The organism is Rhodococcus sp. T2V (genome assembly GCF_029269925.1).
In the GTDB taxonomy this organism is placed as follows: domain Bacteria; phylum Actinomycetota; class Actinomycetes; order Mycobacteriales; family Mycobacteriaceae; genus Rhodococcus_F; species Rhodococcus_F koreensis.
Genome location: NZ_JARJBD010000015.1, coordinates 56,448 through 148,476, shown reverse-complemented (window position 1 = coordinate 148,476; position 92,029 = coordinate 56,448). Strand labels below are relative to the sequence as shown.

Annotated in this window: 83 protein-coding genes and 1 pseudogene (1 of these 84 running past the window's edge); 59 read left to right on the top strand and 25 right to left on the bottom strand. The window is 65.4% G+C overall.

Annotated elements, in window-relative coordinates; genetic code table 11:
• Positions 1 to 917 (top strand): annotated as a pseudogene (locus P3H15_RS15670) (pyruvate dehydrogenase); the annotation flags it as partial.
• Positions 918 to 934: 17 nt separating this feature from the next.
• Positions 935 to 2,107, top strand: a complete 1,173-nt coding sequence (locus P3H15_RS15665; RefSeq protein ID WP_276138092.1) for an FAD-binding oxidoreductase — start codon at positions 935 to 937, stop codon at positions 2,105 to 2,107.
• Between the two features lie 58 nt (positions 2,108 to 2,165).
• Here P3H15_RS15665 and P3H15_RS15660 read toward each other — a convergent pair whose 3' ends face one another.
• Positions 2,166 to 3,416 (bottom strand): LuxR C-terminal-related transcriptional regulator, encoded by a 1,251-nt coding sequence (locus P3H15_RS15660; protein WP_276138094.1) that lies wholly within the window; start codon positions 3,414 to 3,416, stop codon positions 2,166 to 2,168.
• A 191-nt stretch (positions 3,417 to 3,607) separates the two neighbouring features.
• Here P3H15_RS15660 and hxlB point away from each other — a divergent pair, with 191 nt between their 5' ends.
• Positions 3,608 to 4,189 carry a 6-phospho-3-hexuloisomerase gene (gene hxlB, locus P3H15_RS15655; protein WP_276138091.1) on the top strand — a complete coding sequence of 194 codons (582 nt, stop codon included), beginning with the start codon at positions 3,608 to 3,610 and terminating at the stop codon, positions 4,187 to 4,189.
• A 46-nt stretch (positions 4,190 to 4,235) separates the two neighbouring features.
• A complete protein-coding gene (gene hxlA / locus P3H15_RS15650; RefSeq protein ID WP_276138090.1) occupies positions 4,236 to 4,865 on the top strand; it encodes a 3-hexulose-6-phosphate synthase in 630 nt (209 codons plus the stop codon).
• Between the two features lie 139 nt (positions 4,866 to 5,004).
• On the opposite strand, the gene zwf is transcribed toward hxlA, so the two are convergent.
• Positions 5,005 to 6,549, bottom strand: a complete 1,545-nt coding sequence (gene zwf, locus P3H15_RS15645) for a glucose-6-phosphate dehydrogenase (RefSeq protein ID WP_276138089.1) — start codon at positions 6,547 to 6,549, stop codon at positions 5,005 to 5,007.
• Between the two features lie 197 nt (positions 6,550 to 6,746).
• Between zwf and gnd the strand changes: the two genes are divergently transcribed.
• The 3 genes from gnd to P3H15_RS15630 all read left to right on the top strand — a co-directional run bounded on the left by gnd (position 6,747) and on the right by P3H15_RS15630 (position 10,513).
• Positions 6,747 to 7,652 (top strand): phosphogluconate dehydrogenase (NAD(+)-dependent, decarboxylating), encoded by a 906-nt coding sequence (gnd, locus tag P3H15_RS15640; RefSeq protein ID WP_276138088.1) that lies wholly within the window; start codon positions 6,747 to 6,749, stop codon positions 7,650 to 7,652.
• Between the two features lie 3 nt (positions 7,653 to 7,655).
• The gene (pgi, locus tag P3H15_RS15635) at positions 7,656 to 9,317 is read left to right on the top strand and encodes a glucose-6-phosphate isomerase (RefSeq protein ID WP_276138087.1); all 1,662 of its coding nucleotides are present in this window, start codon (positions 7,656 to 7,658) and stop codon (positions 9,315 to 9,317) included.
• Between the two features lie 587 nt (positions 9,318 to 9,904).
• Positions 9,905 to 10,513, top strand: a complete 609-nt coding sequence (locus P3H15_RS15630) for a TetR/AcrR family transcriptional regulator (RefSeq protein ID WP_276138086.1) — start codon at positions 9,905 to 9,907, stop codon at positions 10,511 to 10,513.
• Between the two features lie 355 nt (positions 10,514 to 10,868).
• Here P3H15_RS15630 and P3H15_RS15625 read toward each other — a convergent pair whose 3' ends face one another.
• Positions 10,869 to 11,375 carry a nuclear transport factor 2 family protein gene (locus P3H15_RS15625; RefSeq protein ID WP_276138085.1) on the bottom strand — a complete coding sequence of 169 codons (507 nt, stop codon included), beginning with the start codon at positions 11,373 to 11,375 and terminating at the stop codon, positions 10,869 to 10,871.
• 171 nt (positions 11,376 to 11,546) lie between these two features.
• On the opposite strand from P3H15_RS15625, the gene P3H15_RS15620 reads away from it, so the two are divergent.
• Genes P3H15_RS15620 through P3H15_RS15605 form a run of 4 tightly spaced genes read left to right on the top strand, consistent with a single transcriptional unit; the run spans position 11,547 to position 15,127 of the window.
• Positions 11,547 to 11,879, top strand: coding sequence for an EthD family reductase (locus tag P3H15_RS15620; RefSeq protein ID WP_276138084.1), 333 nt, complete (start codon positions 11,547 to 11,549; stop codon positions 11,877 to 11,879).
• Positions 11,876 to 12,724 (top strand): mycofactocin-coupled SDR family oxidoreductase, encoded by an 849-nt coding sequence (locus P3H15_RS15615; protein WP_276138083.1) that lies wholly within the window; start codon positions 11,876 to 11,878, stop codon positions 12,722 to 12,724. The genes P3H15_RS15620 and P3H15_RS15615 overlap by 4 nt, the downstream gene beginning before the upstream one ends.
• Positions 12,725 to 12,753: 29 nt before the next feature.
• Complete coding sequence (locus tag P3H15_RS15610; RefSeq protein ID WP_276138082.1) at positions 12,754 to 14,283, top strand: class I adenylate-forming enzyme family protein; 1,530 nt, start codon at positions 12,754 to 12,756, stop codon at positions 14,281 to 14,283.
• A 13-nt stretch (positions 14,284 to 14,296) separates the two neighbouring features.
• Complete coding sequence (locus P3H15_RS15605) at positions 14,297 to 15,127, top strand: mycofactocin-coupled SDR family oxidoreductase (protein ID WP_276138081.1); 831 nt, start codon at positions 14,297 to 14,299, stop codon at positions 15,125 to 15,127.
• 69 nt (positions 15,128 to 15,196) lie between these two features.
• Here P3H15_RS15605 and P3H15_RS15600 read toward each other — a convergent pair whose 3' ends face one another.
• From P3H15_RS15600 to P3H15_RS15570, 7 genes are all read right to left on the bottom strand, one after another.
• Complete coding sequence (locus P3H15_RS15600; protein ID WP_276138080.1) at positions 15,197 to 16,504, bottom strand: MFS transporter; 1,308 nt, start codon at positions 16,502 to 16,504, stop codon at positions 15,197 to 15,199.
• A 164-nt stretch (positions 16,505 to 16,668) separates the two neighbouring features.
• Complete coding sequence (locus P3H15_RS15595) at positions 16,669 to 17,751, bottom strand: NADH:flavin oxidoreductase/NADH oxidase (protein ID WP_276138079.1); 1,083 nt, start codon at positions 17,749 to 17,751, stop codon at positions 16,669 to 16,671.
• A gap of 45 nt (positions 17,752 to 17,796) precedes the next feature.
• Positions 17,797 to 18,222, bottom strand: a complete 426-nt coding sequence (locus P3H15_RS15590) for a cupin domain-containing protein (RefSeq protein WP_276138078.1) — start codon at positions 18,220 to 18,222, stop codon at positions 17,797 to 17,799.
• A 435-nt stretch (positions 18,223 to 18,657) separates the two neighbouring features.
• Positions 18,658 to 19,416: an SDR family NAD(P)-dependent oxidoreductase gene (locus P3H15_RS15585; protein WP_276138077.1), complete on the bottom strand. Its 759-nt coding sequence runs from the start codon at positions 19,414 to 19,416 to the stop codon at positions 18,658 to 18,660.
• Positions 19,413 to 20,978, bottom strand: coding sequence for an acyl-CoA carboxylase subunit beta (locus P3H15_RS15580; RefSeq protein ID WP_276138076.1), 1,566 nt, complete (start codon positions 20,976 to 20,978; stop codon positions 19,413 to 19,415). Before P3H15_RS15580 ends, P3H15_RS15585 begins: the two co-directional genes overlap by 4 nt.
• A gap of 55 nt (positions 20,979 to 21,033) precedes the next feature.
• A complete protein-coding gene (locus P3H15_RS15575) occupies positions 21,034 to 21,783 on the bottom strand; it encodes an SDR family NAD(P)-dependent oxidoreductase (protein WP_276138075.1) in 750 nt (249 codons plus the stop codon).
• Between the two features lies 1 nt (position 21,784).
• Complete coding sequence (locus P3H15_RS15570) at positions 21,785 to 23,581, bottom strand: acetyl-CoA carboxylase biotin carboxylase subunit (protein ID WP_276138074.1); 1,797 nt, start codon at positions 23,579 to 23,581, stop codon at positions 21,785 to 21,787.
• A 189-nt stretch (positions 23,582 to 23,770) separates the two neighbouring features.
• Between P3H15_RS15570 and P3H15_RS15565 the strand changes: the two genes are divergently transcribed.
• Entirely contained in the window at positions 23,771 to 24,634 is an 864-nt protein-coding gene (locus P3H15_RS15565) for an acyl-CoA thioesterase II (protein ID WP_276138073.1), read from the top strand.
• Positions 24,635 to 24,693: 59 nt separating this feature from the next.
• Here P3H15_RS15565 and P3H15_RS15560 read toward each other — a convergent pair whose 3' ends face one another.
• A complete protein-coding gene (locus P3H15_RS15560; RefSeq protein ID WP_276138072.1) occupies positions 24,694 to 26,280 on the bottom strand; it encodes a cation acetate symporter in 1,587 nt (528 codons plus the stop codon).
• On the bottom strand, positions 26,273 to 26,620 hold the full coding sequence (locus P3H15_RS15555) for a DUF485 domain-containing protein (RefSeq protein WP_276138071.1): 348 nt from the start codon (positions 26,618 to 26,620) through the stop codon (positions 26,273 to 26,275). Before P3H15_RS15555 ends, P3H15_RS15560 begins: the two co-directional genes overlap by 8 nt.
• 346 nt (positions 26,621 to 26,966) lie before the next feature.
• On the opposite strand from P3H15_RS15555, the gene P3H15_RS15550 reads away from it, so the two are divergent.
• Together P3H15_RS15550 and P3H15_RS15545 are read left to right on the top strand one after the other, a co-directional pair.
• Positions 26,967 to 28,139 carry an acyl-CoA dehydrogenase family protein gene (locus tag P3H15_RS15550; RefSeq protein WP_276138070.1) on the top strand — a complete coding sequence of 391 codons (1,173 nt, stop codon included), beginning with the start codon at positions 26,967 to 26,969 and terminating at the stop codon, positions 28,137 to 28,139.
• A 41-nt stretch (positions 28,140 to 28,180) separates the two neighbouring features.
• Positions 28,181 to 28,582 carry a cupin domain-containing protein gene (locus P3H15_RS15545; RefSeq protein WP_276138069.1) on the top strand — a complete coding sequence of 134 codons (402 nt, stop codon included), beginning with the start codon at positions 28,181 to 28,183 and terminating at the stop codon, positions 28,580 to 28,582.
• A gap of 180 nt (positions 28,583 to 28,762) precedes the next feature.
• Here P3H15_RS15545 and P3H15_RS15540 read toward each other — a convergent pair whose 3' ends face one another.
• From P3H15_RS15540 to P3H15_RS15530, 3 genes are read right to left on the bottom strand one after another with little or no spacing between them, the layout of a single operon-like run.
• The gene (locus tag P3H15_RS15540; protein ID WP_276138068.1) at positions 28,763 to 29,599 is read right to left on the bottom strand and encodes a fumarylacetoacetate hydrolase family protein; all 837 of its coding nucleotides are present in this window, start codon (positions 29,597 to 29,599) and stop codon (positions 28,763 to 28,765) included.
• On the bottom strand, positions 29,596 to 30,063 hold the full coding sequence (locus tag P3H15_RS15535) for a MaoC family dehydratase (protein ID WP_276138067.1): 468 nt from the start codon (positions 30,061 to 30,063) through the stop codon (positions 29,596 to 29,598). The genes P3H15_RS15540 and P3H15_RS15535 overlap by 4 nt, the downstream gene beginning before the upstream one ends.
• A gap of 32 nt (positions 30,064 to 30,095) precedes the next feature.
• Positions 30,096 to 30,986 carry a CoA ester lyase gene (locus tag P3H15_RS15530; protein ID WP_276138066.1) on the bottom strand — a complete coding sequence of 297 codons (891 nt, stop codon included), beginning with the start codon at positions 30,984 to 30,986 and terminating at the stop codon, positions 30,096 to 30,098.
• 200 nt (positions 30,987 to 31,186) lie between these two features.
• On the opposite strand from P3H15_RS15530, the gene P3H15_RS15525 reads away from it, so the two are divergent.
• The 6 genes from P3H15_RS15525 to P3H15_RS15500 all read left to right on the top strand — a co-directional run bounded on the left by P3H15_RS15525 (position 31,187) and on the right by P3H15_RS15500 (position 36,447).
• Positions 31,187 to 31,684 (top strand): MaoC/PaaZ C-terminal domain-containing protein, encoded by a 498-nt coding sequence (locus tag P3H15_RS15525; protein ID WP_276138065.1) that lies wholly within the window; start codon positions 31,187 to 31,189, stop codon positions 31,682 to 31,684.
• Positions 31,685 to 31,887: 203 nt separating this feature from the next.
• A complete protein-coding gene (locus P3H15_RS15520) occupies positions 31,888 to 33,024 on the top strand; it encodes an alkene reductase (RefSeq protein ID WP_276138064.1) in 1,137 nt (378 codons plus the stop codon).
• Positions 33,025 to 33,102: 78 nt separating this feature from the next.
• Positions 33,103 to 34,182 carry an alkene reductase gene (locus P3H15_RS15515; protein ID WP_276138063.1) on the top strand — a complete coding sequence of 360 codons (1,080 nt, stop codon included), beginning with the start codon at positions 33,103 to 33,105 and terminating at the stop codon, positions 34,180 to 34,182.
• A 213-nt stretch (positions 34,183 to 34,395) separates the two neighbouring features.
• Positions 34,396 to 35,118, top strand: coding sequence for an EthD domain-containing protein (locus tag P3H15_RS15510; protein WP_276138062.1), 723 nt, complete (start codon positions 34,396 to 34,398; stop codon positions 35,116 to 35,118).
• The gene (locus P3H15_RS15505; RefSeq protein WP_276138061.1) at positions 35,115 to 35,972 is read left to right on the top strand and encodes a mycofactocin-coupled SDR family oxidoreductase; all 858 of its coding nucleotides are present in this window, start codon (positions 35,115 to 35,117) and stop codon (positions 35,970 to 35,972) included. The genes P3H15_RS15510 and P3H15_RS15505 overlap by 4 nt, the downstream gene beginning before the upstream one ends.
• Before the next feature lie 37 nt (positions 35,973 to 36,009).
• On the top strand, positions 36,010 to 36,447 hold the full coding sequence (locus P3H15_RS15500) for a nuclear transport factor 2 family protein (protein WP_276138060.1): 438 nt from the start codon (positions 36,010 to 36,012) through the stop codon (positions 36,445 to 36,447).
• Positions 36,448 to 36,583: 136 nt separating this feature from the next.
• Here the strand turns inward: P3H15_RS15500 and P3H15_RS15495 are convergent, their stop codons facing one another.
• The gene (locus P3H15_RS15495; protein WP_276138059.1) at positions 36,584 to 37,579 is read right to left on the bottom strand and encodes an AraC family transcriptional regulator; all 996 of its coding nucleotides are present in this window, start codon (positions 37,577 to 37,579) and stop codon (positions 36,584 to 36,586) included.
• Positions 37,580 to 37,984: 405 nt separating this feature from the next.
• Between P3H15_RS15495 and P3H15_RS15490 the strand changes: the two genes are divergently transcribed.
• The 12 genes from P3H15_RS15490 (at position 37,985) to P3H15_RS15435 (ending at position 49,816) form a co-directional block, all read left to right on the top strand.
• Positions 37,985 to 39,472: a cytosine permease gene (locus tag P3H15_RS15490; RefSeq protein ID WP_276138058.1), complete on the top strand. Its 1,488-nt coding sequence runs from the start codon at positions 37,985 to 37,987 to the stop codon at positions 39,470 to 39,472.
• Entirely contained in the window at positions 39,472 to 40,191 is a 720-nt protein-coding gene (locus tag P3H15_RS15485) for a hypothetical protein (protein WP_276138057.1), read from the top strand. Before P3H15_RS15490 ends, P3H15_RS15485 begins: the two co-directional genes overlap by 1 nt.
• Positions 40,192 to 40,265: 74 nt before the next feature.
• On the top strand, positions 40,266 to 41,087 hold the full coding sequence (locus P3H15_RS15480; RefSeq protein ID WP_276138056.1) for a mycofactocin-coupled SDR family oxidoreductase: 822 nt from the start codon (positions 40,266 to 40,268) through the stop codon (positions 41,085 to 41,087).
• A 168-nt stretch (positions 41,088 to 41,255) separates the two neighbouring features.
• A complete protein-coding gene (locus P3H15_RS15475; protein WP_276138055.1) occupies positions 41,256 to 42,818 on the top strand; it encodes a 4-hydroxyphenylacetate 3-hydroxylase N-terminal domain-containing protein in 1,563 nt (520 codons plus the stop codon).
• Positions 42,819 to 42,859: 41 nt separating this feature from the next.
• Complete coding sequence (locus P3H15_RS15470; protein WP_276138054.1) at positions 42,860 to 43,795, top strand: VOC family protein; 936 nt, start codon at positions 42,860 to 42,862, stop codon at positions 43,793 to 43,795.
• Positions 43,792 to 44,535, top strand: a complete 744-nt coding sequence (locus tag P3H15_RS15465; RefSeq protein ID WP_276138053.1) for a ribonuclease activity regulator RraA — start codon at positions 43,792 to 43,794, stop codon at positions 44,533 to 44,535. The genes P3H15_RS15470 and P3H15_RS15465 overlap by 4 nt, the downstream gene beginning before the upstream one ends.
• A 3-nt stretch (positions 44,536 to 44,538) precedes the next feature.
• Positions 44,539 to 44,961 carry a cupin domain-containing protein gene (locus tag P3H15_RS15460; RefSeq protein ID WP_276138052.1) on the top strand — a complete coding sequence of 141 codons (423 nt, stop codon included), beginning with the start codon at positions 44,539 to 44,541 and terminating at the stop codon, positions 44,959 to 44,961.
• A 48-nt stretch (positions 44,962 to 45,009) separates the two neighbouring features.
• Positions 45,010 to 46,560, top strand: a complete 1,551-nt coding sequence (locus P3H15_RS15455; RefSeq protein WP_276138051.1) for an aldehyde dehydrogenase family protein — start codon at positions 45,010 to 45,012, stop codon at positions 46,558 to 46,560.
• Between the two features lie 10 nt (positions 46,561 to 46,570).
• Positions 46,571 to 46,972, top strand: a complete 402-nt coding sequence (locus tag P3H15_RS15450; protein WP_276138050.1) for a RidA family protein — start codon at positions 46,571 to 46,573, stop codon at positions 46,970 to 46,972.
• Between the two features lie 181 nt (positions 46,973 to 47,153).
• Complete coding sequence (locus tag P3H15_RS15445) at positions 47,154 to 47,723, top strand: flavin reductase family protein (protein ID WP_276138049.1); 570 nt, start codon at positions 47,154 to 47,156, stop codon at positions 47,721 to 47,723.
• A gap of 19 nt (positions 47,724 to 47,742) precedes the next feature.
• The gene (locus tag P3H15_RS15440; protein WP_276138048.1) at positions 47,743 to 48,939 is read left to right on the top strand and encodes an acyl-CoA dehydrogenase family protein; all 1,197 of its coding nucleotides are present in this window, start codon (positions 47,743 to 47,745) and stop codon (positions 48,937 to 48,939) included.
• Positions 48,940 to 48,976: 37 nt separating this feature from the next.
• On the top strand, positions 48,977 to 49,816 hold the full coding sequence (locus tag P3H15_RS15435; RefSeq protein WP_276138047.1) for a fumarylacetoacetate hydrolase family protein: 840 nt from the start codon (positions 48,977 to 48,979) through the stop codon (positions 49,814 to 49,816).
• 6 nt (positions 49,817 to 49,822) lie between these two features.
• Here P3H15_RS15435 and P3H15_RS15430 read toward each other — a convergent pair whose 3' ends face one another.
• Positions 49,823 to 50,230 carry a hypothetical protein gene (locus P3H15_RS15430; protein ID WP_276138046.1) on the bottom strand — a complete coding sequence of 136 codons (408 nt, stop codon included), beginning with the start codon at positions 50,228 to 50,230 and terminating at the stop codon, positions 49,823 to 49,825.
• 50 nt (positions 50,231 to 50,280) lie between these two features.
• Entirely contained in the window at positions 50,281 to 51,711 is a 1,431-nt protein-coding gene (locus tag P3H15_RS15425) for an aldehyde dehydrogenase family protein (RefSeq protein ID WP_276138045.1), read from the bottom strand.
• Between the two features lie 248 nt (positions 51,712 to 51,959).
• Here P3H15_RS15425 and P3H15_RS15420 point away from each other — a divergent pair, with 248 nt between their 5' ends.
• Positions 51,960 to 52,181, top strand: a complete 222-nt coding sequence (locus tag P3H15_RS15420) for a hypothetical protein (RefSeq protein WP_276138044.1) — start codon at positions 51,960 to 51,962, stop codon at positions 52,179 to 52,181.
• A 280-nt stretch (positions 52,182 to 52,461) separates the two neighbouring features.
• Positions 52,462 to 55,734, top strand: a complete 3,273-nt coding sequence (locus tag P3H15_RS15415; RefSeq protein ID WP_276138043.1) for a protein kinase — start codon at positions 52,462 to 52,464, stop codon at positions 55,732 to 55,734.
• 370 nt (positions 55,735 to 56,104) lie between these two features.
• Here the strand turns inward: P3H15_RS15415 and P3H15_RS15410 are convergent, their stop codons facing one another.
• From P3H15_RS15410 to P3H15_RS15400, 3 genes are all read right to left on the bottom strand, one after another.
• Positions 56,105 to 56,806 (bottom strand): MspA family porin, encoded by a 702-nt coding sequence (locus P3H15_RS15410; protein ID WP_276138042.1) that lies wholly within the window; start codon positions 56,804 to 56,806, stop codon positions 56,105 to 56,107.
• A gap of 64 nt (positions 56,807 to 56,870) precedes the next feature.
• On the bottom strand, positions 56,871 to 57,491 hold the full coding sequence (locus P3H15_RS15405) for an MspA family porin (RefSeq protein ID WP_276138041.1): 621 nt from the start codon (positions 57,489 to 57,491) through the stop codon (positions 56,871 to 56,873).
• Positions 57,492 to 57,640: 149 nt separating this feature from the next.
• A complete protein-coding gene (locus P3H15_RS15400; RefSeq protein WP_276138040.1) occupies positions 57,641 to 58,957 on the bottom strand; it encodes an NAD(P)/FAD-dependent oxidoreductase in 1,317 nt (438 codons plus the stop codon).
• Between the two features lie 316 nt (positions 58,958 to 59,273).
• Between P3H15_RS15400 and P3H15_RS15395 the strand changes: the two genes are divergently transcribed.
• From P3H15_RS15395 to P3H15_RS15320, 16 genes are all read left to right on the top strand, one after another.
• Positions 59,274 to 60,116: an IclR family transcriptional regulator gene (locus P3H15_RS15395; protein ID WP_276138039.1), complete on the top strand. Its 843-nt coding sequence runs from the start codon at positions 59,274 to 59,276 to the stop codon at positions 60,114 to 60,116.
• Positions 60,117 to 60,258: 142 nt separating this feature from the next.
• On the top strand, positions 60,259 to 61,218 hold the full coding sequence (locus P3H15_RS15390; RefSeq protein ID WP_276138038.1) for a PDR/VanB family oxidoreductase: 960 nt from the start codon (positions 60,259 to 60,261) through the stop codon (positions 61,216 to 61,218).
• A gap of 110 nt (positions 61,219 to 61,328) precedes the next feature.
• Positions 61,329 to 62,480, top strand: a complete 1,152-nt coding sequence (locus tag P3H15_RS15385; RefSeq protein WP_037242737.1) for an acyl-CoA dehydrogenase family protein — start codon at positions 61,329 to 61,331, stop codon at positions 62,478 to 62,480.
• Positions 62,477 to 63,727 carry a CaiB/BaiF CoA-transferase family protein gene (locus P3H15_RS15380; protein ID WP_276138037.1) on the top strand — a complete coding sequence of 417 codons (1,251 nt, stop codon included), beginning with the start codon at positions 62,477 to 62,479 and terminating at the stop codon, positions 63,725 to 63,727. The genes P3H15_RS15385 and P3H15_RS15380 overlap by 4 nt, the downstream gene beginning before the upstream one ends.
• 14 nt (positions 63,728 to 63,741) lie before the next feature.
• Positions 63,742 to 64,584, top strand: a complete 843-nt coding sequence (locus P3H15_RS15375; RefSeq protein ID WP_276138036.1) for an acyl-CoA dehydrogenase family protein — start codon at positions 63,742 to 63,744, stop codon at positions 64,582 to 64,584.
• The gene (locus P3H15_RS15370; protein ID WP_276138035.1) at positions 64,581 to 65,396 is read left to right on the top strand and encodes an SDR family oxidoreductase; all 816 of its coding nucleotides are present in this window, start codon (positions 64,581 to 64,583) and stop codon (positions 65,394 to 65,396) included. Before P3H15_RS15375 ends, P3H15_RS15370 begins: the two co-directional genes overlap by 4 nt.
• A gap of 3 nt (positions 65,397 to 65,399) precedes the next feature.
• A complete protein-coding gene (locus P3H15_RS15365) occupies positions 65,400 to 66,560 on the top strand; it encodes an aromatic ring-hydroxylating dioxygenase subunit alpha (RefSeq protein WP_276138034.1) in 1,161 nt (386 codons plus the stop codon).
• Entirely contained in the window at positions 66,557 to 68,032 is a 1,476-nt protein-coding gene (locus P3H15_RS15360) for an aldehyde dehydrogenase family protein (protein ID WP_276138033.1), read from the top strand. Before P3H15_RS15365 ends, P3H15_RS15360 begins: the two co-directional genes overlap by 4 nt.
• 165 nt (positions 68,033 to 68,197) lie before the next feature.
• Positions 68,198 to 69,865 (top strand): ABC transporter substrate-binding protein, encoded by a 1,668-nt coding sequence (locus tag P3H15_RS15355; RefSeq protein WP_276138032.1) that lies wholly within the window; start codon positions 68,198 to 68,200, stop codon positions 69,863 to 69,865.
• Between the two features lies 1 nt (position 69,866).
• Positions 69,867 to 70,772: an ABC transporter permease gene (locus P3H15_RS15350; RefSeq protein ID WP_276138031.1), complete on the top strand. Its 906-nt coding sequence runs from the start codon at positions 69,867 to 69,869 to the stop codon at positions 70,770 to 70,772.
• Positions 70,757 to 71,677 carry an ABC transporter permease gene (locus P3H15_RS15345; RefSeq protein ID WP_276138030.1) on the top strand — a complete coding sequence of 307 codons (921 nt, stop codon included), beginning with the start codon at positions 70,757 to 70,759 and terminating at the stop codon, positions 71,675 to 71,677. The genes P3H15_RS15350 and P3H15_RS15345 overlap by 16 nt, the downstream gene beginning before the upstream one ends.
• Complete coding sequence (locus tag P3H15_RS15340) at positions 71,674 to 72,750, top strand: ABC transporter ATP-binding protein (protein WP_276138029.1); 1,077 nt, start codon at positions 71,674 to 71,676, stop codon at positions 72,748 to 72,750. The genes P3H15_RS15345 and P3H15_RS15340 overlap by 4 nt, the downstream gene beginning before the upstream one ends.
• The gene (locus P3H15_RS15335; RefSeq protein WP_276138028.1) at positions 72,747 to 73,553 is read left to right on the top strand and encodes an ABC transporter ATP-binding protein; all 807 of its coding nucleotides are present in this window, start codon (positions 72,747 to 72,749) and stop codon (positions 73,551 to 73,553) included. The genes P3H15_RS15340 and P3H15_RS15335 overlap by 4 nt, the downstream gene beginning before the upstream one ends.
• Positions 73,554 to 73,560: 7 nt before the next feature.
• Positions 73,561 to 75,492 (top strand): CocE/NonD family hydrolase, encoded by a 1,932-nt coding sequence (locus P3H15_RS15330; protein WP_276138027.1) that lies wholly within the window; start codon positions 73,561 to 73,563, stop codon positions 75,490 to 75,492.
• Between the two features lie 58 nt (positions 75,493 to 75,550).
• A complete protein-coding gene (locus P3H15_RS15325; RefSeq protein ID WP_276138026.1) occupies positions 75,551 to 77,080 on the top strand; it encodes an aldehyde dehydrogenase family protein in 1,530 nt (509 codons plus the stop codon).
• A 37-nt stretch (positions 77,081 to 77,117) separates the two neighbouring features.
• Positions 77,118 to 78,305 carry an FAD-binding oxidoreductase gene (locus P3H15_RS15320; RefSeq protein ID WP_276138025.1) on the top strand — a complete coding sequence of 396 codons (1,188 nt, stop codon included), beginning with the start codon at positions 77,118 to 77,120 and terminating at the stop codon, positions 78,303 to 78,305.
• Positions 78,306 to 78,371: 66 nt separating this feature from the next.
• Here P3H15_RS15320 and solA read toward each other — a convergent pair whose 3' ends face one another.
• From solA to P3H15_RS15305, 3 genes are all read right to left on the bottom strand, one after another.
• A complete protein-coding gene (gene solA, locus P3H15_RS15315) occupies positions 78,372 to 79,508 on the bottom strand; it encodes an N-methyl-L-tryptophan oxidase (protein ID WP_276138024.1) in 1,137 nt (378 codons plus the stop codon).
• A 108-nt stretch (positions 79,509 to 79,616) separates the two neighbouring features.
• Positions 79,617 to 81,011, bottom strand: a complete 1,395-nt coding sequence (locus P3H15_RS15310) for a VOC family protein (protein ID WP_276138023.1) — start codon at positions 81,009 to 81,011, stop codon at positions 79,617 to 79,619.
• 35 nt (positions 81,012 to 81,046) lie between these two features.
• The gene (locus P3H15_RS15305; RefSeq protein ID WP_276138022.1) at positions 81,047 to 82,198 is read right to left on the bottom strand and encodes a Glu/Leu/Phe/Val dehydrogenase; all 1,152 of its coding nucleotides are present in this window, start codon (positions 82,196 to 82,198) and stop codon (positions 81,047 to 81,049) included.
• A gap of 100 nt (positions 82,199 to 82,298) precedes the next feature.
• Between P3H15_RS15305 and P3H15_RS15300 the strand changes: the two genes are divergently transcribed.
• The 5 genes from P3H15_RS15300 to P3H15_RS15280 all read left to right on the top strand — a co-directional run bounded on the left by P3H15_RS15300 (position 82,299) and on the right by P3H15_RS15280 (position 88,153).
• On the top strand, positions 82,299 to 83,222 hold the full coding sequence (locus P3H15_RS15300) for a LysR family transcriptional regulator (protein ID WP_276138021.1): 924 nt from the start codon (positions 82,299 to 82,301) through the stop codon (positions 83,220 to 83,222).
• A gap of 322 nt (positions 83,223 to 83,544) precedes the next feature.
• Positions 83,545 to 85,767, top strand: coding sequence for a thiamine pyrophosphate-dependent enzyme (locus tag P3H15_RS15295; RefSeq protein WP_276138020.1), 2,223 nt, complete (start codon positions 83,545 to 83,547; stop codon positions 85,765 to 85,767).
• 126 nt (positions 85,768 to 85,893) lie between these two features.
• Positions 85,894 to 86,427 (top strand): gluconokinase, encoded by a 534-nt coding sequence (locus P3H15_RS15290; protein WP_276138019.1) that lies wholly within the window; start codon positions 85,894 to 85,896, stop codon positions 86,425 to 86,427.
• Entirely contained in the window at positions 86,424 to 87,197 is a 774-nt protein-coding gene (locus tag P3H15_RS15285; protein ID WP_276138018.1) for an SDR family oxidoreductase, read from the top strand. Before P3H15_RS15290 ends, P3H15_RS15285 begins: the two co-directional genes overlap by 4 nt.
• A gap of 29 nt (positions 87,198 to 87,226) precedes the next feature.
• A complete protein-coding gene (locus P3H15_RS15280) occupies positions 87,227 to 88,153 on the top strand; it encodes a D-isomer specific 2-hydroxyacid dehydrogenase family protein (RefSeq protein ID WP_276138017.1) in 927 nt (308 codons plus the stop codon).
• On the opposite strand, the gene nac is transcribed toward P3H15_RS15280, so the two are convergent.
• Positions 88,147 to 89,064, bottom strand: coding sequence for a nitrogen assimilation transcriptional regulator NAC (gene nac, locus P3H15_RS15275; protein ID WP_276138016.1), 918 nt, complete (start codon positions 89,062 to 89,064; stop codon positions 88,147 to 88,149). The genes P3H15_RS15280 and nac overlap by 7 nt on opposite strands.
• A 282-nt stretch (positions 89,065 to 89,346) precedes the next feature.
• Between nac and P3H15_RS15270 the strand changes: the two genes are divergently transcribed.
• The 4 genes in view from P3H15_RS15270 to P3H15_RS15255 are tightly spaced (each overlapping or abutting the next) and all read left to right on the top strand, a layout consistent with a single transcriptional unit that may run on beyond the window.
• The gene (locus P3H15_RS15270) at positions 89,347 to 90,153 is read left to right on the top strand and encodes a LamB/YcsF family protein (RefSeq protein WP_276138015.1); all 807 of its coding nucleotides are present in this window, start codon (positions 89,347 to 89,349) and stop codon (positions 90,151 to 90,153) included.
• A complete protein-coding gene (locus P3H15_RS15265) occupies positions 90,141 to 90,863 on the top strand; it encodes an allophanate hydrolase subunit 1 (RefSeq protein ID WP_276138014.1) in 723 nt (240 codons plus the stop codon). Before P3H15_RS15270 ends, P3H15_RS15265 begins: the two co-directional genes overlap by 13 nt.
• On the top strand, positions 90,856 to 91,899 hold the full coding sequence (locus P3H15_RS15260; protein WP_276138013.1) for a biotin-dependent carboxyltransferase family protein: 1,044 nt from the start codon (positions 90,856 to 90,858) through the stop codon (positions 91,897 to 91,899). The genes P3H15_RS15265 and P3H15_RS15260 overlap by 8 nt, the downstream gene beginning before the upstream one ends.
• Positions 91,896 to 92,029: the beginning of an MFS transporter gene (locus tag P3H15_RS15255; RefSeq protein WP_276138012.1), read on the top strand. 1,216 nt of this gene lie beyond the right edge of the window; 134 of the gene's 1,350 nt are visible here — the first part of the coding sequence; it begins with the start codon at positions 91,896 to 91,898; its stop codon lies beyond the right edge, outside the window. Before P3H15_RS15260 ends, P3H15_RS15255 begins: the two co-directional genes overlap by 4 nt.

The window sequence follows — 92,029 nt, the reverse complement described above, 5'->3', positions numbered from 1 at the left end:
CCGAAACGATCATGCACTGGCGGGAAAAGCCCACCGGGCAGCACATGGAACTGGGGATCGCCGAAACCAACCTGGTCGGCCTGATGGGGGAGCTCGGCGCGACGTGGAGTCGGTGGGGGCAGCCGCTGTTCCCGATCGGGGTGATGTACGACCCGTTCGTCGAACGCGCCCTCGAGCCGTGGTCGTACGGCATCTACGCGGGCGGGCAGTCGATCCTGGTCGGCACCCCCTCCGGCGTGACCCTCGCCGCCGAGGGTGGGGCGCATCAGTCGATCAAGACCCCCTCGATCGGACTGGAGCAGCCCGGGTGTGTGAGTTTCGAGCCGGCGTTCGCGATCGACACCGAATGGACGTTGCTCGACAGTATTTCCCGGTTGGGACGGCCGGACGGGTCGTCGTCGTATCTGCGGCTCTCGACCCGACCGGTGGATCAGACCCTCGCCGCGGTGCCCACGGATCCGGCGGCCCGCGAGCGTCGGCGCCGTCAGGTCGTCGCGGGGGCGTACACGTTGCGGCGCACCGAGCGGCCGGTGGTGACGTTGGTGGGGATGGGTGCGGTGATCACCGAAACCCTCGCCGCGGCGGACCGGTTGGCGGAGCAGGGGATTGCCGCGGATGTGGTGTGTGTGACCAGTCCTGGATTGTTGTTCGAGGCGGTGCAGGCGCGGCGTGGTCTGGCCGAGGGTTCGTCGTGGGTTCTGGATCAGGTGTTCCCGGCGGGCCGGGCGGCGCCGATGGTGACGGTCCTGGACGGGCACCCGCACACCCTGGCGTTCCTGACCGGCATCAACCAGGTGGCCGGTACCGCGCTCGGTGTCAGCAGGTTCGGGCAGGTCGGATCCCTCGACGACGTGTACCGCTACCACGGCATCGACACCGACAGCATCGTCCGCGCCGCCCTCGACCTCACCGACTGAAAGCTGCCGTGTTCGTCATGGATTCACGGTGCGCGTGGGACGACGATCCGGTCGTGGCGACATGGGCGGGGTTGCCGCGGTTGGAATCACGCCGGACCGCGGATGCGTGCGTCGTCGGACTCGGCGGTTCCGGTCTCGCCGCCGTCGAGGAACTGACAGCCCGGGGGCTCACCGTCGTCGGCCTCGATTCCGGCCGCGTTGCCTCGGGCGCGGCCGGACGGAACGGCGGATTCCTGCTGGGTGGTCCGGCGGCGTTCCTGCATTCGTCGGTCGCCGCGTGGGGTGCGGCGTCGGTGGACCTGTACCGGGCGACGCTCGCCGAACTCGGCCACCTCGCCGACGTGCTGAGTACGGACGTGATCACGCGAACCGGGTCGATTCGGCTGGCCGGGCTTCCCGGCGATCCCGTCGACGACGCCGAAGCCGCCGAGCGGGCAGCAGAACTGGAGGATTGTCACGCGCTCGCACAGGCACTGCGGGACAATGCCATCGCCGTCGAACCCTACGACGGGGAGCTGGGGCAGGGGATATTCCTGCCCGACGACGCGGCGACGAATCCGTCGCGCCGAGCATTGGGTCTCGCGACGATACTGCGGAATTCGGCTAGCTTGTACGAGAATTCGCCGGTCACTTCACTCGGGCCCGGAGTCGTGCACACCGGGCACGGCACGGTCAGCGCACCGGTGATTCTGGTGGCCGTGGACGGGAAACTCGAGCAGGTACTTCCGGAGCTGGCCGGCCGAGTCCGCACCGCGCGACTGCAGATGCTGGGCACCGCACCCGGACTGCCGCCGCGGCTGCCGTGCCCGGTGTACGGGAGGTGGGGGTACGACTACGCCCAGCAATCCGCTGACGGTCGATTGCTGGTCGGCGGTGGCCGCGACCTGTTCGCCGACGCCGAGTGGACGTCCGACACGGAGCCGACCCGACCGGTGCAGTCCCACATCGAGCGGGTGGCCGAACGGATGGCCGGGCGGTCGGTGTCGGTGACGCGGAGATGGGCGGCGTCCGTCGGCTTCACTCCCGACGGTCGCCCCCTGTGCTGCGAGGTGCGGCCCGGCGTCTTCGCGGTCGGAGGGTACAACGGGACCGGCAACCTGGTGGGGCCCGTCGCCGCCCGGGCCGCGGTCGCGCTGGCGCTGGACGGAATCGCGCCGCCGAGCTATCTGGTTGCGTCGGTGGCTGACTGAACGCCGATGCGGAGGAATGGCTCGACACCCTCACCGCGATCCACACCGACGCGTCGCGCTAGCGGCGTGAGACGGCGACCATTGTTGCTCCGGGTGAAATGCCGGCGCGAATTCCGATCGCACCGGCCTCACCGCGGTTGGTGACGTCGAGTTTCTGCAGCACGCTGGCGACGTGGAACTTGACCGTGCTCTCGCTGATGCCCAGCTCGGAGGCGATGGCCTTGTTGCGTTTGCCGACCGTCAGATGCGCGAGGACCTCGAGTTCCCGGGGATTGAGGGTGGACAACAGGTGCTCGTCCGGGCGGGCGGCCGGGGGATCCAGCGGAATCACGAGCGACACCCGGCTACCCCACCCGGCGATGCTCTCGATGTCGACGCGCCCGCGCAGCGTGTGCAGCCGCCCGGCGAGTTGCCGGGTGAGGGCGCTGCCGTCGATCGCTCCGGAGCCCTGATCTCGGACCTCGAGCAGCACGTTGTCGCCGTCGCAGTCCCACGCGACCCGCAGCCGGGCCAGCTCCGGTTGCGCCCCGAACGTCAGGACGATGGTGCGGACCATCGCCCTGGCCGCATGCGCGATCTCGCCGGGAAGCGGTCGCCCGTCCGCCGGGGGTTCGACGTAGTCGATCTCGACCTCGCAATGCCGCAGCAGCGGACGTAGTTCTCCCTGGAGCCGGGCGAACGCGGTGGTGACCGCCTCCTCGGAGAGGGCGCGGTCGGCGTCGCCCGCCGATCGCAGCGCGATCAACGCCGCCGACGCCGTCTCGCTGGCGGTGATGCGGGAGCGTCGATCGTCGAGGTCGTTCGATCGCAGTGTCCCCAGGATCGAGGACAGGGTGGCGTCGTGAATCTCGGTGAGTTCGGCGATGGTGCGGGCCCGTTCACTGGACGCGGCGCGGGACTCGGCGAGGTAGTCGGGGCTGGCCTGGGCGACCTGCTGACGGATCGAGGTGGCGACGATCCCGAACAGCGCCACGAACAGGTCCGGATCGGGCGGTTCGGGTTGCACTCGCTTGGGCACGACGACCAGCAGGGTGTCGGTGACATCGCGCACCACCCAGAGCGGGCGCCGGGCCCCTCCGAGGATGTGGACCCCGTCGAAAACCGTGCCGAGGTCGGCCGACTTCTTCAGGGCGTCGAGTTCGTCGATGGTGACGCGGTCGACGATCTCCCGGTTCCCGGCGACCTTCCGTGGTCGTCCGGTGCATTCACACGTGAAGATCACCAGCGCGTCATGCGACCACAGTGAGGTCAGATACCGGGAGAAGCGCGCCGCGATGTCCGGCAGCGGGCCCGCGATCACGGCGCGCATGTCCGCCCACGACTGCGCTTGCTTCCGATCGGTGTCCTCGACGCTTACCACGGCATCCACCGTAGGACCGATCGGTGTGCGGCGGCACTGGCCATCCGGCCAGCGTCCACTCGTCGAGCGACCGGGTGCCGTCCGGGTGCGGGCTCGGCAATCTTGTCTCCACGACCGGACCCGCTACACCGAGGAGGATCATGACCGTCACCGTCGAAGACACTCGAACACGGTTCGACGATGGGCGTCGCATCGTGCTGGACGAGAACGAGCGGCTGCTCAATTCCGTTGCCGCCGAACAGTGGGACCGTGCCGGAGCGTTGATCACCTCCGCCCGCGCGGTGTTCGTGATCGGCAACGGACGCAGCGGCCTGGCCGTGCAGATGGCCGCGATGCGCCTGATGCACCTCGGCCTGCGCGTCCACGTGGCCGGTGAGGTCACCGCCCCTGCCCTCGGATCGGGCGACGTCCTGATCGCGGTGTCGGGATCCGGGACCACCGCCTCGGTGATCGGCGCCGCCGACACCGCCCGGAAGGTCGGCGCCTCCGTCGTCGCGGTCACCACCGCCGCCGAGTCGCCGCTCGCGCAGCGGGCCGACGAGATCCTCGTGCTCCCGGCGGCCGACAAGCAGGACCACAGCGCCGCCATCACCGCGCAGTACGCGGGCAGTCTGTTCGAGCAGTCCGTCCTCCTCGCCTTCGACGCGCTGTTCCAGGCGCTGTGGTCGCACGCGGACCAGACCGCGCAGCGGCTGTGGGAACGCCACGCCAACATCGGCTGAACCAGCACCACCCCCGAACCCCCCAAGAAAGAAACAGGAGAACTACATGACGAAGCTGCAGGTAGCAGTCGACCTTCTCACCACCGCCGACGCGCTGGCGCTGACCAACAAGGTCGCCCCGTACGTCGACATCATCGAACTCGGCACCCCGCTGATCAAGAGCGCCGGCCTCGGCGTGATCAGCGCCGTGAAGGCGGCGCACCCCGACAAGGAGGTCTTCGCGGACCTCAAGACCGCCGACGCCGGTTTCCTCGAGGCCGACCTCGCGTTCGAAGCCGGTGCCGACCTGGTCACCGTCCTCGGTGCCGCTGGTGACGCCACCATCAAGGGTGCCGTCGAGGCCGGTCAGAAGCACGGGAAGAAGGTTGTCGCCGACCTGATCGGTGTCGAGAACCGTGTCGAGCGGGCCCGGGAGATCGCCAAGCTCGGTGTCGCGTTCGTCGAGATCCACGCCGGACTCGACGAGCAGGCCCAGCCCGGGTACTCGATCCAGACCCTGCTCGACGACGGCAAGATCGCCGGCGTGCCGTTCTCGATCGCCGGCGGCGTGAAGGTCGACACCATCGCCGCCGTCCGTGATTCCGGTGCGGACGTCGCCGTCGCCGGTGGCGCCATCTACAGCGCCGCCGACCCGGCTGCCGCGGCGAAGGCCCTCAAGGACGCACTCGCCAAGTAGCTGTCCTACCGAGAAATACCCTGAGCAGGATCGCTGCTCAGGGTATTTCTCGTGTCCGGGAACTACGGGAGACAGGTGAGCGGCAAAGCGTGCCGGGGCACACTTTGGCACTCACGTGGGGTGACCACTGCGCTGAAAACTAGAGCGTGCGCCACACCCGGCCGGAGCGGCTCAGGATGTCGTCGGCGGAAGCGGGGCCCGAGGTGCCTGGCGGGTAGGTGTCCGGCCGGCCGGCCGTGGCCCAGTGCTGCAGGAGGGGGTCGATGATCCGCCAGGAGTGCTCGACTTCCGCGCGGCGGGGGAACAGTGTCCCGTCCCCGCGGAGGACGTCACCGATCAGCCGCTCGTACGCATCCGGCGCCGGATCGAACACCGACCGGAAGTCCATGCCCAAACTCACCGGCTGGATCTGCATGCCACCGCCCGGGCGCTTGGCGCCTATGTGCAATTCGATCCCGTCGTCGGGTTGGACGCGGAAGACGAGGACGTTCGAGACCCCGGCGGTACGGGCCGCGGGCGACCCGTGAGCGGGTGGCGTGAACGTGACCGCGATCTCGGTGGTCCTGCGCGCCAGCCGTTTTCCGGTGCGAATGTAGAACGGTACTCCCGCCCAGCGGCGAGTGGTGATCCCGACGGTCAGGGCGGCGAAGGTCTCCGTCGACGAGTCGGCAGGGAACCCGTCCTCCTCCGTCAGGCCGGGGAGCCGAACGTCGTCGTCGATGCCGGGCCCGTACTGGCCGCGGGCCGACGTCTGATCCAGAGGTCCGAGTAGTTCGGTGGCGGAAAGGATCTTGACCTTCTCGGTGGCGATGCTGTCGGCGTCGAAGCCGACGGGTTCCTCCATGGCGATCAGCGCCAGCAACTGGAGCAGGTGGTTCTGGATGACGTCGCGGGCGGCGCCGACGCCGTCGTAATAGCCGGCCCGTCCGGTCACCCCGACACTCTCGGCCATCGTGATCTGCACGTGGTCGATGTGCCGGTTGTTCCACAGCGGTTCGAACATCCCGTTCGCGAACCGCAGCGCGAGGATGTTCTGTACCGTTTCCTTGCCCAGATAGTGGTCGATCCGGTAGATCGACGACGGTGGAAAATATTGGGCCAGTATGACCTCGAGCGCCCGGGAACTCGGCAGGTCGTGACCGAACGGCTTCTCGACCACCACCCGTCGCCACCCGCGTGCGGGCCGATTCAACCCGACGACCGCGAGCCGGCCGCACACGGTGGCGAAAGCGGACGGCGGGACCGACAGGTAGAAGACGTAATTGTCCGGCTTGCCGCGGCGCTGATCGAGGACGGCCAACAGCGAGGCCAGCTGCGTGAACCCGCCCGGATCGTCGAACGACCCCTCGACCAGGTGGATGCGCTGCGTCAGGGCCTGCCAGACCGCGGGGTCGAATGGCCGCCGGGCGTGAGTGATCACCGACTCCCGCAACACCGGCTCGCTGTTCGCGGCGTCGCGGGCGAATCCGACGAGATCGAACCCCGCGGGTAGCTGACCACAATGAGCGAGATCGTAGATGGCGGGAACCAGTTTCTTGCGGGCCAGATCACCGGTGATGCCGAAGATCACCAGCGAAGACAAGTCGGCCACCGGGCCGATGTCGCCGATCACCAGTTCCCCGCCGACGCGGCCACCGACCTCGCTTGTGAGCGGGACGCTCTGCTGCACTTCAGACACGGTCACTTCTGCTGCACTCCGTACATTCGCTCCTCGACAGGCGCATTCGGACAATGCGTCGGCTATCAGTGTCGGAGCGGCGAGCGGCGAAAGCACTTGGCCGGGCGACCAGTAGCGGCTCCCCATCCGGTCAGGTGAACCGGGCGTCGCGCGGCACTACACATAGAGCAGGTACTCGACGGATCGACGGCGAAAGTGAAACGGTGACGATGAAACTCGGTGTGGTAGGGCTCGGTCGGATGGGATCGAACATGCGCGAACGTCTGCGTGAGAAGGGGCACGACGTCCTCGGCTACGATCCGAATCCCGATGTCAGCGACGTCCGCAGCCTCGGGGCGCTCGTCGAGGCCCTCCCCGCACCCCGGGCCGTGTGGGTGATGGTGCCCGCCGGCGTGCCCACCCGTCAGGTGATCGAGCAACTCTCCCGGCTCCTCGCCCCGGGCGACGTGGTCGTCGACGGTGGCAACTCCCGGTTCACCGACGACAAGGTGAACGCGGCGCTGCTCGCCGAACACGACGTCCGTTACGTCGACTGCGGAGTCTCCGGCGGCGTCTGGGGACGGCGGAACGGGTACGCGCTCATGGCCGGTGGCCACGAGGACGACATCGCCCGGCTGCTACCGATTTTCGACGCCCTCCGTCCCGCAGGGGACCGTGCGGACTCGTTCGTCCATGCCGGCGGCATCGGAGCCGGGCACTACGCGAAGATGGTGCACAACGGTATCGAATACGGGCTCATGCAGGCCTACGCCGAAGGCTACGAACTTCTCGCGGCCGAGGAATCCATCGCCGATGTGCCGGCGGTGCTGCGGGCCTGGTCGCAGGGCACCGTGGTGCGCTCCTGGCTGCTGGACCTCCTCGTCCGAGCCCTGTCCGAAGACCCGGGGCTGGGCTCGATCTCCGGATACACCGACGACTCGGGTGAAGGCCGGTGGACGGTCGAGGAAGCGATCGCCCACGCCGTCCCCGCGCCCGTGATCTCTGCGGCACTGTTCGCGCGGTTCGCGTCCCGTCAGGACGACTCCCCGGCGATGAAGGCGGTCTCCGCGCTGCGCCGGCAGTTCGGTGGGCACGCCGTCCGCAGCGCCGAGCCCGTCGAGGTCGCGTAACCCGTGACCGCGACGTCCGTATCACCGAGCATCACAGCATTTCTCGAATGGCAGCGCCTGCAGGACCACTACAGTGACATCGCCCCGGTGCATCTGAGGGAACTGTTCGGCGCCGACCCCCGGCGCGGCAGGGATCTGACGGTCACCGCCGGTGACCTGTTCATCGACTACAGCATGAGCCGCATCGACCGCGACACGCTGCCGCTGCTCGTCGCGCTGGCCCGTGCCGCCGGCCTCGAGGACCACCGCGACTGCATGCTCCGCGGAGACCCGGTCAACACCACGGAGAACCGGCCCGCCCTGCACACCGCGTTGCGGCTGCCCGCATCTGCGGAACTGTCTGTAGATGGGCGCGAGGTCGTCGCCGACGTGCATCGGGTGCTCGACCGGATGGCCACCTTCACCGACCGGGTGCGCAGCGGCCGGTGGCGAGGGGCCACCGGCCGGCGCATCACCACTGTCGTCAACATAGGGATCGGCGGATCCGACCTCGGCCCGCGGATGGTGTGCCGGGCGCTGCGCCCCTACTCCCACCCCGATCTGTCGGTGCGGTTCGTCTCCAACGTCGATCCGGCTGACCTGCTGGCCGCCCTCCACGGCCTCGACCCGGCGGCCACCCTGTTCGTCGTCGCGTCGAAGACCTTCACGACGATCGAGACCCTCACCAACGCCACCGCGGCCCGGTCCTGGGTCACCGGCGCGCTCGGGGAGGACGCGGTCGACCGGCATTTCGTCGCCGTGTCCACCAACGCGGCGAAGGTGGCCGAGTTCGGCATCGACCCGGCCAACATGTTTGAATTCTGGGACTGGGTCGGTGGCCGCTACTCGATCGGCTCGGCGATCGGCCTGCCGGTGATGCTCGCGATCGGACGAGGCGCGTTCGGCGACTTCCTCGCCGGCATGCACACCGTGGACCGGCATTTCGCGACGGCGCCGCTCGAGTCGAACGCACCGGTCCTGCTCGCTCTGCTGGGTTTCTGGTATGCGAACTTTTTCGACGCCGAGACCCGGGCGGTCCTGCCCTACGCCAACGACCTCGCTGCCCTGCCCGCGTATCTGCAGCAACTCGCGATGGAATCGAACGGCAAGTCCGTGCAGCTGAACGGGACGCCGACCGACGTCTCCACCGGGGCGATCTGGTGGGGTGAGCCCGGCACCAATGGGCAGCACGCCTTCTACCAGCTCCTGCATCAGGGCACCCGCCTGGTCCCGGTCGACGTCCTCGGATTCGCCGAACCGGCCGCCGATCTGCCGCTCAGCGACGGCGGCGGCAGCATGCACGACGTTCTGGTCAGCAATCTGCTCGCCCAGCGCAGAGTGCTCGCATTCGGCCGTACCCCTGCGGATCTCGCCGCCGACGGGGTCCGCGAAGACCTGATTCCCCACAAGGTGATGGCGGGGAACCGTCCGTCGACCACGATTCTCGCCCCTGAGCTGAGCCCCGGCGTGCTCGGCCAGCTGATCGCGCTCTACGAGCACCAGGTCTTCACCGAAGGTGTGCTGTCGAACATCAATTCGTTCGACCAGTGGGGCGTCGAACTCGGCAAGGATCAAGCCCTGCAACTACACCGGGCAGTCGGTGGGGACGGGGTTGCCGAGGGAGTGGACAGTTCCACCGAAGCGATCGTGCAGTGGTACCGGGCAATCCGCGACGGATCCGGGTGAATGTGAGCACGGTGACGCTTGCCGAAGTGGGCGCCCAGCCGTCCCTCCCCGACCTCGGTATCGGGGTTGGGCGTCATCCGGTTGGCATGTTCTTCGAGGATCAGCGGGCCGCGAGTCCGCGTTGTATCGCAGAGATCCGGGCGGAACGAGATTTCTTCAGCTCTTGACTGGATAGAACCTGTCAGAGGTGATCGCGGTTACTTCGTGCGAGAAGGTGTCGTACCCGAAGAGCGAGTAGTGGACGGGCCGCGATCCTGTGCGGGGCGGTGCAGATTGCCCGACCCGGGTTCCCCTGACGTGGGGGTTCATTTAAACTTCACCGTTGTGCGCGAGCACGCTGATGTCTGCAGCGTGGTGAACTCGTCGGCGAGGCAGATGTCGGGTTGGGAGATATCTACGGCTTCATGCGTGATGAGGTCCTTGAATCCGAATCTGTGTGGCTACCTTCTCGGCGGAGTGGGATTATGGGACGTCTGGTCAGACTCTGGTGCGTGCAGGGGTATACCCGGCTTCCGAACTAACGTACGATTGTTCTTCGAATGCGTGCGGGCCGCGGGTTCGCTCAGGCGAGGATATCGGAGGTCGAAGTGTCGGAACCTGCTCGGGTGACCCGGGGCGGCGCGCGGACAGGCGTCGCGATCCGCGAGGCCGCGGCCGAGTTGTTCTACGCCCACGGATATGAGGCAACCTCTCTGCGCACAGTCGCGGCCGAGGTCGGCATCCAAGTGGGAAGTTTGTACAACCACATTCGGGGCAAGGAAGAGCTCCTGACGGACATCATGGTTGCGGTGATGGACGAGCTCCTCCAAGCCGTCAACGACGCCGTCGCCAAAGTCGACACGGGTGCTGTCGACAGGTTCAAGGCCGCCGTCGACTGCCACATACGATTCCACGCGGAGCACGCGCGAGATGTTTTCATCGGAAATTCCGAACTGCGAGCATTGAAGGGCGACGACCTGGACGCGGTACTTATTAAACGTGCCGAGTATGAGCGCCTACTGCAGGGGCTGGTGAAGGATGTCGGCAAGGAAACCGGAGCAGATATCCTCGACGCGAAGCTGCAGACCTACTCGGTCCTCGCACAGGGTGCGCACGTCTCGTCGTGGTACAAGCCGGGAGGTCCGAAGTCTCTCGACAAGGTGGTGAAGACTTACATCACCATGGCACTACGTCAGCTCGGCGTGGACGAGGATTGAACAAGATCCTGGGCGGCCTGCGCGTTTACGCTCGGGTGACAGCCGAAGCCGTTTGACGGCGTGCGCGAATCGTTCGCCAAGCCGCTTCGCCGCGCGTCAGCCATCTGATGTAGTTGCTGCCTGAACTGCGAGCGCCGCGATCTCGTCCATCTGGATTGCCTCCGTGGCGTCGGTGGCCTCTACGGCCCGAGTGGGGGTGACGCTGCTTGGCGCGAGACGTGAACTCACGACGTCGGCGTCGTTTGGGATTCAGAGTCGGTTGGTCCGGGCTCGAGGAACGGCCGACTGGGTCCGCTCCGAATACCGCCTCGGCAATCTTGCCGAGGTCGGTTCCGCGTTCGCGTAAACCTGCTGATCAGAAGGGCGCATCGAACCCAGCGAACAGGTGGTCGATCAGCCAACCCCCGCTGGACTGCTTGAGGGCAGAGATTCGGTAGAACCCCGTAGTGGTGAGACTGACCGACGTACCGTTTGCGCTTGTCAACAGCAGGTAGGTAAGAACTGTCGCGGTCTGGCCGTCGTAGCTGACGACCAGCGGATTCAGGCCATTGTGTCTGCGTTGATCGGTTTGGCTCTTCATGTGATCTTCCAGCCAGTCGACAATGCTGCTCCGGCCAACCACTGGGTCGATCACGACTTTGTCGGCGATCTTCCCTTCCCAAGTTGCGGACGGGGTGAAGACGGAGTTGAGGGATTCAAGATCGCGCTCGTCGTAGGACCAGGCGTACCGGCTGATCAGCTCGGTGATCTCCAGCCGGTCGGCCACCTGCTCCAGGGTTCGCGCAGACGTCGCTTTCGTGAGCTCGATCGCCCCGCTCCTGCGTCCCCATGCCGGCAATGCTTGTTCCGTCGGAACACTCACGACAACCTCCAAAAGCGATCGTTTGTTCGTTTATGTCTGCGCTTTGATCTTTGTGTCTCGAGTCACATGTGTCAAGTCCGATTGCCGCGCAGCGGGGCAAGGTGTGTGCCCTTGACCACGTTCGGAGACGGCTGTAACTTAACGAACAAACGCTCGTATGTAGGAGGACGGATGACAGTCAAAGTGGTCGCACTCATCAAATCGAAGGACGCTATTTCCCGAGACGAGTTTCTGAACTTCTGGCAGGTCGAACACCCAGCCTTCGTATGGGAGATGCCCGGGGTTGTCCAGTACGTGCAGTCGCCCGCCATCGAGCATCGCAAAGGGTGGCCGTACTCCGGAATGGCGGAGCTCTACTTCGACACGGTCGCCGACGTCGCCACCGCTTTCAGGAGCCCGGCGGCAGATGCCCTACGTGAACACGAGCACCATTTCATTGAAGACATCCAGTGGTTCTTGGCATCGGAAACCCCGGTGCCGCAGCCTGTCCCGGTCGAGAAATGACGGCTCGAAGATTCGACGACAAGGTCGTCGTCATCAGTGGAGTCGCCCGCGGGCAGGGGCGTGCCCATGCCCTGCGGTTCGCGCAGGACGGGGCCGCGATTATCGGCATCGATGCGTGTTCGGACATCGAGACCACAAAGTATGACGGCGCAACGCTCGATGATCTCGAGGAAACCGTTCGGCTGGTGAAGGAGGTCGGTGGGAACATTCACACGGCCGTTGCTGACGTCCGCGACAGTGATGCGGTCACAGCAGTAGTGGATGCCGGAGTCGCCGAGTTCGGTCGAATCGACTTCGTCATCCCCAACGCCGGAATCACCTCGTTCGACGGACCCTTGTGGGAGATCTCCGACGAGTACTGGCAGGTAATGATGGATGTCAACCTCACCGGATGCTGGCGAGTACTCAAGGCCACGCTTCCCACCGTCATCAACGGCGGCAATGGTGGCGCAGTGATTCTGACCAGCTCGGTAGCCGGACTAATGGGCATGCCCACGCTCGGCCACTACTCGGTTGCCAAACACGGTCTCGTCGGGCTGATGAGGACCCTGGCAAACGAACTCGCACCATATGGCATACGTGCCAATACCGTGCACCCCACGAACGTCTCGACCACGATGATCCACAATCCTGCTACCTACCGCCAGTTTCGCCCCGACCTGGAATCCCCGACCGACGCGGACGTCGCCCCCGCATTCGCGTCCTACAACCTCCTCGACACACCCTGGATCGCACCGAATGACATATCCAATGCCGTGACCTGGTTATGCAGCGACGAAGCCCGTTGGATCACCGGAATTACGCTTCCCGTCGACACAGGCACCACGGCCAAGTGGCCAGGTTAGCCCTCACCCCGAATACAGGAGATCGACTCATGACTCACGACGCCACGCTCGTCGACTTCATTCGCCTCAACGAGCGGCGCGTACCCGATCGAGACGCCGTCGTCGACGACAACGACCGCTTGACCCATCGCCAACTGTCGAATCGAGCGTGGGCACTGGCCAGGGGCCTACGCGCCGCCGGCATCCAACCCGGCGACCACGTCGGTATTCTCGCCGGCAACAGCATCTTCACCGCCGAAGCCTTCCTTGGCACGATTGCCGCCGGCGCCGTCGCCGTCATGTACAACTGGCGGTGGGCGACGGCAGAATTGGCCCACGGCATCAGCTCCACCGATGCCCAGATCATCCTCGTCGAGGACGAGTTCGCCGCGGCTTTGGATGCCGCCTCGGCGACCGGGCAGGCTGGTGACTTTCGGGCATATAAGCAAGGGCCCGAGTATGATTCACTCCTCATCGACGGGGAGCCCGTCGACCCGGTAATCGGCTTGGAAGATCCGATGTGCATCCTCTTCACCGGAGGTACCACCGGGTTCTCGAAGGGCGTCGTACTTCCGCACCGTTCGGCGATCTTCAACGCCGCGAACGAGATCATCGACACCGGGATGGCACGCGAACCGGAGAACGTCGCACTCAACCTGACCCCGCTCTTCCATTCCGCCGCACTCCTGTGCCTCTTCATCCCGCACTACATCAGCGGCGGCACCAACGTCATCCTTCGCCGCTTCGACGAACGACAAGTTGCCGAGTTCGTCGAGAAGGAACGCATCACGACAAGCTTCATGATCCCGAACATGATCCGGCGGCTCATCCGCACCGGTGCGCTCGACCACCCCGGATTCCAGAACTTCTTCCGGCAAATGCACACCGGCGGAGGACTTCTCCGCTGGCCCGACAAAGAGGCGGTCACGACTGCGCTTCCCGACGTCCGACTGTTCTTCCGGTACGGCCTGACGGAGGCAGGCGCGATGGTTGCACGCGCACTCCCCGAGGCCGTCATGGATCCGGCACTCGACGGCACAGTAGGTAGGGAGTACACATTCGCCGAGGTCAAGATCGTGGACTTCGACGGTGCCGAGGTCGGTCCGGGAGAGCTGGGGGAAATCTGCGTCCGCGGTCCCGCCGTGATGCTCGGCTACTACAACAAGCCCCAGGAGACCGCCGACACACTCGTCGATGGCTGGCTCCACACCGGCGATCTCGCGGTCCGCGACCAGGACGGCAACATCTTCTTCCGCGATCGTGCCAAGGACATGATCAAGAGTGGAGGTGAGAACGTCTACGCAGCGGAAATCGAACAACAACTGTACTCGCATCCCGCCGTCATGGAATGCGGCGTACTCGGGGTTCCCAGCACCGAGTGGGACGAGGAAGTTCGCGCCGTCGTCGCGCTACGGCCGGGGCGGACGGCATCGGAGCAGGAACTCAAGGACTATCTGCGCCAGCATCTTGCCGGATACAAAGTGCCCAAGTTGATCATCTTCCTGTCGCCGGACGAGATGCCAGTCAACCCGAGCGGAAAGATCGTGAAGAGCAATCTCCGTCAGATCGTCAAATGGTAAGGGAATCAAAGGCATGAATCGTGTAGAGGGTAAAGTGGCACTGATAACCGGCGCCGCGCGCGGGCAGGGGCGCAGTCACGCCGTCCGGCTGGCGCAAGAGGGCGCCGACATCATCGCGATCGACGCGTGCGCCCAGATGGAGACCGTGCCCTACGCGGCAGGAACCATCGAAGATCTCGAAGAGACGGCCGAACTGGTCAGGCGGGAAGGCCGCAAGGTCCACACCGCCGTCGCGGATGTCCGGGACATGACGGCGATGGCGGAGGCCGTCGACGCCGGCGTGCAGGCACTCGGGCAGCTCGACATCCTGGTAGCAAATGCCGGGATCTTCAGCGTCGCATCGGAAGGTGAACTTGACGAGCGTACGTGGCGAGAGATGATCGACGTCAACCTCACCGGGGTGTGGATCACGACGAAAGCCGGCATCCCCCATATCGTTTCCGGACACAGTGGTGGCTCGATCACGCTGATCAGCTCGATCGCCGGCTTGAAAGGTATGTCGAACTTCGCACACTATGTCGCTGCCAAGCACGGTGTAGTCGGACTGATGCGAACGCTCTCCAACGAATTGGCCGAGCACAACATTCGGGTGAACAGCATCCACCCCACCAATGTCGACACCCCGATGATTCAGAACACCACGACTCGCCGACTCTTTGTAGACAAGCCCGAACCCACTCGTGAGGAGTTCGCCGAATCGGCGAAATGGATGAACACCCTGACTGTCCCGTGGGTCGATCCAGTAGACATCAGTAACGCGGTACTGTTCCTCTCGTCGGACGAGGCCCGATACATCACAGGCGTGACGCTGCCGGTCGACGCCGGCTATTCCTCGAAGTCCTGACCATTGGCATCGGCACCGAAAGGATTGCCCCCGACCGAATTGGTCGGGGGCAGGTCTTCGGATCACATCTCAGTGCGTGCAAGTTGCGGGGTCAAGATCTCTCGTCGCCGGTGTCGATGCTCGCGAACGACGTGCACGCCAACAGGAGACGGTCCAGATCAGCCCCGCACACGAGAGCGACGTCGATGCAAAGAGTGCGGCGCCGACGATTCCGAACCAATCGAACGAGATGGACCCGATCGCCGCTCCCGCTGATCCACCCACGAACGCGCCGAACATGTACACGGTGTTTGCACGGCCTGCAGATGATCCTGCGCCAGACAGTGCCCGCGACTGATTGGCGACTTGAGACACCTGGTTCCCCACCGTCAACAGGAACATGGCGAGTACGACTACCACGGGAACAGCGGATGTGATGACGATCGTCGTGGCACTGGCCAGCGTCAGGGCAATCGATACGGCCAACGTCCGGCGAGGGCCGAAACGCGCGAGAACCCGTCCGGTGAGTGTCGTCACGCACCCCGCGACCAACCCGACGACACCGATCAAGCCGGCCGATTCCGCCGTCCACTTCACCGGGGACCCGGTGAGGTACAGCGCGAGGACGGTCCACAGGCCGTCGAACGCGGCAAATGAAAATGCTTGTATCAAGGACGATTCGGTGATCGCTCTGTCCGACTGTGCGACACGTGGAAGGCTCCGCAGCAACGCCAGATAGGAGGAGCCGGCTGGAGCGCGAACGTCGCTGGACACAACGATGCGGAGTAGCACGATCGAGCCGAACAAAATCATGGCGGTCGTGACGAACACCGAACGCCATCCGAGGTGGGCACCGATCACCCCTGCCAGAACGCGCCCCCCGAAGATGCCGAAGAGCAGGGAGCCCGCCAGTACTCCAGTCGTTCGGGCCTGTTGCCCATCCGGAGCCGTGCGAACCGCAAGCGGCATTATCAACTGTGCGACATTCGCCATCAATCCCGCGATGAAGACGGCGAGGCACAGCGCCGCGATGCCAGGAGCAGCCGCGGCACCCAGTAGGGTGACACCACCGAGGCAAAGTTGTACTTCGATCTGACGGCGGGGCCTGACCACGTCGGCCAGCGGCACGAGGAACAAGATCCCACATGCTGTGCCCAGCTGTGCTGCAGTCGCGACCCATCCGACGGCACCCGCACCGCTGGCGAAGTCGTCGGCTATTTGAACGAGGAGCGGTTGCGGCAGGTAGCCGATGCTCACGGCGATCGACGAGACGACCGCGAGGACGAGTATTGTCGTGCGCCAGCTTCGTGAACGCCCGAGTGGACTCGTAGGTGTTGCCGTGCCCCTATCGACTTCGGCTACGCCGCCCTGGTTGTACCGGTACCGCGCCTGCTTCATCACAACTCCGTCTTCGTGCCCGCGAACTCGAGGGAAGATCGATGCCCCGGGCCTTTGCGGCACCGGGTTCTGCGCGGAAGTTCGGCACCTGGCCCGTACCTATAGCACGGGTTCGACCCGAGGGGTGACGGACCACGTCACCTCCGAGCCGAACCTGGCTTCGGTCAGGGAATGCTTCCGCGGTATCGCGCGCTCTTGTACGGTGCCGGCCAGTGCGCCTCCGCGCTGAGTTCCTTGGCGGCCCGGAGCGGCCACATCGGTTCGCGCAGCAACACTCGGCCCAGCATCACGACATCCGCTCCGCCGTCGACCAGTGTCTGCTCGGCCTGCCCGGGCTCGGTGATGAGGCCCACGGCGGAGACGGGGATCCTCTGGGCGTCGCGGACAGCGCGAGCGAAGGGCACTTGATAGCCGGGCGCCACGGTGATCTTCTGGGCGCTGGTGAGTCCACCACTGGACACATCGATAAGGTCTACGCCGGTTCCTTGCAGTCTGAGCGAGAGTTTGACGGTGTCGTCGAGAGTCCAACCACCGTCGGCCCAATCTGTGGCGGAGACACGGACGAAGAGCGGGAGTCGGTCGGGCCACTCCTGTCGGACGGCGTCGATCACGTCGAGGAGGATGCGGATCCGCCCCTCGAATGTTCCGCCGTACCCGTCGGAGCGGGTGTTGGTGAGCGGGGAGAGGAACTGGTGAATGAGGTACCCGTGGGCAGCGTGAATCTCGACTACCTGAAAGCCCGCATCTCGTGCTCTGGTTGCGGCGGTGCGAAATTCATTCACAACGCGCTGAATGTCCGCGATGGACATGGCGTGCGGCGGCGTGAGGTTCTCGTGAGTGATTGCGGATGGAGCGATGGGCTGCCACCCGCCGTCCTCGACGGCCAGGGGGTCGCGGCTCAGCCACGGAATCTCGGTGGATGCCTTTCGTCCGGCGTGGGCGAGCTGGATACCCGGTACCGATCCGTTGTCGGTGATGAATCGGTTGATGCGCGCGAAGGCGTCGCGTTGATCGTCATTCCAGAGTCCGGTGTCAGCGAGCGTGATCCGACCTTCGGGGGACACCGACGTCGCCTCGGCCATGACCAGGCCGCTGCCGCCTTTGGCGAACGCGCCGAGATGCACCAGATGCCAGTCACCCGGAACGCCGTCAGTGGCGGAGTACTGACACATCGGAGCAACCCAAGCACGGTTCTTGAACGTAGTGTCCCGAAGTGTTATCGGTGAGAAGAGCAGGGAGTCAGCCACGAAATCGATCCTTCGACGGTGGGGGATTCGGAGTGAGGGGAGTCCTCATGGGCGGCGGTAGCCGACGAGCGTCGAATCGTCGACGTCGGGGAGATTGACGACGATATTCTCCGGGGTGCGTGTCGTGAGCCAGACCAGTTCGTCCGTGATGCTCATGTTGGCCTCGACATGCGGCATGTAAGGCGGGACGAATACGAAGTCGCCTTCGGTCATGTCGACGTAGTCCGCGAAGTTCTCGCCGAAGTAGATGCGCGCCTTCCCTGTGAGGACGTAACCGCCGGTCTCCGCCTCTCCGTGGTGGTGCGGCAGCGATCGGTATCCAGGTTCGTTCGATACCTTCCCGAACCAAATCTTGGTCGCGGGCGTGTGATGAACACTGACACCGGATACACGGACCGCACCGCCGGACTGGCCGGTCTCGCGATCTTCCTCTCCCTTGCGGGTCACCACGGGCTTGTCGTGCTCGGCCATACCCATACCTCCAAAAAAGCGAACGTTTGTAAGTTTAAGAGTACAAATACCTGTGAATTGTTGCAAGAGCCTTGGGTACCACCACCCCTCCGTGATGGACGAGGTGAGGGAATGCGGGCCAGCCACCGTGGGGTCGGTTCTCCTGCGTTGTCCGCCGAGAGGTTCAGGTTCCGGCAGGAGCGTCGCGACGGCTTCAGCGTCATCAGAGGAGAACTCGAGCGCGGTGAGGTGGGTATTGCTGCAGGGGTGCGTGCTTCGACAGAGATCGCTCGGGGCACGGGTATCGAATGTAGCGTCGGCATCGTTGCCATCGACGGTCTCGGTATGGCGGGGGCCGCCGAGGCCGTGAAAAGCGCGTCGGTTCGACTCGGCGCAGTTGTCGTTCCTGCCCGTCGCTGATGCGCACTGCTCCCTCACCGACGCTAGGTCGCAGGATCAGAGTGACATTCCGCCGTCCACTGGAAGTACTGCCCCGGTGGTCCAGCTGTCCTCCAGGGCGAAGCGGGCTATCCACCGGGCGGTCTCGTCCGGTTCGCCGACGCGGCGCAGCGGTATGGTCGCCGCCCGCTCGCGCAGCATCTCGGTTTCCTGCTCGGCGCTCATTCCGGCGGCACGGAACAGCGGGGTCGTCGTCGGGCCCGGGGCAACGCTGTTGACCCGCACCCCTTTCGGTCCCAGCTCGAGGGCCCAGCAGCGCGTCAGGTGGGCCACTGCCGCTTTCGACGCCGCATAGTGCGAGTTGCTGACCGAGGGCTTGAGGGCGACCGTACTGGCGACGTTGACAATGGAACCCTTGCTGGCCACCAGTGCGGGCAGCAGCGCTTGGGTGACGATCGTGGTGCCGAGTACGTTGAGATCGAACAGCTTACGGACGGCATCGACTGAGACGTCGGCCAGCGGTCCGACCAAGAACGCGCCGGCGCAGTTGACTACGAAGTCGATACCGCCCCAATGAAGTTTCGCCTCGTGTGCCGAGTCGGCGACGGAGTCGGGATCGGTGACGTCAGTGCGGCGAGTGGCGATCGCGTCACCGGTCGGCAGGTCGGCGAGTGCTTCGGGGCTGCGGTCCCAGGCGTCGACGTGGGCGCCGTGTTCGACCAGCAGCTCCAGGCAGGCTCGCCCGATGCCGCTCGCGGCGCCGGTGACGACGCCGCGGAGCTGGTAGCGGCGGGGCGAGAGCACCGGGGCGCTCATACCGGGGTGACGCCGTTGCGGCGGGCCGGGGCCGTGCGATCCCGCTTGCGGTACAGCGCGAGGCGCTGGGTGAGTTCGTGGCGCAGCTCGTTGGCGGGCACGACCGCTTCGACGGCGTTCTCGTTGGCGATCTTGAACACGTCGATGCCGGCGGCGTATTCGGCCTGCTTCTCGGCGATGAACGCGGCGCGCTCCTGCGGGTCTTCGATGGCCTGGATGCGGTTGTAGTGGATGCCGTTGACGGCGGCGTCGGGTCCCATCAGGGCGGGCTTGGCCGTCGGCAGCGCGATCAGGGCGTCGGGCTGCATCGGGGCACCGGACATCGCGAGGTAGCCGCCGCCGTACGCCTTGCGCAGCAGCACGGTGATGCGGGGGACGCGGGCCTCGGAGACGGCGAAGATCATCTTCGCGCCGTGCCGGATGATGCCCTGGCGTTCGACCTCGGAGCCGATCATGTAACCGGCGATGTCGACGAGGAACAGGATCGGGATGTTGTAGGCGTTGCAGATCCAGATGAACCGGGCGGCCTTGTCGGAGGAGTCGGGGAAGATCACTCCGCCCTTGACGGTGGGCTGGTTGGCGACGATGCCGACGCTCTGGCCGTTCAGGCGGGCGAATCCGGTGACCAGTTCCGGGGCGAAGAGGTCCTTGTAGGGGAAGAAGCTGGCGTCGTCGACGAGGGAGTCGATGAGTTCGTGGATGTCGAAGATCTCGGATTCGACCTCGGGGACGATCTCCTTGATGGTCCGGGCACCGGACGGGTTCGCCGGTGCGGTGGCCGGGGGCTCCTGCTGCCAGTTCGACGGCAGGAATGACAGCCACACCCGCACGGCGGCAATGGCTTCCGCGTCGTCCTCGACGAGGACGTCGGACAGGCCGGAGACGGTCGAGTGCATCTCGGCGCCACCCATTTCCTCGAGTGTGACGTCTTCGCCGGTCACCATCTGCGCTAGCCGCGGGGAGCCGAGATATGCGGTGGCGTGACCGCGGACCATGATTGTCAGATCGCACAGCGCTGGCACGTAGGCGGAGCCGGCGGGGGAGGGGCCGAACAGGGCACAGACCTGGGGGATGCGGCCGGAGATCTGGACCTGGTTGTAGAAGATGTTGCCCCAGGCACGGCGGCCGACGAAGCTCTCGAACTGTTCGTCGATGCGGGCGCCGGCGGAGTCGAACAGGTACACGATCGGGGTGCCGGTGGAGTCGGCGAGTTCCTGGGCGCGGACGATCTTCTCGAAGGTCCGCTTGCCCCAGGTGCCGGCTTTGACGGTGTAGTCGTTGGCGATGACGACGACATCGCGGCCGTCGACCTTGCCGACGGCGGTGACGACGGCATCGCCGGGCAGTCCCTCGTCGTAGCGGGCGAGGAGGCCGTCCTCGAAGGACCAGCCGTTGTCGAAGAGCAGCTCGAGCCGGTCGCGGACCAGCATCTTGCCGGCGTCGATCTGCTTCTGGCGCTGCTTCTCCGAGCCGCCGAGGCGGGCGGCGGCGAGGCGGGCGTCGAGTTCTTCGTGCGGTCCCACCGGGGCTGCGGTGGTCTTCTCGTCGAGAATGTCAGTCATGATCTGTCCAAACTGTTGCGGAGGTAGTGGTTTTCGGCTGTCGCGGTGTGGGTCGCTACTTGTAGCTGAAGAGGAGGGAGGCGCCGCCGTCGATCACGGTGGTGGTGCCGTTGACGCCGCGGGAGGAGCGGCCGGCGAAGAACGCGATGACCGCGGCGACGTCGTCGGGGTCGAGGATGCGTCCGGTCGGGGTCTTGGCCGCCATCCGCTGCGCGGCAGGACGGTCGAGCATGGGCGTGTCCATGGCGCCGGGGGCGACGGCGTTCACGGTGACCGCGGTGCCCCAGAAGTCGAACATCAGCGAGCTGGTCAGGTTGATCAGTGCGGCCTTGGAGGCGGCGTAGGCGGGGTACTCGTAGCCGCGGGTGCCGGCGAAGGAGGCGCAGTTGATCACCCGCCCGTACTCGGCGGCCCGCAGGTCGCCGGCGAACGCCTGGGTGAGCAGGAACGGGGCGGTGACGTTGACGTCGAGGACCTGCCGCCAGGAGTCGGCGGTGGTGTCGGCGAGATGGGTGCGGCGCAGGATGCCGGCGATGTTGACCAGGTGCGAGACCTGCCCGAGGTCGGCGTGCACGGCGTCCACCAGTGCGCCGGCCGCCGATTCGGAGGTGACGTCCACGCCGTAGGCGGTGCTGGTCACGCCGCTGTCGTTCAGTTCGGTGGCGGTGCGTTTGGCGGCGACTTCGTCGATGTCGACGCAGGCCACTTTCAGCCCCAACTCACCGAGCAGCGCCGCGGTGATCGCTCCGAGCCCACCCCCGGCGCCGGTGACCACCGCGACCGGCGCGGTGTGCCGTGCTGTCATCTCACTCACCTGCCGCCACGACGGTGGCCAGGGATGCCCCGGCCGCGACGACCTGCCCGACCTCGACGTGCAGGGACTCGACGACCCCGGTGACGGCGGCTCGGATCGGGTTCTGCATCTTCATCGCCTCGAGGACCATGAGGATCTGCCCCGCCTCGACCTGGGCGCCGACTGCGACGTCGATCTGCGCGACCGTGCCCTGCATCGGGCTCGTGACGTCACCGCTAGCAGCGGCTCCGCCGCCGCGCTTCTTCCGCGGCCCGCTGCCCGCGCGGGTCGCACGCCTCGCCGGGGCCTCGGCCGCCGGGGCGCCGGGAACTGCTGCGGCAGTGGGCGAGAAGAACGGGATCACGTAGCGGCGATCGCCGACCCACACCTCGTTGCGGGGTTGCACCTCGTCGGTGTCCTCGTCGTCGGTGTCGGCGGGGTCTTCGACCGGCGGTAGCAGCGAGGCGAAGTCGATGTCGCGTTCGAGCCAGTTGGTGTGCATGGCGACATTGCGGAAGTCCTTGTGCGCGATGATCTCTCGTGCGGCCGGGACGGTGGTGGGAACGCCGTCGATGATCAGCTCGTCCAGGGCGAGGGTCAGCCGGTCCATGGCCCGGTCCCGGGTGGGGGCCCACACGATGAGCTTGCCGACGAGGCTGTCGTAGTAGGGCTGGACCTCGTCGCCGGATTCGTAGCCGCCGTCCCAGCGGACTCCGGCCCGCGTCGGTGCCTGCACCGCGGCGATGGGGCCGGGGCTGGGCATGAACAGGGCGCCGCGGGTGTCCTCGGCGTTGACGCGGACCTCGATGGCGTGTCCGCGCGGGGTGGCGCCGGAGTCGGTGATCGACAGCGGTTCGCCGGCGGCAACGGCGAGTTGTTCGGCGACCAGATCCAGGCCCAGGGTCATCTCGGTGACCGGGTGCTCGACCTGGATTCGGGTGTTCATCTCCAGGAAGTAGAAGGCGTCCCGGTCGGCCTCGACGAGGAACTCGACGGTGCCGGCGCCGACGTAGCCGACCTTCTGGGCCAGGCGGACCGACGCCTCGCCCATGGCGCGGCGCAGCTCGTCGGACAGGCCGGGGGCGGGTGCTTCCTCGATCAGCTTCTGGTGCCGACGCTGCACCGAGCAGTCGCGGTCGCCAATCCACACCGCATTGCCGTGGGTGTCGGCGAAGACCTGGACCTCGACGTGGCGGGCGCTGGACAGGTACCGCTCGAGGTAGACGTCGTCACGGCCGAATGCGGCGGCGGATTCCTGCTTGGCGGAGGCGAACGCGGATTCGGCGTCCGCGGCCGAGGCGACCGTGCGCATGCCGCGGCCGCCGCCGCCGTAGGTGGCCTTGATCGCCACCGGGTAGCCGTGCTCGTCACCGAACGCGATCACGTCCGCCGGGGACGCGATGGTGCCCGAGCCGGGGACCTGCGGGACGTCGGCCTCTGCGGCGATCTCGCGGGCGGCGATCTTCGAGCCCATCACCTCGATCGCCGACGAGGGAGGTCCGATGAAGATCAGTCCGGCGTCCTCGACGGCCTTGGCGAAGGCGGCGTTCTCGGCCAGGAAGCCGTAGCCGGGGTGCACGGCCTGCGCGCCGGTGCTCTTGGCGGCCTCGATGATCTTGTCGATCGCCAGGTACGACTCGGATGCCGAGGCCGCGCCGAGCAGCACCGCCTCGTCGGCCAGGCGCACGTGCAGCGCCTTTTCGTCGGCCTCCGAGTACACGGCGACGCTGGCGATGCCGGCCTCTGCACACGTGCGAATGATGCGGACCGCGATTTCGCCGCGGTTGGCGACGAGGACCTTGGACAACATGCCCGGACTCCTTGGGGTTTGAAAAATGCCTGTGCCGATGAACGCCCCGTTGTGGGGTCGCCTTCGTATGACCGTATCGCTAAACAAACAATCGTACGTTCGCTTACGGTACCGTTCGAGGGGGAGCCGGTCAACGATGGTTCTTACCTCGCCCGTGGGGTGGGGTCGACGACAAGGAGGGCGCTGACGGTGATTGCCTCTGCCGAACAACTTGAATCGCTGGTCGACGCTCTGCGCGTGACTCCCACTGGGGGTACCCGGTTCCATGGACCGACCGCGGCGCGCCGACTTCCTCGGCTCTTCGGTGGGCAGGTACTCGCCCAGGCCGTGATGGCGGCCGGTGCGACAGTGCCCGTCGGCCGGTACCCGCATTCGCTGCATACGCTGTTCCTGCGCGGAGGGAACCCCGATGCACCCGTCAGCTACCAGGTGACGGTCCTGCGTGACGGACGCTCCTACAGCGCCCGCGCGGTCACCGCTACCCAGGGTGATGCCGTGCTGGCGACGTTGCAGCTGTCGTTCGCCACCGCGCAGAGCGGCCCGGAGCACGAATGGTCCCCGCCCCTGACCGAGACAGCGCCGGACGAGCTGTTGCCGCTGCACGAACAACTCGAGGGCGAGCGTGCGGTGCTGCCACCGTGGTGGTCGGGGCCCCACCCCTTCGATTTCCGCTTTCTCGAGCATCCCGAGGCGCTGGCCGCGGCCGGTACCCGCGAGCCCCAGCAGCGGTTTTGGGTGCGCGCGGCGGCTCCGATACCGGACGAGCCGTTGCTGCACGCTGCCCTGTTGGCGTATGTCAGCGACCTGACGCTGCTCGACTCGGCCCTGATGCCGCACGGGCGGTCCTGGTACGGCAACCGGGTGATCGCCGGTGCGAGCATCGACCACGCGATGTGGTTTCACCGCCGGTTCTCGATGAACGACTGGATGCTGTGTCGGCAGATCAGCCCGATCGCCACCGCCGGTCGATGCCTGTGCACCTGCGACTTCACCACCGAGGCTGGTGCGCGTATCGCCTCGGCAACACAGGAGGGTGTCTTGCGCGAACCCTGATTTCGACGGCGGCGTTCGACCCGGAGCGCAAATTCGGGTCGAACGCCGCCGTGCGGGGATCAGTGCGCGAGGGTCTTCGTCTTGTCCAGACCGGCCCCGGTCAGGGCGCGTACCTGAAGTTCGTCGAAGGCGGTGTCGTCGGCCGGCTCGCGGCTGAGGTAGCTGCCCACGATGCAGCCGAGGAACCCGGCGGGCACCGACAGCAGGATCGGGAAGGTCAGTGGGAACGGGGCGGTGGTCGACAGCGAATCCGACAGCAGCGGTGCAAGACTCGGCCACACGAGCGGTCCAGTCACGATCAGCGCGAGCGCTGTCAGCAGACCCGACAGAGCCCCGACGACGGCCCCGAGGGTTCGCATCCGGCGCCAGAGCAGCGTCATGATCAGCACAGGGAAGTTCGCGCTCGCCGCGGTCGACGTCGCCAGCGTGGCCAGGAAGGTCACGTTCTGGGTGCCGCCGATGGCCAGGGTGACACCGACGGTGACGATCACCAATGCCACTGCCGCGATCCGGCCGACCGTCATTTCCTCCCGTTCGGGACGGTGGAACGTCTTGGCCCACAGGTCGTGGGCGATCGTGCTGGACGCGCTGAGCACCAGGCCGGCGGATACCGCCAGGAGCGTGGCGATCGAGACCGCGACCACCAGTGCCAGCAGCAGATCGGAGGCGAAGCCGTCGCCGCCGCCGAGCCAGACGGTCAGGGCGGGCAGGGCGAGGTTGCCGCCCTTGCCGGCGATTTCTTCCCCACCGGCACCGAGGGCGGCGCGCGCGGAGATGCCGAGGAAGGCGATGAGGACGTTGAATCCACCGATCAGGCTGATCGCCCAGATTGCGGATTTGCGGGCCTCGATGGCGTCGGGGACGGTGAAGAACCGCATCAGCACGTGGGGCAGGCCCACGGCGGACAAGGTCACGGCCACTGCCATGGAGATGATGTTCCAGGGGCCCTTGAAGGAGTTTCCGGTCGACAGGTAGTGGTCGCCGAATTTACTCTGTGAGATCGCTTGCTCGATGATGTTGAGCGGGTTGGGATCGATCCGGACGAGAACCAGGATCACCAGCAGTGCGACGACGCTCATCAAGGCGACGGCCTTGATGATCTGCAGCCATGTGGTGGCGAGCATGCCGCCGAAGAGCACGTAGGTGAGCATGAGGACCGCGGCGATCACCACGCCCCAAGAGAAGTCGATTCCGGCGAGGGCTTCCATCAGTACGCCGCCGGCGACCATCTGGGCGAGCAGGTAGAAGATGCAGATGAACAACGTGGAGATCGCCGAGACGATGCGGACCGGACCTGACCGAAGTCGCGTGGCGAGGGCGTCGGCGAACGTGAAACGCCCGAGATTGCGGAGCTTTTCGGCGATCAGGAACATCACCATCAGGAAGATTCCGCAGGCGAAGATCGCGTAGACGATGCCGTCCATGCCGTAGAGGTAGGCCAGTCCGGCATAGCCCAGCAAGGAGGCCGAGGACAGGAAGTCGCCGGCGATGGCGGTGCCGTTCTTGCGTCCGGTCATGCCGCCGCCGGCCGTCCAGAACTGTGCCGAGGTCTTCGTGCGGCGCGAGGCGAAGTAGGTCGCGACGAAGGTGGTCGCCAACAGCAGGACGGTGACGACGACGGCGGTGGTGTTGAATCCGTCAGACATTGCCCGTGACCTCCTGCTCCAGAGGTGCGGTGGGAGTGCTCAGCACGGCCGCGGCCAGGGTGTCCCAGTGGCGTGCGCGGCGCACATACCAGGCACCGAGGCTCATCACGGTCGCGACGTAGGTCAAGGCAAGGATGAGTCCGATGCTCAGGCCCGGCACGGGGCGTTTCGCGATGATCTCTGGGGCGAAGGCCGCGAAGCCGAGAAGTGCGAAGAAAGCCACCGCGAACACGCCCCAGGCGATGGTGAAGAAGTCGCGACGATCGTGTCTGAGCGCGAGCATCGCTGGACTGGTCCAGAGGCGACTCCAGTCGCCGGCAGCAGTATCAGTGAGGGCCATGGGCCGATCACCCCTTCTTTCAAGGTCAGTTCCGCAAGGGCGGGTCGGAGGGCCGAAACCTTTGTCGTGCACCGTGAGCCGGGGTCCGACTGAATCTTTGTGTAACGGTCGTCACAACAGCACTCTAAAGAACGTATGTTTGTTTGTCTACAGCCGGCTGCGTCCACTTGGCACCGGCCGGTCGTTTGCGGTGGACCCGGCGGGAAGGCGGGCGGGGGCCGATCTCGCTGCAGCACCCTTTTAAAAACGTGCGTTCGTTTGTATGGTGTTAGGAGTGGCCACCCTCCGCGAGGCGGCGGCCGCACCTCGCGCCCTGAGGGGCGCCGTCCCACGTCGGAGGAGTCCCATGATTGGAAGCGGCACGCTGCCGGACACCACGGAGCAGGCGGATCTGCGCGAGATGGTGCGCGAGATCATCGAGAAGGTCGCACCTGCGCAGCGGGTCCGGGAACTCGACGACGCCAACGCGTTCGACCTAGAGCTGTACCGAGCCCTCGGGGAGGCCGGCCTGATCGGACTCGACGCCCAGACCGACGGCACCACCGGCGCCGACCCACGCTTGCAGATCATCGTCCTCGAAGAGCTCGCCGCCGGCCCGACTTCGATGGCGGTGTGCCTGGTCGTCCAGTACATGGGCGTCGGGCTGCTCACCGAGTACGGCACCGACCAGCAGCGCAGCACCGCCCTGGCCCCGCTCCTCGACGGCTACGAACGGGTGGCCTTCGCACTGACCGAACCCGACGGCGGAACCGACGTCGCCCGCGTCATGCGCACCCGGGCAAAGCAGTCCGACGGCGGCCGGTGGATTCTCAACGGCGCCAAGACCTGGATCTCGGGCCCTCAGCACGCGAGGAATCTCATCGTCCTCGCCCGGACCTCGACACTGGAGTCCTCACCGATCGACGGCATCACCATGTTCGTCGTCCCCACCGACACCCCGGGCATCACGGTGAAAGAACTCGACACCTTCGCCATCCACAGTCTCGACACCTGCGAGGTCACCTTCGACAACGTCGAAGTCGACGCCACCGCCGTGCTCGGGCGCGTCGACCAGGGGTTCCGGCAGGTGCTGGGAACCCTGAACGGGGAACGACTCAACGCCGCCGCTGCCGCCCTCGGGATCGCCCGGGGCGCGATGGAAGCGGCCGTCGACTACGGCCGCCAGCGTCAGGTCTTCGGGCGTCCGGTCGGCAGCTTCCAGGCCGGCCAGCACCGCCTCGTCGACGGCGCCATCGCGATCGAGTCGGCCCGCGCCCTGATGCTCCAGGCCGCCGAGGCCACCGCCACCGGCAAACGCGCTGACATCCTCAGCGCCATGGCCAAGGTCGCCGCTTCCGATGCCGCCGTCGCCGTCACCGACGCCGGGATGCGCCTGATGGGCGGATCGGGGTTCAGCAAGGAATACCCGATGGAGCGGTTGTTCCGGGACGCTCGCCTCTACACCTTCGCCCCACTGACCAACGAGATGCTCCGCAACCACATCGGTGAGAAGTATCTGGGACTGCCCCGGTCATTCTGACTCACGCACTCGCGCAACCCAACACAGAAAGACACGTCACCATGACCGCGATCACCCCCTTTGCCGACGAACTCAACGCGCTGCCGCCGCTGGCCTCCCGCTACGTCGACGTCGACGCCCTGCCCTGGCGCCCCTCCGGGTACGAGGGCATCGACATCAAGGTGCTGCTCAAGGACGACGAGAGCGGCCTGCTCACCGCACTGTTCCGCTGGCAGCCCGGGTCGGTCCTGCCCCTGCACGAGCACGTCCGAATCGAACAGACCTGGGTGCTCGAAGGCAGCATCGTCGACGAGGAAGGCGAGACCACCGTGGGGAACTTCTCGTGGCGACCGCAGGGCAACCAGCACCGTGCCTCCGCGCCGAACGGAGCTCTGGTGCTGTGCTTCTTCCTGACCCCCAACAAGTTCCTCGAGGGCCCCAACGCCGGCTCCACGTTGGAATAACCGATGTGATGTGAAAAAGATGTGTGGGACCTGTTCCGCCCCTGAGCACCTTCGTCGGGGGCGGCAGGGTCCAACGAGTTTACTGTCGGGTGCCGATGTCACCCGGTGCCGATGAGCCAGGCCGGTCCACCCGAGGTGGACCGGCCTGGCTCATCGCTGTCGGTGTCGGCGCCTGGGGACTCAGTGCACCGCGGCCACCGACCGCACGCGTACGGTGTTTGCCAGCGCGCCCAGTCCGTCGATGGTGGTCTCGAGGGTGGCACCGTCGCCGAGGTAGCTGTGGTCGGCGTGCCCGACCCCACCGGGGGTGCCGGTGAGGATCACATCGCCCGGCTGCAGGGTGACGATGTGGGAGATGTACTCGATCAGCCGGATCGGGGTGAACACCAGGTCCGCGGTCGAGTCCGACTGCCGGACGGCCCCGTCGACCGACGTGGTCAGCGCCGCCCCGAGGACGAACTCATCTGCGGTGACCAGGACGGGGCCGAGCGGACAGGTCTTCTCGAAGGTCTTGCCCTGCAACCACTGCGGAGTGCGGTACTGGTAGTCGCGCATGGTGACGTCGTTCGCGACGGTGTAACCGGCAATGTAGTTCCCGGCCTCGGCGGCCGACACCGCGGTCGCCTTCCGGCCGACGACGACAGCCAGTTCGCCCTCCCAGTCGACCTGCCGGTCGGCATATCCGGGCACCTCGATGTCGTCGTAGGCGCCGATCAGAGCCTCCGGGAACTTCGCGAACAGCGTCGGGTAGGTCGGCAGCTCGCGGCCCATCTCCTCGATGTGGTTCGCGTAGTTCAGGCCGACGCAGACGATCTTCGTCGGTGCCGGGACGACGGGGGCGTAGTCGGCAACGTCGAGTGACAGCGGCGGCCCGTCCGCGGCGGCGGCGAGCGTGCGCCAGTCCGGGTCTCGTAGCAGGGCGGAGAGGTCGGTGTACGGGTTGATCGGGGTGGCGGTGTCGCCGTCGATCCGGGCGGCGACGGTGGTGCCGTACGTGCGTAGGGTGGCCAGCCTCATGAGACGGCGACCTCGGCCGGCTTCTTGAGCATCAGCCCGGACCGCTGCACCCGGCAGACCCGCTTGCCGTTCTGGTTGATGCCTCGGTGCTCGAACCGGACGATGCCGGTGTCGGGGCGTGACTTCGACTCGCGTCGGGACAGGATCTCGGTCTCGACCCGCAGGGTGTCCCCGATCAGGACCGGGGCGGGGAACGCGATCTCCTCGAAACCGAGGTTGCCCAGCGTGGTGCCCAGCGTCGTTTCCTGCACCGGAATTCCGACGACCACGCCGAGGGTGAAGACGCTGTTGACGATCCGCTCGCCATACATGCTGTTCTTGGCGAACTCGGCGTCGAGGTGCAGGGGCTGCACGTTCAGGGTGAGCGTGGTGAAGAGCAGGTTGTCGGTTTCGGTCACCGTCCGGGTGACCGCGTGCGCGATGGTGAGCCCGGGTTCGAGCTCCTCGAAGTACAGTCCGGTCATGATGTTTTCCTCACTGTGATGGGGTCTGTCGGTCAGTTGGCATTAATGGATTCGGCGAGTGCGACCACCCCGCGGGCGGTCTTGACGTGCGCGATGTCGACGTGTTCGCCCTCGAACAGGGCCGCGGCCTGCCCGTTGGCCTGTGCCTGTTCGAAGGCGTCGATCATCCGGCGGAACCGGTCGACGACCTTCGGGTCCGGGGCGTAGACGTCGTTGACGGTCTCGATGTGGGAGGGATGGATCAGGACCTGCCCGGTGAAGCCGAGTCGTCGGTTGGCCTCGGCGAACCGGCGCAGCCCGTCCAGGTCGGCGATCTCCTGCCAGAGACCGACGATGGGGTGGGCCAGCCCGGCGGCGCGGCAGGCGAGCACCGCCTTGCTGCGGTAGTGCAGGGTTTCCAGTCCCTCCGGGGTCCAGTCGAAGCCGACTTCCCGGGAGACGTCCGCGTCGCGGGCGGCGGCCACCATGAGCGAGGCGACCCGCGGATGGGCTGCGGCGATCTCCTCGCAGTTCACCAGCGACTTCGCGGTCTCGAGCGTCGGGATGACCTCGATACTGCCACGCACGAGGGATGCCTCGATCTCGAAGTGGTCGAGCAGTGCGGCGAAGTCGAGGACCTCACGGGCGCTGTACACCTTCGGCAGCAGCAGCCCTGCCAGGCCCGGCCGCACGACGGCGGCGAGGTCTTTGCCGAAGTGGTCGGTGTCGAGGGCGTTCGGGCGAACCAGCACCGTGACCCAGGGATGCGAGCGTGCCAGCGAGTCGATCGTCGCGGCCGCGACGATCCTGGCCTGCTCCTTGCCGGCGGCCGGCACCGAATCCTCGAGGTCGAGGATCACCGCGTCGGCGCCGGCCCGGACGGCCTTGTCCGCCCAGCCCTCGCGGTGGGCGGGCACGAATAGCAGAGAACGTAAGGGGCGCATAGTTTCCTCACTGAAGCCGAAGCTCTGAACCTGGGAAGGCGCCGGGGGTTACCCGGGTTCGCGCCGTGATGCGCAGCACTTCATCGCCTCCCGCCGGTGAGCGGAAATGGTTGACCAGCGGGTTTATCGCCCGTAGTCTTAAACGAACAATCGCTCGTACGTTAACACGATCGGCGCAGCCGGCGCTATGAGGAGATTCGATGACAACGAATTCGGTGGATATCGCAGCCCGGGTCCTGGGACAGCCCGACCGCTGGTGGGAGGACCTCGGCGTCGGAGACGTCCTGCGTGGTCCGGGGATGACGGTGACCGACGCGCACCTGGTGAACTGGGCCGGCCTGACCTGCGACATCGTCTCGCTGCACCTCGACGAGGAATACGCGGCCACCACCCAGTTCGGCCAGCGGATCGCACACGGACCGTTCACGCTCTCTCTCGCGCTCGGTCTGACCACCCAGACCGGCTACTTCAGCAAGGTGGTCGCCTGGCTCGGCCTCGACGAGGTGCGTGCCCTGCACCCGGTCGTCATCGGAGACACGATCCACCCGGAGGCCGAGGTGATCGCCGCCCGGCCCACCAAGAAGCCGGGGCAGGGAATCTGGACGCTGTCCTACCGCGCCGTCAACCAGCGCGGTGACACCGTGATGACCTTCCGGAGCTCGTTCATGGTGCAGCGCCGCCCCGACGGTAGCCGATGACCATACTCGCCCGGGTGCTGGCGCTCCCAGGTCTCTGACATCTCCATCGGCGTTCCGCAGGGCGGAATGAATCCGATATCCGTGGGGAAGGGTGCCTCACGGCCGGAATTGGACAGTGAACCGCCGCACGCGGATAGCCCTTGCTGCCGCGGCTATCGAAGTATTGATCGAATCATTGCCCTGTCAGCGTGAGGAACCGACCAGTGCTTGCACCCGACCGTCAGACCGTATTTCCCGTCGAAGCCAGGATCGAGGAGGCCGAACCGCTCGGTGACCGATCCGCGGATCTGTTCGACGCTGTCAATGTCGGCCGTCTGACACTGTCGAACAGAGTCTTCATGGCGCCGATGACGAGAAGTCGTGCACCATTAGATGGTTCGCCGACCCCATTGATGGCCGAGTATTACCGACAGCGCGCAGGAGCCGGCCTGATCATCACCGAGGGAACGCAGCCCTCGGCGGTCGGCCAGGGATACCCCGACACACCCGGCATCTACACCGACGCCCACGAGTCGGGATGGGCCGCCATCGCGGATGCGGTTCGCGGTGCGGGTGGGCGCATGTTCGTACAGCTGATGCATGCCGGCCGCCTGTCCCACCCGGACAATTCCGGTCACCAACCCGTCGCACCCTCCAGTGGCGTTCCGGAGGGGCAGATCTACACCCACGGCGGCAGGAAAGTCTGCCCGCCGCCGCGAGTCCTGGGGAAGGCGGATCTCCCGGGCGTGATCGACGAATTCGTTCAGGCCGCCGGCCGCACGGTGTCAGCGGGAGTCGACGGGGTCGAACTACACGGTGCGAACGGTTATCTGCTGCACCAGTTCCTGTCGGACGGGACCAATCGACGGTCGGACGAGTACGGAGGAGAGCCGGCCGCGCGCGCCAAATTCGTCGTGGAGACTGTCCGCGCCGTCGCCGCGCACATCGGCGCCGACCGGGTCGGCCTCCGCGTCTCTCCGGGGGTGCAGGCCGAGTACGCGGAGGAGACGGACGCCTGGGGTCCCTACGAAGTGCTTCTTCGCGAACTCGCCGATCTCGGCCTCGGCTACCTTCACGTATTGACCTCGGATGGAATGGACATGCTCCGCGCGATCCGGAGCCTGTGGCCTGGAACGCTCGTCGTCAACACGGGTTTCGAGGAGATCACCGATGTCACGACGGCCCGCGAGCTGATTCGATCCGGGATCGCCGACGCGGTCTCGGTCGGCCGTCCGTTCATTTCCAATCCCGACCTCGTCGAGCGCTGGCGAACCGGCGAGCCGATCGCGCCATCCGACCGCAGCACCTACTACGGGGGCGGCGCACTCGGTTACACGGACTACCCGTCCCTCGCCGGATGAGCCCGCGCCCTTCCAGGCGCAGCGTTCATTCCGGCACAGGACCGACCAATCCCATCCAGTCGCAAGGAGTACGCTGATATGTCAGTTCTGCTCGAACCCCTGTCCATCGGCGGTATGATACTGCCGAACCGCATCGTCATGGCACCGGTGACTCGGTGTCGTGCGGGGGATGGCCAGGTGCCCACCCCGCTCACGGCGGAGTACTACGCGCAGCGTGCCAGCGCCGGCTTGATCATCGCCGAGGCCACCTGTATCAGCGCGCAGGGTGTGGGGTACGCGGACACACCGGGGATCTGGTCGGAGGAACAGACACTCGGATGGCGCAGGGTGACCGACGCGGTACACGCCGCGGGAGGGCGAATCTTCCTGCAGCTGTGGCATGTCGGCAGAATTTCGGATCCCGAGCTTCTGGACGGCGAGCTTCCGGTCGCACCAAGCGCTATCGCCGCCGCGGGACGTGTCTCGCGGCTGCGACCGTTCCGACCGTTCGTCACTCCTCGGCCGCTCGAGACCGACGAGATCCCCGGCATCGTGGAGGACTTTCGCCGTGGTGCCGAGAACGCGATGCTCGCGGGATTCGACGGGGTCGAGGTTCACGCGGCGAACGGCTACCTGATCGACCAGTTCTTGCAGGACAGCACCAACAAACGCACCGACAGGTACGGGGGAAACATCGAGAACCGGGCACGGTTCCTCTTCGAGGTCACTGACGCGGTGATTTCGGTCTGGGGCGCCGCCCGCGTCGGCATCCACCTGCGCCCACGAGGCGAGGAGCACGACATGGGTGACAGTGATCCGAAGGCGACCTTTGGGTACGTCGCCGAGGAGATGGGCAGGCGGGGAGTCGGTTTCCTCTTCATCCGTGAGATCGAGGCGGAGGACAGCGTCCTACCGCACATGAGAGAACTCTACGGAGGTCCGGTGATCGCCAACGAGAAATTGTCGCGTGAGGACGGCGAGCGTCTGCTGCAAAGCGGGGTGGCCGATGCGATCGCATTCGGGCGTGACTACATTTCGACTCCAGATCTGGTCGAGCGTTTTTCGGTGGGGGCGCCGTTGAATCAGGGGGATCCGAGTACCTACTACGGTGGCGGCGCCGCGGGCTACACCGACTACCCGGTTCTGACGCCGAGCTACCGATCGTCACCTGCCCGGTAGGAACCGTCCGAGAGCCGGCCGGATCGGGACGTCAGCATCGATCAGAAGTTTGGAGGCGATGCGCAGCAGACTCGTCGAGTGGCTGGAACGTCGTCGCCCGGACGCACTCGGGCACTCGGCCGAAACCGGATCAATCAGCGCGCACAGCGGATAGAGCTGAGGACGCGCCAGACCGAAACTCAAAGACAGTCATCATTATCGGAGGATCAACCCATGACCCAAGCACAGTCCTTCGCGCCCGTGAAGGTGTTCTGCCTGATACCTCGTCGCCCCGACATGACGGAGGCGGCCTTTCACGACTACTGGAGGCATCCGCACGGAACCTTGGCGAAGCAGATCACCTCGGTCCGCCGTTACGTCCAGGCCCACGCTCTCCCTCAACAGCCGGCGAACAGTTCCGGACACGACGGTGTCGCAGAACTCTGGTTCGACGACGTCGAGACCGCCAATACGCTCAACACCGACACGGACTACTCGGACTACTGCGGAAAAGACGAGTGGAACTTCATGGACCTCGGGCCCAACACGTTCCGGGTGCTCACCCGCCCACGTGCGGTATTCGGCTCCGCTCCGGACGACGGCGGAGTGAAGCTCATGGTGCTCATCAAGGCCGACAACGCAGACGGTGATGCCGTGGCGGATGCCCTTGGTGCGGTCGAACGCGTGGCCGCCGCCGAGAAGGCGGGAGCATTCGCCGGTGTCGTGAACCCGGCGGTTCCCGAGTCATATGTCGATGAACTGCCTTCCCGTGGCCCGCTGCATCACTGGCTCAGTCTCGAGCCGTACGATGTCGTGTACGAGCTGTGGTGGAAGGACGCGGAGAGCCTCCGCGAGGCCGTCTCGGGTGCTGCGCTCGACGACATTCTGGCGGTCCCTGGCGTGAACGCCGATGACCTGGCGGTGTTGGCGATCCAAGATGAGGTCGTGATCCCATGAGCAGCAACGGTTCTCTGGATCGCCCGCTCCTCGGTCGTGTGGCTCTGATCACCGGAGCGGCCAGGGGACAGGGGCGCAGTCACGCTGTCACGCTGGCGAAGGCCGGCGCGAACGTGGTTATCGCCGACATCGCGGACCAGATTCCGACGGTCGCGTATGCGATGTCAACCGAATCCGACCTGACAATGACCGAGAAGCTCGTCGCCGAGCACGGTGTTCGGTGCCATTCCGTGATCGCGGACATGCGGGATCCGGCTGCCGTGACCGCCATGGTCGAGTCCGTGATCGAGGTCTTCGGCCGGGTGGACATCCTGTGCGCGAATGCGGGAATATCGCCCCTGTACACGTTGCAGGAGACCACCCGAGCGATCTGGGACGACACTATCGGCACGAATTTGTCGGGTGTGTTCCACGCTATTCGCGCGGTTGCACCGTCCATGATCGAGAACGCGTTCGGCCGTATCGTGGCCACCGGATCGATCGCGTCCCGTTCGGCGCTGACGAACCTGTCTGCCTACACCGCCTCGAAGTGGGGTGTCCTCGGGCTGGTCAAGGCCGCCGCTGCCGAGTTGGGCCCACACGGAATCACCGTCAACGCGGTGTGCCCCGGGTTCATCGACACCCCGATGAACAACCATGATGTGTACAATCGCTTGTTCCGACCCGACCTGGAGCATCCCGCTCGGGAGACATCGGAGGAAGTTGTGCGAGTCGGCACCCCGATGAACTTGGGATGCCTACCGCCGCAAGCAATTTCGGATGCAGTGCTCTTTCTGGTCACCGATGCCGGTCAGTACATCAGTGGCACCGGGCTTGACGTGAACGCCGGGCGGAGCGTTGCGTGGAGCGCATGAATCGACGCCGTCCAACGCGAGAGGAAGCAGTACGAACATGAGCATTCCCAGATCAGAGTGGACTGTGCGGGCCGCCCGAACGTCGGGTGGCTCCACCTACGGCCAACTCGTCGACCTCGTCGAGCGCTACTTCGCGGCTCTGGACGACGGTGACATGGATACGGTTCTCGACAGCTTCACCGAGGATGCGATCTTCACGATCCAGTCGGCGCAGTCGCCGCACGAGGGGCGTGATCGGGGCATCCGAAAGATGTGCGAAGACTACATCTCCAGCTTCAAGCGAATCCGCCACGTGCACTTCCGGCACGTGGTCGATGTGGAGAATCAGCGCATCGCTTCGCAGTTCCGATCCGAGCAGGTTGCTCTCGACGGTACTGAGACGGTGCTCACCAGCTGCAACTTCTTCTACGTCGAGGACGGGCGGTTCAGTCGCGTGTATGTGTATATGAGCGACGGTGTCAACGTTCTTCGCTGATCTGGCCCAGCGTAGCCAGAGTGATGATTCAAAGGCACACTCGGTGGTGTTGCCGCCACACCGAATCCCCGGCTGATCCGCGTGATCGGCCGGGGATTCTGCATTGATGACGGCGCGGGCTCTCGCTCGAGCGGGGTCAGCTGACGGACAGCCGTCGGCGCAGAGTATCGGACGGGCTGCACCCGTATCGCTCGGCGTAGTAGCTCGAGAAGCGACCGAAGTGTGTGAATCCGCAGTCGGATGCGATGCTGCTGACCGTGTGGTCGCCGCCTGCGTTGATCAGCTGCTGATGGGCGCGAGCCAATCGTAGCTCACGCAGGAGCAGCGTCGGTGTGGTGTTCCGGTGCATGCGAAAGGCGGTGTTCAATTGGCGCACACTGACACCGACTGCGCTCGCGACGTCCCGCATCGACAGTGGCTCGGCCAAGTTGGCTTCCAAATACTCGATTGCGCGAGTGACGTAGGCCGGTCCGCTGTCGGTGGCTGCCGCTGCAAGCTGCGGCCGAGCCGAATGCGGTAGGCCGACCAGCATCGACGACATCAGCATCTCGGCCATCAACCGCTGCGCTGCGGACCCCAATCCGGCGCGCCCGAGGGTGTCGAGATGCTGACAGATTCCGGTCCATGTGGAGGTGACGACACCTGCACTGTAGGTGTTGGCCGGCTGCTCACCGGGCTCCATGAATCGAAGGGGCGGCGCGGTACCGATCGTGGTCAACAACGTGTCCTCGAGCTCGGTGGCGTCGACCGCGCCGACGATGCATCCGCGAACCGCGTCAGGGATCATCGACGTCGACCCTGCCCTCGAGAGCACGAACGGATTCGTCGTCACGCAGGATCTACCTGCGGGGCCTTCGATCCGCATCGGTCCGAGTGGAACGGCTACGACAATCCGGCGTCCGGTGGGCGGAGCCACGATTTCCACGTCGGCTCCGTACCGGACGAACAGGAGGCCGACCGAGCCGATCTGCACGCCGTTGACGACGGCTTTCAAGTCGTCGTCCTTTGCGCGCAGTTCGTGCTCGTCGCAGGTAAAGGAATTGACGGCGTCGCGGACAGCGCTGATTTCGTTACCCGAGGTTACCGAGTACCCGAGCAGGGGTGCGGGTACGTCGAGCGTGGGCGAGCTCACCTGACTGACTCCTTACTCGCAAGGACTGGCTGGCACCTCGTGTGCTGGCACCGAGTGTGTGGCGATACCGAGTGTCGAACCGGTCACCCACGCATATATGTGACGTGGGGCACAAACCTTACATCGTGGCGTGCTGCCGCGTCCATGACCTCGGCATTTCTCCAACTTACCGACATCCCAACGTTAGGGGTTATCGGGTCGTTACGAAACTGAACCCCTTGCGTTAACCGCGCGGAGGCCGCAATGCACCGCCATATCCGGACAACGGAACACCGGCTTCGGATAGTGGCTCGAGGGTGTGGCAACACACACTTTCTACACACCGGTTCACGCGAAGTCGGCAACGAGGCGGAGCGCCGGATCCTCCAGACATTCATCACATCGCCCATCGAAATGGACCACTCAATGACAATTGACGACGAAGCAGTAGACGGCGTAACGCCGGGACCCGCTGCTCACAGCGTGGAGTCCGCGGTGTCGGTCAAGGACATGGTTGAAGACAACGTCCTCCAGCGAGTACCCGACGAGCAACGTCGGTCGGGGTGGAGTCTGTCGCTGAACTCGATGAGTGCAGTGACACCGCTTATCTGTATCGCAATCGCGGGCCTGGTCATCATGCAGGCAGGATTTGTCGTGGGAGTTGTCGCGGCGGTCCTGATCACCATCTTCGGAACGGCCCTCGCGTGGCTCGTCGGCCACATCACCTACACCGAGGGTGTGTCGAACACCGTGGCGACCCGGCTCTACGGTCTCGGAATCCGAGGGTCTTCTCTCGCATCTGCGATCTTCGGATTCGTGACCATCGGATTCCTGGCCATCGAAAACGTCCTTCTCTACAACGCGATCCAATTCATGTTCGACCTACCGGACAACTGGATCACCGACGTGATCGTCTACGGAATCCTGACCATCCTGTGGATCGCACTCACCACTTTCGGCATGAGTGCCGTGACCAAGACATCCGGCGCCCTCCTGGCGCTGTCGGGGGTACTGATCATCACCCTCACGCTCATCGGCATGACGGGCAGCGGGATGTCGATTGGCGACGCCCTGAGCCACGGACCCCTGGTCGACGATGCGGGATCCATCCGGGATCGATTCGAGTTCGCATTGGTCACCCTCGTTGCCTCTACCGGCGCCTTCAGCCTCACCTCGGCCGACTACGCCAGGTACGCGAAATCCAGCAAGGATGTAGGTATCTCCGCACTTTTGGGCGCCCTGACCCTCAACGTCGGACTCGTGCTCGTCGCGTCGCTCCTCTTCTATGGCGGTTCCAGGCTCGTCGGAACCCGACTGGTCGAGGACGGACTCGCGTCTGCGGACACTGCGTCGAGTGCCGCGATCGAACTCAGCTCGCAGAACGCGGGAGCATTCCTCATCCTGCTGTCACCGGTGCTCGGCTTCATCCTCGCCTGCGCGGTCCAGGCGAAGACCCAGGTGCTCAACGTGTACGGATCGTCCCTCGCCCTCACGAACCTCGCCGACGGCCTGTTCCGCCGGCGGCCGAGTCGCTTCGTCATGATCCTCGTCGCGAACGCGATCGGCCTGATCTTCGTCGCGGGCGGCATTCTGGACATGCTCAACACCTGGCTCGCGGTCCTCGGGGTGATCACCACTGCGCTGATCGGCGTCATCATCGCGGACTTCTACGTCGTACGAAAGCGACAGCGAACTGACCAATCTGCCTGTGAAGTGGTGAACTGGGCAGGCGTCGTCACGGTGATCCTCTCGTTCGCAGTCGCCGAGACCCTGCAGCAAGCTGGAATTCTTCCGCTCGGATTCCTGACCTCGTTGATCGTCAGCACGATTCTCTACCCGATGCTGCGCAAGACCGTACTGCGCCCCGGAACCTGGTCGAAGCTGGAGCCAGTCGGACTCGGAGGGAGTGCGTGATGCCGGCGACCGACAACGACGCGGTACTGTGCTTGGCCTATTTTCACGCTGCACCGGACACCGGATTCAGCGGTCCCGAACTACTGTCGCTGCGTCCGCAGCTGCTCGACGAGACTCCCGAGTTGGACCGCTTTGATGTGCTCTCGGGCACCGCCCGTCCGGCGGCGTTCACAATGCCCGAAGAGATGGAACTGACCAGCGACGACGTCCCCGAGAGCCCATACGACGGTGCGTTCGTACTGGGCGGGACACGGGAGGCCGTCGCAAAGGCGCTCGACGGCCGGATACGGCCCGCTCTCGGCACCGTCCACGCCTACCGCGTCGCCGAGAAGGTCATCTTCGACAAGCCTCTGGCGCAGGGCTCGGCGGACGACGCCATCACCTTCCTGCTGAGTGTCAAGTGGTTCGACGATCTACCAGAGTCCGCAGTGCGACGAAGCTGGCACGCTCACGAGCCACTCGCCGAACGGGTGCACGTGGGGTCGAATCGATACGTCCAGTGGTGGATATTCGAGTCGTTCGAGAACGAGGCGCCCGCGATCGGCGGGATCGTCGAAATGGGCTTCCCGGACGAGGAATCACTGGTGACCGGATTCTTCGACTCACCCCGCGGTGAATTGGAAATCGTTCAGGACTCAGCGCATTTCATCTCGGGTGGGCATCCGCGGGTGTTCGTCACCGAGCATCGCCTACACCGAGACGCCGGCCCCGTCGTGTAATACCTGCCGAGTTCGGCGCAGCCATCCACAGACCCACAACGCCCGTCGTCGGCACCAGTGCAAGGGAGACACAGATGACCCAGTCGCTCGCAGGGAAAGTCGCGCTCGTGACGGGAGCGGCACGAGGGCAAGGACGTTCACACGCCCTACGCTTAGCGCAGGAGGGGGCGGATCTGATCCTCGTGGATCGATGCGCGCCGTATTCCACCATCGGTTACTCGATGCCTACCCCCGAAGATCTGAACATCACCGTCAAGGAGGTGGAAAGTCTGGGACGCAGGGCAGTTGCCGGCGTCTCCGACGTTCGGGACCTCCAGGCACTGGGGGATATCGTTCAGTCGGGTTTCGACGAGTTCGGTCGGCTCGACGTCGTGGCTGCCAACGCAGGAATCTTCGCCTTCGGTGTGGCATCCAGCGCCGAGATCGGTGAGGAACGCTGGAACGATGTCCTGTCGACGAATGTCACCGGAGTCTTCAACACACTCAAGGTGGCCGTTCCGCTGATGCGGCAAGCCGGCAACGGTGGCTCGATCATCATCACGAGCAGTACCGCCGGCATGCGCGGCCTCCTGGCTATGGCAGACTACTCTGCAAGCAAGCACGCGGTTGTCGGCATCATGCGAACATTCGCCAATGAGCTCGCGCCGGAGAACATCCGCGTCAACACGATCCACCCCACTGGTGTGTCGACAGAGATGATCGACAATGCCGCGTTCGGCCAGTGGATGGCCGCAACCCCACAGATCTCGGTCAATCTTGCCGGGAACCTTCTCCCGGTCGACAAAATTGAACCCGGTGATCTGTCGGAGGCGGTCGTCTGGCTTGCATCGGATGCGGCTCGCTTTGTTACCGGTGCGGCGTTGCCGATCGATGCCGGCTTCACTGCCCGCGCGTGAAGTGGATCGGTTCGTTTCGCTGGCGCGGACAGTGGACGGCTCCGAACCCCGTTCTCTGGTCACCGCCAACATGAATTCGACTACCGCACCGCTGGTGTCGGGTAGCCACACGAAGTGACGCGCCAGCGCGCGACGGCACTACAGCACGAAAGAATTGAGGAAGCAACGATGAGCGTGATCACGGACGGTACTCCGGCCGCTGCGGTGAACAAGGACTATATTCCCTTCACCGGGCAGGAATACCTGGACAGCCTGAACGACGGGCGTGAGGTCTGGATATACGGCGAGAAGGTCGACAACGTCGCCAGTCACCCGGCCTTTCGGAACTCGGCCCGGATGATTGCACGCATGTACGATGCGCTCCACGATCCAGCTCGCAAGGACATTCTCACCACCCCAACCGAGTCGGGTGGGTTCACGCACCGCTTCTATCGTGCGCCATCGAGTGTCGAGGAGCAGGTGGCCTCTCGTGACGCCATTGCGGAGTGGCAGAAGATCGCCTGGGGCTGGATGGGCCGTTCCCCCGATTACAAGGGCTGCTTCCTCGGCACCCTCGGTGCGAATGCCGAGTTCTACCGAGGTTTCGAGGACAATGCCCGGAACTGGTACCGGAAGGCCCAGGAGAAGACCTGGTTCATCAACCACGCCATCGTGAACCCTCCGGTCGACCGAAGCCTGGGCGCGGACGCCGGCAAGGACGTCTTCATCCGCGTCACGAGGGAGACCGACGCGGGCTTCTACGTCAGTGGCGCCAAGGTCGTGGCAACCGGATCGGCACTGACCCACTACACGTTCGTCGGGCACGTCGGCCAGGTCCCGGTTCAGGATCCGGCGTTCACCCCGGTATTCATCATTCCGACGAATGCACCCGGCCTCAAGCTGCTGTGCCGTGTGTCGAACGAATACCGGGCCGCGGTCCTCGGCAGCCCGTTCGACTATCCGCTGTCCAGCCGGTTGGACGAGAACGACGCGATCCTCGTCCTCGACGAGGTCTTCGTTCCCTGGGAGAACGCGCTCATCTACAACGACCTCGAGCAGGCGAACCGTTACAACATCCATTCCGGATACCTCGAGCGCGCTTCGCTGCACGGCTGCACGCGATTCGCCGTGAAGATGGACTTCCTCGTCGGCGCGCTCGCCCACGCCCTCGATGCGACGGGCGCAGGTGACTTCCACGGAGTCAAGTCGCAGTTCGGCGAAGTCATCGCTTGGCGAAACACGTTCTGGGGGCTGTCCGATGCGATGGCCAAGAGCGAAGTGCGTTGGAAGAACGGCATGATTCAGCCCGATCAGCAGTTCGCCGGTGCCTACCGGGTGATGAATCAGCTCGCCATGCCCAAGGTGAAGAACATCATCGAGCAGGTGGTTGCCAGTGGCCTCATCTACCTCAACTCGCATGCCAATGACTTCAAGACGCCGGAGATCCGCGGCTACATCGACACCTACGTTCGTGGCAGCGGAGGGATCACCGCGGAAGAGCGCGTCAAGGTGATGAAGATGCTGTGGGACTCGATCGGCACCGAGTTCGGCGCCCGCCACGAGCTCTACGAGATCAACTACATCGGCAGCAACGACGTCACCCGCCAGACCAATCTGTTCGGGGCAATGGGCAGCGGTGTTCTCGACTACTGCAAGAGCTTCGCCCAGAGCGCGATGGACGAGTACGACCTGGACGGTTGGACCGTGCCGGACCTCATCGGCCCAGGGGACGTCAGCATTCTCGAACGCTGAGTTTTAGCAACCTCGAAATCAACACTGCATTAGGAGGATCAGTGGCGACCGCAGTAGACGCAGCGCAGGTGACCTACGAGGCGCCGGACCTCGAGGTCATGGAGGAGTTCCTGACCGCCTTCGGCATGACCAAGGTCGACGGTAGCGACGAGCAGGTCCTGTACATGCGCGGTACCGGAAACCAGCACCACATCCACGTCACCCGCAAGGCTGAGAAACGGCGGTTCGTCGGGGCGTCGATCGAGGTCGCTACCCGCTCAGACCTTGACGAGCTGGCTCAGAAGCCGGGGTCGTCGCCGGTCCAGGAATCCACCGAGCCTGGTGGCGGATTCGAGGTCGTGATGACGATGCCTGACGGATTCGAGATCCGCGCCATCTGGGGCCGTGAGAAGACAGCACCGATTGAAGATCGTGAGCCATTCTCCTTCAACAATATTCGAGACAAGGCTCGGATAAGCACGGCGGTTCGGCAGGAGGTTGCGCCGTGTACGATCGCGCGCCTGGGCCACTTCGTGCTACACGTGACCGATCACGACGAGTCGATGGCGTGGCTGGAGGATCGGTTCAACTTCCTGCACTCGGACTACTTCCTCCCTCCGGGAGAGGAAGGGCCAATCGTGGGCACTTTCGTCCGGCTGGATCTGGGCGAGCAACTGGTTGATCACCATTTCCTGCTTGTGTTGCAGTCCGACTGGATCGGCGTACATCACAGTTCTTTCGAGGTCACCGATCTCGATGCTGTCATGGCATCACATGACTACCTGCTGCAGTGCGGGTACACGCTGGATGTGGGCGTCGGCCGACATCTGCTCGGGAGCCAGATCTTCGATTACTGGAAGGATCCGTTCGGCTTTCGGATCGAGCATTACACCGATGGTGACGTCGTCGACGCCAACCATCGACCGGGTAAGTTCAACGGTACAGCCAGCGACACAACGCAGTGGGGAAACCGGCCGCCTCTGGAGTTCTTCCAGTGACGGCGCGAATCGATCTCGAGCCGCTCGATGACACCATCCGGGACAAACTCCTGCGGGTTGGCGCCGCCAATGTCGCGAACGTGCTCCTTGCGCGTGGCTTCCGCAACGTGATGATGCTCGGGCTCGCACCGCTCGCCGACGGCCAGCAGCAGATGGTGGGCCCTGCCTACACCCTGCGGTTCATCCCGGCGCGCGAAGACCTCGACAGCATGGCCAACTACGGGCGCGAGGACAACGAGCATCGTCGCGCGATCGAAGAGTGCCCTCCGGGAGCTGTTCTGGTCATCGACGCCTTCGGCTCGCTGCGGGCGTCCTCGATGGGCGACATGATGGCTACCCGATTGAAGTATCGAGGGGTGGCAGGAGTCGTCACCGACGGTGGCTACCGAGACTCGGCGGCGATCCGGCAGACCGGTCTGCCCTGCTTCCAACGCCACAATGCGCCCCCGGCGACGCCGATTGCACTGCACCCGGTGGCTCTGAACGAGCCGGTCGGCTGCGCCGGTGTCGCGGTCTACCCCGGCGACATCGTGCTCGGCGATGGTGACGGCGTCGTCGTCATTCCGCGCGATCTGGTTGCCGAGGTCGCCGATGAAGCTCTCGATGCCGTCGAATATGAAGATTTCGCGGCCCTGCACATCGACCGCGGACGCTCGATCTTCGGTCTCTTCCCTGCCACGACGGAGAGTCGTCACGAATACGACGAATGGGTGGCCGCCGGCCGCCCGAGTTTGGACTGAACCATGGATGCGAATCTCGAGACCATGAAGTCGCTGGAGCTTTTGCTTCACGCCACGGACCTGAAGGACGAAGAGTGGATCGACTACCCCGACTATGGGTTTCGTCAGTACTTCCTGTACAAGAATGCTGACACCGGTGCCAGCATCGCGCTCCTCGAGTACGAGAAGGGCGGCACCATCCCCACCAAGCACACCCACGCGTCGAACCAATTCATGTACTGCCTCGAGGGCGACTACGAGTACACCGACACCGGACTGCGGCTACGACCCGGCTCGTTCTACATGAACCCGAAGGACCACCCCCACGGTCCGACGCTGGCGCACGACCGCAGTGTGCTGATCGAAATCTACGACGGGCCTCACTACTACGAGAAGCCCGAGTATCACACCGACGACACCATCGGGGACTTCCTCGCAAAGGAATAGGGCACCCCGGACTACCCACCGTCAAACGAGAAACGATGAGAAGAGATCATGCTCGAAACCAAGAAGGCTCTATTCGACGTCGCCACGGCGCTTGCAGCATTTGACCTCGACCAACCGCACTCCGGTACCTACTCCGACTCCTTCGGTTGGGGGCCGGCCACCGGCCGAGCGATCATCGAGGCGCAGTGCCCGGCCGATGGCGACATCGTCGGCCGCGTGGCAGCGTCCGACAGCGACGACTTCGAAAGAATCCTGAGTTCGGCAGTCGAGGTCCAGAAGAACTGGCGCATGACCCCTGCGCCGCGCCGCGGTGAGTTCGTCCGCCGAATCGGCCAGCTGGTCGAGGAGAACATCGAGACGTTGGCCGCAGTCGTCTGCCTGGACACCGGGAAGTCGACCATGGAGGCCAAAGGCGAACTGCGGGAGGTCGTCGACATGGCCACGCTAGCGGCCGGCCAGGCGCGCATGATGTACGGCTACACCCAGCAATCACAGCGCGTCGAGCACCGTATGTACGACCAATGGCTCCCGCTCGGTGTCGTCGGCATCATCAGCGCATACAACTTCCCCGCAGCAGTGTGGGCGCAGAACGGCTTTCTGTCCGCGATCGCTGGCAACACCGTCATCTGGAAGCCCAGCCCGAAGGTCCCGCTCACCGCGATCGCAATCCAGACCCTGGTCAACCAGGCAGCGGAGGAGCTCGGATGCCCGGGCGTGTTCTCGCTGTTCATCCCTGACGACAACGCAGTGGCCGAGAAGCTGATCTCCGACACCCGCATCGCGATGGTCTCGTTCACCGGGTCCACGGCAGTCGGCAAGAAGGTGGCCGACATCGTCGGATCCACGCTTGGTCGACGCTACCAACTTGAGTGCTCCGGTAACAACGGGTGCATCGTCGACGAGACAGCGGACCTCGAGCTCGCGGCGAAGGCCCTCACGTTCGGTGTCGTCGGCACCACCGGGCAGCGCTGCACCAGCACCCGCCGCGTGATCGCCCACTCGAGTATCGTCGACGAACTGGTGCAAAAGATGAAGAAGGCGTTCGACCAGATCACGATCGGCGACCCCCGCGACGCCGACACCGTCGTCGGCCCGCTGATCGACCAGCCTGCGGTGGAAGACTACAAGCGGATCCTCGAAGGTGCGCAGAAGGACGGCGCCACCGTCGTATACGGCGGCAATGTCATCGACAGGCCCGGCCTCTACGTCGAACCCACAATCGTCACCGGCGTCCAGCCGAGCTTCGCGATCGCGCAAGAGGAGACCTTCGCTCCGATTGTGTCGGTGCTGACCTACGAGGCACTCGACGAAGCGATCGAGATCCACAATGGGGTGGCACAAGGACTCGCCTCGGGGATCCACAGCACGAACCTCACCAACATCGAAACCTTCCTGTCCGCAAGGGGCAGTGACTGCGGCATTGTGCGAGTCAACATGGGCACGACCGGCGCGGACGTGGGCGCCGCCTTCGGCGGCGAGAAGGAAACAGGCGGCGGTCGGACTGCCGGCTCCGACGCCTGGAAGGGATTCATGCGTCGCCAAAGCGTATGCATCAACTGGGGCGGGACTTCCGCGTGGGACAACCGGATCAACCTCTGAGGAAATGCCGATGAGAAAGCAACGATTCTATTCCGATGCCGTACGGGAACCCTCGCCGGGGATGTGGTCCAACTGTCTACGGATTGACAACCTGATCTTGATCTCGGGCATGACCGCCCGCGGCGATGACGGGGAAACCATCGTTGGCGACACCGAGTACGACCAGTCGATCGTCGTCTTCCAGAAGATCAAGGACTTGGTCGAAGCGTCTGGAGCCGTCATGGACGACGTGGTCAAGATGACCATCTACGTCACCGACATCGCGAATAACTCCCAAGTGTGGAAGGCGCGGCAGGAGTTCTTCAGCGGCGACTTTCCTGCCTGCACCCTGGTGCAGGTTGCAGCCCTCGCCAAACCAGAGATCCTGCTGGAGATCGAAGCGGTCGCCGTAGCAGGATGCAGCACCTCCTGACATGACACCCCAGATCGTGGTCCGGTGTCCTCACTCCGTCCGACGCCACCTCGGGTGAATCGAAGAACACACAGCCGAACCACCACAGCAGGCTCGTCGCACGCCACCGGCAGGGAACGAGCCGACCTCGAGCCGGTCGAGTCCGCGACCGACGCAACTATCCGTCCGGGAGGTAGGACACATGACAGACATCATGTGGAATTCAGAGATCTACGAGAATGCAGCGGAAGCGAGAACCCGCACGATGGAGGGTGCCTCGCCGGCCAACGTGGCCGATCCTCGTCAGCTACGCAACACGTTGGGCAACTTCGCCACGGGGGTCACCGTGCTCACCTATCAGTCCGGTGACGCGTTCTTCGGGGTGACTGTGAACTCGTTTACCTCGGTGTCCATGGAACCACCGTTGGTGTTGGTGTCCCTGACGCGTCGTTCGCGGGCTCTGACCTACCTCCTCGAGCGGCCCTTCGCTATCAATGTGCTCGGTGACGACCAGCTGCAAACCGCACTCCAGTTCGCAGGGCAGCCGAAGGACGGTCATCCGATCGAGTGGGTCACCGATGACGGCGCACCGCGAATCAACGGGTCCCTGGCCTACTTCCAATGCACGCCATGGGCAGGGTACGACGGCGGAGACCACATTTTGGTCCTCGGGCGGGTGCAGACCTACGGCCAGAAGGATGAAACGAAACCCCTGCTCTTCTACCGAGGCAAGTGGGGCTCCCTTGCTGCCGACGTTCCCGACAATTCGTAACGGCCCGGAGATGACAATCATGACGACAGATGCGACCACCAACACCGAGGTCGCCGAACTCCTCGCCCAGCTCGACGAGATGTATCCTCTGCTCCAGCTCGAAGCGGAGGACAGCGAGCGACTGCGACGCCCCACGCCCGCCGTGCAACAAGCGTTGAAGGACAGCGGCATCTTCGGTCTGATGGTGCCACCCGAACTGGGCGGGTTCGGAACGACCCCACTCCAGATCATCGAAGTCATCGAGAAGCTGTCACATGCTGACGCTTCTCTCGGGTGGCTGGTACGGGCATTGACGAGCGAGACTGCAAATGCTGCGACTTACCTCAACGACGCAGCGGTGGCGGAACTCTTCGCCGACGGCCGATGCCCCTTGGTGGCAGGTCAGTCCACGTCGTTCTCGGGCGACGCCATGCGTGAGAACGGTGGCTATCGAGTCTCCGGAACGTGGCAATTCGCGCCGGGTGTGTCCATGGCTACCCACCTCAACGTGGCGGTGACCGTGAAGGGCTCAAATGAGACACTGGTCTGTCTCGTTCCGCGCGCGGACCTGCGGATCACCGACAATTGGGACATGCTGGGGCTCAGGGCGACCGCGAGCCTCGATTACGTTGCCGAGGACGTGTTCGTCGAGGACAAGTTCGTCTTCGGCATCGGGCGAGAGGACGCGAAACGGGGCGGTGTCGTGAACCGGCTCAGTCCCGCCCTGCTCGCAGGTCTGCAGCAGGGGGCCTGGTCGCAAGGTGTCGCCAGGCGAATGCTCGATGAATTACGTGTCCTGACCCAGCACAAGTCCCCCTCCGTCGGGGCGCCGGTGACAAGCGACGAGTTCTTCGCGGAGTTCGCCCGTCACTACTCACATGTCCGAGGAACGATGGCCCTCCTGCGGGAAACCTGGCGCGAGAACGAGACGACCCTGGCGGCAGGGGACGACCTGAGCGACGAACAGGAGACCATGTCTCGCCTGGCGAGCAGTCTCGCCACCCGAACCGCGCTCGAACTCAGTCAGCTCGTGCACCGCTTCGCCGGTGCGCAGGTCATGCGGAACGGCGTGCTGCAGCGGTTCTTCCGAGACAGTCATGCGGGAACTCAGCATCGGGGCTCCGCCCACATCGTGACGCAGCAATGTGGGCGCATGCTGTCGGGCACACTGCCGGAGGGGGCGCACTGGGGGTTCTTCGACCTCGTCATTCCCGACGCCGCGACCACAAACCCATGACGATAAGACCCACACGAGTAGGAAGCGTCCTCGTATCATGAGACTGGCAACTCTGCGCACTAAAGCCGGCACGACCGCCGCCCGTCTCGACGGTGAGACGTACACCGACATCTCCGGATACCCGGACGTCGGTTCTCTTCTGACGCAGCATGACTGGAAACGAATTGCCGCCACTGCGGCGGGTACTCAACGCAGTGCGTCGGACGTGGAGCACGAGGTGGTCGTACCGAATCCGTCCAAGGTGCTATGCATAGGGCTGAACTACACGAGCCACATTCAGGAGATGGGCCGAGATCTCCCCTCGTACCCCACAGTGTTCGCCAAGTTCGCCGACACCCTCACTGGACCGCACGACCCTGTCGCCGTAGTGCCCGAAGACCCGCAGCTCGACTGGGAAGGCGAACTCGCGATCATCATCGGACAGACCGCCTACAAGGTAGGCGTGGAGAACGCTGGCGAGTATATCGCCGGCTACACGGTCGCCAACGATATCTCCATGCGCGGGTATCAATTCCGAACCAAGGAATGGCTTCAAGGAAAGATCTGGGCACGCTCCACACCGGTCGGTCCCATCATGGTCACACCCGACGAATTCGATCCGGACGCAGCAACTCTGTGCACCACCGTCAATGGGAACACCGTGCAGAAACATCCGATTCAGGACTTGCTGTTCGGCCCGGAGCACCTGGTCGCATACCTGTCGACAATACTTCCGCTGCGCCCCGGCGACATCATCCTCACCGGAACGCCTGGTGGTGTAGGCCGCGCACGCACTCCTGAGCTCTACCTGATGCCCGGGGACACGGTAGAGGTGACCATCGACGGTATCGGCACCTTGTCGACCCCGATCGCTGACTCTCAGCACGTCCACTCCTGATGAGTGTCATCGCATCATCTCGCTCCGGATGGCGTCCTGGACCTTCTCCCGAGTTCCGGCGATGCGGCCCGCCATCTCGGCGAGATCTGCGGTTCGGTTGAACGACTCGGTGTGTTGCGACAGCTCCTCGAGTTGTCGCAACACGTCCGGGCCGGCGACGACCTTTGCCTGGCTGAGCAGGCCGTCCAATTCTTCGGTGCCGATCGTCTCCGTCTCGGCAGCGGGATTCGGCGCCCCCGCGTGTGCTTGTGCTGCGAGGCGGGCCGTCGCTCTCAGCAACTCGGCGTAGATGGCGAGCCGCAGCTTCATGAGCTGGTCTTTCCGCGCATTCCTGCTGCGCAGGCGTTCCGCGATCCACGGTGAGACGGCCGTGCCGATGATCCCGGCGATGCCCATCCACATGATCGGATTCACGATCCATCCCTCCAGTGCCTCCGTCGTGCCGAATTCGGAACGCTCCCAGCTCAGTTCTCGTTGTCGCCGAAGATGGCTTTGGCTTCGAGGTATTCGGCGAGGCCGAATCTGCCGAACTCGCGGCCGTTGCCTGATTGTTTGCAGCCGCCGAAGGGCGCGTAGAACGCCAGCGGCGCCCCGTTGACGTGGACCATTCCTGTCCGCAGTTTCCGGGCGACGTTCCGTGCGCGCTGTGGGTCGCTCGAGGAGACCATTCCGGAGAGCCCGTACGTGGTGTCATTCGCGATGCGGATCGCGTCAGCCTCGTCGTCGTAGCCGATCAGCATCATGACGGGGCCGAAGATCTCCTCCCGCGCGATGGTCATGTCGTTCGTGACGTTCGCAAACACGGTGGGCCGGACGAAGTATCCGGCGGAGAGTCCGGCTGGACGGCCGACGCCACCGGCGACGAGTGTGCCGCCCTCGTCGACGCCGGTCTGGATCAGACGCTGAACCTTGTCGAATTGTGCTTGTGACACGAGAGGACCCACGGTCGTTCCGTCGGCGTCCGGAGGACCGACCACGATCGTCTCGGCGGCCGCCTTCGCGATCGCGCAGGCCTCGTCCATGCGATCCGACGGAACGAGGATGCGAGAGCCCGCGTTACAGGACTGGCCCGCATTGACGACCACGCCCATCACGTCCCGGGTGATGACTTCGTCGAAGTCCGCGTCGACCAGCACGATGTTCGCCGACTTGCCACCGAGTTCCTGCGCGACGCGTTTCACGGTCGGCGCGGCATTCCGCGCGACCTCGACTCCGGCACGGGTCGATCCGGTGAACGACACCATGTCGACGTCCGGATGCCTCGACAGGGCGGCTCCGACGGTAGGTCCGTCACCGTGAACAAGGTTGAAGACGCCGGCCGGGACCCCTGCTTCGTGGAGTATCTCGGCGAAGATGATCGCATTGAGGGGCGCGATCTCGGACGGCTTCAGCACCATCGTGCATCCGGCGGCCAGCGCGGGCGCAACTTTCGCGGCGATCTGATTGACGGGCCAATTCCACGGTGTGATGAACGCGCACACGCCGACCGGTTCGTGCACGACCGTCGTGGTGCCGATCTTCTCCTCGAATTCGAACTTGCGGAGCGCATCCAGGGCCGCGGCAAGGTGCGCCATGCCGCACGGTGCCTGAGCGGTCGCGGCGAGCCCCGCAGGTGCGCCCATCTCCTGGGTGATGGTCGTGGCGAGGTCGTTCATCCGCCGCCCGTAGACCTCGATGACTCTGCTCAGCAACTCGATTCGGTCGGCGCGGGTCGTCGCCGCGTAATTGTCGAACGCTGTTCGCGCCGCGGTGACGGCTCGGTCGACGTCCTTCTCGTCCCCCAGCGCGATCGTGGCGATGGCCATCTCCGTCGCAGGGTTGACGACGTCGAGTGTGTCGGTGCCGATCGGCTCGACCCACTCGCCGTCGATGTAGAACTTCCGGGTGTTCTGCATGGTGCTCCCTCGTTGTCTGCCGTCCGGGGTGTGTGCGGCATATGACAACGATGGCGTCTCGCCGTCCGGACGTCTGTCCGCCGACGGGGCCTTCTCCGGGGTGAATGCGCTGTCCCCCGATCGGGGGACAGCCCCGGGTCGGTACCGTGGCCGGCTTTCGGTGATCACGGCAGCACGGAGCGTGCGGCAGCGCGACACTCCGGTCTGCAACCCTTGCCCGCTGATCGGCGCCACAGGATGATCGGGGGATGGCCGAACAGATCGACGACTACTTCACCTCTGTGGTGTCGGGGCTTGTCCGCGGGAAAAGCAGCACCGGGGTCCGTCCGGAGGACCCGATCCGGCCCCCGTCCCCGTTGTCGGTGCAGGGCGCCCTGGACCTCTTCGACGCCCAGCTCGGCAGCAGGCATCTCGATCTGGCGGCCCGGTGGTTGCGGTCGCTTTGTGCGGGTCACGCGTACAGTTCTTGATCCCGGTCGGTCGTTGATTGCCACTGGTGTAGTGGGCGTCGCGGTTCCCCGCTGGCCCATAGGCGGTACGGCATCGATCACGCGGTTCGTGTCCGTCCGAAATGAGGGGTGCGGGCCTCGCATGCCCGTGCGAGCGATCGGACCATTGACTATGCTGGGGGCATAACACGAGGGTCAGCGCATGATCGTGAGAACGGGCGCCACTGCACCGGCCGGTCACTTCAGGCATTGGTCGTTCGGCGTCGTCGACTGGGCCCCCAAATCCGGGTAGGTGCCGACGATGGTCGAATCCGATCCGTTAAGAACACAGCGTGACGTAACCTCCGCCGTCACCGACGAACTGTGGGCGGCCGGGTTTGAGGATGTCGCGGAGATCGGGCAAGGCGGTTTCGGCGTCGTTTTTCGGTGCCTGCAGCGCGCTCTGGAGCGGACTGTCGCTGTCAAGATTCTCACCTCCACCCACGACACCGAGAATCTCGAACGATTCCTTCGTGAGCAGCGCGCGATGGGGCGCTTGTCGGGTCATCCCAACATCGTGCGCGTCTACCATGTCGACGTCACCGACAGCGGTCGTCCCTTCATCGTCATGGAGTACCACCCGAGGGGCTCGCTGGATACCCAGATCCGACGCGACGGACCTCTCAACTGGCCGGCGGCACTCCGGTTGGGGGTGAAATTGGCCGGTGCCCTCGAGACCGCGCATCGATCCGGGATCCTCCACCGAGATGTGAAACCGGCGAACATCTTGGTGACCGACTACGGCGAACCGGAACTGAGCGATTTCGGTATTGCGCACATCGCTGGGGGATTCCAGACCTCCCTGGGCGCCGTCACCGCCACTCCGGCCTTCACCGCGCCTGAGGTACTCAAGGGTGAACTCCCCGGCCCCGCCTCGGACATCTACAGTCTGGCCTCGACGCTCTTCTGCGCGATCACCGGACATGCCGCGTTCGAACGACGCAACGGCGAACAGGTGATGACGCAGTTCCTGCGGATCACCACCCAGCCGATCCCGGACCTCCGGGAGAAGGGGATCCCTGACGACGTGGGCGCGGCCATCGAGCGGGCCATGTCCGGAAGTCCGGAGGTACGTCCCGCGACGGCCGCTGAGTTCGGCGACGAATTGCGTGAGGCCCAGCGACGTAACGATCGCCCGGTCGACACGATGGCCCTTCCGGCCGACGATGGGCTCGGGCGAGTTTCCGAAGCGACACCCGTATCCGTGAAGGACAGGGTGCAGGACACGCCGGAGAGTTCCGGTACTCGGGGCAGGTCGGGGAACCTGCCTGTGAATCTGACCAGTTTTGTAAACCGTCGCCATGAAGTAGCCGAGACGCGCCGTCTGCTGTCCGACTCGCGCCTGGTGACGCTGACCGGGCTCGGAGGCGTGGGCAAGACCCGCCTTGCGCTCCGCGTCGCGGAGGACTCGCGACGGGCGTTCGAAGGAGGGTCGTGGTTCGTCGAGCTGGGTGAACTCCAAGATTCGGGGTTGCTCGTGCAGGCCATTTCCGGGGCGCTGGGATTGCAGGGTCGCTCCACCCGACCGGCGTTGACGGTGTTGACCGAGTACCTGTCCGAGCGCCGGACCATGTTGGTGTTGGACAACTGCGAGCATCTGGTGGAGGCCGTGGCAGCGCTCGTAGACCACTTGTTGCTGGTTAGCCCAGGGTTGCGGATTCTGGCAACCAGCCGCGAGCCGATCGGCATTCGGGGGGAGACTGTGACGCGGGTGCCGCCGCTGTCGGTGTCGGCGCCGCGGCGCGGGGCAGACCGCGGTGACGCGGTGACGCTTTTCGAGCAACGAGCCCGCGCTGCGGTCCCCGGGTTCACGCTCACAGCCGACAACATCGACGTGGTGACCCAGATCTGCCAACGGTTAGAGGGTCTGCCGTTGGCGATCGAGTTGGCGGCGGCCAGGTTGCGGGCGATGTCGGTGGAGCAGATCCTGCAGCGACTCAGCGACCGGCTGCGACTTCTCACGCTGGGTAGCCGGGGTACTCCCGGCCGCCAGCAGACCCTGAGGTTGTCCCTCGACTGGAGCCATGAACTCTGCTCGGCGGAGGAGCGGTGGTTATGGTCCCGACTAACGGTGTTCGCCGGCAGCTTCGAGCTCGATGCGGCCGAGGAAGTGTTTGCGGACGAGCCGATGCACCGCGAACTGCTGGATCTGGTGACCGGACTTGTCGACAGGTCGATCCTGATTCGTGAGGAACCCGGCGCTGTTGTCCGATATCGGATGCTGGAGACCATCCGAGACTACGGACGTGAGAAGTTGCAGGAGTCCGGTGCGTTCGACCAAATGCGGCGCCACCATCGCGATTGGTATGAGCAATTGGTGCTGCGCGCGAGGTCGGACTGGATCGGCCCCCGGCAGGTGGAGTGGATCGCCCGGTTCGAGGCTGAGCAACCCAATCTGCGCGACGCGATGGAGTTCTGCCTCACCGAGCAATCCGAGGACCAAGCGGGGATGCGGATCGCCGCTGCGATGTTTCCATTCTGGGTCGCACGCGGCCGGACCGGGGAAGGCCGCCATTGGCTCGAGCGTGCTCTTGCCCGTGACGGCGGCAGGCCGACCGCGAACCGTGTCGAAGCGATGTGCATCGACATCATCCTGGCCGGCATGCAGGGCGATATCGCGGCCGGAACCGTCCTGATCGAAAAGGCGCGGCACGCGGCCGCGCAGCTCGGGGACCCCGCGTCGGGCGCGTTGGTGGCATTGGCATCCGGATGGCTCGCCACCTACAGCGGCGAACTTCCCCGAGCCGTCGCCGACATCGAAGAGGCCATCGCGGTGTTCCGCGCCGCAGACGATCTCGGATACCAGGTCCCGGCACTGGGGTGCCTTTCCTTCGTCCTGGGGCTGGGCGAGGACCAGAAGCATGCGGCAGACTGCCTTGGGGAGCTGATCGCGCTCACCGAACCGCGGGGTGAATTGATGTGGCGGGCAATGGCGTTGTCCGATCGTGGTTTCGCGACGTGGCGACGGGACGGAGGTCGAGAGGGGATCGCTCTCCTGGAGGAGGGCCTGAGGCTGTCGCAGCAGGTCGGCGACCGGTACAGCTGTGCCTGGGGCATCGAACAACTCGCCTGGACAGCCGCCGACGCTGAGCCGAACCGGGCCGCGGTGATGACGGGCGCCGCGGCCACGGTCTTTACCGAGATCGGAATACCCACGTCCGCGTGCTCCGACGTGGCGCCCTATCACGACGAGTGCATACGACAAGCCCGAGAAGTGCTCGACGAGAAGGGGTTCGAGGCCGAATATCGGCGGGGCGGGTCCATGAGCATCGACGCGGCGATCGCGTATGCCCTCAACGAGCGGCCACACCCGGGCCCGTCCGCCCCCGCCGACGAGGGTGTCAGTCTCACCCGGCGCGAGCGTCAGGTGACCGACCTGGTGGCCCAGGGCATGAGTAACAAGGATATCGCCGACAAGTTGGTGCTCGCGCCAAGCACCGTCAAGGGACACGTCGAACACGTCCTCGTCAAGCTCGGATTCACCTCACGCACCCAGATCGCCGCCTGGGTCGTCGAGCGGAAGAGGGATGCATAACGCCAAGTGACATGCCGTCAACTGGCCCTTGGTGACCTCCCGCCCAGCTCGTCCTCAGCGACTTCTCAGCGCGGCGACCAGGACGCCCGTCGGGGGGCATAGCGCACGTCGTCATTCGGAGCATACCTGGATCGGAGTGACCTTCATGTGTTTGCCGGCGCCGCCTCGGAGGAGATCCATTCCTGATTGTCACCGTCGGTGATCGGCGGCTGGGCGGTGTCCGGGCCTACCCGATCGGGGAGCAGAAGAGCAACGCTGCAACGACGTTCGACCCATGCCTCGATGGCCGCACTATCCGCGGACGGACTACTTTCGGCAACAGTGCTGCCCGCACGCCCGGCGGGCATGGCGCGATGCCACTGCCAGCCGGTCAGCCGAGGCTGAACGGCTGTCCCCATAGGGTGACGGTGCCGTCGACCGAGTCGGTCGAGACGGAAACGGTCGCGTAGGAGCGGGCCTGCGCGTGGCCGGCGCAACCGGAGACACCGAATGTTTCGTCCGAGTACGTGAAACCACCGCTGTTGCCTTCGAAATCGAAGTCGCTGGTGTGCGCCTCGGCGCCGTAGCCGTCTTCGTACTCGATGTCGAGGATCGGCACATTGGTGGCCTGTCCGGGTCCGATCGTGATGCCGCTACCGGCACCACCCTCGGCCAGAATCGACGCGGCAGGGCCGCCGGTCGCTGCACCGATGACCTCGGACGGCGTCAGGCTGGCACCGGCTTCACCGTTGACCGAGCCACCGAAGTTCAGCTGGCACGCCACGATGTACCCGGCGTCGATGTTGCCACCCTCCGCGGTGCCACCCTCGATGGAGACGTCGATGGTGCCCGACGCCCACACGTTGCGGTGCAGCGGGGTCGAACCCATCGACGGGCTGATGTTCGCCGTGTTGCCGGTCTGGCGCACGGTCACGACGGTGCCGTCGAGCAGCGTCTGGGTGATGGTGCCGTCATGCAACGGAACGAAGGTGTCGGCGTTGGCCGCACCCGTGGAGAAGAGGCCGATCGCGACGGTGGCCGCGCCGACCACACCGACAGCCGTGGCGCCGTGGCGCAGGGTCTTGTTGTTCATTGTTCCCCTCTAGGGTAAATGTCGCTTACGCGGGAAATCTGAAACTGGGATTTGGTTACGCAAATCAGCCGATGCTGAACGGCTGCCCGTAGAGGATCGACTTGACGTAGTGGTTCCCTGGAATCTCGAGGACGGTGTACGCGCGGGCCTGCGCGTAGCCACCGCAGCCCTGGATCTCGATCTGCGTGTCGCGGTACTGGATCGCCGACACGCCCGGCTTCAGGTCCGTCTTGGACTTGACCTTCGCGAACTTCACCTCACCGGCGCTGATCGGAATCGACAGCGAACCACCCAGGCCGAGCGAGTCGAGACCGAGATCGGCACTCAGACCACCCTCGAGGCCGGTGATGTCGGCCTGGCAACCCACGATGTAACCGGTGGTCAGCGTGGCGCCTTCCTCCGGGATCTCGCCGCCGAGCTCGGCGAACACGTCACCCGACACCCACGCGACGCGGCCCGCACCATTGGCGGCCAGCGACGGCGAAACCAGAGCGCTCTCCGCGTTGCGGGCGATCTTGGCCATGACGCGTCCCGCGTTGACGACCTTTTCGCCACCCGGCAGCGGCACGAAGGTGTCGGCGTTGGCCGCACCCGTGGACATCAGGCCGAGGACTACAGCAGCAGCGGCACCGAGGCCGGCAACGCGGGCCCCACGGCGTAGGCCTGACTTACGGATTGTGCTCATTCATTCCCTCATTCGTGATTGTGGCAGCAAGCTGACAGCACGTCACCGCACGGGATCGGTGGCGATCTCGTGCGATGACGGAACATGTTGTCGAACAGGTGAGTTTGTGGGAGTCGGGTCGGCGAGTGTGCTGCCCGCGGACGGGCGGACTATCGCCGCAAGACCGCCTGGGCGGCCGACCGCCCGGTCCTGACTGCGCCCTCCATGTAGCCGGAGACCCAGTAGTCCGATCCGGCGACGAAGAACGGTGGCTCGTGCGCCGCGTGTAGCGGACCGATGGCGGTGAGATCACCGGGAGCGTAATGCGCCATGTATCCCAACGAGTATGGCTTGATCGACCATTCCTCGGTGAACAGTGCCGTCGGGTGGGCGGCAGCCTCTCCGTACATCCGTGCCAATGCCGTTCGGGCGTCCAGGTCACGCGCTGCCTGATCTCCGGCGAGGTGAAACGACAACTGTGCCGGGGGCACAAGGGCGGACAACACACCGGGCCCTTGCACCCAGGTGGATCCGAGAAGTCCATCGCCGTAGGCGGATCCGCTCTGACCCTGGCCGCGCCAGAATGACGTCTTGTACGCGGCGACCACTTTCGCCGTGAGCGAGTTGCGGATCCGGTGAAGGGATTCGAGGCGCTCAGACGACAGCCCGGTGATGGCGACGCGCCTGAGAGGGGCGACGGGAATCGCGCACACCACATTGGCGGCGGCGATCGTGCGACCTCCGCGGAGCTGCACGGTGACTCGGTGGGGCTCGACGTGGAGGGCAGTGACGGCGCTCGACAGTTCGATTCGGGCTCCGAGTTCGGTAGCCACACGATGTGCGACCGTCGCGCTACCTTCCGTAACCGTCGACCGAGTCCACTGGTCGATGTCGTAATACCGCTCGAGGGCGGTCGCGCCGACCGAAGACATCTTGCGCAGTTCGGCCAGGAGCGACGTCCGTGCCGTGCCATCCGCCGCCAGTCCGGCCTTGGCCAGCTCGAACATGCGTCTCACCGCGGGTCGAGCCGCAATCTCGTCGAGCCAGGTGGCCAAGGACAGGGAGTCCAGCACCTTCGCGTCGGGATGGGCCCACGGATTCTCCGGCTGAACTTGCTTCGCGAGAGCGACCAGCATCTGTGTCACACGCTCGTAGTCCGCAACATCTTCGTCGGTCATCCAGGTTCCCTGGTCACCACGGACAGCGGTTCCGTCCATATCCCACACCGTCTGCCCGGGCTCGGAGATGTAGCTGTCACGCAGCGACAATCCGAGTTCGTTCACCAGGCCGATGTACGACGTGTGGGAATTCCCGACCAGCTCGCCGCCGAGCTGAACGATCCGACCGTCGTCGAGTCGGGTCTGTTTGACCCGGCCCCCGACGCGATCCCGGGCCTCGAGGACCCGGACGTCGAGACCTCCGTGCATGAGATCTCGCGCGGCTGAGAGTCCGGCGAGCCCGGCCCCGAGGACTACCACGTCCAGCATTGCTTCTCCGCTTCGTGATGTTCGAACCACAGTGTGGCTCATGGTGTGTGAGGCCTGGGAGCGACTGCGAGGCCAGGAGTGCAGGAAAAGCTGCACGAATGCCGGCGGCGCTGCTCACCTGTAGATGTCAGCGACCGGAAGTCATTCCCGTCTTGCTCCAGAAGCGGGAAGTTTCGAGGAATGAAATCAGCTTCCGAATGACGAGAACTGTAGCTACCGGGGGATATGGCCGTCAAGGCCCGAATTTCCGCGAGGAAGGCACCGGTTCTCCCGGTCGGGTGAACAGGCCCCGGCTGTTGGTTCGGCCGGGGAGGTTGTGTCCCGCTCGGCGGGGATGCCGTCCCGGCGCGGCCGGGGTGCTAGTAGCTTTGCGTGCATGTCCACTTCAGACGTGCGCGCGCAATCGGAAGCCTCGCCGAGCTCGGTCAAGACCCTCGCTCGCGGTCTGGAGATTCTGCAGCTCTTCTCGGAGGACGATCCGGAGTTGAGTCAGAGCGACATCGCGTCACGGTGTGGCCTGCCGATGCCGACCGTCCACCGATTGGTGGGGACGCTGGTCGGTCACGGGTTCCTCGAGCCGGTCGCGGGCGGTCGAAATCTGCGATTGGGCAGCACCCTGCTGCAGCTCGCGGGACCGTTGATCGCCCGCAGCGATCCGACCGTGGTGATTCGCCCGAAGCTGCACGAGTTGTCGAAGCAGTCGGGTGAAACCACGAACTTGGCCATGTTGCTCGGACCGTGGGTGGTCTACCTGGACGGGGTGACCGGATCGCGCATGCTCACGCCGCAGGCGACGATCGGTGCGCGGATCTCCGCGCACAACACGGCGCTGGGGAAGGTACTGCTCGCCCAGTTGGACGACGCGGAGGTCAAGGAGCGTATCGGTGAAGGTCCGTATCATCGGACGACGAAGCGAACCGCAGCCGATTGGCCCGAGCTGAAAAAGCGGCTGGACGAGGTTCGCAAGACCGGGATCTCGATCTCGGACGAAGAGTACGAAATCGGCCTGACCTCGATCGCGATCGCGTTGCCGCCTCAGTCGGACGGGACCTTGCGCGGGATCAACATCTCGTTGCCGCTCAGTCGCGCGACCGAGGAATTCCGGGTGACGGCGATCGCCATGTTGCGCGACGTGGCGGCAGCGGTCTCGGCGCGCTAACCGCACCGACCTCGAGTGGTTCCAGGCCGCAACTGACTGTTGACGGCCAGTTCTTGCCGTCCGTACTGTTCTCGCTATGCGAAAGTCAATTTCTCTCCCTGAAAGTAATGGCACAACGGGGAGGGCGCAGTCGACCTTCCTGGTGACCCGTGAAGTGCGGCGTGAAGCCGACGACATCTCTTCGTTTCGCTTCGAACGCGCTGATGGCGGCGCTGTGGAGGCATGGGAACCCGGCGCCCATCTGGACTTCACCCTCCCGTCGGGTCTCACTCGGCAGTACTCGTTGTGCGGCGATCCCTCGGATGACCGCAGTTACCTGGTCGCGGTGCTCGACCAGCCCGAGGGTCGTGGTGGGTCTCGCGAATTTCACTCCTCGATCGCCCCGGGGGCGACGATCGAGGTCCGCGGACCGAGGAATCATTTCCCCCTCGTCGACGCCGACTCGTACCTGTTCATCGCGGGCGGCATAGGCATCACGCCGATCCTCCCGATGGCTCGTGCCGCCGCGGCGGCGGGGAAGCGCTGGCGAGTTGTGTACGGCGGCAGGACGACTGAGTCGATGGCCTTCCTCGAGGAACTTCGACAGCTGCAGGGTGACACGGACTTCGTGCCGGAATCCTCGCGCGGCCGGATCGACATTGCGGGGGCGCTCGCTGCCGCTCCGGCTGGTACGCAGGTCTACTGCTGTGGTCCGGAACCGCTGCTGCGGGCCGTCGAGGAGTGCTGTGCGAACCACTCGAATGTGGGCGCCTTGCATTTCGAACGCTTCGGAAGTGCTCGGCTTCCTGGTGACTCGACGCGCCGAGCCGACGATGCCGGCGCCACGTCCGGGCTGGCGCGGTTCGAGGTCGAATTGGCCTTGACCGGGAAGACGATCGTGGTGGACGAGGGGGAGTCGATTCTCGATCGGGTGCTCGAGGTTGCCCCCGACTGGCCGTGGGCATGCCGCGAAGGATATTGCGGCAGTTGCGAAGCCCGTGTTGTCGAAGGTGAGCCGGAGCATCAGGACGACGTGCTCACGGACGAGGAGCGGGCTTCCAACGCGGTCATGATGATCTGCGTCGGGCGTTCCTGCTCGCCACGCCTGGTTCTGGACATTTGACCTTCGCACGCGCGGCCAATTTTCATTGACACTCGCCAATCCGCAGAGCTATTCTCATATAGCAAAAGTTACTTCCATGTAGTGAAACCAAATGGAGTTGAGGCAAGCCTATGACTACGGCAGGCTTTGAGATCGCAAACCCCGCTCTCACGCTCGAGGACACGGCTGCAACGGCAGCCCGCTTGGCGCAGGAGTTTGCAGTCAGCGGCTGCGGAGTGCCGAGCAATCAGGGTTCACCTTCCGACGCCGACTCCCGCGCGGCTTATGCCGCATACGGGAAGGCCGGGCTCATCGGGATGCACTGGCCGCAGCGTTACGGTGGCCGCGGGCTGGACGCACTGTTCACATTTGCCGTCGAGGAACAGCTCGGATACAACTGGCTGCCCCTCTCGAGCTACCTCCTGTCGGTGAAAACCATTGGGAACGCCCTACTTCAGTTCGCCAGCGAGGAAATGTGCCAGATCTTCCTCCCGCAGATCGCCTCCGGCGACATGATCTTCTGCCAGGGGTTCTCCGAGCCCGAAGCGGGCACCGACCTCGCGTCGCTTCGCACGACGGCGCGCCGCGACGGTGACCGGTATATCGTGAACGGCCGCAAGATCTGGACTTCGAGTGCCGAACACGCCGACTGGGTCTACCTCGCAGTCCGGACCGGTTCCACCGAGGCACGTCACCGTGGACTCTCCGTCTTCCTCGTGGACATCACCACGCCGGGCATCGTCGTGGACGTGCACAAGACGCTGGGAGGCGGAACTCTCGGCGAACTGACGTTGACGGACGTGTCCATCCCGGCCGATCAGATCGTCGGCGAGGAGAATGCGGGTTGGGAAATTCTCATGGGCACACTCGATTTCGAGCGTGTCACCAGTGAGAAAGTCGGCATCGTCCTGCGTCTTCTCGACGACATGGCCCCTCTGGTCACGTCGCCGAAGGATCGCGAGATTCTCGCAGGGCTCCGCGGTGACGCGCAGATCGCGCGTCTGCACGGACGCCGTGCGACGGAGCGGCTCGACGCACGACAGGACGCGAGCGCCGAATCCTCGATGGCCAAACTGTCGATCGCCTTGCTGTTGCAGGAACTGGCAGACGCGGCGGTAGAGGTGCTCGGTCCGCGTGCGTTGATCGAAAGCGGCCCGGGCGCAGTGCTCGACGGCAAACTCGCGGCACTTGCGCGCGCAGCGGCGGCGACCACCATCGCAGGCGGTGTGTCGGACATTCAACGCAAGAACATCTCCAGGCGAAGGGTAGGCGCAGCGTCATGACCGTACCGACCGCCAAGCCGCTCGCCGGTCTGCGTGTGCTCGACTACGCGCAGTACGTCGCGGGCCCGTTCGCGGCGATGATGCTGGCCGATCTCGGCGCGGAAGTCATCAAGGTGGAACCCCCGAACGGTGACGCCTGGCGGCACTACGAGCCGTTGACTCCGGATGGCGGACGATGGTTCATCTCGCTGAATCGCAACAAGAAGTCAGTGGTTGCGGACCTGAAAACGGAACGAGGGCAGGACTTCAGTCGTGCGTTGATCCGTACCGCGGATGTGGTGATCCACAACATGCCCCCCGAACGGGCCGCGCGGTTCGGCCTGGATCGCGAAACCGTCAAATCCGTCAACCCCGACGCGGTCTGGTGCTGCGTGTCGGCATTCGGCACCGACGGGCCCGAATCACAGACCCTCGGCTACGACCTGATCGCGCAGGCGGCGTCCGGACTCCTGCTCGCCGACGCGCGCAGCGGTGATCCCGTACCACGTCGATCCGGTGGCATCGCCATGGCCGATCTGACGGCCGGCCTGCTCACCTTCGCGGCGGCGCTCGCCGGTCTCACCGACCGCTTCCGGCGGCACGGCGAGACCGGCGTGTCCAAGGGTTTCGAGGTGTCGCTGCTCGGAGCGTCGTTGGCCGTGCAGGTGCAGCGGTTCGTGTCGGTCGGAGACGGCGGGTTCGACGACGCGCCCGCCATCTGCGACGAGACGAGACTCGAGCAACTGGCCGAAACGGTGACGCAGTCGGACGAACTGGAACCGTACTACCGCTGCTACGGCGCCTCGGACGGATTCATCGCGCTGGCCTGTCTCAATCTGGCGCAGCGCCGGAAAGTCCAGGCGCTACTCGATATCGACGACCCATGGGCGGTCAACCCACAGGCCGAGCCCGCCGACCAGGCGGAACGGGAGATGCGGAGTTCGCTGAAACACCGATTCGCCGAGGTGATCAAGACCGATACCGTCTCTCACTGGATCGCGGCGTTCGAGGAACTCGGCGTTCCCGCCGGGCCCGTTCGCGAGATCACGCAGGCGCACTCTCTACCGCAGGTGCGCGCGAACGGACTCGTGCAGACGATCGAGCAGCCCGAGATAGGTCCCGTCAGCGTACTGGGATCGATCTTCAAGATCGACGGACAGGCCCGACCCGACGCCGGTTCTGCACCGCGTCTCGGCGAACACACTCAGCAGCTGGCCGAACTCGTCAGCGCAACAAACACTTCGGAAGGGATCGCGACAGCGCGATGACTGAGAACATGACGATGACGAAAGACGATGTTCGAGAGTTCGCGTCTTCGTTGAAGAAGATCTGCAGTTCGTTCCCGACGGCGGGATCCTGGGCACCCGATCGTCCCTCGGACGATCGCGACGCCGCGGTGCGCGAGAACCTCTCGCGCGCAGGCTGGTTCGACCTCGCTTCGGAGCAGCAGGGAAGCGCGTTCCTCGGCGCCGGCGCAGTCGAACTCGGACGGGCACTGGTCTCCGTCGACTGCATCGATGCCCTTCTAGGCCACGGCGTGGCCGTGGCATCGTGTGAGAACAGCGACGTCACCTTGGCGAGGTACTCGCAGCCGGGTGACACCGCGTGGCTCTGTGGTCGCGGCGCGGCCCAGCTCGTCGAGGTGGTGGAAGCCACTCCGGTCAACTACATCGACGCACAGGGCGTCTCGATCGTGTCGACCACTCCGATCGCGCACCAGGCCGTCCCGTCCGCGAGTGTGGACGCCTGGTACGCCGCGATGACGGGCTACACCGCCGGTCTGGCCGCGGGCGCGCTCGAGCTGGCACTGAACCATGCCGAGACCCGCATCGCCTTCGGAAAGCCACTGTCCGCCCTGGATTCGGTGGCGAAGAAGCTCGCGGATGCGGCAACTGCGACTGAGGGGCTCCAGATGGCGGCAGAGGACCTGCCGAGTGAGTTCGTGGTGCGCCGTGTGGTCGGTACGGCTGCGGGCGTCGCCAAGGACTGCCACCAGATCGTCGGCGCACTGGGATTCACCCTCGAATTCCCCCTGCAGCGATACTCGCGGCGAATCAAGGCGCTGCGTTCCTGGACGCCCCAGATCGTGGTGGCGCTGGAAGCAGCACGCGAGGGCGTCCGATGACCGGGCACGATCCGCGCACTGTCGTCATCACCGGCGGAGCGAGTGGTATCGGATTCGGCATCGCTCGGCGGATGGTCGACGACGGGCACAACGTCGTCCTCGTCTCTCGTGACATCGACAAACTCCGCAGCGCTGCCGAGCGGCTCGAGGACGGGCCCGGCACCTGTGCTGTTCACGCAGTCGACGTGAGGGATCACGACGGCGTCGCCGCTCTGTTCGAGTCGCTTCACAGTGTGGATGCGTTGGTCAACAACGCGGCAGGCAACTTCACTGCGCCGACCGTCGATCTGTCGTTCGGAGGTTTCCGAGCAGTCGTCGAGATCTCCCTCTACGGCACCTTCAATGCTTCGCAAGCCTTCGCGCGACGTCTGATCCGGGAGTCGCGGCCGGGCGTAGTCCTCAACATCGTCGCGAGTTATGCGTGGACCGGAGCACCGCTGGTGGCCCACTCCGCCGCAGCGAAGGCCGGGATGATCGCCTTCACGAAGTCCGTGGCGCGCGAGTGGGGGCCGAACAACATCCGCGTCAACGCACTCGCTCCGGGGTTCGTCCCGACCGACAACGCGGTGGCCGGCATTCTCTCGACACCCGGAGCGAAGGAGCGAATGCTGGAACTGATCCCGATGGGCCGGTTCGGCACGCCGGAGGACATCGGCGACGTCGCGGCATTCCTGCTGGGTGACGAATCGCGATACGTCACCGGGGCGGTTTTCGCCGCGGACGGTGGCCGATCGGTCGGAGTCTCGATGCACGACGGCGGGGACAGATCCGCCGACACAGAACAAGCGGTAGCCGCCGCGGGAAGGGGTTGAGTCATGACCGATACGCTTGCAACGGAGAGCTTCTCCGTGAGCACGGACGAGACGGCGCGAGTTGCGGAACACCTGGAGGAAGGAAAGACGCTTCCCCTCGAGTGGTACACCTCTCCCGAGGTCGCCGAGGCGGAGAAGAAGGCGATCTTCGCATCCAGCTGGCACTACGTCGGTCGCGCCGCAGATGTCGAAGAGACCGGGATGTTCGTCACCGCCGACATCGGCGACGTCCCCATCGTGATCGTTCGCGATCGGGATGGATCGCTGAATGCCTTCCACAACGTGTGCCGGCACCGCGCGGCCAAGGTCGTACTGGACGAGAAGGGTCAGCGCCGAACACTTCAATGTCACTACCACGCCTGGACGTATGGTCTGGACGGAAGTCTCAAGGGCGCACCGCGTTCGGCGTCCGAGGAGTGCTTTCCGCAGCAGCAGTTGGGGCTGCGCAAGGCGTCCGCGCAGACGTGGGGGCCGTTCCTGTTCGCGCATCTCGACGACTCCCCGGCTGATCTCTTCGACCAATTGGGTGAGGTGCCGGACCTGATCGCCGCTGCCGGGATCGACGTCGACGACCTGAGGTTTCACTTCCGGTCGGAGTACGACATCGCCTGCAACTGGAAGGTCGCGATGGAGAACTACCTGGAGTGCTATCACTGCCCGACCGCGCACCCCGGATTCAGCGACGTGCTGGACACCCAGATGGATGCCTATCAGCTCGAACTGGAGCACACCTTCGCGTGGCAGAACGGACCGTTGCGTCCGCTGCCCGTCAACGCAGTCCCTCGCTCCGAGGGGTACACCGGACGAGACGGAGCGGTTCCGGAAGGTCGATACTTCGCCATCTTCCCCAACCTGAAGATCAACATCAATCCGGGTTTGCCGAACCTGTCGATCGGTCCGATGGTGCCGACCGGTCCCAACGACTGTCACGGGATCCTCGACTACTTCTTCAGCGCGGACGTCACCCAGCAATGGATCGACGACATGCTGGTATTCGACGATCAGGTCGGCGTCGAGGATCGCGTACTGGTGGAGTCGGTACAGCAAGGTATCCGTTCGGGGTCGTTGACCGAAGGGCGGATCATGCTCCAGTCCGAGGCGCTCATCGGCGGGTTCCAGAAGTGGGTGCTCGAGAGGTACTCGGAAGGGACCCGGGGCGCGTGACCTTCGAACTCGCGCCCGGTTCGGCTGCGGTTCGGTACGACTGCCTGTCCATCGGCGGACAATGGCGTCCGCCGGTGGACCCGGCGGTCGCCGAGGTGGTGAACCCGGCAACCGCCCGGGTCTGCGGCGAGGTCGCCATCGGCGGCGCAGCCGATGTCGACCTCGCCGTCGACGCCGCCCGCACCGCAGGGCTCCGATGGTCGCGCACCTCACCTCCGGTCAGAGCACAGCTCCTCGGGGCTGTTGCTGAGCACATTCGACTGCGACGTGACGAGTTCGCAGAATTAATCAGCCTGGAGATGGGCGCGCCGGCCGAAAACGCGCGCGACACGCAGACCGATCTCGCGATCGCCGTGTTCGAGTCCTACGCGAAACTCGTGAACGAATTCGAGTGGGAGGAGGTGCTGGGGAACTCGCTGATCGTCCACGAGCCGATCGGGGTCGTCGCAGCGATCACCCCCTGGAATTATCCGCTCTACCTCGCGTCGGTCAAGATCGCCGCAGCCCTCGCGAGCGGGTGCACTGTAGTCTTCAAACCGAGCATCGACGCACCGCTCGACGGATACCTGCTGGTCTCCACGATCGAGGAAGTCGCACGCGAATGCGGTGCACCGGCCGGTCTTGTCAATCTCGTCCCAGGTCACGGGTCCGTGGTGGGCGCCGCGCTTGTCGCGCATCCGGACGTTGCCGCGGTCTCGCTCACCGGGTCCACGAATGCAGGCAGGCAGGTGTCGATCGCCGCCGCGCACTCGATCAAACGAGTCGGGCTCGAACTCGGTGGGAAGTCCGCCGCGATCATCGTCGACGATGTCACGGACCTCGCCGGGGTGCTGTCTGGTGCCCTGGCCGACGTGTTCTTCAACTCGGGTCAGACGTGTACGTCGTGTGCCCGCCTTCTCGTTCCTGCCGGCCGGTACGACGAAGCTGTGGCGCTGGCGGCCGATATCGCGTCCCGTTGGACGATCGGCGATCCACGACTCGGTGGCGATCACATCGGGCCCGTCGCGACGCGCGCGCAATACGAATCCGTGATCGGCCATCTCGACTCCGGCATCTCCGAGGGCGCACGTCTCGTAGTCGGCGGAGTGTGCCCGCCGGACCGGATTCCTGCCGGGATGGAAAACGGATTCTGGATTCTTCCGACGGTCTTCGCCGACGTCGATCCGGAAATGACAATTGCAACCGAAGAGATTTTTGGGCCGGTCGCCCTCCTGATTTCCTATGAAGACGACGACGATGCCGTGCGGATCGCCAACAATTCGATATACGGGTTGAGCGGTGCGGTGTGGTCCGACGACAACGATCGCGCACTTGTACTCGCGCGACGCCTCGAGACGGGGCGTGTAGTCGTCAACGGTGGATCGTTCAACGTGCTTGCGCCGACCGGCGGGTACAAGCAATCGGGTAATGGTCGAGAACTCGGAATTCACGGCCTCCGTGAGTTTCTCGAGGTCAAGAATATTCAGCGCTGACCCCGGATTTCAGACGAAAATCTCGGTGTCGATTCCGCGTGAAGCCTTGTGACGCCTGTCACTTCGGCGTTACCATGAATAACGAAAGCGGCTTTCATAGATTGAAAGTTTGCAGGCCGGGGTGGTGAGAACCTACCGACTCGAGGCCCTAGAAGGAGCGGATCCGTGAGTTTCGATGCAGTCAGTCGCCGAAAATTTCTCGCGCTCGGCGGCGTGGGCGCAGTAGCGCTCGCACTGGCGTCCTGTGGACGCACCACAGTCCCCGGCGCTCAAATGGTCGGACCCCCGTCCGGTGTCCCGGCGGCGCCGCCGGGCCCCGGCGATGTCGTGCACGGCCGTAGCGGTGGAAGTGTCGTCACCGCGTGGACTGCGGAGGGCAACTCCTATGACGCGCAACTCGGCTACGACCTGCATTCGTGGGAGGCGGTGACCAGCCTGCTCTACCTCCCGCTGTTCCGGTTCGAGGGACAGGCGGGAGGGCCCGCGCCGGCAGCGGCAGCCGCGCTGCCGGAGATTTCCGAGGACGGCACTCGGTACGTTATTCGACTTCGTCCCGACGTCAAGTTTCACAACGGACGTCCCGTCGTCGCCGACGACTACGTGTACGCGTGGCGGCGACTCCTCGATCCGGCGACAGAGTCCTGGGCTTCAGGATATTTCGGCTCGATAGTGGGAAGTGAGGACTATCTCGCCGGCATCTCGACCGCACTTCCGGGCGTCTATGCGGAAGATGATCTCACCCTGATCGTGGAGCTGTCGGCGCCGGACGTCACGTTCACAAGTTTGATGGCCCAGCCGTACGCGGTGGCCCTGCCACGGGAGGAAGTCGAACGGCTCGGTGAGGAATTCAGCCGGATGCCCGTGGGCAACGGGCCGTTCATGATCACGTCGTACGACACAAAGAACCGGCGGTCGGTGTTCGTCCGCAGCCCCTACTATCCGTGGCCGGGACTGCCGTTTCTGGACGAGGTCGTCTATCGATGGGGCATCGATCCGTCGATGCAGTTCCTGCAACTGCAGAACGGTGATGTAGACATTCTCGGCGAGGGGCTCACCCCGACCATCGCCGAGCGGGTGCAGAGTAATCCGGAACTGCGAGAGACGTACACGAAGTTCATCCCCGTTCTGGGGGCGGGCTGGGCGGCTCTCAACGTCGCTACCGACAAGCTCGCGGATCCGCGTGTCCGTCAGGCGCTCAACTGGGCCACCGACAAAGACCAGTTGGCCAAATACTCGCGCGGATTGCAGAAATCCTGGGGGGCGATAATTCCGGAAGACGAACCCGATTACCAACGAATTGTTCCGCCCTACTCGTATGATGTCTCGCGCGCGAAGGCGCTCATGAAAGACGCTGGTGTCGACTCCCTCGAACTCGAATTCTTCTGCAACGATGACGACTATTGGAAATCCGCGAGCCTCGTATTGCAGCAGCAATGGGCTGAGATCAATGTGCATCTCAACATCACGACGCTCAGTAACGCCGCATTCTGGACGGCTTTGGACAACGGTGAAGCGGACGTTTTCGGCAGGCTGTTCTACCAGGTCCAGCCGACGGGGCTGGATATTCTCGCGAGCAATTTTGTGACGGGGGCGTCGTCGAATTTCCAGGGGTATTCCAACCCACGAGTCGACGACCTCGCGGGCCGTTCGCTGGCGAGCCTGACACGCGAAGAGAGCAATGCCCACCTCGCGCGCGCCGAAGCGATCGTGGCCGAGGACGCGCCGGGTGTATTCATCGGCAGTCTCCAGTTCTATGCGATGCGGTCACCGCGGGTACAGAACTACCAAATGAGGGCCGAGACCGGCACCTACTACGACCGAATCTGGGTGTGATGTGAGTACCATTGTTGCGGCCGCTGTTCGGGACGAACACGTCGAAGTGCCGGACAAACCGACCAAGACGGTTCGACGAAGCAAGTTGCTCTACATCGGCCTTTCCCTGCTCGGCCTCCTCATTTTCTTCGCAATGGTCTCGCCACTGCTCGGATCGCCTTACGTGCTCCACCGGGACGGCCTGACGGATCTGGGAAGCCCCCTGGGAATCCTGTCACCCGGCCATCTTGCGGGCACGGACTCGCTCGGCAGGGACCTTCTCGCCCGCAGTGCCTCGGGGCTACGGGCAACTCTCGTCATCGCGATCGCGGCCAACGTCACGTCGATGCTCGTCGGAACGGTGGTGGGTCTGATCGCGGGGTCGTTCGGACCTGTCGTGCAACAAGGGCTGATGCGGGTCGTCGACGTGTTCCTCTCGATTCCCATCGTGCTGTCCGGACTGGCACTTGCCAGTATCGTCGGCCGCGGAATGTGGGGCATTGTAGTTGTGGTGACCGCCCTCTACTGGGCGTGGACTGCGAGACTCGTCTACGGCGAGGTACTGCGTTTGCGCGGTAGAGGATTCGTCGAAGCCGCCGCCGTCCACGGCGTCGGCAGGCTGACGATCCTGCGGCGGCACATTCTCCCGCACATCTCCACCGTTCTCCTCAACATCGCGGCACTCAACGGCGCGGCTGTCGTCGTGATCGGGGCCGGACTGTCCTATCTGGGCGCCGGCATCCAGCCGCCGCAGCCGGAGCTGGGCAATCTCCTGGCCAGCGGGTCCACCGCGATCGACTACGCGCCCCATCTGTTGCTGGTACCGCTTGTCCTGACCATCGCCACGGTTCTGTCGTTCGTGCTCATCGCCGAGGGCATCAACCGTCGCAACTCTCTCTCGGAGCGGCAATCATGGCTCGATATCTGATCACACGGGTGCTCTATGGTGTGCTGACCATAGCGCTGGTGATTCTCCTGACCTTCATGATCCAGTACATGCTTCCCGGCGATCCCGCCCGCACGATTGCCGGGCCACGGGCGAGCGAGGAGGTACTCGCAGCTGTCCGGGACCGGCTGCACCTCAACGATCCACTCGCCCTGCAGCTCTGGCACTACTACTCTTCGGTGTTCGCCGGAGATCTGGGCGAATCCTACACACGACACCGCCCGGTGCTCGACCTGATCCTGGAGAGACTGCCGGCCACCGCACTACTTGCGGTCACGGCACTGGCAGTGGAGATGATTCTCGGTGCGTCCCTCGGGCTCTGGGAGGCATTGCGTCCCACCCGGAGCTGGGCCCTGGCGGCCACCAATGTCGCCCTGCTGTCGATTCCGCCGTTCGCGCTGGGATTTCTGCTTCTGCTCGCTTTCGGCTACCTCGTACCGATCTTCCCCGTGGACGGCGGCACCGGGTTCTCGCACCTGGTACTTCCCGCGCTCACGCTCGGGGTACTCGGCGCTCCCTACTACGCGAATGTCGTTCGAGACGGCATGAAAGATGCCCTCGCCTCGTCCTTCACGCGAACGGCTGTCGCCAAGGGGCTGTCGAGGCGCTACATCGTGTCCCGGCATGTCATCCGCAACGCGCTTCCTCCGTCGATCACGATGCTGGGAATGGACGTCGCGATCATGTTCTCCGGCGTCGTCTTCGTCGAGGCCATCTTCGGCTGGCCGGGAATCGGCGCCCTGCAGACGGAGGCCTTCGCCGACGTCGACCGACCGGTGCTGACCGGCACCGTGATCGTGGCCGCTGTCCTCGTCGTTCTCGGAAACCTTGCCGCCGATCTGATCCGGGCATTTGTCGATCCCCGAGCGAAAGTGGGCGCACTGTGAATGCACCGTCGGGCGCTTCGAGCGCAACCGCGGGCGGCCCTGCGGCCACACCGCGTGCCATCGGCAGCGATGTCATCGTCAGCGATCTTTCGATCTCGTACGGCAGTTACTGTGCGGTCCGCGACGTCGGTTTCGAAATCAAGGCGGGCACCACGATGGCCCTCGTCGGCGAGTCGGGTTCCGGGAAGTCGACGATCGCGCTCGCTGCGAGCAGGCTTCTGCCACGCGGCACGACGATCGATTCCGGCTCGATCTGCGTGAACGGCAGGGACGTCGTGCGGATGCAGGGGAACGCACTGCGCGAGATGCGGGGCGATACGGTGGCCTACCTCGCTCAGGACGCTCTGGCCGCTCTCAATCCGGTGGTTCGCATCGGGCGGCAGGTGAGCGAGATCTACAGCGTTCGCGGGGGCGACAGGAAGTCCGTTGCGGAGGCGAGGGCGATCGCCGCCCTCGCCCAGGTCAACATCAACGATCCGGAGAGGGTGGTGCGGATGTATCCGCACCAACTGTCCGGGGGCATGCGCCAGCGGGTCATGATCGCGATGGCGCTGGCGTTCGAGCCCGCACTGCTGATCGCCGACGAACCGACCACGGCGCTCGATGTCACGGTGCAGGCCGAGATTCTCCAACTGATCGTCGATCTCCAGGCGCGAAATGGTCTGACGTGCCTCTGGATCACCCATGACATGTCGGTGGTCGCCGAGATGGCGGACTCGGTCACCGTGCTGTACGGCGGCCGGATGCTCGAATCGAGTGACGTGTACTCGATGTTCGACACACCGCGGCAGCCCTACACGCGCAAGCTGCTCGACTGTTTCGCCAGCGGGCGCTCCGCGAAGCCGAAAGAAGCGTTCAGCGCGATTCCCGGAAGCCCTTCGGCGCATTCGACCACCAATGGCTGTCCCTTCGCGCCACGGTGCGACCGAGCGGATGATCGCTGCGTCTCGGAGACACCCCCGTCGGTCGAACTCGCCCCCGACCACTGGGTGGCCTGTCACCACCCACTCGACATCGGTACCGACGACGTCAAGACGCCGGCACTCGCCGCTAGCAGAGGTGGACAATCGTGAGTAGCGTCGAGACGCCCCTGGTCGAAGTCCGTTCGGTGTCCAAGAGTTTCGGCTCGGCCAAGGTGCTGGACGGGGTGTCCTTGCTCGTCGAGCGTGGCAAGACCACCAGCCTGGTCGGCGAATCCGGTTCGGGGAAATCCACCCTGGCGCGGATCGTCACCGGCCTGGAGACGTTCGATTCGGGAGAGTTGCTCTTCAGCGGCGCGCCCCGCCCGCGCCGGGGGAAGGCGGCGCGTGAGTTCCGGCGTACCGTCGGGGTCGTCCTCCAGGACCCCTACGACTCGATCGATCCGAGATTCACGGTCGGTGAGGTTGTCGCCGAGCCGCTGCGCGCTCAGAAGCGATACCGCGCAGGCGGAAAGGAACGGGTCCGCGAACTACTCGATCAATGCGGGATGTCGGAGGTGGGAACGGACGCTCACGTTCATCGGCTGTCCGGCGGACAGCGACAGCGAATCTGCATCGCGCGTGCGTTGGCGACGGATCCCGACTTCATCGTGTGCGACGAACCGACGTCGGCCCTCGATGTGTCCGTGCAAGCCCAGATCCTGAATCTCCTTCTGCGGTTGCAGCGCGAACGGGGACTGGCCTACCTCTTCATCACGCACGACATCGACGTGGTCCGGCGGATCAGTGACCGTGTCGCGGTGATGCACCGAGGCAGAATCGTCGAGAGCGGATCTGCGCACGACGTCACGCAGAATCCGCAGGACGCCTATACCCAGCGACTATTGTCCGCGGTCCTGGGTTCCTCACCGCACACACGAAAACTCTCGTATCCGTACTCGTCACACACCTCCTAGGACGGACATGTTCGAATTCACCGCAATCGATTCCTCGCTCGCAATGAGCGACGGGGTCCCGCTTGCGTTCACGTTGTACCTGCCGGTCACCGACGAGCCGGTTCCCGTGCTGCTCGAGGCGCTGCCCTACCGCAAGGACGATCTGCTCGAACGGGTGCACTACGAGCGATTCTGCACAGAGTTCGGGTTCGCCGTCTGCCGGGTCGATGTGCGCGGCACCGGTTCGTCGGGCGGACTGGCCACGGACGAGTACCCGCTCAGCGAACTCGACGACATGGCGATTCTGATCGAGTGGCTCGCCGGACAGGAGTGGTCGAACGGATCGGTCGGTATGTTCGGCTGGTCGTACAGCGGCTTCAATTCCCTGCAAGTGGCCGCCGCACGTCCGGCAGCGCTGAAGGCGATCGTGCCGATCTACTCCTCCGACGACCGCTTCAACGACGACGTGCACTACATGGGCGGCGCGATGCGTGCCCTCGACCTCGTCGACTACCCGTCGTTCATGATCGCGATGAATGCCATGCCACCGGTCCCGTCGCTGTGGGACGGTGACTGGCGGGAGGAGTGGCGACACCGGATCGAGAGCAATGAGCCGTGGGTCTTCACGTGGCGAAGCGAGCAGCGCCGGCAACCGTATTGGCAGGACGGCTCGGTTCGACCCGACTACGCCCGCATCACGTGCCCCACCATGATCGTGGCCGGGTGGGCGGATGGGTACCGCAACAATACGTTTCGCACGGTGGAGGCTCTGGAGAACGCGGGGACCCCGTGGAAACTGCTGATCGGACCGTGGAGTCACATGGGCGCGGAGCTGTCCCTTCCCGGTCCCTGGATAGATCTGACCGCAGAGATGGCCAGGTGGTTCGATCGGTGGCTCCGCGACGAGCAGAACGGGATCGACGCCGGACCACCGGTCACGATCTTCCACCGGCGCTCGACCGCTCCGGAACCGGATCTCCGTGAGGTCAACGGGACGTGGCGCGACCATGCCGGACTGCCGCTCGCGGACACGAAGACACTCGAATTCGATCTCGGCACCGGTTGCAGCACCCATGCGGTGATCGGTGACGTCGGAACCGCCGCGTGGAACAGCTGCGCGGGATCGCTACCCTGGGGCCAGCCGACCGACCAGAGGTACGACAACGCCGCGTCGATGACCTGGGACTGGCCCGCGGACGACCTTCATCTCTACGGTCACCCGCGGCTGCGGTTGAGAGTGCGCGCCGATCAGCCGGTCGCGTTCGTCTCCGCCAAGCTGTGTGACGTGGCCCCGGACGGGACATCGTCACTTATCACGCGCGGCTTGCTGAACCTCACCCACCGCGGTGGGTACGACAGCGACCCGGTGGCGCTCGAGCCCGGCGGATGGGTGGATGTCGAAATCGAACTCGAAGCCACCGCATGGAGTCTCGACGAAGGCAGGCAGCTCCGTCTCGCCGTCACCGGAAATGACTGGCCGAACGTGACGGCGCCACCCCGGCCCGTGACTCTCGAGATCGACCGGGAGGCGTCGAACCTGCTGTTGTCGGTGATGGAGTCGCTCGACGATCTTCCCGAGTCGAACCTGCCCCATCTGCGTCCCGAGTCGTTGCAGACCGGCGACGGCGTGACCTGGAGAGTGGAGCGTGACGTGCTGGCGCGCACAACCACCTGCAGCACGGCACACGGCTCGCGGTGGACGAGCACCAAGGGCTTCCCCTGCAGCGAGGAGTACCGCGGAGAGGTCACGCTCGATCTCCGCACGTTCGATCAGCGCATCGAGGCGTTCGCCCGGTTCGAGGTCGACTATCCCGAGGGCAGGACGGCGACACAGTCGACAATGACCGTCACGACGTCGCCCACCCATTTCGACCTCGACGTTTCGGTCGAGGCCTTCGACGACGGAGAGCCCTTCGCGCAGAAGCAGTGGCACCACACCGTTCGCCGAGACCTCGCGTGATCCCGGCTGACAACTCTCGACCGTCCCGATCTATTACCCCTTCCCGTTGGAGTGTTTGATGTCTTCTTTTCCTGTTTCCGGTGAGCTCGCTGTTCGCGCTGCCGAGGTCCTGGCGCGGCTCGGGGCCGACGCCCCGTCCAGTCCCGATGGTCCCGTGGTGTCGCGGAGTCCGATCAATGGTGAGGTGATCGGCCGGCTGGAGGCCAGTACCGCACGCGAGGTCGACGACGCGATCTCGTCGGCCGCGCGCACGTTCGCCGACTGGCGGCTGGTGCCCGCACCGCAACGCGGGGCGGTCGTCGCCCGCCTCGGTCAGCTGCTGACAGAACACAAGGACGACCTCGCGTACCTGGTGACCGTCGAGGCCGGAAAGGTCACCTCCGAGGCGCTCGGCGAAGTGCAGGAAATGATCGACATCTGCGAGTTCGCGGTCGGACTGTCGCGCCAGTTGTACGGCAAGACGATGGCCTCGGAACGGCCGGGGCACCGGCTGTCGGAGACCTGGCATCCGCTCGGGGTGGTCGGGGTGATCTCGGCGTTCAACTTCCCCGTCGCAGTGTGGTCGTGGAACACCGCGGTTGCCCTCGTTGCCGGAGACACCGTGGTCTGGAAGCCCTCGGAGATCACCCCGCTCACCGCACTCGCCTGTGACGCGCTGCTGCGCCGGGCCGCCGCCGACGTCGGCGCCCCCGCCGGAATCCACCATCTGATCCAGGGCCCGCGCGAGGTCGGGGAACGACTCGTCGACGATCCCCGCGTCGCCCTGCTCAGTGCCACCGGATCGGTGCGGATGGGCCGCGAGATCGGCCCCAGGGTCGCCGCCCGCTTCGGGCGCAGCCTGCTCGAACTCGGCGGCAACAATGGGGCCGTCGTCACCGAGCACGCCGACCTCGACCTCGCGATACGCGGCATCGTGTTCTCGGCCGCCGGCACCGCCGGACAGCGCTGCACCAGCCTGCGCCGGCTCATCGTGCACTCCTCCGTCGCCGACACACTTGTCGACCGCATCCGCAAGGCCTACGAGCAGCTTCCCATCGGCAGCCCCCTCGACGAGACCACCCTCGTCGGGCCACTCGTCCACCGGGCGGCGTTCACCGCCTTCTCAGACGCCCTCGAGAAAGCGAAAGCCGACGGCGGCGAAGTCGTCACCGGTGGCGGAACCCGCTTCGCCGATGAACTCGACGACGCCTATTACGTCGAGCCGGCCCTCGTCCGGATGCCCGCGCAATCCTCGGTCGTGCACGAGGAAACGTTCGCCCCCATCCTCTACGTTCTGACCTACGACGACTTCGAGGACGCGATCGCGTTGCACAACGAAGTACCGCAAGGACTGTCGTCGGCGATCTTCACCACCAACCAACGCGAAGCGGAACGGTTCCTGTCTGTCGACGGCTCCGACTGCGGCATCGCCAACGTCAACCTCGGCACCTCCGGCGCCGAGATCGGCGGTGCATTCGGCGGCGAGAAGGAAACTGGCGGCGGGCGCGAATCCGGCTCCGACGCATGGAAAACCTACATGCGACGATCCACCAACACCGTCAACTACTCCACCGAACTCCCACTCGCCCAGGGCGTCAACTTCCTCTGACGCAGGAACGTATCGAGCTGAACGATAAGGAAATGCGATGACACATCTTCGATCCGGCACCCAGTGGAATTCGGTGAGCGCGTGGGACGACGATCCGGTGGTCGCGTCGTGGAACGGTCTTCCGGTGTTGGAACAGAACGTCACGGCCGACGTGTGTGTTGTCGGCCTCGGTGGGTCGGGTCTCGCGGCGATCGGCGCCCTGGTCGAACGTGGGCTGCAGGTTGTCGGTGTCGACGCCGGGCGGGTCGCGGCTGGCGCGGCGGGCCGCAACGGCGGCTTCCTCCTGGGCGGCCCGGCGACGTTCCTCCACTCGTCCCTCACGACGTGGGGGACGTCGTCGGTCGATCTCTATCGCGCAACTCTTCTCGAGTTGGACCGGCTTGCCGAGGTGCTGGGTCCGGAGGTCATCGCACGGACAGGCTCCGTTCGCCTCGCGGGATTGCCCGGCGAACCTGTCGACGACGCCGAGGCCGCCGACCGTGTGGCGGAACTCGCGGATTGCGCGGCACTGGCAACGGTGCTGCGTGACAACCGCATCGCTGTCGAAGAATACGACGGCGAGCTCGGTCGCGGCCTGTTTCTGCCCGACGACGCGGCCATGAACCCCTCTCGCCGAGCTCTGGGGCTGGCGTCGCTCCTTCGGGGACGGGCCGGCCTGTACGAGCACTCGGCTGTCACCTCCGTGGAGAGTGGGAGGGTGACAACAGAACACGGTTCGGTCTGTGCGCCGATAGTCATTGTCGCGGTGGACGGCAAACTCGAACAGGTCCTCCCGGACTTGCAGGGGCGGGTCCGGACGGCACGCCTGCAAATGCTCGGGACGGCGCCGGGGCTGCCCGAACGACTGCCGTGCCCTGTATACGGACGCTGGGGATACGACTACGCCCAGCAAGCGAAGGATGGGCGCCTATTCGTCGGGGGCGGGCGAGACCGTTTCGTCGACACCGAGTGGACATTCGACACTTCACCCACTCCGGACGTCCAGGGTTACATCGAACGTGTAGCGGAACGTATGGCGGGCAAGCCCGTCGGCGTCGTTCGGAGATGGGGAGCGTCCGTAAGTTACACCACCGACGGCCGACCCCTCTGCTCCGAGGTTCTTCCTGGTGTCATCGCGATCGGTGGGTACAACGGGACGGGAAACCTGGTGGGTCCCGTTGCTGCGCGTGCGGCTGTGGCACTGGCCCTCGACTCGACGACACCCCCGGTGTACTTCTCCGCGTAGCCGGCGAGGGGAGGGCCGATGGCCCTCCCCTCGATCGACGGGGCGCGAGCGTTGTATTCCGTTGTGTCAAACTGTGAATCGGTTGACGTCGAACAACTCCAAGGGAAATGCAGGGGTCGATCCGCGACTGAGGTCGGCGGCGATCTCCCCGATCACCGGTGCAAATTTGAAACCGTGACCAGAGCACGCGGACACGACTGTTACGTTCCTGTAGGCGGGTGGATTGCCGATGACGAAGTGGCCGTCGGGTGTGTTCGTATACATACACACCGCGGCCCGCGCTGGGCGCGAACTCAATCCGGGAAGATACCGACGAACGAGGTCCCGCAAGGGAGCGGTGTCCTCGTCATCGACCACACGATCCAACTCGTCAGGGTCGGTCTCGCGCCCGCCGAGATGGAGCGCGATCTTGACCGTCTCGCCATCCATGGTGGGGAAGCCGTACCACCTACCCTCCGTGCTGTCCCTCAGAAAGACCGGGAACCGGTCCGGCCCGAACTGTGTCGGATCCTCGGCCGGGAACCATGCCAGGATCTTGCGCTCCACAGTCAAGGGGAGCTGGGCGGCCGGGAGGAGGCCGGGAATCCAGGCGCCGGCCGCGACCACGACGTGGTCGGCTCGAATGACCTCGTCGTCGAGCCGCACGAGCACCGTGTCACCGGGACCGTCGTCGATACCCAGGACGCGGTTCTCGGGACGCACCGAGGCACCCAGCTCGCACGCACGGCGCGCGGCACCGGCGATCGCCAACTCCGGCCTGATCACGCCGGCGTCCTTCTCCCAGATGGCCGTATCCCCCTGACGTAATCGCTGAGTAGGAAACCGGGTACCGAACTCGGCCGGGTCAAGAATCTCCTGGGTGAGTGCGTGCACCTCGGCCGCTTCGAGGGCGCCACCCACGATCATGCCGGTCGAGGGGCCGATGCTGAGGCCCCCGGTCATCGTCAAGACGGGTTCACCGGTTTGCTCACCGAGTTCCCGCCATCCTCGGAGTGCGGCCCGGAGCATCGGGACATACGCCGGATCCTCATGATATGCGGTTCTGAAGATGCGCGACTCGCCGTGCCCGGAGCCACGATCGTGCCCGGGAGTGAACTGCTCGAGACCGACGGCAGGAACACCCCGCTCCGACAGTCTCCACATGATTGCGGAGCCCATCGTGCCGGTACCTATCACCGCGACACCGGTCCTCGTCGTGGTCATCGAGCACGCACCAGTGTGTATTCACGGGCGGAGCAATTGGTCATGATCACAGTGGCCTCTCGAATGTGCGGTGCGTCTGTCCCGGCAGATAGTGGTGCCGTCTCGCCACTAGCGCACGTTGACGCGGTGTTCCCTTCCGATCTGCGTCAGACATTCTCGCAGTGACGCGTCCTGCTGCGCGCGATACAGCGCCTCAGGGGTGTGCACTTCCCGTTCGAGAGCGCCTGCGAACCAGTCGATGGTGTAGTCGGCACCGGTGTTCGTCGTGTCCTTCGTGCCGTTGCCGGACAGGTTTGACTGGAAGATCCCGGCCGCGCTGCGTGGAAGGAAGTCCTCGTACACGATCGGAGTGGCCACGAGTGTTCCCGACCGAACCAGTGCGGCCGGATCGCGATCAGCCACACCGGAGGGGGAGTGCGCGTCGCCTACGCGGTACGTGAAATACGCGAGCGCATCCTCCTCGAGACCTGCTTCCGTGGTGGGGAAGTCGGAGGCATCCCACACCGACCTTCCGGCGTCCTGCCACGTCGAACCATTGCGTGCGGCGGCATCCGTCTCCGCCATCAGCGCGTCGTACCGTTCCCGGCCGCGGGGAGTGAGCGCGATTCCGCGCGACTCGACCTCACCGAACCGCACCCGCAGTGTGCCGTCGACGACCTCTCCGTTCGATTTACGGAACTTGCGGGGCTCGGCGAGGGCCCGGAACGAGGTTTGCCGGAGCAGAACGTCGGGGCCGTTCCATCTCGGCGGGCCCTGGATCTGGTCGATCATCTTCAGGCCGCGTCGCTGCATCCGGGTATAGAGCTCGTCGATGTCCAGGACTCGCGGGGTCAAGTGATTGATGTGGGTTCGGGTGACTCCGCCGATGTCGGCGGCCACTGCCGAGACCTGCTCCAGTTCGGCGTACCACGCACGATCGGTCGGCTCGGACGACAACTCGAATGCGGAAGTCGCCAAGTGGACGAACGTATCGGCCTCGGCGGAGGGAAGGCCGCGTTCGGCGACGGCACGCTCGGCCATCGTGAGTAGTTCCTCCCCGAACAAAGTGCGTCGACCGAGGAACGTCTCGAGCCGGATCTGCAGGTCTTCGGAGAAGAAACGGCGATCGTCGACCGCGAGCATCGACGTGAACACGCGAAACGGGTTGCGTGCGAGTTCGTCGGCGTCGATCGGCCGGAAGGCCGTCGAGACGACCGGAACTGCGCTCCGCGCTGCGTCGCGCAGGTCGTAGAACCCGACGGGGTGCATACCGAAACCGGCGAAGATCGTGCCGACCTCGCGGAGTTCCCGGGGAGTGCCCACGCGGATCGCGCCGTGTCTCTCGGCCGTCACCCGGCCGATGTCGCCAAGCCGCTCCGCGTCGTCGCGTCCGGCGACGACGGCGGTGTTGATGTCCTCGCACACGTCGACGAGTGTGGCATAGGCCGGTACCTCACGGCCGTACATCGAGGACAGAGCGGCCGCGAATCGCGCCCGCAGCTGCCATGTGGGGATTACGGTCATACTTCTCATGCTCCGATCGGTGTCCCTGTTATGCGTTATGCGTTCGCGCGGATCTGACCTCGCGCCACCATCGCGGCACGCACCCGCGACTGGGCGATACGACGAGCGGCATCGTGTGGCAGGGCGCAGTGCGCCGCGACCTCGTCGAGGACCTCGCTGGTATTGGCCCGGAGTCGCTGGGAGACGAGGTCGAGCACGGCTTTACCTTCCGGGCGGAACGGGGAGTAGCGGGCCTCCATGGCGACACCGGCCGCCACGATTCCTCCGGCGTTGGCGACGAAATCCGGAACGACCAGTACGTCGTTGCGCGCAAACACCTTCAGCGCCTCCGGGCTGGCAGGCAAGTTGGCGCCTTCGACGACCAGCGTGGCCTTGACCTCGCGGGCGGCCTGTTCGTCGATGACGTCCTGCAAGGCGGCAGGGACCAGGACGTCACAGTCGACGAAGATCTCACGCCCTGCGGGCAGGACGGTCGCGCCCGGGTAGCGCTCGACCAGGTGATCACCGAAATCAGCCTTCAGTTTCAGCAGTAGAGCAACATCGAGGCCATTCGGGTCATGAAGGGCGCCCACTGACGTCGACACGGCCACGACCGTGGATCCGAACGCGGCAAAGCGCTCGGCCGCGGCGGAACCCACAGCGCCGAAACCCTGGATGGAGATCCGTGCGTTGCCGAGGTCGATGCCCCGGCGTTCCGCGGCGACCTGAGCGGACTCGGCGACACCGAAGCCGGTCACACCCAGCTGATCGTAGGGAACACCGCCGAGTTCGTGCGGGCTGCCGACCGCCGCGCCTCGGTCACCGAGTTCGTCCTGGAAAACGGCCGCGTCGTTCTCGGTGAGCCCCATGTCGAGTCCGAGGACGTACTCGCGTGGTACTTCGTTGGACAGCTTGCGGGCAAAGGCCCGGAGGATCTCTTCCTTGTTCGCTGCATTCGGATCACCGGCGATTCCCGCTTTCGCCCCGCCGTGGAACATGTCGACACCTGCCCATTTCCACGTCATCACCCGTGCGAGGCGTGCGATCTCGCCGACGGTGACGGTAGGGCTCATCCGCGTTCCGCCCTTACCGATTCCGCGGGCCGTGTTGTCGATGACGAGCACGCCTTTCATACCCGAACGGCGGTCGGAAACGACCACCACCTTCTCGGGACCCCAGTCGTCGATCTGAGAGAGTAGGTCGGTCATGATCGGTGTGCTCCTGTGCTGCGTAGTGTTTGACCGTCGACCGGTTCCGGCCGACGGCGATATCGTGGACGTCTGTTCTCGACTCGAAGGATGACGCGACATGCTCAACCCAGTTCATCTGCGGACACTCCAAGTGGTGACCGAGACCGGATCGTTCGCGGCGGCGGCTCGCGAGCTCGGATACACGGCCTCGGCGGTGTCGCAGCAAATGGAGGCGCTCGAAAGAGCTTCCGGTATGCGTCTTTTCGATCGTGAGGCGCGTGGGGTCAAGGTCACCGAGATGGCGAGAATGCTGACCGAACGCGCACGGGGAGTTCTGGCCGAGCTCTACGAACTCGACGCCGACGTGCGAGGGATCGCCACCGGGCGTACCGGTCGGCTCCGCGTCGGATGCTTCCCGACCGCGGGCGTACGCATACTGCCGTCGGCGTTGTCGAACCTGCGGGAGACCCATCCGGCAGTGGAGGTGTCCCTTCGGATCGGGGAGCCGAAGGACACCGTGCCCATGATCGAATCCGGCGAACTCGACATCGCGTTCACCTACGAGTACGCGGCGCTGCAGCCACGATGGTCCGATGCAGTAGTCGAAAAGCCCTTGATTGTAGAGGATCTGGTATTCTTGAGCCCCTCCGATGAGGGGATTCGTGAGGCCGCGGACATCGAGCGCGCCAGCACGTTGCAGTGGATCTCCAGCGGCGCCGGCACCGCCGGTGAGCTGACGATGTACCGCATCTGTGCGGACATGGGATTCGTCCCCGAGCTGAACCTCCGAACCGAATACTACGATCTCGTCACGGAATTCGTCGGTGCAGGGCTCGGAGTGGCAATCGTCCCCGGACTGGGAATCCTCGAACACCCGAATGTGTCCATCGCGCCGCTGCACTCTCCCTGGGCGCGCCGCACGGTCGCGTTGGTTCACCGCCGGAACCCCAGCAACCCGCTGATACCGGTGGTCGTCGACTCCTTCGTGGAAACGGTGACCACGCACGATTGGGGTCGGTACATCACCGTGGCGGTGCTTTGAACGTCTCGAGATATCCACCGTGATCCCTTCCCGTAGCCTGCGCGTGGTCACCGATGCATCAACCATGCACGACCGGGCGGACGACTGACAGTGCTGGAGCGCCCGACCTGGTGACCCTCAGGGCAAGTTCTGCTTAATGACAAAAAGAGCAGGCCCGGGGCTTGCCTGCCGTCATCGGGGCCCGCCAGGGCACCGCGACCCCAGTATTCTTCGTGGTGACTGTCACGGCCTGCCGCGAGGAACAGTCGACCTTACGGTGAGGCATCGAGACTCTGATCCTGCGACCCTTGCCCGTCGCTCGGCGCCACAGGATGATCGGGGGATGGCCGAACAGATCGACGACTACTTCACCTCTGTGGTGTCGGGGCTTGTCCGCGGGAAAAGCAGCACCGGGGTCCGTCCGGAGGATCCGATCCGGCCCCCGTCCCCGTTGTCGGTGCAGGCCACTCTGGACCTCTTCGACGCTCAGCTCGGCAGCAGGCATCTCGATCTGGCGGCCCGGTGGTTGCGGTCGCAGGGTAAGGGTTTCTACACGATCGGTTCCTCCGGGCACGAGGGCAATGCCGCCGTCGCCGCCGCGCTGCGTCCGACCGATCCCGCTCTGCTGCACTATCGTTCCGGTGGATTCTTCCTCGCGCGGGCGCAGCAGGTGGACGGCAGTGATCCGCTCCGCGACGTCCTCCTCGGCGTCGTGGCGGCGACGGAGGAGCCGATCTCGGGTGGTCGGCACAAGGTGTTCGGCCGCCACGATCTCGGCATCATTCCCCAGACCTCCACCGTCGCTTCGCATCTGCCGCGTGCGGTCGGTGTCGCGTTCTCGATCGCCCGGGCGCACAAACTCCACGTGCCCTCGCCGTGGCCGGCCGACGCGGTGGCCGTGTGCAGTTTCGGGGACGCGTCCGCGAACCACTCGACCGCCGTCGGCGCGATCAACACCGCCGTCCACTCGGCCTATCAGGGGTTGCCGCTCCCGTTGCTGTTCGTCTGCGAGGACAACGGGATCGGGATAAGCACCAGGACGCCGACGGGGTGGATCGCCGCGAATTTCGGTGAGCGGGCGGGTCTGGAGTACTTCGAGGCGGACGGTTCCGACCTGCCGGCGGCGTACGCCACCGCAAAGCGTGCCGCCGACTGGGTGCGCGTGCACCGCAAGCCGGCGTTCCTGCACCTGCGGACCGTCCGGTTGATGGGTCACGCCGGATCCGATCTCGAGTCCGCGTACCGGACGTCCGCCGAGATCACCGCGGACTTCGACCGGGACCCGGTGCTGTGCACCGCAAGACTTCTGATCGAAGGCGGACACCGCGGCCCCACCGAGATCCTCGCGCGCTACGAGGACACACGCGCGAAGGTCCTCGGACTCGCCCGGGAGGTCGCCGAGCTACCTCAACTGGACAGTCCCGCGGCGGTGATGAGGCCCCTCACCGACACCGCCGAGCAGGCCGCCGGGGCGGTGCCGGAGCGCGTCGACCCGGCCGAGCGCGCGGAGTTCGTCGGATCGCCGCTGCCGGAGGAGGAAGGCAGGCTGACTCTCGCGCTGTCGATCAACCGTGCCCTGCTCGATGTGCTCGCCGGCTGCCCCGAGGCGCTGGTGTTCGGTGAGGACGTGGCCCGAAAAGGTGGGGTGTACGGGGTGACCCGGGGCCTGATGAAGAAGGCCGGATCGGCGCGCGTGTTCGACACCCTGCTCGACGAGCAGGCGATCCTGGGTCTTGCGTTGGGTGCGGGGGTGTCCGGGTTGCTGCCCATCCCGGAGATCCAGTACCTGGCGTATCTGCACAATGCGGCCGACCAGATCCGCGGGGAGGGTGCGACGCTGCAGTTCTTCTCCGACCGGCAATACCGCAATCCGATGGTGGTGCGGATCGCCGGATACGGGTATCAGAAGGGCTTCGGCGGGCACTTCCACAACGACAACGCCGTCGCCGCACTGCGCGACATCCCCGGCGTGGTGGTGGCGTCGCCGTCCCGCCCCGAAGACGCCGCGGCCATGCTGCACACCTGTGTGGCGGCGGCGCGGACCGCGGGCGCGGTGTGCGTGTTCCTGGAACCGATCGCGCTGTACCACATCAGGGATCTGTACGACGACGGCGACGGGCTGTGGCTGGCACCGTACCCGGACCCCGCGACGCAGGCCGAGAACCACGTTCCGATCGGCTCGGCCCGCACCCACGGTGACGGCACCGACCTGACGATCGTCACCTACGGCAACGGCCTGCGGATGAGCCTGCGGGTCGCGCGGAAGCTCGAGCGGGCGCACATCGCCGCCCGGGTGGTGGACCTGCGCTGGCTCGCACCGCTGCCGGTGCAGGATGTCGTCCGGGAGGCGCACGCCACCGGCCGGGTGCTCGTGGTCGACGAGACCCGCACGTCGGGGGGTGTGTCCGAGGGCGTGGTCGCCGCGCTGGTCGACGAGGGCTTCACCGGGCCGCTCGCGAGGGTGACGAGCGAGAACAGCTTCATCCCACTCGGCGACGCCGCGCTCGAGGTGCTGCTGTCCGAGGACACCATCGAGGCCGCGGCGGTCGCACTCGTGAGCCGCTAGCACCGGCATCCCTCGCGCTTCCGTATGACGGCAACGTCAACCGGTATCCCCTCCGCCATTGCCAAGCCGTCGTGCGGTCGGGCATGTTCGAACTGCATCTCTCCACACGGCGGACAGGAACTTTTCATGAGTGGCGATCAGCTACCCCACATCGTGGTGATGGGGGTGACCGGCTGCGGGAAGACGACAGTCGCGCAGCAACTTTCCGCACTGACCGGCCACCGGTTCCTCGACGCCGATGACCTGCACCCGCCGTCGAACGTCGCGAAGATGGCCGCCGGGATCCCGCTGACCGACGACGACCGGGCCCCGTGGCTCGGCGTCGTCCGGGACCGGCTGCAGGAGCTGTCCGGGCAGGGGCGCCGCGGTGTGGTGGCGTGCTCGGCGCTGCGCCGCCGCTATCGGACGATCCTCGGCGACGTCTCCGACCCGGTGCTGTTCGTGCACCTCACGGGAGACCAGCAGGTGATCCGCGGCCGGATGCAGGCACGGAGCGGGCACTTCATGCCGCCCGCACTGCTCGATTCCCAGTTCGCGCTCCTCGAACCGCTCGACGCCGACGAGTTCGGCATCGCACTGGACGTCGCTCCGGCGCCGCACCTGATCGCCCGCGCCGCCGTCGACTACCTGCACACTGAACGAAAGGTCGCCACACAGTGAGTTCGCATCGGAGTTTCGACGTCGAGGGCAAGATCGCGCTCGTCACGGGGTCGAGCCGGGGAATCGGATTCGCACTCGCCAACGGACTCGCCGAGGCGGGCGCGGAGGTCGTGCTCAACGGACGCGACGCGGAAGCCCTGGAACGCAGTCGCGACGAGATCGTGAAACACACCGGCGCGACGGTCCACACCTGCGCCTTCGACGTGACCGCCCCGGAGGAGGTCGCCGCCGCCGCGAAGCGGGTCGAGAACGAGATCGGCCCCGTCGAGATCGTCGTCAACAACACCGGCGTCCAGCACCGCAGCCCCCTGCTCGAATTCGGCGACGACGACTTCCGTCGTGTTCTCGACACCAATCTGAGCAGCGCCTTCTTCGTCGGCCGCGAGTTCGCGCGGGCGATGGTCGAACGCGGGCACGGCAAGATCGTCAACATCTGCTCCGTGCAGAGTGAACTCGGCCGGGCGGGCATCGCGCCGTACGCCGCCAGCAAGGGCGGGCTGAAGATGCTCACCCGCGGAATGTGCGCCGACTGGGCGCCATTGGGACTGCAGACCAACGCCATCGCGCCCGGCTACTTCGACACCCAGCTCACCGAGGCGCTGGTGAACGACGCCGAGTTCAGCGCGTGGCTCACGAAACGCACGCCCGCGGGACGGTGGGGACGCACGGACGAACTCGTGGGTGCACTGCTCTTCCTCTCCTCGCCGGCGTCGGACTTCGTGAACGGCCAGATCCTGTATGTCGACGGCGGACTGACCGCCGTAGTCTGATCCCCACCCGACCGACTCGAAAGACGAAGATGCCGAACACCGCAACGCCCCGCATCCACCTCGGACCGCACCCCGACGCAGCCCTGATGCGGGGGATCGAGAGGGGCGGCGGCGTACTCGCCCCGCTCGACGACGCCGAGGCCGTCGTCTGGGCGCAGGGCCCCGACACGTTTCCGGCGGAACTGCCGGACTCCGTGCGCTGGGTGCAGCTGCCCTCGGCGGGAGTGGAGCCCTGGATCTCCGCGGGCATCGTCGACACCGACCGGGCCTGGACGTCCGCGGCCGGCGCCTACGCCGGCAACGTCGCGGAACACGGCGTCCTGCTGCTCCTGGCCGGGGTTCGGGCCCTCACCGAGCAGGTGCGCGCGACGTCGTGGCGCAAGGCCGAGTTCGACCCCCAGGTGGGCACGCTGCGCGGGGCGACGGTCGCCATCGTCGGCTGCGGCGGCATCGGTCGTGCGATGATCCCGCTGCTCGCCGCGTTCGGTGCGGACGTGCTGGCGGTCACTCGCTCGGGCACCCCGGTCCCGGGCGCGTCCGAGACGCTGCCGGCCGACCGGACCTCGGAAATCTGGTCCAGAGCAGATCATTTCGTCATCGCCGCACCGGCGACGTCGGCCACCGCTCACCTCGTCGACGAGGCCGCGCTCGCCCAGATGAAATCGACGGCGTGGATCGTCAACGTGGCGCGCGGTTCCCTCATCGACACCGAGGGTCTGGTCCGCGCGCTGCGCGCCGGGTCGATCGGCGGCGCCGCACTCGACGTCACCGACCCCGAACCGCTGCCCGACGGGCATCCGCTCTGGACCCTGCCGAATGCGATCATCACCCCGCACGTCGCGAACCCCGCGACCGGACTGACCGGGTTGCTCGCCGATCACGTCGCGACCAACGTCGAACGCTTCGCCGCGGGCGCGCCCCTGCTGGCGCCGATCGATCCCGCCCGGGGTTACTGAGGGCCGCGTTCGGCTTCCGAACTGGTCCTGATGTAGTTGGACACGACACTGCGCAGCACCTCGCGCACCGCCTCCGCCGGTCCGGACAGCGGCTGATTGGCGGGTGTTCCGAGGGAGACCTGGACTTCGATCGACGGTTCGATGCGGCGGAGTTCCAGGTTCTCCACGTTCATGATCCGGCGTGCCACCGAGAACGGTAATACCGTCGCGCCCAGTCCGTTTCGGACGGCCTGCGCCATCAGCGTCACCGATTCCACCTCGCCGACCACCCGCGCGTGCTCGAAGGCGTGCTCGTACGCCTGCTCCACCACCTTGCGGATCGTGTGCATCGGGCCCGGCAGCAGCAGTGGCAGATCGACGAGGTCCTTGATGGCGACGGCCGTCCCGGTGTCGCCGGGCAGTCCGGTGCCCGCCGGGGCGACGACCATCAGTTCCTCGGTGAGTAGACGCTCGAAGTTGACGCCCTTGATCGGCCCGGCGTCGTACAACAGGGCCATGTCCATCCGGCCCGTCATCATGGCCTCGCTCAGCACACCGCCGAAATTCTCGTTGATGTGCAGAAGGATGCTGGGGTAGCGCGACCGCACCGCGGTGAGCAGCGGCAGCGCGATGGAGCTGACGGTGCTGTACGGCGCGAGTCCGACGGAGACACCGCCCGCCAGTTCCCGGCCGACGACGCTCACCTCGGCCTGGGCGCTCTCCACCTGCCGCAGGATCACCTGGGCGTGCCGGTACAGCGCGCGCCCGGCGTCGGTGGGTTCCACTCCCTGCTTGCTGCGGATCAGCAGTTGCTGACCGAAGTGCGTCTCCAACGCCGTCATCTGCTGGCTGAGCGCCGGCTGCGCGATGTGCAGTATGTCCGCCGCCCGCGTGATGGATCCGGCGTCGACGATGCGGACGAATGAGAACAAGCGTCGGGTATCCACGAGCGATCTGCCTTTCTGACGATGCGGCGACGCGAGCACGCCGCGGTTTCGAGAAGGTTGCCGGGCGGAAACACCGCTGTAGCCAAGTGTGGGGCCCGATTCTTCCGTCTGTGCATCGTCGCTGTTCAAACACCATAGACGTTCGTTATCGCCTCACGTAAAACAGGTATTAACCGCCTGAACCGGAACCTGCGTAGCGTCCGTTTACATCGAAAGTTCACTGGAACGGCACCCGCGGTTCCACTGCAGGCCCCCCTTGGAGGCACCGTGACTGTCAAGATCGATCTCGTCGCCGACCTCGGCGAGAGCTTCGGCGCTTGGACGATGGGCGACGACGACGCACTGCTCGACGTGCTGACGTCCGCCAACGTCGCGTGCGGCTTTCACGCCGGCGACCCCAGGACCATGGATGCGACGGTCCGAGGGTGCGTCGCCCGCGGAATCGGCATCGGCGCACACCCCAGCTTCCCCGATCTCGCAGGGTTCGGCCGGCGCGCGATGGACCTCACCGCCGACGAGGTCCGCACGGACGTTCTGTACCAACTCGGCGCACTGCACGCCTTCGCGACGGCCCACGGCACCTCGCTCGCGCACATCGCACCGCACGGTCGGTTGGGAAACCTCGTCGCGACCCGCGCCGACTACGCGTGCGCCGTCGTCGATGCGGTGGAGGCGTTCGACCCGCGGCTCATCGTGCTCGCCCAGGACGGGGAACTCGCCGACCACGCCCGGGCGCGGGGGCTCCGGGTGGCCATCGTCGCCATCGTCGACCGTGCGTATCGGGCGGACGGCACCCTGGTGCCGCGGTCCGAGGCCGGCGCCGTGATCCACGACCGGGACGCGCTGGTGTCGCGCACGGTGCGGATGGTGACCGAAGGGGTCGTCGACGCCGTCGACGGCACGCGCATCCCGATCGAGGCAGACACGGTGCTGCTGCACGGCGACGGCGCCGACGCGGTGGGCAACGCACGAGCGATCCGGGAGGCACTGCTGCGCGCGGGCGTCGTCGTCGCCCCCGTCACCGAGGTCCTCGAGGCCAGGGCCGAGAAGGAGTCCGCATCGTGTCCGGCGTGACGTGCATCCGGCCGCACCGCGACTTCGTCCTCGCGGACTGCGGGGACTCCGCGGTCCGCCTGACGTCGCTGTCCCCCGATGCGGAGGAGCGCTGGCAGGCCGTCCACACGGTCGCCGCCGCGCTCGACGCCCGCGGCGACGACGTCGCGGTCACCGGCATCATCCCCACCTACGACTCACTGCTGGTCGAATTCGACTGTGCTGCAACGACGCATGACGCCATCCGCGCTCTGGTCGAACGGCTGATCGAGCTTCCGGTGCAACCCGCGACGCGCGGTTCGCGACAGTTCGAGATCCCGGTCGTCTACGGAGGAGAATTCGGACCCGACCTCGACGACGTGGCGGCACACCTCGCACTCTCCCCGGCCGAGGTGATCCGCCTGCACAGCGCCCACCCGCTGACCATGCGCTGCTTCGGGTCCCCGGGCGGCGCCCCCATGCTCGACGGCCCCGCGTTCCCGCAGCCCGTTCCCCGTCGCACCATTCCGCGGCCGCACGTTCCGGCAGGCGCGGTGGCGGTCGCGGGCAGGCAGGCCGTCATCTCGGCGCGCCCGGCGCCCGGCGGCTGGCCGGTGATCGGCCGCACGCCCCTGACGATCGTCGATCCGTCGACGGAACCGCTGTCCGACTTCCGGCCCGGCGACACGTTCCGCTTCGTGCCGATCATCGCGGCCGAGTGGCCGGTGTACGAGGGGGTCCGGCATGGCTGAGACGATCACCGTCACGACACCGGGGCTCACCTCGATCCAGGATCTCGGACGTCTCCGGGGCTCCCGGTTCGGGCAGATGACCGGGGGAGCCTCCGACCAGTACAGCGCCGACGTGGCGAACGCCCTGGTCGGGAGTCACCGCACCGCGCCGCTGCTCGAAATGGTGGCGATGGACTTCGGCGCCGTCGCGAGCGTCGACCTGCTCGTCGCGGTGACCGGCGCACCGGCGGAGGTCCAGGTCGGGGGTGTCACCCGCCCCCAGTGGGAGCCGTTCGTCTGGACCGCGGGCGAAGAACTCACCGTCCGCGGAATCCACGACGGGCTCCGCGTATACCTCGCGGTGCACGGCGCGATCTCCGCGCCGTCCCTGCTCGGCAGCTGCGCCCCCGACTCGGTTCTCGGTTTCGGCCGGCAACTGACGGTCGGCGAGTCCGTCGCCATCGACGTCGACGGACCGCCGATCGACCACCCGTACTTCCGGGTCCCGCTGTTCCGGCTCGGCGCCGAGCCCGCGTCCTTCACCGGACGCTGGACCATCGACGTGACCGACGGTCCCGACGTGCACGAGTTCGGCGCGTCCGCCGCCCGGTTGTTCGACACCCCCTTCGTCATCGGTGCCGATACGAACCACATCGGTCTCCGCCTGACGCCGACCGATCCGGGGAGCGACGTTCCCCGGCGGGACCGGTCGACGGAAGTGCTCTCCCGCGGGGTACCGATCGGCGCCGTCGAGGTTCCCGCAGGCAACGAGATCCTCGTCCTGCATCGGGGCCGGGGAGTGACCGCCGGATATCCGGTGCTCGCGGTGGTGACCGCCACCGCACTGTCACAGCTCGGCCAGGCGCGCCCCGGCCAGGAGGTGCGGTTCCGAAAGGTGAGCGTCCCCGAAGCCGTGGACGGTTACCGGAGCCAGCGACGCTCGATCGCGCTGCTGCGGTCCCGCGTGGCGAGCGCATTCGCCAGTCTTCGGATCCCCACCCACACAGAAACGACATCCGCCCAGCACCACTCTGTAGCCCAGATGGAGTCAGCATGACCAACGCGATCTCACCCGACACGGCCGGGCACACGCCCGAACACGAGGTGCAACCCCGCCAGCTACGCAAGGTCGTTCTCGCAGGGTGCGTGGGCATCTTCGTCGAGCTCTACGACAACGGCATCTTCGC

Coding starts and splice junctions, on each gene's coding strand:
- P3H15_RS15665 (WP_276138092.1), top strand. CDS start 935: ATGGATTCACGGTGCGCGTGGGACGACGATCCGGTCGTGGCGACATGG.
- P3H15_RS15660 (WP_276138094.1), bottom strand. CDS start 3,416: ATGCGCGCCGTGATCGCGGGCCCGCTGCCGGACATCGCGGCGCGCTTC.
- hxlB (WP_276138091.1), top strand. CDS start 3,608: ATGACCGTCACCGTCGAAGACACTCGAACACGGTTCGACGATGGGCGT.
- hxlA (WP_276138090.1), top strand. CDS start 4,236: ATGACGAAGCTGCAGGTAGCAGTCGACCTTCTCACCACCGCCGACGCG.
- P3H15_RS15620 (WP_276138084.1), top strand. CDS start 11,547: ATGACAGTCAAAGTGGTCGCACTCATCAAATCGAAGGACGCTATTTCC.
- P3H15_RS15615 (WP_276138083.1), top strand. CDS start 11,876: ATGACGGCTCGAAGATTCGACGACAAGGTCGTCGTCATCAGTGGAGTC.
- P3H15_RS15610 (WP_276138082.1), top strand. CDS start 12,754: ATGACTCACGACGCCACGCTCGTCGACTTCATTCGCCTCAACGAGCGG.
- P3H15_RS15605 (WP_276138081.1), top strand. CDS start 14,297: ATGAATCGTGTAGAGGGTAAAGTGGCACTGATAACCGGCGCCGCGCGC.
- P3H15_RS15600 (WP_276138080.1), bottom strand. CDS start 16,504: ATGAAGCAGGCGCGGTACCGGTACAACCAGGGCGGCGTAGCCGAAGTC.
- P3H15_RS15590 (WP_276138078.1), bottom strand. CDS start 18,222: ATGGCCGAGCACGACAAGCCCGTGGTGACCCGCAAGGGAGAGGAAGAT.
- P3H15_RS15585 (WP_276138077.1), bottom strand. CDS start 19,416: ATGAGCGCCCCGGTGCTCTCGCCCCGCCGCTACCAGCTCCGCGGCGTC.
- P3H15_RS15580 (WP_276138076.1), bottom strand. CDS start 20,978: ATGACTGACATTCTCGACGAGAAGACCACCGCAGCCCCGGTGGGACCG.
- P3H15_RS15575 (WP_276138075.1), bottom strand. CDS start 21,783: ATGACAGCACGGCACACCGCGCCGGTCGCGGTGGTCACCGGCGCCGGG.
- P3H15_RS15570 (WP_276138074.1), bottom strand. CDS start 23,581: ATGTTGTCCAAGGTCCTCGTCGCCAACCGCGGCGAAATCGCGGTCCGC.
- P3H15_RS15560 (WP_276138072.1), bottom strand. CDS start 26,280: ATGTCTGACGGATTCAACACCACCGCCGTCGTCGTCACCGTCCTGCTG.
- P3H15_RS15555 (WP_276138071.1), bottom strand. CDS start 26,620: ATGGCCCTCACTGATACTGCTGCCGGCGACTGGAGTCGCCTCTGGACC.
- P3H15_RS15550 (WP_276138070.1), top strand. CDS start 26,967: ATGATTGGAAGCGGCACGCTGCCGGACACCACGGAGCAGGCGGATCTG.
- P3H15_RS15545 (WP_276138069.1), top strand. CDS start 28,181: ATGACCGCGATCACCCCCTTTGCCGACGAACTCAACGCGCTGCCGCCG.
- P3H15_RS15540 (WP_276138068.1), bottom strand. CDS start 29,599: ATGAGGCTGGCCACCCTACGCACGTACGGCACCACCGTCGCCGCCCGG.
- P3H15_RS15535 (WP_276138067.1), bottom strand. CDS start 30,063: ATGACCGGACTGTACTTCGAGGAGCTCGAACCCGGGCTCACCATCGCG.
- P3H15_RS15530 (WP_276138066.1), bottom strand. CDS start 30,986: ATGCGCCCCTTACGTTCTCTGCTATTCGTGCCCGCCCACCGCGAGGGC.
- P3H15_RS15525 (WP_276138065.1), top strand. CDS start 31,187: ATGACAACGAATTCGGTGGATATCGCAGCCCGGGTCCTGGGACAGCCC.
- P3H15_RS15515 (WP_276138063.1), top strand. CDS start 33,103: ATGTCAGTTCTGCTCGAACCCCTGTCCATCGGCGGTATGATACTGCCG.
- P3H15_RS15510 (WP_276138062.1), top strand. CDS start 34,396: ATGACCCAAGCACAGTCCTTCGCGCCCGTGAAGGTGTTCTGCCTGATA.
- P3H15_RS15505 (WP_276138061.1), top strand. CDS start 35,115: ATGAGCAGCAACGGTTCTCTGGATCGCCCGCTCCTCGGTCGTGTGGCT.
- P3H15_RS15500 (WP_276138060.1), top strand. CDS start 36,010: ATGAGCATTCCCAGATCAGAGTGGACTGTGCGGGCCGCCCGAACGTCG.
- P3H15_RS15490 (WP_276138058.1), top strand. CDS start 37,985: ATGACAATTGACGACGAAGCAGTAGACGGCGTAACGCCGGGACCCGCT.
- P3H15_RS15485 (WP_276138057.1), top strand. CDS start 39,472: ATGCCGGCGACCGACAACGACGCGGTACTGTGCTTGGCCTATTTTCAC.
- P3H15_RS15480 (WP_276138056.1), top strand. CDS start 40,266: ATGACCCAGTCGCTCGCAGGGAAAGTCGCGCTCGTGACGGGAGCGGCA.
- P3H15_RS15475 (WP_276138055.1), top strand. CDS start 41,256: ATGAGCGTGATCACGGACGGTACTCCGGCCGCTGCGGTGAACAAGGAC.
- P3H15_RS15460 (WP_276138052.1), top strand. CDS start 44,539: ATGGATGCGAATCTCGAGACCATGAAGTCGCTGGAGCTTTTGCTTCAC.
- P3H15_RS15455 (WP_276138051.1), top strand. CDS start 45,010: ATGCTCGAAACCAAGAAGGCTCTATTCGACGTCGCCACGGCGCTTGCA.
- P3H15_RS15450 (WP_276138050.1), top strand. CDS start 46,571: ATGAGAAAGCAACGATTCTATTCCGATGCCGTACGGGAACCCTCGCCG.
- P3H15_RS15445 (WP_276138049.1), top strand. CDS start 47,154: ATGACAGACATCATGTGGAATTCAGAGATCTACGAGAATGCAGCGGAA.
- P3H15_RS15440 (WP_276138048.1), top strand. CDS start 47,743: ATGACGACAGATGCGACCACCAACACCGAGGTCGCCGAACTCCTCGCC.
- P3H15_RS15435 (WP_276138047.1), top strand. CDS start 48,977: ATGAGACTGGCAACTCTGCGCACTAAAGCCGGCACGACCGCCGCCCGT.
- P3H15_RS15425 (WP_276138045.1), bottom strand. CDS start 51,711: ATGCAGAACACCCGGAAGTTCTACATCGACGGCGAGTGGGTCGAGCCG.
- P3H15_RS15420 (WP_276138044.1), top strand. CDS start 51,960: ATGGCCGAACAGATCGACGACTACTTCACCTCTGTGGTGTCGGGGCTT.
- P3H15_RS15415 (WP_276138043.1), top strand. CDS start 52,462: ATGGTCGAATCCGATCCGTTAAGAACACAGCGTGACGTAACCTCCGCC.
- P3H15_RS15410 (WP_276138042.1), bottom strand. CDS start 56,806: ATGAACAACAAGACCCTGCGCCACGGCGCCACGGCTGTCGGTGTGGTC.
- P3H15_RS15405 (WP_276138041.1), bottom strand. CDS start 57,491: ATGAGCACAATCCGTAAGTCAGGCCTACGCCGTGGGGCCCGCGTTGCC.
- P3H15_RS15400 (WP_276138040.1), bottom strand. CDS start 58,957: ATGCTGGACGTGGTAGTCCTCGGGGCCGGGCTCGCCGGACTCTCAGCC.
- P3H15_RS15385 (WP_037242737.1), top strand. CDS start 61,329: ATGACTACGGCAGGCTTTGAGATCGCAAACCCCGCTCTCACGCTCGAG.
- P3H15_RS15380 (WP_276138037.1), top strand. CDS start 62,477: ATGACCGTACCGACCGCCAAGCCGCTCGCCGGTCTGCGTGTGCTCGAC.
- P3H15_RS15375 (WP_276138036.1), top strand. CDS start 63,742: ATGACGAAAGACGATGTTCGAGAGTTCGCGTCTTCGTTGAAGAAGATC.
- P3H15_RS15370 (WP_276138035.1), top strand. CDS start 64,581: ATGACCGGGCACGATCCGCGCACTGTCGTCATCACCGGCGGAGCGAGT.
- P3H15_RS15365 (WP_276138034.1), top strand. CDS start 65,400: ATGACCGATACGCTTGCAACGGAGAGCTTCTCCGTGAGCACGGACGAG.
- P3H15_RS15345 (WP_276138030.1), top strand. CDS start 70,757: ATGGCTCGATATCTGATCACACGGGTGCTCTATGGTGTGCTGACCATA.
- P3H15_RS15330 (WP_276138027.1), top strand. CDS start 73,561: ATGTTCGAATTCACCGCAATCGATTCCTCGCTCGCAATGAGCGACGGG.
- P3H15_RS15325 (WP_276138026.1), top strand. CDS start 75,551: ATGTCTTCTTTTCCTGTTTCCGGTGAGCTCGCTGTTCGCGCTGCCGAG.
- P3H15_RS15320 (WP_276138025.1), top strand. CDS start 77,118: ATGACACATCTTCGATCCGGCACCCAGTGGAATTCGGTGAGCGCGTGG.
- solA (WP_276138024.1), bottom strand. CDS start 79,508: ATGACCACGACGAGGACCGGTGTCGCGGTGATAGGTACCGGCACGATG.
- P3H15_RS15310 (WP_276138023.1), bottom strand. CDS start 81,011: ATGACCGTAATCCCCACATGGCAGCTGCGGGCGCGATTCGCGGCCGCT.
- P3H15_RS15305 (WP_276138022.1), bottom strand. CDS start 82,198: ATGACCGACCTACTCTCTCAGATCGACGACTGGGGTCCCGAGAAGGTG.
- P3H15_RS15300 (WP_276138021.1), top strand. CDS start 82,299: ATGCTCAACCCAGTTCATCTGCGGACACTCCAAGTGGTGACCGAGACC.
- P3H15_RS15295 (WP_276138020.1), top strand. CDS start 83,545: ATGGCCGAACAGATCGACGACTACTTCACCTCTGTGGTGTCGGGGCTT.
- P3H15_RS15290 (WP_276138019.1), top strand. CDS start 85,894: ATGAGTGGCGATCAGCTACCCCACATCGTGGTGATGGGGGTGACCGGC.
- P3H15_RS15280 (WP_276138017.1), top strand. CDS start 87,227: ATGCCGAACACCGCAACGCCCCGCATCCACCTCGGACCGCACCCCGAC.
- P3H15_RS15260 (WP_276138013.1), top strand. CDS start 90,856: ATGGCTGAGACGATCACCGTCACGACACCGGGGCTCACCTCGATCCAG.